At 59.9% G+C, this 115,343-nt stretch carries 83 protein-coding genes, 11 pseudogenes and 1 riboswitch (2 of these 95 only partly in view); of the genes and pseudogenes, 65 read left to right on the forward strand and 29 right to left on the reverse strand.

The window, feature by feature from the left end:
- Nucleotides 1-507 carry the 5' portion of a Fic family protein gene (locus DSM107133_RS20385; protein WP_243253615.1) on the reverse strand. It extends 696 nt beyond the left edge of the window, so the window shows 507 of its 1,203 coding nt (coding positions 1-507); it begins with the start codon at nucleotides 505-507; its stop codon lies off the left edge, out of view.
- Between the two features lie 430 nt (nucleotides 508-937).
- A pseudogene (locus DSM107133_RS20390) lies at nucleotides 938-1,360 on the reverse strand (recombinase family protein); the annotation flags it as partial.
- A gap of 158 nt (nucleotides 1,361-1,518) precedes the next feature.
- On the opposite strand from DSM107133_RS20390, the gene DSM107133_RS20395 reads away from it, so the two are divergent.
- From DSM107133_RS20395 to DSM107133_RS20445, 11 genes and pseudogenes are all read left to right on the forward strand, one after another.
- Complete coding sequence (locus DSM107133_RS20395) at nucleotides 1,519-1,776, forward strand: type II toxin-antitoxin system ParD family antitoxin (RefSeq protein WP_114295255.1); 258 nt, start codon at nucleotides 1,519-1,521, stop codon at nucleotides 1,774-1,776.
- Nucleotides 1,773-2,108, forward strand: coding sequence for a type II toxin-antitoxin system RelE/ParE family toxin (locus tag DSM107133_RS20400; protein WP_114295254.1), 336 nt, complete (start codon nucleotides 1,773-1,775; stop codon nucleotides 2,106-2,108). Before DSM107133_RS20395 ends, DSM107133_RS20400 begins: the two co-directional genes overlap by 4 nt.
- A 27-nt stretch (nucleotides 2,109-2,135) precedes the next feature.
- Nucleotides 2,136-2,369, forward strand: coding sequence for a hypothetical protein (locus DSM107133_RS20405; RefSeq protein WP_243253616.1), 234 nt, complete (start codon nucleotides 2,136-2,138; stop codon nucleotides 2,367-2,369).
- Nucleotides 2,370-2,432: 63 nt separating this feature from the next.
- Nucleotides 2,433-4,079 (forward strand): Mu transposase C-terminal domain-containing protein, encoded by a 1,647-nt coding sequence (locus DSM107133_RS20410; protein ID WP_114295578.1) that lies wholly within the window; start codon nucleotides 2,433-2,435, stop codon nucleotides 4,077-4,079.
- Nucleotides 4,072-4,950, forward strand: coding sequence for a TniB family NTP-binding protein (locus DSM107133_RS20415; protein ID WP_114295321.1), 879 nt, complete (start codon nucleotides 4,072-4,074; stop codon nucleotides 4,948-4,950). Before DSM107133_RS20410 ends, DSM107133_RS20415 begins: the two co-directional genes overlap by 8 nt.
- Nucleotides 4,951-5,021: 71 nt before the next feature.
- Nucleotides 5,022-5,966 carry a TniQ family protein gene (locus tag DSM107133_RS20420; protein ID WP_240310681.1) on the forward strand — a complete coding sequence of 315 codons (945 nt, stop codon included), beginning with the start codon at nucleotides 5,022-5,024 and terminating at the stop codon, nucleotides 5,964-5,966.
- A gap of 189 nt (nucleotides 5,967-6,155) precedes the next feature.
- Nucleotides 6,156-7,802: a Mu transposase C-terminal domain-containing protein gene (locus tag DSM107133_RS20425; protein WP_114295578.1), complete on the forward strand. Its 1,647-nt coding sequence runs from the start codon at nucleotides 6,156-6,158 to the stop codon at nucleotides 7,800-7,802.
- A complete protein-coding gene (locus DSM107133_RS20430; protein WP_114295321.1) occupies nucleotides 7,795-8,673 on the forward strand; it encodes a TniB family NTP-binding protein in 879 nt (292 codons plus the stop codon). The genes DSM107133_RS20425 and DSM107133_RS20430 overlap by 8 nt, the downstream gene beginning before the upstream one ends.
- Nucleotides 8,674-8,744: 71 nt before the next feature.
- Nucleotides 8,745-9,689, forward strand: a complete 945-nt coding sequence (locus tag DSM107133_RS20435; RefSeq protein ID WP_240310681.1) for a TniQ family protein — start codon at nucleotides 8,745-8,747, stop codon at nucleotides 9,687-9,689.
- Between the two features lie 207 nt (nucleotides 9,690-9,896).
- A pseudogene (locus DSM107133_RS20440) lies at nucleotides 9,897-10,139 on the forward strand (DUF1403 family protein); the annotation flags it as partial.
- A gap of 48 nt (nucleotides 10,140-10,187) precedes the next feature.
- Nucleotides 10,188-10,897 (forward strand): annotated as a pseudogene (locus tag DSM107133_RS20445) (IS6 family transposase).
- Between the two features lie 48 nt (nucleotides 10,898-10,945).
- Here the strand turns inward: DSM107133_RS20445 and DSM107133_RS20450 are convergent.
- From DSM107133_RS20450 to otsB, 4 genes and pseudogenes are all read right to left on the reverse strand, one after another.
- Nucleotides 10,946-11,281, reverse strand: a pseudogene (locus tag DSM107133_RS20450) (TAXI family TRAP transporter solute-binding subunit); the annotation flags it as partial.
- A 215-nt stretch (nucleotides 11,282-11,496) separates the two neighbouring features.
- Nucleotides 11,497-11,973 (reverse strand): MgtC/SapB family protein, encoded by a 477-nt coding sequence (locus tag DSM107133_RS20455; protein WP_243253617.1) that lies wholly within the window; start codon nucleotides 11,971-11,973, stop codon nucleotides 11,497-11,499.
- A gap of 64 nt (nucleotides 11,974-12,037) precedes the next feature.
- The gene (locus tag DSM107133_RS20460) at nucleotides 12,038-13,813 is read right to left on the reverse strand and encodes a glycoside hydrolase family 15 protein (protein ID WP_114295318.1); all 1,776 of its coding nucleotides are present in this window, start codon (nucleotides 13,811-13,813) and stop codon (nucleotides 12,038-12,040) included.
- Between the two features lie 28 nt (nucleotides 13,814-13,841).
- Nucleotides 13,842-14,576, reverse strand: coding sequence for a trehalose-phosphatase (otsB, locus tag DSM107133_RS20465; RefSeq protein ID WP_162792160.1), 735 nt, complete (start codon nucleotides 14,574-14,576; stop codon nucleotides 13,842-13,844).
- A 379-nt stretch (nucleotides 14,577-14,955) separates the two neighbouring features.
- Between otsB and DSM107133_RS20470 the strand changes: the two genes are divergently transcribed.
- Both DSM107133_RS20470 and DSM107133_RS20475 read left to right on the forward strand, forming a co-directional pair.
- Nucleotides 14,956-16,362 carry a trehalose-6-phosphate synthase gene (locus DSM107133_RS20470; RefSeq protein ID WP_114295316.1) on the forward strand — a complete coding sequence of 469 codons (1,407 nt, stop codon included), beginning with the start codon at nucleotides 14,956-14,958 and terminating at the stop codon, nucleotides 16,360-16,362.
- Between the two features lie 252 nt (nucleotides 16,363-16,614).
- A complete protein-coding gene (locus tag DSM107133_RS20475) occupies nucleotides 16,615-16,968 on the forward strand; it encodes a PRC-barrel domain-containing protein (RefSeq protein ID WP_114295314.1) in 354 nt (117 codons plus the stop codon).
- A gap of 105 nt (nucleotides 16,969-17,073) precedes the next feature.
- On the opposite strand, the pseudogene DSM107133_RS20480 reads toward DSM107133_RS20475, so the two are convergent.
- Nucleotides 17,074-17,866 (reverse strand): annotated as a pseudogene (locus tag DSM107133_RS20480) (SDR family oxidoreductase).
- A 288-nt stretch (nucleotides 17,867-18,154) separates the two neighbouring features.
- On the opposite strand from DSM107133_RS20480, the gene DSM107133_RS20485 reads away from it, so the two are divergent.
- From DSM107133_RS20485 to DSM107133_RS20555, 15 genes and pseudogenes are all read left to right on the forward strand, one after another.
- A complete protein-coding gene (locus DSM107133_RS20485) occupies nucleotides 18,155-18,391 on the forward strand; it encodes a hypothetical protein (protein ID WP_114295313.1) in 237 nt (78 codons plus the stop codon).
- A gap of 70 nt (nucleotides 18,392-18,461) precedes the next feature.
- Nucleotides 18,462-18,617 (forward strand): hypothetical protein, encoded by a 156-nt coding sequence (locus tag DSM107133_RS20490; RefSeq protein WP_162792159.1) that lies wholly within the window; start codon nucleotides 18,462-18,464, stop codon nucleotides 18,615-18,617.
- 166 nt (nucleotides 18,618-18,783) lie between these two features.
- Nucleotides 18,784-21,255, forward strand: a complete 2,472-nt coding sequence (locus tag DSM107133_RS20495; RefSeq protein WP_114295312.1) for a membrane-bound PQQ-dependent dehydrogenase, glucose/quinate/shikimate family — start codon at nucleotides 18,784-18,786, stop codon at nucleotides 21,253-21,255.
- Nucleotides 21,256-21,324: 69 nt separating this feature from the next.
- Entirely contained in the window at nucleotides 21,325-22,722 is a 1,398-nt protein-coding gene (locus tag DSM107133_RS20500) for an APC family permease (RefSeq protein ID WP_114295311.1), read from the forward strand.
- A 40-nt stretch (nucleotides 22,723-22,762) separates the two neighbouring features.
- Complete coding sequence (locus DSM107133_RS20505; RefSeq protein WP_114295576.1) at nucleotides 22,763-23,737, forward strand: c-type cytochrome; 975 nt, start codon at nucleotides 22,763-22,765, stop codon at nucleotides 23,735-23,737.
- Complete coding sequence (gene ctaD / locus DSM107133_RS20510) at nucleotides 23,734-26,298, forward strand: cytochrome c oxidase subunit I (protein ID WP_114295310.1); 2,565 nt, start codon at nucleotides 23,734-23,736, stop codon at nucleotides 26,296-26,298. The genes DSM107133_RS20505 and ctaD overlap by 4 nt, the downstream gene beginning before the upstream one ends.
- Complete coding sequence (locus tag DSM107133_RS20515; protein ID WP_114295309.1) at nucleotides 26,295-26,696, forward strand: hypothetical protein; 402 nt, start codon at nucleotides 26,295-26,297, stop codon at nucleotides 26,694-26,696. Before ctaD ends, DSM107133_RS20515 begins: the two co-directional genes overlap by 4 nt.
- Nucleotides 26,697-26,737: 41 nt before the next feature.
- Nucleotides 26,738-27,274, forward strand: a complete 537-nt coding sequence (locus tag DSM107133_RS20520; protein ID WP_240310699.1) for a cytochrome c oxidase assembly protein — start codon at nucleotides 26,738-26,740, stop codon at nucleotides 27,272-27,274.
- A complete protein-coding gene (locus DSM107133_RS20525) occupies nucleotides 27,271-28,317 on the forward strand; it encodes a c-type cytochrome (RefSeq protein WP_114295307.1) in 1,047 nt (348 codons plus the stop codon). Before DSM107133_RS20520 ends, DSM107133_RS20525 begins: the two co-directional genes overlap by 4 nt.
- A 78-nt stretch (nucleotides 28,318-28,395) precedes the next feature.
- Nucleotides 28,396-30,645 (forward strand): acyl-CoA dehydrogenase, encoded by a 2,250-nt coding sequence (locus DSM107133_RS20530; protein ID WP_114295306.1) that lies wholly within the window; start codon nucleotides 28,396-28,398, stop codon nucleotides 30,643-30,645.
- Complete coding sequence (locus DSM107133_RS20535) at nucleotides 30,642-31,925, forward strand: acetyl-CoA C-acetyltransferase (protein WP_114295305.1); 1,284 nt, start codon at nucleotides 30,642-30,644, stop codon at nucleotides 31,923-31,925. Before DSM107133_RS20530 ends, DSM107133_RS20535 begins: the two co-directional genes overlap by 4 nt.
- On the forward strand, nucleotides 31,922-33,985 hold the full coding sequence (locus DSM107133_RS20540; protein WP_240310680.1) for a 3-hydroxyacyl-CoA dehydrogenase NAD-binding domain-containing protein: 2,064 nt from the start codon (nucleotides 31,922-31,924) through the stop codon (nucleotides 33,983-33,985). Before DSM107133_RS20535 ends, DSM107133_RS20540 begins: the two co-directional genes overlap by 4 nt.
- Nucleotides 33,978-35,789, forward strand: coding sequence for an acetyl-CoA hydrolase/transferase C-terminal domain-containing protein (locus DSM107133_RS20545; protein ID WP_240310679.1), 1,812 nt, complete (start codon nucleotides 33,978-33,980; stop codon nucleotides 35,787-35,789). Before DSM107133_RS20540 ends, DSM107133_RS20545 begins: the two co-directional genes overlap by 8 nt.
- Nucleotides 35,790-35,893: 104 nt before the next feature.
- Nucleotides 35,894-37,564: an FAD/NAD(P)-binding domain-containing protein gene (locus DSM107133_RS20550; protein ID WP_114295302.1), complete on the forward strand. Its 1,671-nt coding sequence runs from the start codon at nucleotides 35,894-35,896 to the stop codon at nucleotides 37,562-37,564.
- Between the two features lie 29 nt (nucleotides 37,565-37,593).
- A riboswitch (TPP riboswitch) is annotated at nucleotides 37,594-37,694 on the forward strand.
- Between the two features lie 165 nt (nucleotides 37,695-37,859).
- Nucleotides 37,860-38,390 (forward strand): annotated as a pseudogene (locus tag DSM107133_RS20555) (IS6 family transposase); the annotation flags it as partial.
- A gap of 24 nt (nucleotides 38,391-38,414) precedes the next feature.
- Here DSM107133_RS20555 and DSM107133_RS20560 read toward each other — a convergent pair.
- Nucleotides 38,415-39,632 carry an IS110 family transposase gene (locus DSM107133_RS20560; RefSeq protein ID WP_114295301.1) on the reverse strand — a complete coding sequence of 406 codons (1,218 nt, stop codon included), beginning with the start codon at nucleotides 39,630-39,632 and terminating at the stop codon, nucleotides 38,415-38,417.
- 249 nt (nucleotides 39,633-39,881) lie between these two features.
- Here DSM107133_RS20560 and DSM107133_RS20565 point away from each other — a divergent pair.
- A pseudogene (locus DSM107133_RS20565) lies at nucleotides 39,882-40,067 on the forward strand (DDE-type integrase/transposase/recombinase); the annotation flags it as partial.
- Between the two features lie 199 nt (nucleotides 40,068-40,266).
- Nucleotides 40,267-40,388: pseudogene (locus DSM107133_RS20570) on the forward strand (IS481 family transposase); the annotation flags it as partial.
- Between the two features lie 12 nt (nucleotides 40,389-40,400).
- Here the strand turns inward: DSM107133_RS20570 and DSM107133_RS20575 are convergent.
- A pseudogene (locus DSM107133_RS20575) lies at nucleotides 40,401-40,829 on the reverse strand (IS630 family transposase); the annotation flags it as partial.
- Between the two features lie 167 nt (nucleotides 40,830-40,996).
- Between DSM107133_RS20575 and DSM107133_RS20580 the strand changes: the two are divergent.
- From DSM107133_RS20580 to DSM107133_RS20600, 5 genes and pseudogenes are all read left to right on the forward strand, one after another.
- Complete coding sequence (locus tag DSM107133_RS20580; protein ID WP_243253618.1) at nucleotides 40,997-42,625, forward strand: Mu transposase C-terminal domain-containing protein; 1,629 nt, start codon at nucleotides 40,997-40,999, stop codon at nucleotides 42,623-42,625.
- 94 nt (nucleotides 42,626-42,719) lie between these two features.
- Nucleotides 42,720-43,145, forward strand: a complete 426-nt coding sequence (locus DSM107133_RS20585; protein ID WP_279294880.1) for a TniB family NTP-binding protein — start codon at nucleotides 42,720-42,722, stop codon at nucleotides 43,143-43,145.
- A 48-nt stretch (nucleotides 43,146-43,193) separates the two neighbouring features.
- Nucleotides 43,194-43,460, forward strand: coding sequence for a hypothetical protein (locus DSM107133_RS20590; RefSeq protein ID WP_240310676.1), 267 nt, complete (start codon nucleotides 43,194-43,196; stop codon nucleotides 43,458-43,460).
- Nucleotides 43,457-44,392: a TniQ family protein gene (locus tag DSM107133_RS20595; RefSeq protein ID WP_279294881.1), complete on the forward strand. Its 936-nt coding sequence runs from the start codon at nucleotides 43,457-43,459 to the stop codon at nucleotides 44,390-44,392. The genes DSM107133_RS20590 and DSM107133_RS20595 overlap by 4 nt, the downstream gene beginning before the upstream one ends.
- A gap of 140 nt (nucleotides 44,393-44,532) precedes the next feature.
- Nucleotides 44,533-44,749 (forward strand): annotated as a pseudogene (locus DSM107133_RS20600) (IS6 family transposase); the annotation flags it as partial.
- 144 nt (nucleotides 44,750-44,893) lie between these two features.
- Here DSM107133_RS20600 and DSM107133_RS20605 read toward each other — a convergent pair.
- The 3 genes from DSM107133_RS20605 to DSM107133_RS20615 form a co-directional block, all read right to left on the reverse strand.
- Entirely contained in the window at nucleotides 44,894-45,622 is a 729-nt protein-coding gene (locus tag DSM107133_RS20605; RefSeq protein WP_162792085.1) for a response regulator transcription factor, read from the reverse strand.
- Entirely contained in the window at nucleotides 45,603-47,129 is a 1,527-nt protein-coding gene (locus DSM107133_RS20610; protein ID WP_162792086.1) for a sensor histidine kinase, read from the reverse strand. The genes DSM107133_RS20605 and DSM107133_RS20610 overlap by 20 nt, the downstream gene beginning before the upstream one ends.
- A 279-nt stretch (nucleotides 47,130-47,408) precedes the next feature.
- Nucleotides 47,409-48,125, reverse strand: a complete 717-nt coding sequence (locus DSM107133_RS20615) for an IS6 family transposase (protein WP_114294484.1) — start codon at nucleotides 48,123-48,125, stop codon at nucleotides 47,409-47,411.
- A gap of 89 nt (nucleotides 48,126-48,214) precedes the next feature.
- Between DSM107133_RS20615 and DSM107133_RS20620 the strand changes: the two genes are divergently transcribed.
- The 5 genes from DSM107133_RS20620 to DSM107133_RS20640 all read left to right on the forward strand — a co-directional run bounded on the left by DSM107133_RS20620 (nucleotide 48,215) and on the right by DSM107133_RS20640 (nucleotide 56,346).
- Entirely contained in the window at nucleotides 48,215-48,727 is a 513-nt protein-coding gene (locus DSM107133_RS20620; protein WP_114294566.1) for an SMC-Scp complex subunit ScpB, read from the forward strand.
- 164 nt (nucleotides 48,728-48,891) lie between these two features.
- Nucleotides 48,892-50,178, forward strand: a complete 1,287-nt coding sequence (locus DSM107133_RS20625; protein WP_114294485.1) for an ATP-binding protein — start codon at nucleotides 48,892-48,894, stop codon at nucleotides 50,176-50,178.
- Between the two features lie 164 nt (nucleotides 50,179-50,342).
- Complete coding sequence (locus tag DSM107133_RS20630; protein ID WP_114294486.1) at nucleotides 50,343-52,862, forward strand: TerB N-terminal domain-containing protein; 2,520 nt, start codon at nucleotides 50,343-50,345, stop codon at nucleotides 52,860-52,862.
- On the forward strand, nucleotides 52,855-54,162 hold the full coding sequence (locus DSM107133_RS20635) for an ATP-binding protein (RefSeq protein WP_114294487.1): 1,308 nt from the start codon (nucleotides 52,855-52,857) through the stop codon (nucleotides 54,160-54,162). Before DSM107133_RS20630 ends, DSM107133_RS20635 begins: the two co-directional genes overlap by 8 nt.
- Nucleotides 54,163-54,171: 9 nt before the next feature.
- Nucleotides 54,172-56,346, forward strand: a complete 2,175-nt coding sequence (locus tag DSM107133_RS20640; RefSeq protein WP_114294488.1) for a DEAD/DEAH box helicase — start codon at nucleotides 54,172-54,174, stop codon at nucleotides 56,344-56,346.
- A gap of 92 nt (nucleotides 56,347-56,438) precedes the next feature.
- On the opposite strand, the gene DSM107133_RS20645 is transcribed toward DSM107133_RS20640, so the two are convergent.
- On the reverse strand, nucleotides 56,439-57,383 hold the full coding sequence (locus DSM107133_RS20645) for a hypothetical protein (protein ID WP_114294489.1): 945 nt from the start codon (nucleotides 57,381-57,383) through the stop codon (nucleotides 56,439-56,441).
- A 6-nt stretch (nucleotides 57,384-57,389) separates the two neighbouring features.
- On the reverse strand, nucleotides 57,390-57,974 hold the full coding sequence (locus DSM107133_RS20650) for a recombinase family protein (protein WP_114294490.1): 585 nt from the start codon (nucleotides 57,972-57,974) through the stop codon (nucleotides 57,390-57,392).
- A gap of 163 nt (nucleotides 57,975-58,137) precedes the next feature.
- Here DSM107133_RS20650 and DSM107133_RS20655 point away from each other — a divergent pair.
- The 8 genes and pseudogenes from DSM107133_RS20655 to DSM107133_RS20690 form a co-directional block, all read left to right on the forward strand.
- Nucleotides 58,138-59,052, forward strand: a pseudogene (locus tag DSM107133_RS20655) (DUF4158 domain-containing protein); the annotation flags it as partial.
- Nucleotides 59,053-59,660: 608 nt separating this feature from the next.
- Nucleotides 59,661-60,638, forward strand: coding sequence for an IS5 family transposase (locus tag DSM107133_RS20660; RefSeq protein ID WP_243253621.1), 978 nt, complete (start codon nucleotides 59,661-59,663; stop codon nucleotides 60,636-60,638).
- Nucleotides 60,639-60,718: 80 nt separating this feature from the next.
- Nucleotides 60,719-61,051: a CoA transferase gene (locus tag DSM107133_RS20665; protein ID WP_240310605.1), complete on the forward strand. Its 333-nt coding sequence runs from the start codon at nucleotides 60,719-60,721 to the stop codon at nucleotides 61,049-61,051.
- A 3-nt stretch (nucleotides 61,052-61,054) separates the two neighbouring features.
- Nucleotides 61,055-61,897, forward strand: coding sequence for a MaoC family dehydratase N-terminal domain-containing protein (locus tag DSM107133_RS20670; protein ID WP_114294493.1), 843 nt, complete (start codon nucleotides 61,055-61,057; stop codon nucleotides 61,895-61,897).
- Entirely contained in the window at nucleotides 61,891-62,688 is a 798-nt protein-coding gene (locus tag DSM107133_RS20675) for a CoA ester lyase (RefSeq protein ID WP_114294494.1), read from the forward strand. The genes DSM107133_RS20670 and DSM107133_RS20675 overlap by 7 nt, the downstream gene beginning before the upstream one ends.
- Nucleotides 62,689-62,755: 67 nt before the next feature.
- Nucleotides 62,756-63,514, forward strand: a complete 759-nt coding sequence (locus tag DSM107133_RS20680; RefSeq protein WP_114294495.1) for an electron transfer flavoprotein subunit beta/FixA family protein — start codon at nucleotides 62,756-62,758, stop codon at nucleotides 63,512-63,514.
- Nucleotides 63,514-64,440 carry an FAD-binding protein gene (locus tag DSM107133_RS20685; RefSeq protein WP_243253622.1) on the forward strand — a complete coding sequence of 309 codons (927 nt, stop codon included), beginning with the start codon at nucleotides 63,514-63,516 and terminating at the stop codon, nucleotides 64,438-64,440. Before DSM107133_RS20680 ends, DSM107133_RS20685 begins: the two co-directional genes overlap by 1 nt.
- 96 nt (nucleotides 64,441-64,536) lie before the next feature.
- A complete protein-coding gene (locus tag DSM107133_RS20690) occupies nucleotides 64,537-67,974 on the forward strand; it encodes a pyruvate carboxylase (protein WP_243253623.1) in 3,438 nt (1,145 codons plus the stop codon).
- Nucleotides 67,975-68,547: 573 nt separating this feature from the next.
- Here DSM107133_RS20690 and DSM107133_RS20695 read toward each other — a convergent pair.
- Entirely contained in the window at nucleotides 68,548-69,240 is a 693-nt protein-coding gene (locus tag DSM107133_RS20695; RefSeq protein ID WP_114295280.1) for an IS6 family transposase, read from the reverse strand.
- Here DSM107133_RS20695 and DSM107133_RS20700 point away from each other — a divergent pair.
- Nucleotides 69,218-69,556, forward strand: coding sequence for a hypothetical protein (locus DSM107133_RS20700; RefSeq protein ID WP_162792156.1), 339 nt, complete (start codon nucleotides 69,218-69,220; stop codon nucleotides 69,554-69,556). The genes DSM107133_RS20695 and DSM107133_RS20700 overlap by 23 nt on opposite strands.
- Nucleotides 69,557-69,560: 4 nt before the next feature.
- The gene (locus DSM107133_RS20705; RefSeq protein WP_114295282.1) at nucleotides 69,561-72,683 is read left to right on the forward strand and encodes an efflux RND transporter permease subunit; all 3,123 of its coding nucleotides are present in this window, start codon (nucleotides 69,561-69,563) and stop codon (nucleotides 72,681-72,683) included.
- Between the two features lie 60 nt (nucleotides 72,684-72,743).
- Here DSM107133_RS20705 and DSM107133_RS20710 read toward each other — a convergent pair whose 3' ends face one another.
- From DSM107133_RS20710 to DSM107133_RS20730, 5 genes are all read right to left on the reverse strand, one after another.
- Nucleotides 72,744-73,721, reverse strand: coding sequence for an IS5 family transposase (locus DSM107133_RS20710; protein ID WP_243253611.1), 978 nt, complete (start codon nucleotides 73,719-73,721; stop codon nucleotides 72,744-72,746).
- A 302-nt stretch (nucleotides 73,722-74,023) separates the two neighbouring features.
- Entirely contained in the window at nucleotides 74,024-75,283 is a 1,260-nt protein-coding gene (gene arsJ, locus DSM107133_RS20715) for an organoarsenical effux MFS transporter ArsJ (protein WP_114295110.1), read from the reverse strand.
- Nucleotides 75,280-76,278, reverse strand: coding sequence for an ArsJ-associated glyceraldehyde-3-phosphate dehydrogenase (locus DSM107133_RS20720; protein WP_114295109.1), 999 nt, complete (start codon nucleotides 76,276-76,278; stop codon nucleotides 75,280-75,282). Before DSM107133_RS20720 ends, arsJ begins: the two co-directional genes overlap by 4 nt.
- Nucleotides 76,279-76,283: 5 nt before the next feature.
- A complete protein-coding gene (locus tag DSM107133_RS20725) occupies nucleotides 76,284-77,123 on the reverse strand; it encodes a helix-turn-helix domain-containing protein (RefSeq protein ID WP_114295108.1) in 840 nt (279 codons plus the stop codon).
- A gap of 120 nt (nucleotides 77,124-77,243) precedes the next feature.
- Nucleotides 77,244-78,155, reverse strand: coding sequence for a LysR substrate-binding domain-containing protein (locus DSM107133_RS20730; RefSeq protein ID WP_114295107.1), 912 nt, complete (start codon nucleotides 78,153-78,155; stop codon nucleotides 77,244-77,246).
- A gap of 97 nt (nucleotides 78,156-78,252) precedes the next feature.
- Between DSM107133_RS20730 and DSM107133_RS20735 the strand changes: the two genes are divergently transcribed.
- The 4 genes from DSM107133_RS20735 to DSM107133_RS20750 are packed head-to-tail and all read left to right on the forward strand — an operon-like array spanning nucleotide 78,253 to nucleotide 82,666.
- On the forward strand, nucleotides 78,253-79,212 hold the full coding sequence (locus DSM107133_RS20735; protein WP_114295106.1) for a TAXI family TRAP transporter solute-binding subunit: 960 nt from the start codon (nucleotides 78,253-78,255) through the stop codon (nucleotides 79,210-79,212).
- Between the two features lies 1 nt (nucleotide 79,213).
- Nucleotides 79,214-81,073, forward strand: a complete 1,860-nt coding sequence (locus DSM107133_RS20740; protein ID WP_114295105.1) for a TRAP transporter fused permease subunit — start codon at nucleotides 79,214-79,216, stop codon at nucleotides 81,071-81,073.
- A complete protein-coding gene (locus tag DSM107133_RS20745; protein ID WP_114295104.1) occupies nucleotides 81,070-82,368 on the forward strand; it encodes an acyclic terpene utilization AtuA family protein in 1,299 nt (432 codons plus the stop codon). The genes DSM107133_RS20740 and DSM107133_RS20745 overlap by 4 nt, the downstream gene beginning before the upstream one ends.
- Nucleotides 82,355-82,666, forward strand: coding sequence for a hypothetical protein (locus tag DSM107133_RS20750; protein ID WP_114295103.1), 312 nt, complete (start codon nucleotides 82,355-82,357; stop codon nucleotides 82,664-82,666). The genes DSM107133_RS20745 and DSM107133_RS20750 overlap by 14 nt, the downstream gene beginning before the upstream one ends.
- Nucleotides 82,667-82,692: 26 nt before the next feature.
- Here DSM107133_RS20750 and DSM107133_RS20755 read toward each other — a convergent pair whose 3' ends face one another.
- The 5 genes from DSM107133_RS20755 to DSM107133_RS20775 form a co-directional block, all read right to left on the reverse strand.
- Nucleotides 82,693-83,982 (reverse strand): TRAP transporter large permease, encoded by a 1,290-nt coding sequence (locus tag DSM107133_RS20755; RefSeq protein WP_114295102.1) that lies wholly within the window; start codon nucleotides 83,980-83,982, stop codon nucleotides 82,693-82,695.
- A gap of 75 nt (nucleotides 83,983-84,057) precedes the next feature.
- On the reverse strand, nucleotides 84,058-85,059 hold the full coding sequence (gene dctP, locus DSM107133_RS20760; RefSeq protein ID WP_114295101.1) for a TRAP transporter substrate-binding protein DctP: 1,002 nt from the start codon (nucleotides 85,057-85,059) through the stop codon (nucleotides 84,058-84,060).
- Nucleotides 85,043-85,678, reverse strand: a complete 636-nt coding sequence (locus DSM107133_RS20765) for a TRAP transporter small permease (protein WP_243253612.1) — start codon at nucleotides 85,676-85,678, stop codon at nucleotides 85,043-85,045. Before DSM107133_RS20765 ends, dctP begins: the two co-directional genes overlap by 17 nt.
- Nucleotides 85,611-86,747 carry a MaoC family dehydratase N-terminal domain-containing protein gene (locus DSM107133_RS20770; RefSeq protein ID WP_114295099.1) on the reverse strand — a complete coding sequence of 379 codons (1,137 nt, stop codon included), beginning with the start codon at nucleotides 86,745-86,747 and terminating at the stop codon, nucleotides 85,611-85,613. The genes DSM107133_RS20765 and DSM107133_RS20770 overlap by 68 nt, the downstream gene beginning before the upstream one ends.
- A 36-nt stretch (nucleotides 86,748-86,783) precedes the next feature.
- Entirely contained in the window at nucleotides 86,784-88,343 is a 1,560-nt protein-coding gene (locus tag DSM107133_RS20775; protein WP_114295098.1) for an AMP-binding protein, read from the reverse strand.
- 146 nt (nucleotides 88,344-88,489) lie between these two features.
- On the opposite strand from DSM107133_RS20775, the gene DSM107133_RS20780 reads away from it, so the two are divergent.
- The 9 genes from DSM107133_RS20780 (at nucleotide 88,490) to DSM107133_RS20820 (ending at nucleotide 103,278) form a co-directional block, all read left to right on the forward strand.
- On the forward strand, nucleotides 88,490-89,275 hold the full coding sequence (locus DSM107133_RS20780) for an IclR family transcriptional regulator (RefSeq protein WP_114295097.1): 786 nt from the start codon (nucleotides 88,490-88,492) through the stop codon (nucleotides 89,273-89,275).
- A 3-nt stretch (nucleotides 89,276-89,278) separates the two neighbouring features.
- Entirely contained in the window at nucleotides 89,279-89,707 is a 429-nt protein-coding gene (locus DSM107133_RS20785; protein WP_240310648.1) for a PaaI family thioesterase, read from the forward strand.
- Nucleotides 89,704-90,927 (forward strand): CoA transferase, encoded by a 1,224-nt coding sequence (locus DSM107133_RS20790; RefSeq protein WP_114295096.1) that lies wholly within the window; start codon nucleotides 89,704-89,706, stop codon nucleotides 90,925-90,927. The genes DSM107133_RS20785 and DSM107133_RS20790 overlap by 4 nt, the downstream gene beginning before the upstream one ends.
- A gap of 627 nt (nucleotides 90,928-91,554) precedes the next feature.
- Entirely contained in the window at nucleotides 91,555-96,192 is a 4,638-nt protein-coding gene (locus DSM107133_RS20795) for a hypothetical protein (protein ID WP_243253613.1), read from the forward strand.
- 315 nt (nucleotides 96,193-96,507) lie between these two features.
- The gene (locus DSM107133_RS20800; RefSeq protein WP_114295094.1) at nucleotides 96,508-97,287 is read left to right on the forward strand and encodes a hypothetical protein; all 780 of its coding nucleotides are present in this window, start codon (nucleotides 96,508-96,510) and stop codon (nucleotides 97,285-97,287) included.
- Entirely contained in the window at nucleotides 97,287-98,549 is a 1,263-nt protein-coding gene (locus DSM107133_RS20805) for a TolC family protein (RefSeq protein WP_114295093.1), read from the forward strand. The genes DSM107133_RS20800 and DSM107133_RS20805 overlap by 1 nt, the downstream gene beginning before the upstream one ends.
- A 30-nt stretch (nucleotides 98,550-98,579) precedes the next feature.
- Nucleotides 98,580-100,715 (forward strand): type I secretion system permease/ATPase, encoded by a 2,136-nt coding sequence (locus DSM107133_RS20810; RefSeq protein ID WP_114295113.1) that lies wholly within the window; start codon nucleotides 98,580-98,582, stop codon nucleotides 100,713-100,715.
- Nucleotides 100,712-101,884 (forward strand): HlyD family efflux transporter periplasmic adaptor subunit, encoded by a 1,173-nt coding sequence (locus DSM107133_RS20815; protein ID WP_205387893.1) that lies wholly within the window; start codon nucleotides 100,712-100,714, stop codon nucleotides 101,882-101,884. The genes DSM107133_RS20810 and DSM107133_RS20815 overlap by 4 nt, the downstream gene beginning before the upstream one ends.
- A 56-nt stretch (nucleotides 101,885-101,940) precedes the next feature.
- Nucleotides 101,941-103,278, forward strand: coding sequence for a BamA/TamA family outer membrane protein (locus DSM107133_RS20820; protein WP_240310647.1), 1,338 nt, complete (start codon nucleotides 101,941-101,943; stop codon nucleotides 103,276-103,278).
- Here DSM107133_RS20820 and DSM107133_RS20825 read toward each other — a convergent pair.
- The 3 genes from DSM107133_RS20825 to DSM107133_RS20835 all read right to left on the reverse strand — a co-directional run bounded on the left by DSM107133_RS20825 (nucleotide 103,255) and on the right by DSM107133_RS20835 (nucleotide 107,362).
- The gene (locus DSM107133_RS20825) at nucleotides 103,255-104,493 is read right to left on the reverse strand and encodes a glycosyltransferase (RefSeq protein WP_240310646.1); all 1,239 of its coding nucleotides are present in this window, start codon (nucleotides 104,491-104,493) and stop codon (nucleotides 103,255-103,257) included. The genes DSM107133_RS20820 and DSM107133_RS20825 overlap by 24 nt on opposite strands.
- A gap of 100 nt (nucleotides 104,494-104,593) precedes the next feature.
- Nucleotides 104,594-105,226, reverse strand: a complete 633-nt coding sequence (locus DSM107133_RS20830; protein ID WP_114295091.1) for a response regulator transcription factor — start codon at nucleotides 105,224-105,226, stop codon at nucleotides 104,594-104,596.
- Nucleotides 105,227-105,352: 126 nt separating this feature from the next.
- On the reverse strand, nucleotides 105,353-107,362 hold the full coding sequence (locus DSM107133_RS20835) for a response regulator (protein ID WP_162792147.1): 2,010 nt from the start codon (nucleotides 107,360-107,362) through the stop codon (nucleotides 105,353-105,355).
- 347 nt (nucleotides 107,363-107,709) lie between these two features.
- Between DSM107133_RS20835 and DSM107133_RS25015 the strand changes: the two genes are divergently transcribed.
- Together DSM107133_RS25015 and DSM107133_RS20845 are read left to right on the forward strand one after the other, a co-directional pair.
- Complete coding sequence (locus DSM107133_RS25015; RefSeq protein ID WP_279294879.1) at nucleotides 107,710-109,929, forward strand: BapA prefix-like domain-containing protein; 2,220 nt, start codon at nucleotides 107,710-107,712, stop codon at nucleotides 109,927-109,929.
- A 269-nt stretch (nucleotides 109,930-110,198) separates the two neighbouring features.
- Complete coding sequence (locus DSM107133_RS20845; protein WP_243253614.1) at nucleotides 110,199-113,696, forward strand: BapA prefix-like domain-containing protein; 3,498 nt, start codon at nucleotides 110,199-110,201, stop codon at nucleotides 113,694-113,696.
- A gap of 287 nt (nucleotides 113,697-113,983) precedes the next feature.
- Here DSM107133_RS20845 and DSM107133_RS20850 read toward each other — a convergent pair whose 3' ends face one another.
- Nucleotides 113,984-115,343: the 3' portion of a TIGR00366 family protein gene (locus tag DSM107133_RS20850; protein WP_205387833.1), read on the reverse strand. It continues 77 nt past the right edge of the window; the window shows 1,360 of its 1,437 coding nt (coding positions 78-1,437); its start codon lies off the right edge, out of view; it ends in the stop codon at nucleotides 113,984-113,986.

Raw genomic sequence — 115,343 nt, forward strand, 5'->3', positions numbered from 1 at the left:
AGGAGGTAGGTGGCGCCCGACCGCAACTTCCCGATCGTCATCCTGGCGCATGCGTCCTGGAACGATGGGCTCTTGTGTGCCGTCGGGATGTTCGATGACCCGAAACTCATCCGGCATCTCGTCGTAGAAGCTCTTGTGGACCCAAGCCAGGAATTCGACGGATGTGGGGCGGGGCAGGGTGCCCTTGCGATGCATCTCGTCGATGGCCCGTTGCACGATGACGTGCGCCCGGGCCTCAAGGGCGAGAGGGCGGGTTTCTTCCTCAAGCTCGGCACCAGCCAGCGCCCTTTCGATGTCGCGGGGGCGCGTGTTGTGTCCTTCGATCAGGTTGGAGTAGTAGCAGTTCATCACACGGACGAGATCGGCAAGTTCGGCTGCGCTGTCAGGATGCAACCCTTGTCCCAGCCCGGTGGCTTCCTTCTGGATGTCGACCGAAAGGTCTGCCAGTTCTGTAGGAATATGCTCCTCGAAGAAGCAGGGTTCGATTCTGGTGGGAGTTTCCAGCATTTTTGCCGATCTTCCATGTTTGCAAAGTAATTGAAAAACATACACATTTCGGAGCCGCGGACAAGGTTTTGCCGATATCTGTTGCCGATCTTGGGTGCCGACCTGGAATTGCTACATGAATTCAATGGCTTCGGCAGATGTCCCGGGCTTTCAGTTTTGTTTTGTGCCCATAGGGACCGGGGAAAGTGAAAGTGTCCTTCGGGTTTTGTGACTGACGGATGAGGGCCTTTGGGGTCCCTCGGATGGGTCCGGGCCGGGTTCCGGTCTGCCGTTCCTGATGAAGGGCATTCCCATGCAAACAGGTGTCTTGCGCGTGCTGCGCGCAATCGCTGCCTCGTGGTGGCGACACAAGGAACTGCGCCGAACCGGCTAGTCGGCGCAGGCGCGGCAGATCGAACGCGAGACCGTCCTGCGTGATTTCGGCTAGGCGCGGGTTCCCGCCGCCCCGGCCCTTGGTACGGGCGCTCGCCAGCCCCGCCTTGGTACGTTCGCGGATCAGCGCACGCTCGAACTAGGCCGCGGCGCTCAACACCTGCAACGTGAACTTGCCTTGCGGGGACCCGGTGTCGATCGGGTCCTGAATGGAACGAAAGAACGCCCCCTTGGCCTCCAGCCGTTCGATCACCTCCAGCAGATGTGAGAGAGACCGCGCCAGCCGGTCGATCCGAACGACCACCAGCGTGTCGCCCTTGCTAATGCGCTCCAGCACGCGGGCAAGCACCGGCCGCGCACGATTGCCGCCCGAGGCCTGTTCTTCATGGATCTCGGCGCAGCCCGCGGATTTCAGGGCCTGCGTCTGGGGCAGGGGGGTCTGATCCTCGGTCGAGACCCGAGCGTAACCTATCAGGGGCATCAAAACAGTCTTTTTGCAATTTAAGGTATCGTCACTAAACGACTGATTGATAGCGACGAGAAAAGAGGCTGCATCATGGGCAGTTCGCGGACCAGAAACAGATTCCATTGATCGAAATCGCGCATTGGCATATATTGCCAATAGAGGAGATCTAACCCATGGTGACACGCAATGTTGTCCTGACTGAAACCCAGGACCATCTGATCCAAGCATTGGTGGCGTCCGGGCGCTACCAGAATGTGAGCGAAGCGATGCGCGCTGGCCTGAGGCTGCTCGAGCAGGAAGAAGCACAGCTGGCCGGGATCCGGAAGGATCTACTTGAAGGTCTGGCGCAGGCTAAAGCGGGTGATCTTGCGGAAGGCAGCGGCAAAGATGCGATCCGTAGGGCCTTTGCGACTGCGCGCGCTCGTACATGAGCCGATCCTTCCGGCTGACCCGTCGTGCCGAAGCCAGTCTCACCGAAATCGCCAGATGGACGATCGAGAAATTTGGGCTGCGCCAAGCAGAACTTTATGAGGCAGAATTGCTATTGCGCTGTGAAGGGATTCTGAGCGGGCAGGCGCATAGCCGGAGTTGCGCAGTCCTCGTGGATGAGGCCGATGACCTGCGGTTCGTAAGGGCAGGGGAGCATTTTCTGGTTTTTCTGGACCAGCCCGACGAAGTCATCATCGTGGATATGCTGCATTCCCGCAGTGATCTTCCGCGTCACCTGGCAGCGCTGACGGTGTTGAAAAACGAAGGTGCCTGATCCGCGTCACAACCCCGCCGCCTTGGTATGATTCACCCGGAATTGGTCGCAGCGGCGCTGATAGCGGCGGGTCATTTCGGCCGGGGCGCGTCCGAGCGGCCTTTGGATGCGGAGACCTTCTGGTCATGCTCGTTGAAAGAAGACCCGATTGCCGCCTCAGAGCGGGCATTTGTCGGTCTGCCGGAATTTCTGAGACTGTGGTCCATTTGTTTTCAATATCTTGCCTGTGTCGCATTTCTGAAACCGATTCAGGGTAAGTGAGACTGGAAGCGATTTGAGTCGCTATTGATGAGACTCTCCAGCATCCGCACGTTGAGCAACATTATGTCCGATAATTTTCCAGCTGACAAGGATTGGGAAGAGGCGGAGTTTCGCGCCCGGGTGCTGGCGGAATTACCGATCCAGCTCAGCCCAGGCGCTGTCGAATGGGCCATGCATCAGCTGAATGTCAGCCGATCCACGCTCTTTCGCCTGGTGAAGCAGTTCCGCGAGGATGGGCGGACCTCTGCATTGCTCCGGGATACACGGGGCCCTAAACCGGGCATGCAGCCCTTGGACCCGTTGGTGGAAACGATCGTGTCCCGCCATTTCAAGGGGTTTTATGCTTCCCGTCGTAAGCCCACCAGGACACGGTTCTGGCGCGAAGTTGCTGCCGATTGTCGGGCGCAAGGGCTGGCCCCACCCTCGATCCGCCGTCTGGGGCGCTGGCTGGAGCAACATGACCAAGCTAAACTGATGGCCCGACGAGAGGGCAAGGACAAGGCCGAGCGGCGCTATCTGGCCACGCCTGGGGGGCTGGTCGCCAACGATCCGCTGGATATCGTCCAGATCGACCACACCAAGGCTGATGTGACAGTGGTAGATCCGGTGACACGACGTCCGCTCGGCAGGCCAACGCTGACGGTCGCGACCGACGTGAATACCCGCATGGTTCTGGGGTTTTACCTGTCTCTGGAACCGCCATCGCTACTGGCCGTCGCACTGTGTCTGACCCATACGGTAATGGACAAATCGCATTGGCTCACCGCGCGAGGTATCAGCACGGATTGGCCAACGCGGGGCATCCCGAACGCGATTTATGTGGACAACGGCGCGGAATTCCATGCCCGCGCCTTCGGGCTCGCCTGTGCAGAGTACCAGATCGAACTGCGGTACCGTCCGCCAGGTACACCGCGCTATGGCGGCCATATCGAGCGCCTGATCGGCACAATGATGGGGGCGGTTCACCTGCTGCCGGGGTCGCATTTCTCGAACATCTTCGAGCGCGGCGATCTCGATGCCGAGGCCGAGGCGGTGATGACGCTCGGCGAACTGGAAACCTGGCTCGCTCTCGAGATCACCGGCTCCTACCATGTGCGGGTCCACTCTGCGCTGGAAACCACACCTGCGGCGGCTTGGGCGGCCCGGGTGGATGAGGCCCGGCTTCGCATGCCGACCGATCTCAGGCAGTTTTTGGTCGATTTTCTGCCTTCCGAGAGCCGTGTCTTGCAGCGTGACGGGCTGCATCTCTTCCACATCCGCTACTGGGCGGACGAGTTGCGCTGGCTGATGGGCCGGGAAAGCCGCAAGTTCACGCTTAAATACGACCCGCGCGATCTCTCTCGCATTTTCGTGCTGACTGAGAACGGGATCATCGAAGCGAGACCCGCGGATATGACACGGCCTGCGATCACGCTCTGGGAGCACCGCGCGGCGCGGCGCGCCTTGCGCGAGGCCGGGCGCCGGTCGGTAGATGAGGAGCTGATTTTCAGGACGATCGAGGCGCAGCGCGACCTCGTCGACAGCGCCGAGCGGCAGACGAAGGCGATACGGCGCCATCAGGCTCGGCGGTTGCATCTCGCCCCTCTGCCGATGATCGATGTAACACCGGATGCCGCACCGCGAGATGCCCTGCCTGCGCCGGACGGAGAGGGGAGCCCGTTCCTCAGCCACCCCGGCTTCAAGGTCGAGGAGTGGTACGAGGATGACTGAGTTCCCGCATCTCTATCCGGGAGCGTGCAAGATCGCCGCGCTCAGCGCCGAGGAGCGCATTCACCGGATTCGCGCCGACCGCTGGATCTCCTATCCCAGGGCCGAGGCCGCCTTGGAGAAGCTGGAAACGTTGATGTCGTTTCCCAATCGCGCCCGCATGCCGAACCTGCTCATTGTCGGTGACAGCGGCATGGGCAAGACGATGATCATCGAGAAGTTCACCCGCGATCACGCATCGAGCTTCGACGAGACCAGCGGACGGCTGCATATGCCGGTCGTCGCCGTGCAGATGGTGTCTGGGCCTGATGAATCGCGCTTCTACCGCCGGATCCTGGCGGCGATTGGTGCCCCGGAGCCGCCGCGGGCGACACTGTCTGTGCTGGAAAGCCTGGCCTTGCGTCTGCTCGCCGAATTGCGTCCGGGGATGCTGGTCATCGACGAGATTCACAGCCTGCAGGCCGGCACGGTCCGCGAACAGGCGCGATTCCTGAACATGCTGCGCTTTCTGGGCAACGAGCTGCGCGTCCCTCTGGTTTGCGTCGGCACCGCCCAAGCCCGCAACGCGTTGCGTACCGATGATCAACTGGTGCGCCGTTTCGAGGCCTTCGCGTTGCCGCCCTGGCGGGAGGGCGAGGATCTGAACGGGCTGATGAGCACGCTCACCCGCACACTGCCGCTTCGGCACCAAAGCGAGATCGACGGCCACGCGCTCGCGCGGATCATCAAGGTGACCGGCGGCATCACCTCGGGCATCTTTTCGATCCTGTCGCAGCTGGCGATCGCCGCCATCGAAAGCGGCGAGGAACGCATTCTCTCGCGCGATATTCTGGGCGGCGACCGGTTGCAGGCGGTCTTGGGAGAGCCGGTGTGACGGGGTGCGGGCGCCTGCCGGTTGTTTACGCCCCCGAGGTCGATGAACGACTGTCTTCCTGGGCCGCGCGCATGGCCCCGTTCTACGCGATGACGGTTTCGGAATTCGTCACAGCACTTGGCCTGCAGGGGCAGGGCGTGTTCGACCTGGAATGGCGGCTTTCAGAAGGGCAGGGGGCTCTGATCGCGGCTCGGACCGGCCTTTCGCCCGAAGCGGTGCAGTCCATGACTTTCCGGGAGTTGGGGGCGGCGGCGCGCATGATGATCGCGCGGAAGAACCGGTCTCCATGCCCGCACTGTCCCGAAGACCTGCATCGCAAAGCCGCCGCGCTGCCGTGGCGATTTCGCTGCCCGGTGCATGGTGTGGAGTTTCGGGACGCCACCGGCGAGACCCTGTCCGACCGGTTCGGTACGGATCGCTTCAAGAAACTTGAAGGGCATGCCGAGATTGGTGCCGCGCATCTCGATGCCTGGGCGCGCGGCGCGGGGCAGGAAGACCTGGAAGCGCCCGAAGTGCTTCAGGTTCTGACGGCACGGCATCGCCAGGCCTCGCCGCCGAACGTCTCTGAGCAGCCACGCATGTCTCTGAAAGACCGACGGGACTACCATGATTTTCTGACCACGCCGATCCTCCGGCAGGCGCTGACGGTCGTTGTCCCCGAATACGATCAGGTGGCGCCAGTGCTTGCTAAGCCAGTGCGTCCCGGTCTCCACGCCCTGGCGCAAGGCTCGCTCTTGCAGTGTTTCGCGCTGACGGTCGGCATCGGCCGGATCGTCGAAGATCCCGTGGCCCGAGCGATTGACGTGCTGCTCGCAAGTGACATGAACGGACAAGTGCGGGTCCGGGAGGCGCTCCGCTCATGGCCTCTCTCGTTGAGGAGACGCATCTCGGCCCGGTTCTGGCGCGCTGAGCGCGAAGAGAGAGCACGTCAGACTGCCGAAAAAGCCGCACGACAGCGCCAGTCTCACAAATACCGACTCATCCAGTCTCATAAATACCGGTACAGAGTCTCATGAACCCCGGTTCGTTTTTCAGGGAAGTGCTTGAATCTTGTCGGTCTGCCGGAATTTCTGAGACTGTGGTCCATTTGTTTTCAATATCTTGCCTGTGTCGCATTTCTGAAACCGATTCAGGGTAAGTGAGACTGGAAGCGATTTGAGTCGCTATTGATGAGACTCTCCAGCATCCGCACGTTGAGCAACATTATGTCCGATAATTTTCCAGCTGACAAGGATTGGGAAGAGGCGGAGTTTCGCGCCCGGGTGCTGGCGGAATTACCGATCCAGCTCAGCCCAGGCGCTGTCGAATGGGCCATGCATCAGCTGAATGTCAGCCGATCCACGCTCTTTCGCCTGGTGAAGCAGTTCCGCGAGGATGGGCGGACCTCTGCATTGCTCCGGGATACACGGGGCCCTAAACCGGGCATGCAGCCCTTGGACCCGTTGGTGGAAACGATCGTGTCCCGCCATTTCAAGGGGTTTTATGCTTCCCGTCGTAAGCCCACCAGGACACGGTTCTGGCGCGAAGTTGCTGCCGATTGTCGGGCGCAAGGGCTGGCCCCACCCTCGATCCGCCGTCTGGGGCGCTGGCTGGAGCAACATGACCAAGCTAAACTGATGGCCCGACGAGAGGGCAAGGACAAGGCCGAGCGGCGCTATCTGGCCACGCCTGGGGGGCTGGTCGCCAACGATCCGCTGGATATCGTCCAGATCGACCACACCAAGGCTGATGTGACAGTGGTAGATCCGGTGACACGACGTCCGCTCGGCAGGCCAACGCTGACGGTCGCGACCGACGTGAATACCCGCATGGTTCTGGGGTTTTACCTGTCTCTGGAACCGCCATCGCTACTGGCCGTCGCACTGTGTCTGACCCATACGGTAATGGACAAATCGCATTGGCTCACCGCGCGAGGTATCAGCACGGATTGGCCAACGCGGGGCATCCCGAACGCGATTTATGTGGACAACGGCGCGGAATTCCATGCCCGCGCCTTCGGGCTCGCCTGTGCAGAGTACCAGATCGAACTGCGGTACCGTCCGCCAGGTACACCGCGCTATGGCGGCCATATCGAGCGCCTGATCGGCACAATGATGGGGGCGGTTCACCTGCTGCCGGGGTCGCATTTCTCGAACATCTTCGAGCGCGGCGATCTCGATGCCGAGGCCGAGGCGGTGATGACGCTCGGCGAACTGGAAACCTGGCTCGCTCTCGAGATCACCGGCTCCTACCATGTGCGGGTCCACTCTGCGCTGGAAACCACACCTGCGGCGGCTTGGGCGGCCCGGGTGGATGAGGCCCGGCTTCGCATGCCGACCGATCTCAGGCAGTTTTTGGTCGATTTTCTGCCTTCCGAGAGCCGTGTCTTGCAGCGTGACGGGCTGCATCTCTTCCACATCCGCTACTGGGCGGACGAGTTGCGCTGGCTGATGGGCCGGGAAAGCCGCAAGTTCACGCTTAAATACGACCCGCGCGATCTCTCTCGCATTTTCGTGCTGACTGAGAACGGGATCATCGAAGCGAGACCCGCGGATATGACACGGCCTGCGATCACGCTCTGGGAGCACCGCGCGGCGCGGCGCGCCTTGCGCGAGGCCGGGCGCCGGTCGGTAGATGAGGAGCTGATTTTCAGGACGATCGAGGCGCAGCGCGACCTCGTCGACAGCGCCGAGCGGCAGACGAAGGCGATACGGCGCCATCAGGCTCGGCGGTTGCATCTCGCCCCTCTGCCGATGATCGATGTAACACCGGATGCCGCACCGCGAGATGCCCTGCCTGCGCCGGACGGAGAGGGGAGCCCGTTCCTCAGCCACCCCGGCTTCAAGGTCGAGGAGTGGTACGAGGATGACTGAGTTCCCGCATCTCTATCCGGGAGCGTGCAAGATCGCCGCGCTCAGCGCCGAGGAGCGCATTCACCGGATTCGCGCCGACCGCTGGATCTCCTATCCCAGGGCCGAGGCCGCCTTGGAGAAGCTGGAAACGTTGATGTCGTTTCCCAATCGCGCCCGCATGCCGAACCTGCTCATTGTCGGTGACAGCGGCATGGGCAAGACGATGATCATCGAGAAGTTCACCCGCGATCACGCATCGAGCTTCGACGAGACCAGCGGACGGCTGCATATGCCGGTCGTCGCCGTGCAGATGGTGTCTGGGCCTGATGAATCGCGCTTCTACCGCCGGATCCTGGCGGCGATTGGTGCCCCGGAGCCGCCGCGGGCGACACTGTCTGTGCTGGAAAGCCTGGCCTTGCGTCTGCTCGCCGAATTGCGTCCGGGGATGCTGGTCATCGACGAGATTCACAGCCTGCAGGCCGGCACGGTCCGCGAACAGGCGCGATTCCTGAACATGCTGCGCTTTCTGGGCAACGAGCTGCGCGTCCCTCTGGTTTGCGTCGGCACCGCCCAAGCCCGCAACGCGTTGCGTACCGATGATCAACTGGTGCGCCGTTTCGAGGCCTTCGCGTTGCCGCCCTGGCGGGAGGGCGAGGATCTGAACGGGCTGATGAGCACGCTCACCCGCACACTGCCGCTTCGGCACCAAAGCGAGATCGACGGCCACGCGCTCGCGCGGATCATCAAGGTGACCGGCGGCATCACCTCGGGCATCTTTTCGATCCTGTCGCAGCTGGCGATCGCCGCCATCGAAAGCGGCGAGGAACGCATTCTCTCGCGCGATATTCTGGGCGGCGACCGGTTGCAGGCGGTCTTGGGAGAGCCGGTGTGACGGGGTGCGGGCGCCTGCCGGTTGTTTACGCCCCCGAGGTCGATGAACGACTGTCTTCCTGGGCCGCGCGCATGGCCCCGTTCTACGCGATGACGGTTTCGGAATTCGTCACAGCACTTGGCCTGCAGGGGCAGGGCGTGTTCGACCTGGAATGGCGGCTTTCAGAAGGGCAGGGGGCTCTGATCGCGGCTCGGACCGGCCTTTCGCCCGAAGCGGTGCAGTCCATGACTTTCCGGGAGTTGGGGGCGGCGGCGCGCATGATGATCGCGCGGAAGAACCGGTCTCCATGCCCGCACTGTCCCGAAGACCTGCATCGCAAAGCCGCCGCGCTGCCGTGGCGATTTCGCTGCCCGGTGCATGGTGTGGAGTTTCGGGACGCCACCGGCGAGACCCTGTCCGACCGGTTCGGTACGGATCGCTTCAAGAAACTTGAAGGGCATGCCGAGATTGGTGCCGCGCATCTCGATGCCTGGGCGCGCGGCGCGGGGCAGGAAGACCTGGAAGCGCCCGAAGTGCTTCAGGTTCTGACGGCACGGCATCGCCAGGCCTCGCCGCCGAACGTCTCTGAGCAGCCACGCATGTCTCTGAAAGACCGACGGGACTACCATGATTTTCTGACCACGCCGATCCTCCGGCAGGCGCTGACGGTCGTTGTCCCCGAATACGATCAGGTGGCGCCAGTGCTTGCTAAGCCAGTGCGTCCCGGTCTCCACGCCCTGGCGCAAGGCTCGCTCTTGCAGTGTTTCGCGCTGACGGTCGGCATCGGCCGGATCGTCGAAGATCCCGTGGCCCGAGCGATTGACGTGCTGCTCGCAAGTGACATGAACGGACAAGTGCGGGTCCGGGAGGCGCTCCGCTCATGGCCTCTCTCGTTGAGGAGACGCATCTCGGCCCGGTTCTGGCGCGCTGAGCGCGAAGAGAGAGCACGTCAGACTGCCGAAAAAGCCGCACGACAGCGCCAGTCTCACAAATACCGACTCATCCAGTCTCATAAATACCGGTACAGAGTCTCATGAACCCCGGTTCGTTTTTCAGGGAAGTGCTTGAATCTCATGAATTCCGGCTATCCGACAGTGAATCCAGCGATGAAATTAAACTGATTTTCAGCGTATCTTTTTATGTCCGATAATGCAAACTTATTGGACATGATATGGTGCCACAGAGTGGGGCGGTTAGCGCGTAATTCTCTAGTAGAAAGCGCCGCGACGATGTAGGCTACCGGCATGACATTTGCCCGGCTCGATCACATGAGCGACCTCGACACGATACCCCGGATGCCCGCTTGGGTCACTTCGGTTCGTGTTGAAGCCCTTGAAGATGTTGCGTTTTTGTCGCGCGCCGCGCTGAGTCGCCTAGATGTTGTGTTGGCAGGTGAGGATGTGCCCCAAGCCTTGTTGGGGGACCGGCTGGCGCTGCGTGAGGCTGAAGCTTGCGTGGGGTTTTCCCGGAGACCGGAACGGGCAGGGGGGTATTGCCAAGTTGTTGACGGGGTTTGCTAAAGGTATGTGGACCCCATGAATATTCCAATTGATTTGCCACGCCTGAAGGGCTTTCGTTATCCTCGTGAGATTATTGCTTACGCTGTTTGGGCGTACCATCGGTTAGCTCTGAGCACGGCTGATGTTGAAGACCTGTTGGCCGCGCGGAGCGTGATTGTCAGCCGAGAAGCGATCCGACTTTGGGTCAATCGCTTTGGTCAACACTTTGCAAATTGCATTCGCCGGGATCGACCACGGCCGAACAACAAGTGGCATATGGATGAAGTCGTGATCACGATCCGTGGCAAGAAACATTGGCTGTGGCGTGCGATCGACGCGGATGGAGACGTCCTCGATATTCTCGTGCAAACACGCCGCAACGCCAAATCAGCAAAGCGCTTTTTACAAAGATTAGTTTCACAGTTTGGCGAGCGAGGGTGGTCATAACTGACAAGTTGCGTAGCTATATTAAGCCGGTCAAAACACTGACCCCGAACGCTGACCATCGCGCGCACAAAGGCTTGAACAACGCGATCGAAGTGTCGCACCGGCCGACACGTAAACGAGAGAAGATCTTCGGCAAATTCAAATCCCACCGGCAGGCCCATCAGTTTTTGGCCGCACACGACCAGATCAACTTGCTCTTCCGTCCCCGCCGCTATCAACTGAACGCAACTTCATACCGCAACGCCCGCTCCGATGCTTTCAGCCTCTGGGCAGATTACACCGCGGAAATGGTGGCATGATCCTGCGTTTGCCAAGTTTCGCAAGCTGATGCCAACAACTTGGCAATACCCCCGCAGCTTGTCCACCTTTGCGGGAAAGCCCGCATCGGCGTTGCCTGCCCAGGCCATCGCCACACTGTCACCAAGCGCAAAGCCCAGTTTGCCACGTCCGCTTTGCAGCAGGTTCAGGTTCTCGACGCTGGCCTTTGTGGATTGCACCTGTGTGCGTGCACCGTCGATCTTTTCGCCGTAGATGTTGGCCAGACCGGCACCCAGCGGATAATAAACACCCGAGGTGCCACCGGTCAGCACGTTGATGAAATCTTGGGCCTGTGCGGCCACTGGCACCGCTGCCATTGCCGACACCAGTGCACACCCGCGAAATGCGGATTTAAAGTTGATCATGATTCTTCTTCCCAGAAAGCTCAGCGGCCCATCGGACCGACGTAGGCCACAGTGGGTGGCGCGGCTCTGAGTTGGCAAGAAATCGGCGCATATCGCCCGATAACACCTGGCAAGAAATGACCCGGCCGTTGGCCATAAATGGCCAGAGCACAGCGGGTCATGACGGATGCGCGTGTCGGTGGTGATCAGGCGGGCCACGACTTCGGGCCAGCAGATCAGTCGACGCGTTTTTCCAGGGATTTCAGCACGCCCACAATGAACAGCGCGAGCGCGGTGGCCAGCACCGCAACCAACCACACACCCAGACCAGCCGCTGTGCCGATGGCGGCGGCCAGCCACAGGCTGGCCCCGGTGGTAAGCCCTTTGACCTCGCCACGGGTAAAGACGATCAGACCCGCAGCCAGAAACGCAACGCCCCCTGTGACCGCTTCGATCATCCGCAGCGGATCAAGGCGCACGTCGTCGTCGAAATCCCGTCCGACAAGGTCCAGCGCCAGCAGGCAGTAACACGAGGCCGCAAGGCCAACCAGCATGTGTGTTCTAAGCCCGGCGGCGTGATCCCTGCGCTCGCGTTCATAGCCGATGAGAGACGACAGGATCACAGCGCCTGCAACACGAAAGAAGACGACGGGCCATGACAGCATGCTGTGACCCGCGATTTCAGCTGACAGTTCGTTCAGTATGTCCATCATATTGATGGAACACACAGGTGCCGTTTCAGTTCCTGGCGGTGCGCGCCAAGCGGGCCGTATCAGGCTATAGCTCGGCCTCCCAACTGCGCGACAGACGCATCGCGCCGTTGATGATCCCGACCATCGAATAGGTCTGCGGAAAGTTTCCCCACCCCTCGCGGCTGGCAAAGGAGGTGTCTTCGGACATCAGCCCCAGCGCATTGCGGGCCTCCAGCATTTGTTCAAAGAACCCCCGCGCTTCGTCCAGCCGCCCGATCCGGGCAAGGGCGTCGATGCGCCAGAAGGCACAGACGTTGAACCCGACCTCGGGCACGCCGAAATCGTCGGCTTCCTCGTACCGCAGCATAAAGGGTCCACGCCCAAGCACCCGCGACAGGGTTTCGACGGTGGCCACAAATCTGGGATCATCGCCGGGCAGGAACCCGACCTCTCCCATCAACAGGACGCTGGCGTCCAATGTCTTGCCGCCAAAGCTCTCGACAAAGGCCTGACGCTCTTCGGACCATGCGTTTTGCAGGATCTTGTGGCGGATGATGGTGGCGCGGTCGGCCCAGTGGTCGGCTTTTTCGTCCTGCTTCAGATGGCGGGCGATCTTGGCCAGCCGGTCACAGGCGGCCCAGCACATAAGGGACGACGAGGTGTGAATGCGCGACCTTGTCCGCAGCTCCCAGATGCCGGCGTCGGGCTGATCGTGCAACAGCCACGCCTGTTCGCCCAGCGGTTCTAGGTTTTCAAAGGCGGTGATGCCGGTGTGCATCGGCAGCCTCTGGTCGAAAAAGGCAGGGGCCGCGCCCAGGATGATGTTGCCATAGGTGTCGTGCTGAAAATGCTCATGCGCCTGATTGCCGATCCGCACCGGCCCCATGCCCTTGTATCCCTGCAGGCTTTGCGAAACACGTTCGGTCAGCGCGGTTTCCAGCCCAAGGCCCAGGACAGGCTGAATATGCCCGCCGTCGGCGTCGGCCACCGCATTCATCAGCCATTGAAAATAATGTTCCAGCGTCCGCGTCGCCGCGAGGCTGTTCAGAGCGCGCACGGTGAAAAAGGCGTCACGGACCCAGCAATAGCGATAGTCCCAGTTGCGCCCGCTGTCGGGCGCTTCGGGCAGCGAAGTCGTCATCGCGGCGATGATGCCGCCGGTCGGTTCGTAACTGCACAATTTCAGGGTGATCGCCGCGCGGATCACCGCATCCTGCCATTCAAAGGGCACCGCCAGCCGTTGCGCCCATCGCTGCCAGTAGCGCCGGGTGTTGTTGTAAAACGTCGTGCCGATCTCGTCGGGGCTGGCGGACAGGGTTTCATCGGGGCCCAGCACAAAGGTCAGGTGATTTTCGAGGTTGATCAGCCGTTCGTCCAGAACATGATCCAGCGGCGCATCCGTGGTCAGACGCATGACTTGCGCCGGCCCGACAAAGCGCACGTGGTTCGACCCGCGGGTCAGAACCGGTTCCAGTTCGCCCCATTGAAACCGTGGCTTGATACGAAAGCGCACGCGGGGCGACCCTTCCATGCGCCGCACCTGCCGGATCAGCGTCTGCGGGCGAAAGCTGCGGCCCTTGTCGGCAAAACGCGGGCAGAAGTCGGTGATTTCAACGACACCCGACGCGCTGCGCAACACGGTTTTCAGGATCGCGGTGTTCGGTTCATAGGATTGTTCGGCGGCGGTCTGTCCGTCCAGTTCGATGGCAAAGCCGCCATCGCCCTTTTCACCCGCACCGTGCCCCAGCAGGCTGTGAAACACTGGATCGCCATCCAGACGGGGCAGGCAATACCAGCTGATTGTGCCGTTGGTGTCGACAAGTGCCGCGACCGCGCAGTTTCCGATTACGCCAAAATCCATGTGGTCCTCTTTCGTTTCCTGTTTCAGGTCACCGAATGATGTCTTCGAGCCAGCGTGAAAACGCGCCGATCGAGTTCAGTCTGTGGGCGGCGATGGTTTCTCCGGCACCGATCTTTATGCCCATTCCCCCCAGCGCCTGCGCGCGCCGAAAGCCGTCTTCGTCGGTCACATCGTCCCCCACCATCACCGGCACCCGTCCCGCAAAGGGGGCGGAATTGGCGAAATGTGCCAGCGCGGTGCCCTTGTCATGGGCACACAGGGCAAGTTCGCTGACCATCTTGCCGTGCACCGCGCGATAGCGATCGTCCGTCGCCGCGAGGTCGTCGATCAGGGCAATACTGTCCTGCGCGCGGTCCGGAGCAGAGCGGTAGTGCAGGGCCGCCGAGCCCGGTTTTTGTTCGGCCTGCAGACCCGTTTGCCGGGCAAATCCGGTGATCCTTTGCAAGGCGTCCGGGTCAATTTTGCGGTCTGTGTCCGTCTGCTGGGCCCCGTCATAGCCACGCAGTTCCGACCCGTGTGATCCTGCCACCGGCAACACGAGGGGCGACATCAGCCGGTCCACATCCGCCAGCGAGCGGCCAGAGACAACGGCAACCGCCCCATCGGTGCGGTCCACAAGCCGACCAATCAAATCCCGCATGTGCGCGGTGATCTGAGCCTCTTCGGGGCGGGCGACGATTTCGGCCAGGGTGCCGTCAAAATCAAGGAAAAACGCGTGTTTTCCACAGTCTATGATCGGAGGAGGGGGAGGGGCGTCTTGCATCATCTGATCTTTTATTCGGGCTTTCATCGGCGACAAAGTGACCTTTGCGCTTTGAGAAACCAGCGAACCGGTCCCCCACACTCACGAATTAGGTATCGTCGCCGGATCGAATTTCAACCAGAGCCGACCCAGCAAAGCGGTTTGTGCGGTGGGCGCCACCGACTTTGACAACAGCGACTTTGAGAAGGGCTAATTTGACAAGGGCGGCGCGCGCACAGCATCGGGCGATGCCTTGACTGGTATTAACTTTTCGCCATTTTCAAATGAACTTTTCTTGAGTGAAATTGTTTTGGTTTGGAATGGAAACCAAAGTCACGGGGCGCATCGGCAACGCGGGCCTTTGGTATTGGAAAGACGCACCAGAGGAGAAAACACAGTCATGTCCGGCCAGCTTATCGTGGTGTCAAATCGCATTCCGACGGCGGCCACACCTTCCGGGGGACTTGTTTACGCCCTGCATGAAACGCTGCGCAAAACCGGGGGGATCTGGATCGGGTCCGACCCCGACCTTAGGCCGCACGCCTCGAAAAGCCTGAAGGAAATCGGCGACCAGTCCAATTACAGAAGGCTGGCCTTTGAGTTGACGCAGGAAGATTACGACACCTTTTACCTTGGGTTTGCCAATTCCGTCCTGTGGCCTGTGTGTCACCGGCGCGGGGATCTGGTTCAGATCAGCCGACGTTACGAAAAAGGCTACAGACGTGTGAACAGACATCTGGCCGAGCAGATCATGAAGGTGGCCGAGCCCGATGACCTTATCTGGGTGCACGATTATCACTTTTTCCCGCTGGCGCTGGAATTGCGCGCGCTGGGGTTCACCGGAAAGCTGGGGTTTTTCCTGCACATTCCGTTTCCTGCACTGGGGGATCTGGGCGCGCTGCCGCCCACGGCCGATCTGGCCCGGTGGCTTGCGGCCTTTGACCTTGTCGGGCTTCAGACACGCTCGGATGTGGCGCGCTGTCTGGAACTGTTCCGGTCCGAGTTCGGCGCAGAACTGATGAACGACGGCAAGATCAAATATGGCGAGCAACGGATTGCCGTGCGGTCGTTCCCCATCGGGATCGACGTCGAGGCATTTGTCGATGCAGCCAGCCAAGAGCTGGACGACACCGGCATCGCGCGTGCCTTGCCGCGGGAACTGGTGATTGGGGTCGACCGGCTTGATTACTCCAAGGGGCTGCCGAACAGGTTCCGCGCCTTTGGGCGCTTTCTGGAAATGCGGACTGACAAATCCCGCCGTCCAAGCCTGTTGCAAATCGCGCCGCCAACCCGCGAGGAAGTGTCCGCCTATCGCGACATCCGGCACGAGCTTGAGGAATTGTCGGGCCGGGTGAATGGCGAAAACGCGGATCTGGACTGGACACCGGTGCGCTATATTCATCGCAACATTGACCGGAACGTGTTGGCCAAACTGTTCCGCAAGGCGCGGGTGGGGCTGGTGACGCCCTTTGCGGATGGTATGAACCTGGTGGCAAAGGAATACATCGCCGCACAGGACCCGGATGACCCCGGCGTGCTGGTTCTGTCGCGTATGGCCGGGGCGGCCGAGGAAATGACCCAGGCGTTGCAGGTCAATCCCTACGACATCGAGGAAATGAGCGAGGCGCTGGCACGGGCGCTGGACATGCCGCTGGACGAACGCAAGCGGCGTTATGCGTCCTGTATGGAACGGGTCAAGGCCACGGACGTCGCACATTGGAGCGAAACCTATCTCAAGGCGTTGAGCGCCAGCAGAGACAAGATGTCGTGGTCAAATTTCAACGCCGAAGCCAGATCAGACGCGTAAATCCGGGCGCAGTGCGGCGACCCGCAGACAATCGTTGTGACAACCGGCGGGGGGCCTTTTGCGGGCGTTTCCATGCGCGCGGGGACAGCCAATGATGCGCCAATTGGGTACCAAATTGTACGCGACGTCGGCCATTTCAGACAGTGCTTCAGACAGTGCGCGAAACTCTGCCAGCGGGGCGGCCACAGCGGAACCAATCACCACAGGCATCCGTTTTCAATCACACAGACCATCACACAGGAGGACACTCTGATGGAACAATCGACACAAAGAAATCTGGTTTCTTCGTCCGATGTCAACGGCACGACAGTCTATGGCAGCGACGGTGCCAACATCGGCACCATTGATCATCTGATGATCGACAAGGTTTCGGGAAAAGTGGCCTATGCGGTCATGGGTTTTGGCGGATTTCTGGGACTGGGCGAGGATCATTTCCCGGTGCCGTGGGGCAAGCTGCGGTATGACACGGAAAAAGGCGGCTTTGTCACCGACATCACCGAAAGTCAGGTCACCGGCGCCCCCGACCGCCGCGACGACTGGTACGCCGATCCGGATTGGGAACGACGGACCCACGAACACTATGGCGTGCCGTTCTATTGGATGTGAACGCCGCAGCCATGGCGAAATGACAAACGGCCCGCGTTCTGCGGGCCGTTTTCTTTTGTGCCTGTGTCAGAACCCTGCGATTGGGGCGCGAATGCCGCCGGGCGATCACCCCCCGACCAGCGTGCCGCCATTGGGATGCAGGACCTGACCCGTCATATAAGAGGAATCGTCACAGGCCAGAAAGAGCAGGGACGGAGCGACTTCGTTTGGCTGACCGGCCCGGCCCAGCGGGGCGTTCTTGCCAAAGTCCTCTACCGCCTCTTCGGGAAAGGACGCGGGGATCAGCGGGGTCCAGATCGGCCCCGGCGCGACACCGTTCACAAGGATGCCCTTGTCAGCCAGCTTGCTGGACATCGCGCGTAGAAAGGCAAGGATCGCCCCCTTTGGTCGAGGCATAGTCGATCAGCAGGTCCTGCCCCTTGTAGGCGGTGATCGACGTCAGACAAATGATCCGCCCGCCCCGTTTCATATGCGGCAACGCCGCCTGCGTCATAAAGATCGTACCGAATATATTGGTCTCAAAGGTCTGCCGCAGCTGGGCTTCCTCGATGTCTTCGGGGTTGTCTTGGGCGTGTTGTTCGCCCGCACTGTTGACCAGAATATCCAGCTGTCCGAATGTATCGACGGTCTGCCGGATGGCGTCTTGGCAATAGGATTTCTGGCCCACGTCGCCGGGCAACAACAACGCCTCGGAGCCTTCCGCCTGAACCAGCGACCGGGTCTTTTCGGCGTCGTCATGTTCGTCCAGATAGGCAATCGCGACCTTGGCACCCTCGCGGGCGTACAGGACCGCCGTGGCCCGTCCGATGCCGGAATCACCGCCCGTGATCAACGCGACCTTGCCCCTTAGCCGGTCAGACCCGGCAAAGCGCGGCATGTAGTCAGGCGCGGGGTCCATCTCATGCGCGTGTCCCGGCTGGCGCTGCGGGCTGTCCAATGCGTCAAAGTTTTCGTCAGTCATGTTTGAGCCTCCAGATTTATGGGGTTTTCAGGCGCGCACCCCCGACACAGCGGGGCGCGTCATTCTCTGGAAAAACAACGCAGCAGCGGGGGGTGGGTTCCCGTTCTGGTAGCGGAACAAAGCCGCGCGCGCGGGCGTTTTCATACCCGAAGGCCCGGACGTGTCCGCACGTGCCCGAACGTGACTGTCGAGAACTGAATTCAGAGCCTATGCAAAGGAAAAGCCATGCCAGACGAAACGGAACAGAAAAAGATCATCCCGACCGAAGTTCAGCGTCGGGACGGGAACACCATCAATCAAACCGCCCAACAGATTGACCCCGCGGGGCAGCATCGCCGGGACGTGAACGCAAACGCCAAGGGTGACCTGAACATGAAACAACCCGGAGACGCCCCCGCCGAGGCGGATGTGGATGACGAGAGGGAAAAGAAGCCCAAGCAGAGGCCCTCATCGGGGTCCTGAGGGCGCGTTTTGATCGGTGCCGCGTTCGGAAAATATCAGCCAAGGATTATTGACCCAAAGGAGAACCACCATGCCCAACGATCCCAAAGGGGCCCGCGAAAAGCGTCCCCCCCAAAAAGACCGCAACAACAGCCAGAGCGACCACGAAGGCAGCGCGCATGACCCGGACGAATTCGACCGGAAGAACCCCGAAAAAGCGCCTGAAAAGGTGAAAGACGACAAGTAAGCCGGTCGCGCGCCCTGTTCCCTGCGTGCGATCCCGACCTGACCCGCGCGGCCCCTGCGCACCCAGAATTTTCCAACCTCAAGTGGAACCCGGCGCAGGCATGTGCGTTTGCACCTTAAAAGACGCGGGCGTCTTGATCCGCGTCATTGCATCAAGGAGGTTCAACATGACCGATCACGCAACGTCGCAATCCCGCACGGGTTTCTCTTTGTATGCGCTTGGTGTGGGCCTTGTTGTGGCGGTGATCGGTCTGGTGTTGGCGGCGGGAGGCGTCTGGCTGATTTCACTGGGCGGCTCTTGGTATTATGCAATCACCGGCGTCCTGATGATCGTTTCCGGGGGGCTGCTGATGAAACGGCGGCCAAGCGGCGTCTATCTCTATATTGCGATCTGGCTTGGCACTTTGATCTGGGCGGTCTGGGAGGTCACGCTGGACGGGTGGGAGCCTGCGTCGGACTGGTGGGCGCTGCTGCCGCGTGTCTTTGCGCCGACGGTGATGCTTATTCTGGTGCTGATGGCACTGCCCGGCCTGCGCCGTCCCCTGCGCCGTGCCGCCATGGTGGCGGGGGCTGTGGTCGCGGCGCTGAGCATCGGGCTGGGCGGTGCAACGCCGCTGTTGGCGCAACAGGCACCTGCGCAAGATGCAGCGCAGGATGGAAATCCCGCACAGACCGAACCCGTGACCCAAACGGCCGAACAACCGACAGACCCGCGCGCCGCGCCCGATACCCTGCTGGAACCGGGATCGGACTGGCCGGTCTACGGCGGCAGCATCCACGGCCAGCGGTTTTCGCCGCTGACACAGATCACACCCGAAAACGTCGCCCAGCTGGAACAGGCCTGGTCCATGCACACAGGCGACATGCCCAGCGAAACCTCGGGTGGAAAATATTCGCCCGAGAACACGCCGCTGAAAGTGGGGCGTTCGCTTTTTGTCTGCACCCCGATGAACCAACTGCTCTCGCTGGACGCGGCGACCGGGCTGGAACGCTGGCGCTATGATCCGCAGGTTTCCGAAGATGCGGTTCCCTATGGCGCCACCTGTCGTGGCGTGGCCTATCACAAATCGGCAAACGCGGCGCCGGACGCCGCCTGTGCGGCGCGTATTCTGGTCGGAACGCTGGACGCGCGGTTGATCGCGGTGGATGCGGACACCGGTCAGCTGTGTCTGGATTTTGGCAACGCGGGGATGGTCGATCTGAACGACGGTCTGGGCAAGACCGTGCCCGGATGGTACGCCGTGACCGCCCCGCCGACAATCGTGCGCGGCGTGGCGGTGATCGGTGCTCAGGTCAGCGACAACAAGGCCAACGATGCGCCCTCGGGCGTGATACGCGGCTATGACGTGATCACGGGCGACATGCTGTGGGCCTGGGATCTGGGGCAGGGCGGGGTGGTTGATAAACCTGCGCCGGGCGAAACCTATACGCGCGGCACCCCGAACATGTGGACAATGGCCTCGGGGGATCAGGAACTGGGCTATGTCTATCTGCCGCTCGGCAACTCTTCGAGCGACTATTACGGCAGTGACCGCAGCGCGGAAGAGAATGAATTTGCAACGTCACTGGTGGCGCTGGATGCCACCACCGGCGAAGAGGTCTGGCATTTTCAGACGGTGCACCACGATGTGTGGGACTATGATCTGGGAAGTCAGGTAACATTGGTGGATTTTCCCACTGACGACGGGGCTCTGCCGGCACTTGTCCTGCCGTCCAAGCAGGGGCAAATCTATGTGCTGAACCGCGAAACCGGAGAAAGCCTGTTCCCCGTCGAGGAACGCCCCGCGCCGAAACTGGGCAGTGTGGAACCCGACTATATCGCGGACACACAGCCCTATTCCGGCTATGCCAACCTGAACCAGCCGCCACTGACCGAACAGGATATGTGGGGCATGAGCCCGATCGACCAGCTGTGGTGCCGCATCCAGTTCCGTCGCGCCAATTACGCCGGGCAGTTCACGCCGCCATCCGCGGACAAGCCGTTCATCCAGTACCCCGGTTACAACGGCGGGTCGGACTGGGGCAGCGTGTCGGTGGACCCCGAACGCGGCATTTTGATCGCCAATTACAACGACATGCCCAACTACAATCAGCTGATCCCCCGCGATGTCGCAGATGCACGCGGTATCAAGGCATTCGACGAAGCGGGCGGCGACGCAGGCGGCGAGGCCGGCCCGATGGAGGGCGTGCCCTATGCCATCAGCGTGAATGCAGGCTGGCGGGTGCCCTTTACCGGAATGCTGTGTACCGAGCCGCCCTATGGCTGGATCCGGGGCATTGATCTGGCCACGGGCGAAACCCTTTGGGATCATCCGTTTGGGTCGGCGGAAAACAACGGGCCGTTTGGCATCCCGTCGATGCTGCCGCTGACCATCGGGACGCCGAACAATGGCGGGCCGATCACCACCGCCGGCGGTGTGACCTTTGTCGCGGCCACCACCGACAACAAATTGCGCGCCTTCGACACGGAAACCGGCGCGGAGCTGTGGGCGGTTGACCTGCCTGCGGGCGGACAGACCACTCCGATGACCTACGAAGTCGAAGGTCGCCAATACGTGGTGATCTATCCGGGCGGGCATCATTTCATGGAAACCAAAGTCGGCGACGAAATCATCGCCTACGCGCTTCCGGCCCAATAAAAGTTACGCCGCGCAGCGCTAAGGCCGCGCGGTACGCAACAGAGTTTTCGTGCCGCAAAGGAACAGGTCATGGCGGGACCGGATACACACACAAGTGCCGACAAGGACACCAAGCTCAAGCGGGTGATGGGTCCGGGGTTATTGCTGTTGTTCATCGTGGGCGATGTGCTGGGCACCGGCATCTACGCGCTGACGGGCAAAGTCGCCGGAGAGGTCGGCGGCGTGGTCTGGCTGCCGTTTCTCGTGGCCTTTGTTCTGGCGACGGTGACGGCGTGCAGCTATCTTGAGCTGGTGACGAAATACCCCCGCGCGGCGGGCGCGGCGCTGTATACGCACAAGGCGTTCGGGGTGCATTTCCTGACCTTTCTCGTGGCGTTTGCCGTGATGTCTTCGGGGATAACCTCGGCCTCGACGGCGTCGCGCGCCTTTGCTGAAAACTTTGCCCAGACGGCCGGTTTCGGCGCGGGGGCCTTTGGCGTCACCGCAATCAGCCTTGGCTTTATGGGGCTGATTGCGGCGGTGAACCTGCGCGGGGTCGGGGAAAGCGTGAAGATGAACGTGGTGTTCACCTGTATCGAGCTGACGGGGCTGGTCATCATCATCCTGATCGGGGCCTGGGCCCTGGCGGGCGGGCAGGGCGATTTCGGCCGGGCCTTTGATTTCAGCGGCGGTGGGTCGGACAAAGGTCTGTTCTGGCCGGTGATCGCGGCAACGACGCTGGCGTTTTTCGCAATGGTCGGGTTCGAGGATTCGGTCAACATGGCGGAGGAATCCAAAAACCCCTCGCGGATATTCCCCAAGGTATTGTTGACCGGGCTGCTGATCACCGGCGTGATCTATCTGTTGGTGTCGGTGACTGCGATTGCATTGGTCGAGGCGGATGAGCTGAGCGAAGGCGCCACGCCCCTGCTGAAGGTCGTCGAGGCGGGTGCGCCCTGGTTTCCGCTGGGTGTTTTCGGGGTGATCACCATGTGTGCGGTCGCCAATTCGGCCCTGATCAACATGCTGATGGCGTCGCGGTTGCTGTACGGGATGGCGCAGGAAAAAGTGTTGCCGCATGTGCTGGGTCATGTGCTGCCGAACCGTCAAACGCCTTGGGTGGCGATCCTGTTTACGACGGCGCTGGCGGCGGGATTGATCACCTTTGTCGGGGCGGTGCCCGATCTGGGCGGGACCACGGCGCTGTTGTTGCTGGCGGTCTTTGCCGTGGTCAATGTGGCGGTGTTGGTGCTGCGCAGTGACCGGGTGGACCATGACCATTTTACCGCGCCGCTTGGCCTGCCTTATATCGGCGCGGCAAGCTGTGCGTTTTTTGTCGGGCCCTGGACCGGGCGCGATCCGGTGCAGTACCTGATTGCGGGCATTCTGCTGGCCATCGGTGTGGTGCTTTGGGGGGTGACCGTCGTTTACATGAGATCAAAGGGGGAAACCCCCGGTGGGGACGATATGGAGAAGTTGGCACAATGATGCGGTGGCAATCTTGACCCGCCTGTGGGGGCTGCCGCGGCTGCGGACGCCGGTCGTTTTGGCCGCCGCTCTGCTGCTCTGCGCCTGTGGCGAAGGGCGGCAATCGGTGCTGAATCCGTCGGGGCACGATGCGCTGTTGGTCTATGATCTGGCGATGGTGATGTTTGTCGGCGCGCTGGTTTTGTGGCTGCTGGTCGGGGGGCTGTTCGTCTATGTGACGCGGATCAACCCCCGCGAGATGTCGCGGCGTCTGGCCGAGGTGCTGATCATCGGCGGTGGGGTGTTGTTTCCGGTTGTCCTGCTGGGCGGGCTGTTGGTGTACAGTCTGCCCCTGATGCAGGCCCCGCGCGAAGCGGATGAGGGAATGCGGGTGCACATCACTGCCGAACAATGGTGGTGGCGGGTCGAATATGAACGGCCCGACGGCACCCTTGTGACATCGGCCAACGAATTGCGCCTGCCGGTGGGGCGGCGCACGGGGCTGGTGCTGAACGCGCACAGGGTGATCCACGCGTTTTGGGTGCCTGCGCTGGGTGGCAAGGTCGACATGATACCGGGGCGCGAGACATACCTGTCGTTCCTGCCCGAAGCGGCGGGCACCTATCGCGGGCAATGTGCCGAATTCTGCGGTGCCTCGCATGCGCTGATGGCCTTTGAAACCGTGGTGATGGCGCCCGAGGATTTCGAGGCCTGGCTGACCGCCGAGGCCAGAGACGCCGCCCCGCCCGACACCGAAGAGGCCGCGCGCGGGGCGCAGGTGTTTGCGCGCGAAGGCTGTGGCAGTTGCCACACCGTGCGCGGCACACAGGCAGTGGGACAGGTGGGACCGGACCTGACCCATGTGGGCAGCCGCCTGTCGCTGGGGGCCGGTATCCTTGGCGTTGCGGCCCCCGATTTTGCCAACTGGATCGCCCATACCGAGACCCTGAAACCCGAGGTTGCCATGCCCAGCTATGACCACCTGCCCGCTGCCGACCTGACCGCGCTTGCCGTCTATCTGGGAGGGTTGGAATGACACGCCCCGTCCCGCTGCCCGTGGCCGAAGGGCCATATCCCCCGACCGAGGAGATGCTGAGCGCACCCGTGCCGCCCGAAGAGCGGGAACGGGGTACGGCAGAGCTGCGCGCGGCATGGAAAACGCCGCAGGGATGGCGTTATTTCTCGGCTGTCAACAACACCGAGGTGGGGATCTGGTACGCGCTGACCGCGTTCGGCTTCATGCTGCTTGCCGGGCTTTTGGCGCTGGCGATGCGGGTGCAGCTGGCCTTTCCGGGTATGACCTTTCTGGATGCGGACCGGTTTAACCAGTTCTTTACCATGCACGGCTCGGCGATGATGTTCCTGTTCGCCGTGCCGATGTTCGAGGCGATCAGCATCTTGTTGCTGCCCGCGTTCCTGGGCGCACGTGATATGCCGTTTCCGCGCCTGTCGGCCTATGGCTACTGGTGTTTCCTGATCGGCGGCTGTTTCGTCATGGGGTCGCTGTTGTTCGATGCAGGGCCAAAGGCGGGGTGGTTCATGTACCCGCCACTGGCCACCGAGGAAGAAGGCGTCGGTCCCGACATCTGGCTGCTGGGCCTGTCGTTCATCGAGGTCGCCAGCATCGCCGCCGCGGTCGAGTTGATCGTCGGTGCGCTGAAATGCCGGCCGCCGGGGATGCGGATCAACATCATGCCGCTCTATGCGTGGTATGTGATGGTGGTGGGCGCCATGATCCTTTTTGCCTTTCCACCGCTGATCGCGGGCGATTTCCTGTTTGAATTGCAGCGGTCGTTCAACTGGCCGTTCTTTGACCCCGAACGCGGCGGCGACCCGATCCTGTGGCAGCACCTGTTCTGGATTTTCGGGCACCCCGAGGTTTACATCGTCTTTTTGCCGTCCATCGCCATCGCGGCTATGATTGTGCCGACCGTGGCGCGCCGGCCCATCGTGGGCTATTCGTGGATCGTGCTGTCGGCGGTGGGCACCGGATTCCTCAGCTTTGGGCTGTGGGTGCACCATATGTTCACCACCGGCCTGCCGCAGATCTCGCTGGGCTTCTTTTCCGCCGCCTCCGAGGCAGTGGTGATCCCGACCGGCATTCAGCTGTTTGCCTTTATTGCAACGCTGATGGTCGGACGGGTAAGGATGACCCTGCCGATGCTGTGGATTGCGGGCGCGCTGGCGATTTTTGTGGCGGGCGGGCTGACCGGTGTGATGCTGGCCATCGTGCCGTTCAACTGGGCGGCGCATGACAGCTATTTCATCGTGGCACACCTGCATTACACATTGTTTGGCGGCATGGTCTTTCCGTTGATTGCGGGGGTCTATTACTTTTACCCGTTCTTTGCGAAAAAGCTGTTGTCCGAACGGCTGGGCCGCTGGGCCTTCTGGCTGATCTTTACCGGGTTCAACGTCACCTTTCTGCCGATGCACCTGACCGGGCTGATGGGGATGCCGCGTCGCGTGTTCAACTATCCCGAAAGCGCGGGGTGGGGGACGCTGAATCTGATTTCATCCATCGGTGCCTTTGTGGTGGCGGCGGGCTTTGCCGTCTTCGTTTATGACCTGCTGCGGCCCAAATCGCGACAGGGGCAAATTCCGCGCAATCCCTGGGGTGCGGGCACGCTGGAGTTTTCCCATGACGTCCCCGAAGAGGCATGGGGCGTGCGGTCGGTGCCCTATATCACCTCGCGCTATCCGCTGTGGGATCAGCCCGAGGTGGTCGAACGTATGGATGCGGGGCGCTATTACCTGCAGGATGCGCCGGATCTCCAGCGCGAAACCATCGTAACGTCGGTGATTGATGCCAAGCCGATCTATGTGCAGCGTGTCACCGGCCCCGCGTGGATTACTATCCTTGCAGCGCTCTTTACCGGCGGGGCGTTCATTTTCCCGACCTTCCATATCTACAAGCCCGCCATTGTCTGCGGTGCCTTTGCGATTGCCTGTGTGCTCTACTGGCTGTGGACCAGCACCGCGCGCCCGCAAGAGGCGGACATGCGCGAAGCCGGGCTGGGGCTGCGATTGCCCAGGTTTGCCTCGGGACCGGATGCCGTGGGCTGGTGGGCCATGTGGATCACCATGCTGGGTGATGCGACCGCCTTTGCCAGTATCGTGTTCGGGTTCTTTTTCTACTGGACCGCGCGCCCGGATTTCCCGCCCGCAGACGCAGAGCATGCCATTGGCGTCTGGGTTGCGGCAACTGCGCTGTTGGGGGTGCTGGCGTGGGCCGCGACCCTGTTGGCCCGCGAGGTCAACCGGCGGGGCAAGGTGATGCTGGCGCGGGGGGCGCTGGTTCTGGCGCCGCTGAGTGCGGCCGCGGCCGCCGGGGCCGCGTGGCTGGCGGTGCGCGATCTGGACCCGGTGTCCCATGTCTATCCCGCGATCCTGTGGGCGCTGATGGTCTGGCTGGTTGTGCACTTGGGCGCGGGGATCATCATGCAGTGTTATTGTCTGGCGGGCAGCCTCTTTGCCAAGGTCACGCCGCGCCATGACGCGGATCTGCGCAATGTCACGCTCTACTGGCACTTTGTCGCGTTAAAAGCGGTGGTGACGGCGGCTGTGCTGGGGCTGGTGCCGGGGTGGCTGCCATGACCGAGATCAATGAGAACGAAGACGCCCGCGCATTCCGGTCCGAGGCCGTCAGCCTGTGGCGGATCACCTTTGGCCCGCTGATCTGGGCGCTGCACTTCACCGCCTCATACGCAGCGACGGCAGTGATCTGCGCCAAGGGCGCGCCTGGCGCTGTCGACGGCTTGCGGTTGGGCATCGGGGTCGGGACGGCTGTGGCGTTGATCGCCATCATATGGCTGGGCTGGCAGGCGTGGCGGCAATGGGATCTGGTGCGTGACCGGGATTGGGAAAACGATCAGGGCACCGGCGAGGACCGTCATCAGTTTCTGGGCCATGCGGCGTTTCTGCTGGCGGTGATCTCGTTCATCGGGGTTTGCTATGTCGCCCTGCCTGCACTGCTGATCGGGTCGTGCCAGTGAGGCGGCGTGCGCTGGGATACCTTGGCCTGCTGGTGCTGGCTATGCTGTGGCTGCTGCCGCTGGACGTTTGGGCGGGCGCGGATTTTCCGCATCACATGCTGCGGCACATGGGGCTGGTGGCCATTGCCACGCCGCTGTTGGTGCTGGGGTTTCCGCAGGCCACGCGCCCCTTTGCCCTGTCGCCTCTGGTCGGGGCGGCGGTCGAATTCGGGGTTGTCTGGGGCTGGCATCTGCCGGGGCTGCACGGCTGGGCCGACGGGAACGGCGCGGCGCTGGTGCTGGAACAGGGCAGTTTCCTGATCGCGGGGCTGCTGGTCTGGGCCGGGGCGCTGCGCGCCGATCAACCGCTGGCGGGGGCGGGGGGCCTGTTGCTGACGTCGATGCACATGACCTTGTTGGGGGCGCTGATCATTTTGGCGCCGCGCGACCTTTATGCAGAAATTTGCGGACGCGCGCCGGATCTGGACGCGCAGCAGTTGGGCGGGCTGTTGATGCTGGGCATCGGGACGCCGGTCTATCTGGTGGCGGGGCTGGCGCGCGTGGCGCAGGCATTGGATGACAACAGGGGGCTGGCATGAAACACGTTTTGCGAACACTGGCGGCGCTGGCGGTCTTTGGCGCGGTGGCCGGCGCGGCGGTTGTGGGATTTGGCCTGTACAACGTGTCAGGCAGGCAGGATCATTTTCCCGGCGTTGGCTGGCTGCTGCACACCACGTTCAAGCAATCGGTGCGCCTGCGTGCGCCGGATGCGGCTGAGGTGCCGCAGGACATCGGCAACGCCGACCGCATCCGCTTGGGCGCGCTGCATTATCAGAGCGCTTGTGCCTTTTGCCATTCGGTGCCGGGTCAGCCGCGCAGCGCCACGGCCCGCGCGATGAACCCGCCGCCGCCCCACATCACCGAAGCGACGGCAGATTGGGAACCGCAACAGATGTTCTGGATCGTCGAACAGGGCGTCAAGATGAGCGGCATGCCCCATTGGCCCGCAGACGGGCGCGGCGATGAAATCTGGTCCGTTGTGGCCTATCTGAACGCGGTGCCGGATATGACGGCGCAAGAGCAGACACAGTTGACGGGCGGAAAATCCGGCGCGGCCAGATGTTCGGCCTGTCACGGTGAGGGCGGCAAAAGCGTCAACAGTTATGTGCCGCGGCTGGACATTCTGACCCCTGACCAGATCACGCAGGCGCTGGTCCAGTACCGCGACGGCACCCGCCCCAGCGGCATCATGCAAGAGGCGGCAGCGGGGCTGACCGACGGTCAGATCACCCGCATCGCCCAGAATTTCGGAACGGCGCAGGCGGATGAATTGCAACGTCAGGAGGTTGTCGCACCGGATCACGCCGGCGCCCGGCTTGCCCTGCGCGGCACGGCCGAGGTGCCCGCCTGCACCGCCTGTCACGGTCCTGCCCGTCAAGCGGATGCGCCAATTGCACCGGTGCTGGCGGGACAAAGCCGCGCCTATCTGGAAAGCCAGTTGAAGCTGTGGCGCGACGGCCATCGCGGCGGCGGGGCGCGCGCGAACCTGATGACCAAGGCCGCGCAGGACCTGAGCGATGCCGACATCGCGGCGCTGGCCGATTGGTACGCGGAACAGGGCACCACGCCCCAAGGGCAGTGACCACCACGGGCCGACATCACCGATCCGCAGGGAACTAGGGCCGTGGTCTGTGCGTTTTTGCGGTGGAGGGACCATATCATGTCATTTCGCCGCGATTACATCACCAAGCCCATCTTCAACTGGGCCAAGACCGCATTGCCCGCCCTGTCCGAAACCGAAGCCGAGGCGATTTCGTCGGGCGATGTGCATTTCGAGGCAGAGCTGTTCTCGGGCAAGCCCGACTGGACGATGCTGCGCAAGATGAAGGCGCTGACGCTGACGAAGGAAGAACAGGCCTTTGTCGACGGGCCATGCCGCGTGTTTTGCGACATGCTGGACAGTTGGCAGATTGATCGCGTGACAGGCGACCTGCCCGACGAGGCGTGGGATTACCTGCGCGAGAATGGCTTTTTCGGGATGATCATCCCCAAGGAATACGGCGGTCTGGGCTTTTCCGCCTATGCCCATTCCGAAGTGGTGCGCTATATTTCCAGCCGGTCGGTGGCCGGTGCGGTGACGGTGATGGTGCCCAATTCGCTTGGGCCCGGAGAGTTGATTTTGCAGTTCGGCACAAAGGCGCAGCGCGACGATTGGCTGCCGCGTTTGGCCTCGGGCAAGGAATTGCCTGCCTTTGGTCTGACCAGTGAGGACGCAGGCTCGGACGCCTCGGCCATGGTCGACGAGGGCGTGATCTGCAAACAGCAGTGGCAGGGCGAGGAGGTCTTGGGCATTCGCCTGAACTGGGCCAAACGCTATATTACCCTGTCGCCCGTATGCACGGTTCTGGGGCTGGCGTTTCAGCTGCGCGATCCGGATGGGTTGCTGGGCGACACGCCCGACATCGGGATCACCTGCGCACTGGTGCCCACCGATCTGCCGGGCGTAGAAACCGGCCGCCGCCATCTGCCGTCTGGCACGATGTTCATGAACGGGCCGACCACCGGCAAGGACGTGTTCATTCCGCTGGAAAATATCATCGGCGGGCCGGACTACGCAGGCAAGGGCTGGATGATGCTGATGAGCGCGCTGGCCGCAGGGCGCGGCATTTCGCTGCCGTCGCTGTCGGCGGCGGGCACGGCGCTGGCGGCGCACACAACGGGGGCCTATGCCCGCGTGCGCAAACAGTTCAACATGCCCATCGGCCTGTTTGGCGGTGTGCAGGAACCGATGGCGCGGATCGCGGCCAATGCCTATACCATTGACGCCGGTCGCCGCCTGACCACCGCCGCGCTGGACGAGGGCCACAAGCTGGCCGTGATTTCCGCGATCATGAAATATCACGCCACAACGCGGATGCGCGAAAGCATCAATGACGCGATGGACGTGCATTCCGGCAAGGCAGTGATCGACGGGCCGCTGAATTACCTGCAGCCGCATTACCGTGCCATTCCCATCGGGATCACGGTCGAGGGCGCCAATATCGTCACCCGCAACCTGATCATCTTTGGTCAGGGGGCCATCCGGGCGCATCCGCATCTGCTGGATGAAATGCAGGCGCTTCAGGAACCGGACCCGGAAAAATCCCTGACCGCTTTTGACAAACACTTCTGGGCGCATGTCGGCCATTCGACGCGCACATTCTTTCGCGCATGGTGGTCCGCCTGGACCGGGCGCGGCGACGTGCCGGACAACGCGGGCGACATCGCGCCGCTCTATGCGCGGCTGTCCCGCTGGTCCGCGGCCTTTGCCGTGACGGCGGACATGGCATTCCTGACGCTGGGCGGCGAACTGAAACGCAAGGAGATGATCTCGGCGCGGTTGGGCGATGCATTGTCCGAGATGTTCCTGGTGTCGGCGGCGCTGAAACGGTGGGAAGACGACGGGCGGCACGCCGAGGATTTGCCGCTGGTGCAATACGCGGCCGAAGTGTCGTTCAACCGCATCGGGCGGGCGCTGGACGAAACCATTGCCAACTTTCCCGCGCGTTGGGTCGGCTGGCTGCTGCGCCCGACGCTGTTGCCACGGTCACGGTCGCGCGGACCGTCGGACAAACTGGCCGAGAAATGCGCGATGATCCTGTACCACCCGTCGCAAACCCGCGACCGTCTGGTGGGCGTGCTGCATCCGGGTGAACCTGACAGCGGGCAGGGGTTGCTGGACACCGCTTATCGTATGGTGATCGACGCCGAACCGTTGACCAAACGCCTGCGCAAGCTCAAGCAATCGCCCGCAGAGGCGCTGAAGTCCGGCGCGCTGACCGACGCCGAACACACGCAGCTTCAGCGTGTGGATGCGGCGGTGCAAAAGGTCGTGGCGGTGGACGAGTACAGCCCCGAACACATCGCGGCCATGTTCCCCGACGCGCCGCAAGACCCCGACAGATTTACCCCCAGAGAGGCTGCAGAATGACCCGACCCGTTTACCTCGTCGATGGTGCCCGCACCCCGTTCCTCAAGGCGCGCGGCGGACCGGGCCCGTTCACGCCGGTCGATCTGGCCGTGCAATGCGGCAGGCCGCTGTTGATGCGCCAGCCGATGCCGCGCGATGCTTTTGACCTTGTTATCCTGGGCTGTGTGAACGTCATTCAGGACGAAATGAACCCCGCCCGCGTCGCGGCCCTGCGGTTGGGCATGGGTAACGAACAAGTGGCCTTTACCGTGCAGATCAACTGTGGCTCGGGCATGCAAAGCATCGACACCGCCTTTCGCTATATCCGCGATGGCAGTCACGAGATGATCCTGGCCGGCGGCACCGAGGCGCTGAGCCATGCGCCGCTGGTTTACAACCGCGAGGCGACCGAGTGGTTCGGCGGCATGGCACAGGCCAAGGGCGCAATGGACAAGGCCGCCAAACTGACCGAATTGCGCCCCGATTTCTTCAGCCCCGTCATCGGGCTGGAACGCGGGCTGACCGATCCGATTACGGCACTGAACATGGGGCAAACCGCCGAAGTGCTGGCGCATCGTTTCGGCATCGATCGCGAAACCGCAGATGCCTATGCGGTGGACAGTCACAAACGGCTGGCGGCGGCACAGGCGGACGGGCGGCTGGACCACGAGGTTCTGCCCGCCTTTGACCGCGACGGGGTCGCCCATGGCAGCGACGACGGCGTGCGCCCCGACAATTCCATGAGCCATCTGGCCAAACTGAACCCCGCGTTCGAAAAACCATACGGCAAGGTGACGGCGGGCAATTCCAGCCAGATCACCGATGGCGCGTCCTGGGTGGTCCTTGCGTCTGAAACGGCAGTGAAGGCGCACGGGCTGGAGCCGATTGCACAGCTGGTTGACAGCGAATGGGCGGCACTTGATCCCGCGGTCATGGGGCTGGGCCCGGTTATGGCGTCCTCCCCACTGGCACAGCGGCACGGGCTGTCGGTGGATGACATCGACCTGTGGGAGATTAACGAGGCCTTTGCCGCGCAGGTTCTGGCCTGTCTGGCCGCGTGGCAGGATGACGACTTTTGCCGCGAGGTGTTGGGCTATGACGCCGCCTTTGGCCGGATTGACCGGGGGCGTCTGAACGTGGATGGCGGCGCGATCAGCCTGGGGCACCCTGTCGGGGCCAGCGGCAACAGGATTGTGCTGCATCTGGCCAATGCCATGAAACACAAAGGTGTCCGTCGCGGCATCGCCACCGAATGCATCGGCGGCGGGCTGGGCGGTGCCATGCTGCTGGAGGCCGCATGATGGATGTTCTGGAACGCTACGCACAGAAACCCACGCCCGCAGACACGCCGCGCCCCGAGGGTGTCGCGCATTGGCGCTATGGCGCGGGGGAGATTGCTCAGCTGTGGCTGGACTGCGCCGACACCGGCACCAACGTGATTTCCGAAAGCGTGTTGCGCGAACTGGACAATCTGCTGGACCGGGCGAAACAGGACAATCCGCGCGCGCTGGTGATCCGATCGGCCAAAGCGGGCGGTTTCGCGGCGGGGGCGGACATCGACGGCTTTGCCGATCTGCGCGGTGACGCGGCGATGGAAAAGCTGGAGCAGGGCCACGCGGTGCTGGACAAGCTGGCCGCGCTGCCGTTCACCACCATCGCCGTCGTGCATGGCAACACGCTGGGCGGCGGGCTGGAGCTGGCGTTGGCCTGTGATCACCGGATTGGGGTCGATGGCGTCAAGGTCGGCTTTCCCGAGGTGCAGCTGGGTCTGCATCCGGGGTTGGGCGGGACCGTGCGGCTGACCCGGCTGATTGATCCGGTGGCGGCGATGCAGATGATGCTGACCGGCCGTCCGGCCCATGACCGCAAGGCGCGCAAGCTGGGTATTCTGGACGCGCTGGTGCCCGTGCGCCATGTCGAGGCCGCGATTTGTGCCGCAGCGGCGGGCAAGCTGGACCACGACACCGGCGGGCTGCGCGCCACGGCGCTGCGCACCCGCGCGGCGCGGTCACTGGCCGCCACGCGGATGCGGACCGAAGCCGAGAAAAAGGCACCGAACGACCATTATCCCGCGCCCTATGCGCTGATCAATCTGTGGGAGGACCACGGCGGCGATGCAGCCGGGATGCAAAAGGCCGAAATGAAATCCTTTGCCGATCTGCTGGACAGTGCCACGGCACAGAACCTGATCCGCGTCTTCTTTCTGCGCCGCAAACTGAAATCCGAGGGTAAGGGTGCGGACGGCATCCGCCATGTGCACGTGATCGGTGCCGGCGCGATGGGCGCCGAGATTGCCGCATGGTCCGCGATGCAGGGCAAACGTGTCACCCTGGAAGACGTGGCGCTGGACCCGCTGGGCAAGGCGGTGAAACGCGCCGTCGGCATCTATGACAAGAAACACCTGAGCGGGATCGACGCGCGCGATGCACTGGACCGGATGATGCCTGATCCGCAGGGGCTGGGCCGTGCCCGCGCCGATCTGGTGATCGAAGCCGCCCCCGAAAAGCCGGAGATCAAGGAAAAGATCTATGCGTCGCTTGCCGGTGTGATGAAGCCCGATGCAATACTGGCCAGCAACACGTCCAGCCTGCGGCTGGCCGATCTGGTGGCGCGCGCCCCGGATGCGGAGCGTTTCGCCGGGTTGCATTTCTTTAACCCTGTCTCGCAGATGCCTTTGGTCGAGGTTGTCTCTCACGCTCAGGTCACGCCCGAAACGCTGGACCGGCTGGCGGCTTTTGCAGAAGGGATCGACCGGCTGCCCGTGCGGGTGACCGATTATCCGGGGTTTCTGGTGAACCGCATCCTGGGCCCCTATCTGATGGAGGCGATGGTGATGCTGGAGGAAGGCAAATCCAAGGAAGAGATCGACCGCGCGGCGCTGGCGTTCGGGATGCCGATGGGGCCTGTGACGCTGGCGGATCAGGTCGGGTTGGACATATGCCTTGAGGTTGCGCGGTCGCTGCGCAACGGGCTTGACCGTCCGATGGCCGACACGCCCGACTGGCTGGCCGAGATGGTGGAGAAGGGGCACACAGGGCGCAAATCCGGTCGCGGTCTGTATGACTATGACAAGGGCGAAACGCCCCCCGATGCGCCCGCAGACGATCCGTCCGACAGCATCATTGACCGGCTGATCCTGCCGATGTGCGACGCCGGTGTGGAATGTCTGCGCAAGGGCGTGGCGCAGGATGCCGATGACGTGGACGCTGCTGTGATCTTTGGCACCGGATGGGCGCCGTTCCGTGGCGGGCCGATGCACTATGCCAAGGTGCGCCGCGATGTGCCGCAACGGCTGGAGGCGCTGGCGGCGGAACATGGTGCACGGTTTGCCCCTGATGCGGGGTGGTCCTCTTTTGGCTGAGAACACCGCCGACCGGATCGCCACCGAGATCATCGAACGCACCGGCGGTGACATCCGTCTGGCGCTGCCGCTGGGACTGGGCAAGCCGGTGACATTGCTGAATGCGTTGACGCGTGCGGTGGCGGAACGTCCCGATGTGCGCCTGTCGATCCTGACCGCGCTGACGCTGGAACGCCCCGATATGGCGCAGGGCATGGCCCGCCGCCTGCTGGCCCCCGCCGCCGACCGTCTGTTCGGTGAGTACCCGCAGATCGACTATGCGCGGAGGATGCGCGACGGCACCTTGCCCGACAACATCGAGGTGTCGGAATTCTTTATGCAGGCGGGGCGCTGGCTGTCGCAGCCTGTGGCGCAGCGCCGCTATATCGCGGCGAACTATACCCATGCGCTGGACGTGTTGCGGCGCTGGCGGCCCAACGTGATGATGCAGCTGTTGGCCCCGCTGGAGGACGGCAGCTTTAGCCTGTCGTGTAACACCGACATCTCGGCCGACTTGTTGCACGACCGGCGGGCAGGGCGGCAGGATTTCATTGTCGCGGCCGAAGCGAACGACAGGCTGCCCGCGATGACCGGCCCGCAGGCGCGGGTGGCCCGTGACGAAATTCAGATGCTGATGGACGAGGGCCCGCAGTTCGAGCTGTTCTCGGTGGTCAAACGCCCCGTGGGTGCGGTGGAACATGCCATCGGCTTGCATGTGGCGCGGCTGATCCGCGATGGCGGGTCGCTGCAGATCGGCATCGGCGCGATTGGCGACGCGGTGGCCCATGCGCTGATGTTGCGGCACGCGGGGCAGGCCCAGACCATCCAGCGCAACAGTCCCTTTGCGGGGGACCGATTTGACGAAAGCGGGGCGTTTGACGCGGGTCTCTACGTGGTGACCGAAATGCTGGTCGACGGGATACTGCAACTGTTCAAGGCGGGGATCGTGCGCCGCGAGGTTGACGGCGTTGCCATTCACGCAGGGTTTTTCGTGGATTGCCGTGCCTTTTACGCGGCGTTGCGCGGTCTGACGGATGCCGAACACGCCCGCATCCGCATGATGCCCGTGTCATTCACTAACCAGCTCTACGGTGACGAAGAGACCAAACGCGCCGCCCGCACCGATGCGCGTTTTGTAAACGCGGCGATGAAGGTGAGCGTTTTGGGCGGTGTGACCAGTGACATCACGAAAGGCGGGCAAGTGGTCAGCGGCATTGGCGGTCAGTTCAACTTTGTCGAACAGGCCTTTGCACTGGACGGGGCGCGGTCGATCATCACGCTGCCCGCAACGCGGACAAAGGCGGGGCGGACCACATCGAATATCGTCTGGTCGCATCCGCACGAAAGCGTGCCGCGCGCCTATCGCGATATCGTGGTGACGGAATACGGCATTGCCGATCTGCGCGGGGTGCGGGACGAGGTGGCGGTGGCGCGCATGGTGCGTATTGCCGACAGCCGGTTTCAGGATGATCTGGTTGCACAGGCGAAGGCGGCGGGCAAACTGGCGGCGGACTTTGCGGTGCCTGACGGGTGGCGGTGCAACACGCCGCGGCATCTGGACGGCTGGCTTGATCCGGTGGAATTGCCAAAATTTCCCTTTGGCACCGACTTTGATGCCGTCGAACAACGGTTGCTGCCCGCGCTGGACCTGTTGTCGCAAACCCAGGGCGACCGCCTCGGCATGGCGCGTCTGGTCTTGGGTGGATTGCGGGCCGGGGATGCCAACCGCGCCTGCATGGAGCGTATGGCACTGAGCGCCCCACGCGGTTTGCGCAACCGGCTGGAGGCGCTGGCACTGAAAGGCGCGCTGCGCAAGGTCGGGTAGGGACAGCAGACCGCGCGGAACTTTTTCGCGGTCGGCCATGTTTGTAGACATATATCGTAAAAGACAGGCCCGCGCACGGCTGGCCGTCTGGGAAAGGGTTTCAAATGATAGCAGAGGCGGGTCTGGCACGGATTGCAATTCTCGGTCTCGGCCCACGGAGCCTCGGCGCGCTTGAGGCACTGGTCACGCATTTGCAGGACAGCGCCTGTCGCGTCGCCGTCGATGTCTTTGACCCCTCTGACGCACCGGGGGCAGGGCCGAATTTCCACCCTGACGAAAGCCCGCTCTGCCTGCTGAACATCCCCTTTCGTGACATCGCGATCCGCCCGCCCGCGTTTTCACGCTGTGGCAGCTTTGCGGATTGGTACGCCCGGCACACCGGCGAACAGGCTGACCCCGACAGTTTCCCGCCGCGCGCCGTGATGGGGCAGTATCTGCAGGCGCGGTTGCATGATCTGCGGACCACGGCACAAGGAACGGTTGCGATCATCCCCGAACGGGTCAGCCGGGTTGAGCACAGCGCCGAGGGCTGGCGGGTAAAGGCCGGTGGGACGTGGCGCGCACCCTATGACGAGGTTTTGTTGACACCCGGACAGCCACAGGTGCGCCCCGACGATCAACTGGCGGAATGGCAGGCCCATGTCGGCCGCAGTCAGGGCACGCTGACGCGGGCCTATCCCGCGAACCAACTGGCCGACCGCGCCCGAGACTGGACAGGCTGCACCGTGGCCATTCGCGGTTTGGGGCTGTCCACCTTTGACGTTTTGCGGGTGCTGACCTGCGGGCAGGGCGGGTCGTTTGATGCCAAAGGATACCATCCGTCAGGCTGCGAACCCGCACGCATCTATCCGTTTTCACTGAACGGTCACCCGCCATTCCCAAAACCTGTAACAGCCCCGCTGGACGCGCGATTTGATCTGCACCGCGCCGAGGTGACCCGGTTGTCCCGCGCCATCGCACAGGCCGCCGAGACGGATCCCGACAGCGCGCGCGCCGCGATCAATGCCGCACTGGACCCCGCCGTGACACGCATCCTGTCAGAATGTCACAGGCAGGTTCCGCAAGGCGCGGTGTCAGAGTGGTTGCATCGCGAATGGATCAAACCCGGTGCGCAGGAAACGGACCTGAACCCGATCGAAAGCCTGCGCATGGGCATCGGGCTGGCTGATGGCACGCTTGACCCGACCATCGGATATGTGGCCGGACAGGTCTGGCGCAAGATACAGGATGACCTGCGCAAGGGGTACAACCCCGCTGACACACCTGCCGAGACGGCACAGATGCTGGTCGGGTTCGACGAAGGGCTAAAGCGGTACAGCTACGGCCCCCCGTTGTCAGCGGCCCAAGAGCTGTTGGCATTGGTGGAGGCGGGAATTGTCGATCTGGACCTTGCCGCCGATCCCGATTTCACCCTGACAGAGGAAGGCTGGACGCTACAGGGCGCTGAGCAAAACGCCCGCGTTTCTGTCATGATCGACGCGGTGCTGCCTTCGCCCGATCTGTCGGCCATTGCGGCGGCGCCAGTGGCATCGCTGGTGGATGCGGGCGTGTTGGCGTCTTTGGCCGATGGGTTGGCGGCGCGCACCGCGCCTGACGGGCATGTCTTGGATCAACAGGGCCACGAGATACCGCAATTGTGCCTGCTGGGACGGCTGGCGCTGGGGAGTGTGATCGCGGTGGATTCCCTGCATGACTGTTTCGGCAAATCGTCGTACCGCTGGGCCAGAGGCGTTTGCGCGCGATGGGAGGCGGATCACCGCACCGGCGTCGCTTGATCCCCGACAGGACGGCTGCTACCACATGGACGAATCCGTTGGGGTGCCTCGAAAGGGGCTGAGAGGCGCAAGCCAACCCATCGAACCTGATCCGGACAATACCGGCGTAGGAAACGGAACACGAACAGGTCACGGGGCCACCCCCGCACGCTGTTCTTCCTCCTCCTGTCGCCGGTGGAGGAAGCTATGACGCCACGGGCATCCACACGGTTCTGTCGCAAAGTTTTTGCGGTTGGTTGGACTGGCTTGCGCATGGTAGGTGCGGGCTTTTGAGCTTGATGTAGGGTCCCCATTTGTGGCGATTGAATTCAAAGGGAACCATTTCCCGAAAAGCGTGATCTTGTACGCTTTATTCTTCTACGTGCGCTACGGCGTCTCCTATCGGGATCTGGAAGACATCATGGCTGAACGCGGAGTTGAAATTGATCATGCCACGTTGAATCGCTGGGTGGTGAAGTACTCGCCGCTGATCGCTGCAAATGCGCAGGCGAGAAAGCGGTCGACTGCCGTCTCTTGGCGGATGGATGAAACTTATATCAAAGTTCGTGGAACCTGGACTTACCTGTATCGCGCGGTTGATCGTGACGGGCAGACCCTTGAATTCATGCTGTCAGAGCGTCGTGATACCGCTGCGGCTCGCAGATTCTTCATGCGTACCGTTGGCACCAACGGTGTCCCGGACCGTATTGCCATCGACAAGAGCGGTGCCAATTTGGCTGGCTTGCACAGTCTAAATGTCATCCTCAAATTCACTGGAGTTGGTCGGATCATCGGTATCGTTCAATCCAAATATCTCACGGATGTATTTGACAAGAAGTTTTTGAAGTACGGAGCTCCTTTTTTGGTTGACCTACTGATGTGAAACCGGATCGGCCATTGGCGACCTCTGCTTCCATTTTGTGACGAAGCGGCGGTATACTTCCTCCGCGTGACCGACAGCCTCTCGTTCCCGATCGCGCACCGATTTGAGGCTGTAGTCGGCTGCTGACCCTTTTGTCCTGCCACCCCGTTTAGAAGGGTACCCTGCGGCCAATTCCAGTTTTCTAAGCTTCCAGTCCAGGAGAGCAGGACGGCTCCAGATGTACTCTTCGCCTTTCGATAGCATGTGCCAGATGACCACCGTCAGCTTACGCGCTGTCGCGACTGCTGCGACTTGGTTCCCGCGCTTTTCTTTGATCCGTTGAAAGAAGGCTCGCAGCGGGCCAGGTGTTCGGGACACCGACCAGGCTGCCTCCACCAGCATCGCTCGCGCATGTGATCGACCCTGCTTGGTGATGCGCCCGTGATAGGCAGGCTTGTCACCAGATTGCCGTACCCGGGGATTGAGGCCGAAATAGCTGACAAGCTTCTCTGGCGATGAAAACCGTCCGATATCGCCAACGGCAGCCAGGACACTCAATGCGACGATCATGTTGACACCGGTGATAGTCATCAGTTGCTTCACCCGCGGTTCCTGGAGTGCTGCCTGTGCAAGATCCTCATCGATCTGCTTGAGGTCGTGACCGAGCCGATCAAGTTCGCTGGCATGGCGGAGGATGACGCGCTGCTGATCTTCGGCAACAGGTAGCGCCTCAAGCCAGGCCCTTCCGCGCTTTGAGAACAGAGAGCCGGAAAAGGGCGGGATCAGATTGGCATGCAAAACCGAATGGATCCGGTTTTTGAGACGGGTCATCTGGGAGACCAGTTGCACCCGCTCAGCCACGACGCGACGAAGCCGTTCTGTTTCCTCATCTGGCATCCAAACCTCAGGCAGAAAACCACTGGCGTGTAGTTTCGCCAGAACCGACGCGTCGATCTTGTCGGTCTTGACTTTGGCCCAGGCAATAGCGCCCACCAAAAGAGGGTTGGAGATGACAACCCGGTTCACACGGGGCGACAGCAGTCGCACGATGGCTTTTGTGTTGACCGTCGCTTCCAGAACGATCTCGTCCTCCACATTCAGCCGCTCTGCAAACTTCAGGATATGCTCGCGCTCAAGCTCCAGGCGACCGGCATCCCTGATCTTGCCGTTCTCCAGGATAGCCACTTGTGCGAAGGTACGATGCACATCGAGGGCAATGATCTTCATGATTGGCTCCTTTCAATGTTCAAAAACAAGGGAGCCAGCGGGCCACACGACAACTACGGATCCGCGCTCGCAGCGCAACCGGGCAAGTCGAAGGGGCGGCCAGATAACAACTCGAGCTCTCAGCTCATGAGATACTTCGGCCTGCCCGCCATTCGTGCTCCCAACACCCCAATCCCGGTGGGTCAACTCTAACCCACATCGAGGTATTATAAACCCCCGATTGGGGTGCCGAGATCATTCATGCCGGATAACAACATCGTTGAGCAAGACCACCGTTTCATTAAGCGGATCACCCGACCAATGCTCGGTTTCAAAGCGTTCCATTCGGCTGCGGCAACGCTAGCTGGGATTGAAACGGCGCACATGATCCGTAAGGGCCAGCTTGCTCAAAAAGGCATCCCGCCATTCAAGAAGTTTGCTGATCTCGCAGCATAGGTGCGTCCAGCGAAGGCCGTTCTCCAAGTAACTAGAAACTTTGCGACAGATCCACTCCCGATACTGTTCCGACTTATGCCGATGGGATGCAACGCAGTTCCCTGCTATTGCAGGAACTCGAGGTAGCCTGACTGATCCGGCGGTCCGATTTTGGCGAGAAAACTCCTCGCGTGAAATGCCGCCTCAACGACCGCGGGGACTCAAGATCCTCGGTGGCTTCACGCCCTACGAATACATCTGCATATTTGGACATCTGAGCCAGACAGATTCATCCTAAATCCAACCCACCAGATTCCGAAGCTGAACACCTTAGTGCTCTGAGTCTGACGTATCTTACCGGTTCCCTCGGATTTGATCGAGCTTATCCAAGGCGCGGCGTTCCCGGGTGAGAATATCCTCGGCGGTTTTGGTCCATTTGAAGGGCTTGGGGCTCTCGTTGTGGTACGCCAAATAGTCGTAGATCGCGGCCTCAAGATCATCGACGCTGGAATAGCTGCCGCGCCGGATGCGCCTTGACGTGATCTCGGCGAAGAACCTTTCGACCAGGTTCAGCCAAGACGCGCTGGTGGGCGTGAAGTGAAGCTTGAAGCGCGGGTGCTTGTCCAACCAGGCCTTCACCTCGGGCGTCTTGTGGGTGGCGTAGTTGTCGAGCACCAGATGCACATCGCGCCGCGTGGGCACAGCCTTGTCGATCTGTCGCAGGAATTTCAGGAACTCTTCTGCACGATGGCGCGGCATGCAATCGCCTATGACCGTACCTGTCACTGTTCCCTAATTAATCAGAATCGTGCCTGAAATTGCCCCATGAAATCAATGGCGGGTTGTACCCTTAATTTTCATACTATACCTTTAATTAACATACTGTACCTTTAATTGCCGTACAGTCTGAGCTGTGGATAAGTGTCGATCTATTGGGGAGGGGGATTTGCGTGGTAAACGAGCGTCTTGCGAAACACCGTGCGGCGGTTCTTCGGCCGATCCTGGAGCTTGAGAAGAGAGGTGAGCCGATCAGCGCGGCTATCGGAGATGCCGCTTGGGAACTGGGCTTGGCGAAAAGCCACACATGGTCGCTCTACCGGCGTCTGAGAGAGAACGATGCACGTGCCACGGCGTTGGAGTTGGACCGTCGCGGGCCGAAACCGGGATCGAAACGGATTGCTGAAGACGTCGAAATCATCATCGATGAGAGCCTGCGAAGATACTATCTGGTCCGCGAGCGCTCGAGCTTTCTTCGCATCTGGCGCGAGATCCGTGCCGAGTGCGAGGCGAAGGGGTTTCAGCCCCCGACCCGGAGAACGGTCAAAGCACGTCTAGACGCTATGGATCAGCGAGAGGTCTTCCGGAAACGGCGCGGAGCAGACGCGGCTGACAAGGTCTTTGCCGCGCGTCCTGGCCGACTTGAAGTTTCAGCCCCGCTGGAAGTCGTTCAGATCGATCATACAACTTCGGACATCACGTTGGTCGATCACGTCAATCGACGGCCGCTTGCGCGCCCCTATCTGACGGTGGCCATCGATGTCGCGAGCCGGATCGTTCTCGGGGTCCATGTCACTTTCGATGAGCCATCTGTCTTGTCGATCGCCCTGTGTCTCGATCACTGTGTGCGCCGGAAATCGGTGCACGTCCCTGGAACACTGGAAGAGGTGATTTGGCCGACGGCCGGCATTCCTAAGGCGATCCACGTCGACAATGCGCAGGAGTTCCACAGCGAGGCCTTCAGAATGGCCTGCGAAGATTGGGGTATTACTGTCGAGTATCGTCCGCTTGGCGGCAAACACTATGGCGGTCATGTCGAACGGCTGATCGGAACGACCATGGGTGCCGTTCATGTGCTGCCCGGGACTACGCATTCCTCAATCGTCGAGAAGGGCGACTATGACAGTGAAAAACATGCGGCCCTGACACTGACCGAGTTTGAGGATTGGCTTCATCTGGAAATCTGCCGATACCACAATACGGTTCACGAAGCTTTCGGACGAACGCCGCTTGCGGCATGGGCGGACATGGGCGGGGATACTGCGGGACGGCAGGTCGTCGATGTCGAAGCCTTTCGGACAAGCTTCCTGCCATTCGAGTGGCGCCAGCTCGGACGCACTGGGATCACGCTTTTCGGGGTCAATTACTGGAGTGATGCCTTCGCGTCGTTGGTCGGACGCGGGCAGGGTAAGGTACAGGTGAAATACGATCCGCGAGACTTGTCGCAGGTCTGGGTCATCACCGATGATGGCCGCGTGATCTCGGCCCGGTACCGGGATCTCAGCCACCCGCGTATATCGCTTTGGGAAAGTCGGCGGGCGCGGAAAGAATGGCATGACAAACATGGTGGCCGGATCAACGAGCGGGTCCTATTCCAATTGATTGACGCGCAACGGCGGCTGGCCGAAGCGGCGCGCCAAAAGACAAGGACTGCCCGGTTGGAAAACGAAAGAGGTGCTCGGCTGCCCCGGCACCAACCGCGCCGCGATCCATCGCGCGAAATGTTCGCGATTGATACAGGCAACCCTGATCTGCCAACCTATGAGATTGATGAGTTTAATGACCCCAGAAGAAAGAATTGACCGTATCCGCGGCGATCATTGGATCGCGTTCGACCGTGCCACCATCGTTCTCAACCGATTGACATCCCTGATGGAAATGCCACAGTAAAGCCGGATGCCAGGGTTGATGGTTTATGGCAGCTCTGGCATCGGAAAGACAATGATCGCCAAGCGCATGGCGAGCAAATATCCAACGCAGTACAACGCCCAACTGGGCGCCACGAAGGCACCCATACTGCTGGTTCAGGCCCCGCCCGCACCGGACGAAAGACGCTTCTATCAGCACATCCTGGCGACGATTGGGGCGCCGATGTGGGGGCGTCACACGGTGTCCGAGCTTGAGGTGCGCGCGCTAAGCCATCTTCGGGACATGGACGTGAAGATGCTGATGATCGACGAAGTGCATAACCTGCTTGCCGGCAGTTACCGGGAGCAACGACGGTTCCTGAACATGCTACGGTTTCTGTCCAACGATCTGTGCGCGTCGCTTGTCGTTTTCGGTGTCAACGAGGCCCTCGAGGCCGTCCGCGGTGACGACTAACTGGCCCGTCGGCTTGACGAACACTACCTGCCGCTCTGGGAGGACGACGTGGAGTTCTCCCGTCTGATCCAGACGTTGATTGCCGCAATGGCACTCGAGCAGCGGTCTGGCCTGACGGTTGGGTCGCTTCGAACGATCCTGAAAGTGACGGGCGGCGTCACCTCTCGCGTGTTCATCATGATCAAGTCTTTGGCCATAGAAGCGATCGAGACGGGTGAGGAGCGGATCACCGACGAAGCGGTTCAGTCCTGGCAGCCGGTCTGGGCAAAGCATGCCTGGAACATCCCTCGCCAACCCGCCGCAGCATTCCGGTGACCGTCAGATCGCTACCGTTTCGACCGCCGCCTGCACGCGATGAGCTTCTGTCCAGCTGGATCGGGCGATTGGCGAAGGCCAATCACTGCTCCGCTGAAGAACTTTGCGGCTATCTTGGTTTGGGGCAGGGCAGGGTGCCGGAGCGTATCAACGATCCCGGAGAGATGGACTGGGCCTGTCTCTGCTCGGCAGTTCAACGGACCCGGAATGAAATCGCCGCCATGACCCTTCCTGATACGGTGCATCATGCCGTACGATACGTGTCACGGCATGACTTCCAGTATTGTCCGGGGTGCACGGAGCAAACGCCCGGTCTCGCTCTTCGTCATTGGCGCTTCGCGTGGTCGATGACCTGCGAAACCTGCGGTCAATCCCTCGCGGCGAAACATCTAGCCGAAGCCGTATCAGACCGGCTACTTGCGCGCGCTGCACGTGGCGCGCAGGTCTTGGAAACGGCTGTGGCGAGCAACGATCTCAGGCGTTTGCGCCGAATGGATTTGACCCTGTCTATTGTATCGATTCTGGGCGTCGGCAACTCAGCGTCCGTCATCTCCACGAACGAGCGCGAAAGGTTAATGGCGCTTGCCGCGGTCGGTGTCGGCATGACCCGTCCCTTGTTGGGTGCCGCCATCATGCTGAGAGGAAACGGCCAGGTGGTTCGGGAGTTGCGCCGCGTCTTTCCTCAGCATCGCAGGGTGATCGAGCGGGTCCGTGGGTTGTCGCGTGACCTCGATCAACGGTTGACGGGACTGCGCGAAACGGGGCATCCGACCGGCCAGGAAACACACGGAATGAGCCGCCCAAATGCATCCGAGAGCGCTTTGCGAGCAGCACGTCAGGCCATCTCAGAGCTCGGACACGATGCAAATCGTCAAGCGCTTCTGGCGCGCGCCGATGCAATCTGGACGCGCTCGAGTGGGGTCGAAACCTGAAGCGAGCAGCCTGTGGAAATATTGCAATTAAGGGTACAAAAACGCCCCAAAATGCGCTGAATCCGCAGAATCTGATTAAATAGGGTACAGTGACACTTAGGCCCGTTAATGTGACAACACCTGGACGGCAACCACCCCATCTTAACAATCGATCCGAAGGGTCACATCGCCTCGCCCGACGGCGAGAAAAGATTATGGGGAGGTTTACAAGCCCAGCGATTTCTTTCCGTTCATGATCGGGTCCAAACCATCTTCCGTCCGCGCCGCCATACACTTTCAGCCGCAGCCTACCGTCAGACTCGAGCCGACGCCCATTGGATCTGGGACGATATCACGCGTGAGCTGAAGGCTGCTTGAGACCCGGTGCCGGGCTTTCGTCGCGACGAAAGCCGATAACTTGACGATGCAACAGAGCCGTTTCGAACGCACCGCCTGAGTTCCGTCTCGGGTAGGGCGCGTTCCGAATTGGAGTCGATCCGTGCAACACGACCCCAACGAGGCTTATTCACTTTGCAAATTGCGTACCACGTAGCCCAAACCTCTGATGGTTTGTACAGGCAACGCCAAGCCTGTCAGCTTATCGACTTTGGCCCGCAAACGCACAAGCGTGGCATTCAGGCTGCGCTGCCCTGCATCTGTCTGGGCATAGCCGAGCGCAGCAAGTACTTCATGGCGCGGAACTGTTGCCCCTTCGGCCTGGGCGAACCCATTGACTAGGCGACATTCCTGATGGGTAAGCGGAACGGCAACATTGTTGGGGGCAATCAACCTGAAACTGTTCTTGTGAAAGACCCAGTCGTCGTCGGTGGCCTGTATGTTCTCTGACGTGGCCTGCGCACCCAACCGCCGCGACAGATTTCGAAGGGCTGCTTCAAGCTCTACATATTCAACCGGCTTGGTAAGAAATATATCGGCACCTGTTTGCAACCCGGCAATCCGATCATTAAGGGATCCGCGTGCGGTCATCAGAATGGCCCCGATATGCGGTTTTTCCTGACGCAGAAACTGCAGGATAGACAAGCCATCTTCGTCAGGCAGGCCGATGTCCAGAATTGCGATATCGCAGGGCGAGCTAGCCAGAAGGCGATAGAACTGCAATGCCGTTTCTGCGGCAACCGCGCGTATGCCAGATTCGGCAAAGCAATCCATCAGACTTTCGCGAAGGGCTGTGTTATCTTCAACGAGAATGACATTTAGACTGGGCATTGGATTAAGCTTCTCCGTCGCCATGGCGACAAATAGGAAGGGTGATTGTTGCAGTGGTACCGCGCGACGATGAGACAAGCGAGATATTTCCGCCATGTGCAACAATGATCGAGCGCACCAAATACAGACCGATACCCGCACCTGTCTGGTTCATGGCATTGGCCGCACGGTAATATTTGTCAAAAACAAATGGCAAGGCCGCATCAGAAATCCCGATGCCTTCGTCTGCAACGCTTATTGTGATCTGATCATTCCCATTCACGGACAGGTCAAGTGTCACTACGCTTTCGGCGGCTGAATATTTGAGCGCGTTCTCGATGATGTTGACCAAGGCAGTTTTCAAAAGCGGCGGGTCGCCCCAAACAGTGTGTGCTACAGCGTCAGGATGTGCGGCAACCGTGATCGTACGTTCCGGATAAACCCCATTTGCAAGTTGGATGGCCTCCTCGACGAGTTGACCAAGCGCAAGCATGGTCGCGGAAAGCTCCAGTTTTTCGTCGGTAATACGATCACTGCGCAAGCTGACTTCAACAATTTCCGTCAAGCGCAGGATCGCGTCATGCATGCGCGCAAGAGGTGGAGCGGGTACTGGCGCTTTTTTGGCCTGTGCAATCTGCAACAAATTGAGATTGGTTCGCAGAATAGCGACAGGAGTACGATATTCATGCGAAACGGTGTCGATGAACTGCAACTGTTCGCGTGATACGCGCCGCTCGGTTTCAAGCGCCTCCTCCAGCTCTGCCTTGGCTTGCGTAAGCTCTTGCGTGCGAGTTCTGACAATTTCTGTGGCGCGTTGTTCAGCCGATCGGGCAGCCCTGAGCGATTCATGCTCAGCTTTACGCCGATCAGTTTCAGCCTTGTTGATGCGGCTGCCAAGAGCAATCGTCATGAATAGAAGGTGCAGTATGCTCCCTATCTCAAGGGCGTGGTCGATTACAGGGCCAGAGTGGGCAATATCGCTGTTTCGCGCCAGAATGACGAAGATCGCGAGATTATATGGGGTAAATGACAACAGGTATATTCTTGTGCGATTGACCCCCCGGATCGCCATGCGTATGGCCGCAATGATCGGTATAATTGCCAACGCGATACACAGTATCTCGACGTATAGGAACAGCTCTGCCCACAGATCGAGAAATGCAATCAAAATGACGAGTAGCCCGCAGGCCGAAAGCGCCTGTGTCAGGCGCCATGCGAGCGGGGAATGTTCCCGGAAGGGCAGGAAACTGGCGGCAAAGGCAAATCCGGCAAGCAAGGATGTTCCATGTGCAAGGCCAAAGATCTGTATGTGGAACTGATAGTAGATATCCGGGAGTAGCGCAGACATTAGCCCGGTGCGCCAAAGCGCCATGGCCGCGACAGTCCCGGCGAAAACAGCGTAATACAGATAATAGGTTTCGCGCAGCCAAAGCCAGAAGGCAAAGTTCGTGGCCGCAACTATCAGGCAAATACCAAGATAGCCTCCAATCAAAATCCAGTTCGAAAGCGCGGATTGAAGCAAGCTTTGTGTCGTTTCGACCGAACCGCGCAAAGAAAGCCTGAGGCGGCTTTCTATACGGATCAGAACAAGGCGTTGCCCTTCAAAAGATTCGAGGGGAACTAGAAAACGTGGCGACGGAAGAGTGCGTGTATCGAACGGGAGAGCGGCCCCCAACGTGAACCTGTCAAAATCCTCTGGACCCTTGGGGTGACTGTTCCTTGCTATAAAAACACTAACACGGTCGAGGATCGCGGGTTCGAGCCATAGAAAGTGTTTTTGGGCACCGTAAACTTAACTTAACTGGGTCAATGAGTTTTCCGCACTCAGAAGCTATACTGCTCTAACCTGTGCGATTTCGCGCCAAGTTTGCGTCGCAAGTGATCTCATTTCCCGGAAACGGGTGGATGTCATTTTGTCGCGAGGAAGCTGGAACAAGTTGGCAATCGGATCATGGATGGAAAGAAATCGTTGCAACTGCCTCGGGGATTTGAATCGCTTCATCGCCCTCTCTCGCTGCCGCGTTGGCTGATGGGAGTTCTCGGCTCTATTGTTCAAGCCCTTGTGTGATCGGTGTTCGACACCGGGCATGACCTCTCGTTTTGCCGCCCCGTATGACCGCAATTTATCGGTGATCATGACACGCGGCGCTGATCCATGCCGCTTCAGAAGTTTGCGCATCAGGCGCTTGGCTGCGGTCGTATTGCGGCGGCTTTGCACCAAAACATCCAAAACAAAACCGTTCTGATCGACAGCGCGCCACAGCCAGTGCTTCTTGCCGCGCATTGTGATCACAACCTCATCGAGATGCCACTTGCCATCGAACTGGCCCGCCGACCTGCGGCGGATGTTGGCGGCATATTGACAGCCAAATTTCTCAGCCCACGTCCGTATTGTCTGATGCGAAACGATTATGCCGCGCTCGGCCAGCAGGTCTTCGACCATGCGCAAACTGAGTGGAAATTTGAAATACAGCCAAACCGCATGAGCGATCACATCTGACGGGAAACGATGGCGGTGATAGAGCGAAGAAGGGCTAGATTTGGTCATGCCTTCCCTTCGCATATCAACAGAGCCGGTGCATTAAGTTTACGGTGCCATTGGAAGACCTGCCGCCAGCGCTGCGCTGGCGCGAATGGATGGGCCGGATTGAAGCGGTGATTTTTGCGAGCGCTTCGCCAGTGCCGCGGGTGGATCTGGCAAGGGTGGTCGGGCAGGGGGCGTCGGTTGATTTGTTGATCGAGGATATCCAATCGGAACTAGCCGGTCGTCCCTATGAGCTGGTCGCCGTTGCAGATGGCTGGCTGATGCGGACGCAGGTGCGATTTGCCGATGCGATCCGAACGGCGGCGGATGTGAACGAGCAACTGTTGGACCTGAACGAATTCGAAGTTGCTGTGCTCGCTTCGATTGCCTATCACCAGCCGCTGACCCGTGATGGGTTGAAAGATATTTTTGGCAAAGACATCAGCCGTGATCTGATCGGGCGGCTGCGAGCGCAAGAGTTGATTACCACTGGACCGCGCAGTCCTCGGGCAGGGGCACCGTATACATATGTGACCACGCAGAAGTTCCTCATGGTGTTCGGGAGGGAGAGCCTGCGGGACTTGCCCGATCGCGAAGAACTACAGGATGCTGGCTTAGCAAGTTGACACACAGTAGTCCATGTAGTGTGCAAATGGGGAGATATCTAATAGGCAAATGGTGGAGCTTCTAGTAGACAAATGGTGGGCTCTCTAATAGGCAACCAGTGGTAGGGAAGCAGACCTCTCATACGGGATGCGTTCTGCAAAGCTCGAAAGGGAAGCACCGGTCCATGAGTGATACAGAAGACTATCTGCCAAGACATCTCATTCCAGAGCTTGAAGACGCAATCGCATCAGCGCGTGTGGTTAACCTCATTGGCCCAAGGCAGGTTGGCAAGACGACACTTGTACGAGATTTGTTTGGCAATGGCCGTTTTATCACTTTAGATGACGCTGCCGTCCTGGCCGCCATTGAAGCAGACCCAGAAGGGCAGCTCACCAGTCTGATGGAAGACCTAGACCACGCACCGCTTATCATTGATGAGGCCCAGCGGTCTAAAAAGCTGGCTCTGGCAATTAAGAGGGTGGTCGATATCAATCGGCGCAAAGGGCAATTTGTACTTACCGGATCCTCCAACGTATTTACGACCACTGACGTAGCTGACTCGCTTGCAGGCAGGATGCGCACACTTAAGCTCTGGCCCTTGTCAGTTGCGGAAGTCAAAAGAGCACCTGTCAGCCACCTAATGGATTGGGCGATGCAAAACGACCCGAAGCTACGACAAGTGGCCGATCCAGAGCCAATCAGCCGCAGTGATTACATTGATCTCATTCTGGAAGGTGGGTTTCCCGAAACCAGAACGCTGCCAATCAGATCCCGTCAGAGACAGTATCGCGACTATATCGACGCGGTGGTTGAGCGTGATGTGGCAGATATTACGCCGGTCCGAAAGCCAGATGCCCTGCGTATCCTGATAGACCAGATGGCGGCGCGCTCGGCTCAAGAAATCAATGCGTCCGAACTTGCCAAACTGACCAAGCTGCAACGCGTTACAGTCGAACAATATTTGGATATCCTGATACGCTTATCGATGTTCACCAAGCTGGGTGCCTGGACATCGGGCGAGGGCAAGCGGGAAATCAAGAACCCAAAATACCACTTCGTAGATTCAGGCATAGCCTGTGCCTTGCGCCGTTTCACTGAAGATACCTTCACCATCGACAATAATCCGCAAGCCCTCGGCGGTCTGCTTGAGAGCTTCGTTTTGAACGAGATCCAGCGTGCCATCCCAATGCAGGCCGCTGACTACCGGCTCTATCACTGGCGCAGTGCAGACCAGCGGGAGATCGACATCCTGATCGACGGCGGCAGCCATCTGGTCTGTGTCGAGGTCAAAGCCTCTGCATCGGTCAGCGGTGATGACTTCAAACACCTCAAATGGTTCTCAAAAGACGGACCCGGTCGTAGTCGGGCATGTACCGGCATCGTGTTCTATTTGGGTCAGGAAAAACTCACCTTTGGTGATAGAAATTTTGCACTCCCCGTGAGCGCCCTGTGGAGTGACATCAATGTTTAAGCCTTTGCATCAAGCCTCCTTGGACCTGCCTTGGTCTGCGCTCATCGTGACGCGGACCGAGAGCGTATTTATTGAAAATCGCAGAGATTTGCGCTTCTACTTAAGCGATAGTGTTTGCATCAAATATCCTTCAACCTAATGTAATTCGTAAGAGGGCTTTGTTAATGTCATCAATTCTAAAGTTATTTCGAGTTACCTTTTTCTACGCGCTTTATTTTTTGATGTGCATGGTCGTCGTAACCTTCGCGTTGCAAGGCTGGCCTGTTGGCGGACAGATTCTTTTTGCGTTTGGGGTACCGATCTTTTTGGTCTGGTGGCAAGAGCGCAGAAGAGCACGCAAAGCGCTCAGCAGGTTGGATACGGTTGAAGAAAAAAAGCTGCGTGACGATTCATCCAGCACCGCGCCGCGTCTTTCAGATGAAAAAAACGTCCGCAAACCTCCGGTGAGTTCTGAGAAGCAAGCCGCCGTTCCGTCACTGCCGCCCAAACCACCAAAACAGAATTACGCTGAAATTGTGCGTGCTGGCCAGACTGCGGCACCAGCGCTATCCGCAATAGCCAAGCGGTACGAGAACGCGCGGCCAACAGCACACAAGCCGCAAACGAATTCTCGTAAAAGTGGCTGGATTCCTGCAACAGAGACAACGACCGTTGCTGGGCGAGATATTGGTGGAATGGTTTATGTCGGCACGACGCCTTTGCTCAATCATCACGGCTATCGTGACAAATGCAGGGCCTACATTGACCCGTCACTTTCTGTCGCAAGGACAGGGGACGACAGGGCAGGGGAGGGCATGTCGTACTGGCCCGGATACTCTGATATTTCAGCGCGAAGCAGGGCGACCTATCTTGAATGGTTGGCAAGTGGCCGTTCTGACCCATCCTATGATCCGGGCTACATGTTCTTGTACTTCTACGGGCTGGAGCGGCGGCTTTTTATCGATCAATCCGATGCAGATGCAAAGGACATCGCTGCCGAAGTTCGTAGGCTTATTTCCATTTATCCTGAGAACCATTCGGTCAAAAGATACCTTGGCGAGTTTCTTGATATTGTAACGCTCAAAGAAGCCGAGTTTGAAGCGTTGGAACCGATTTTTGAGCATAGCGGATGGGAACTGCCTTTTGTACTTCGGTATGTCATTGGGGCACGTATTGCCCATGGCCAGACCCTCAGCGCGGATTGGATATTGAGTTGGTTGATTTGCCATCCAGAAAGCCATTTGCGCACGCCCGCTACGCGCTGCCGCGAAGAATTCCATGCTTTGTTCAAAATCAGGTTTGACAAACGTTTTCCTGATGGGCTGAAAGTTACCAAGCCACGCAAACACCTCAAAGCAACGTATCGCGCAGCCTCAAGCGAGTTTGAGGGAACGCTTAGCCCCATGGCGAACGGCAAACCCGTTCCTGATATCTCCGGATTGCGAAAGCCGGTCGAGATTGCACAGGAAGTCGCGGATGAAGCGATAGACGATCTTGATAAGTTGAGCCGCTATCTTGGTCGAAACCCCGAGGGCAGGGGAAGCATCGAGGCGCACGCCCTCTTGCCACTAGATTTGTGGACCCTTTTCCCATCGACAGAAATGGAAGCGCTGAAAGAGTGGGCGAGTGGGATCATGCAGCGCGGAGGACTTATTCCGCTGGCCGACGTGATCGAAAAGCTAGAAGGACAGCGCAGCACGAAGATTGGCAAGCGACAGCTAACAGGGGCGGCAGATGCTTTGGCGCGGCTTGGATTTGGGCTGGCACCTGATCCGCGCTTTGCACTGCGTTCACCAAAACCGGAAGAGCCTGTGGTTTTGTTTGATCTCGGCGAACAGATCGAAAAGCTGGAAGATGTTTCGGAAAGCTATCAGACCGCGCTGATGGAGTTGGCTCTTGCCTCGTTTGTTGCCCATGCTGACGGGCGTATCGCCGATGCTGAACGCAAAGCATTGGAGGCTCAAGTTGCATCTGTCGAAGGGCTGAGTGAGCAGGAGCGGCACCGGCTTCAGGCAAATATGGTATGGTTCCTTGCCGTGCCGCCTGACATGACGCTGCTACGCCGTAAACTCAAAGATGTTGGTGTGGAAGACCAAGCTGCGATGCGTGCGGCCTTGGTTGGGGCGGCACACGCCGATGGCGTTATCCTATCCGAAGAGGTCGCCAGCATTGAGAAAGTGTACAAGGCATTGGGTCTTGATCCGTCACTCGCCTATTCCGACCTTCACGCCGGAGAAATTGCAGACGCGCCACGTACTGTTCGCGCGGCTCAGCCGGGCAATTTTGGAGAGGCCATTCCTGAACTACAAAAGGCAGTTGGGCCTGTTCTGGATGCATCGCGGATCGCGGCCATCAGATCAGATACGGCGCGGGTGTCTTCTGTCCTAGGGCAGATATTTGAGGCTGAGGAAGAAGCAGAAGAGGGCGGAGACTCCAAAGTTGCAACGCTATTTACTGGGCTAGATGCAAAACATGGCGCTTTGCTGTTGGATTTGGTGGCTCAAGAGAACTGGACCGAAGACGCGTTCGAGCAACTTTGCGGAAAACATGGATTGATGCCGTCAGGTGCATTGGAGGCCATAAACGAGTGGGCCTTTGAGGCTCATGATGAAGCCTTGCTGGAAGAGTATGATGGATATGACGTGTCTCCGGAAATTGCGGATGCGGTTAAACAAAAATTAGAAGGGGAGGGGCGTCATGTCTAAATTGAAGCCACGTGAGCGCGATGCAATTGTTCAGGCTTTACGCGCAGGAGTCGTGCCGAAACTGGGCCTGCGTCATGTTCAGGTAGGACGCGTTCGCGAGATCGAAGAACTTGTGAAAGACATGGAACGCATCGCGGACGGCGGCGCTGCTATCCGTTTTGTTATCGGGGAGTATGGATCTGGCAAAACCTTCTTTATGAACCTGATCCGTTTGGTGGCTTTGGAAAAAGGGCTGGTGGTGATGTTCGCTGATCTTGCCCCTGATAGGCGCCTTCACGCGACAGGTGGGCAAGCGCGCGGCCTCTACGCAGAAATGGCGCGCAACCTGTCAACGCGCACAAAGCCGGATGGTGGAGCTTTGGCCAGTGTGGTTGAGCGGTTTGTCAGCCAAGCGCACCGAGATGCCGAGGAAAAAGATGTGCCTACGGGCACCATCATTCGCGAGCGCTTGGGCCATTTTGAAGAACTCACTGGCGGTTTTGAATTTGCAGAGGTCATTCGCCGGTATTGGGAAGGCCATGAGAACGGGGATGACGAACTTAAGTCGGCAGCACTTCGTTGGCTGCGGGGAGAATTCGCAACACGCACAGATGCGCGCAAAGCCCTTGGCGTGCGCACTATCGTTGATGATGCGAGCGTTTACGATCATCTCAAGCTGATGTCTGCTTTTGTGTGCGAGGCCGGTTACAAAGGGCTGCTTGTCGGCCTCGATGAAATGGTGAACCTGTTCAAGCTGACATCGTCCCAGGCACGCAACGCAAACTACGAACAAATCCTGCGTATTTTGAATGACGTACTTCAGGGCAGTGCCGAGAACCTTGGGTTTCTCATGGGAGGCACGCCAGAGTTTTTGATGAACACGCGCCGTGGGCTTTATAGTTACGAAGCCCTGCAATCGCGGTTGGCAGAAAACACCTTCGCTCGAGATGGCCTTGTTGATTTGTCGGGGCCGGTTGTGCGGCTGGCAAGCCTGACGCCGGAAGATCTGTTTGTTCTGTTGGCCAATGTCAGACGCGTGATGCAGGACGATGAAACTGCCTTGCCGGATACAGCGCTGGAAGCCTTTATGAACCATTGCTCAGATCGGATTGGAGAGGCCTATTTCAGGACCCCGCGCAACACGGTGACGGCCTTTGTGAATCTGTTGTCGGTGTTGGAGCAAAACCCAAGCGTAGAGTGGAGTGATCTAATCGAAAAGATTGACGTTTCGGAAGACCTTGGCGAGGATATGAGCGACGTAGAGGAAACGACTGGCGCTCAACCGAGTGGTGACGACGATCTGATCAGCTTCAAGCTCTGAGCCTCGAGGATGAGCAGCGCTTTTGACCAACTTGCCCGCCCTGTCCAGAAATGGATCAGACAGCAGGGGTGGCGTGAACTGCGCGATATTCAGGCGCGCGCAATTCGGACTATTTGCGAAAGTGACAACGATCTCGTCGTCGCGGCATCGACTGCCGGTGGTAAAACAGAGGCTGCATTTTTTCCATTGATCTCTCAGGTGCTGGATGCACCGGCAGAGGGTGGCGGTTTCGATGTGCTCTACATCGGACCACTCAAGGCGCTGATCACCGATCAGGCGGGGCGGCTGGAAGGCATCTGCCAAGAGGCGGAGCTTCCAGTGGTGCCGTGGCACGGCGATGTGTCGCAATCAGTCAAAACCCGCGCGATGAAAAATCCCAAAGGGATCTTGCTCATCACGCCAGAATCGCTAGAGGCATTGTTCGTCCGTCGGGGCCTGGAAATCGCGCGCCTGTTCGGTGCAACCCGAGCTGTGGTGATCGATGAGTTGCACACTGTGCTCGATAGTGAGCGCGGGGTGCAATTGCGGTCCCTGCTGACACGTCTTGAGTTGGCAATCAAAAGGCCCATCCGCCGCATTGGACTATCTGCGACGCTTGGGGATATGGATCTCGCCCGCGCTTATCTGCGGCCCGACAATGCGGAACACGTCACTTTGATCGAAGCAGAGGGCGGAGAAGCGGAACTGAAACTTCAGCTGCGTGGATATCTTTCCGGTGGAGAAGACGACAACACCCCATCTGCCACAGACGCTGTCGCAGCGCACTTATTCGAGCATCTCCGGGGAAGTGACAATCTTGTGTTTGCCGGTGCCCGTCAACGTGTTGAAATTTACGCAGACCGACTGCGCAATTTATGCGAACAAGAGCATCTTCCCCAAGAGTTTTACCCGCACCATGCCAGCCTTTCACGCGATCACCGTGATTTTGTTGAACGGCGCCTGAAAGACAGCAGCAAACCTACCACGGCTGTCTGCACGTCCACACTGGAGCTTGGCATCGACATCGGCGATGTGACCTGTGTCGCCCAAATTGGCGCACCCTTCACTGTCGCAGCCCTACGACAACGATTGGGACGTTCAGGACGTAGGGAGGGCCAGCCAGCGATCCTGCGACAATACGCGGTAGAAACGAGGCTCACCTCGGGTAGTAGCTTTGTGGATCGTCTGAGGCTGGGGTTGATCCGGTCTATCGCGATGATTGATCTGTTGTTGGAGGGCTGGTGTGAACCACCGAAGCCGCAAGCACTGCATCTGTCGACACTTGTGCATCAGATCCTATCCGTAATCGCGCAGAGGGGAGGGGCACCAGCCAATATTCTATACAGCGTGCTGTGTCGCGAAGGCCCGTTTCGGCAAGTCACCAAAGCAATGTTCACTGATGTGCTGCGCGCACTCGGTCATCCTGAAACAGGCTTGATAGAGCAAACGGACGGTGGTTTGCTACTCTTGGGCCAAAACGGAGAGCGGCTAGTCGAGCACTATAGCTTTTACGCGGTGTTCAAGACGCCCGAAGAATACAGGCTGGTTTCAAACGGGCGGGAACTTGGGACATTGCCAATCGACAACATCCTCTCACCCGGGATGATGCTGATCTTTTCAGGGCGCCGCTGGTTGGTTCAGGAAATCCATGACCGGGAAAAGGTTATTATGGTCAAACCTGCCAAAGCAGGTGTGCCGCCTGTGTTTGGTGGGGACCCGGGCGAGATCCATGACAAGGTAATCGCGCGCATGTTCGATGTGTTGGAGGGCGATACCAAGCCCCTCTACATGGACGCGAATGCGCTCGGAATGCTTGAGGAGGCGCGGCTGAACTATGCGCAGATGGGGTTCACTAATGCGCGCCTAATCAATTTGGGCGAAGAGACCTCAATCATCGCAACACGAGTAGGGACAATGAAAACGACAACCTTGGCGCTTGCGCTGAGAGGGTTTAGGTTTTCTGTCGAACAATATGATGGCTTCCTTCAAGTGGAAGCGGGGGACGAAACCCCGCCACTAACCGAGGTTCTCAAGAGGATTGGGGACGGCGAAGACGTTGATCTTTTTGCTGGGGCCGGCAACCTACTGACGGAGAAATTCCATCCGTATCTGACGCGCGCGTTGTTGGAGCTGGATGCGATTTCATCTAGGCTTGAACCCCAGAACCTTGCAAGTGTTGTCGCGAACCTTGCTTCAAAGCAGTAAGGCAGAAAGTGAATCTTTCGCAACAATTTGCACGGAGGTCCATCATGCGCGGCTTTATGGGGGTCGCTTACGGCTGGGGGCGAAATAGTACGCTAAGGACTCTTAGTTGCCTCAGCACACGCTGAGAGGCTGACAAAAACATAGTTGAGAATTGCTTTGCGCCCGACAGCCTCAGCCGTCCTGCGTGATGCGGGGTTGAGCCGGTCTATGGTGCCAATAAGCAACCGGTTTTGATCTTTGACTTCAGCAGCCCAGGTTTTTTGGGCCTCTGCGGCATAGCCATTTCCTGTCTGAGATGTGACAACAACCTCCTCATTTATTTCATCACCGTCGAGCCATTCAACGGCACCAGGCGCGATGGCGAGAAGGCCAACGGTCTTGTTACATACAGTTATCGCGCGAAGCTGCCCAGCACCATACCAGGCTCGTATATCCTCAGGATCAGCAGCAGAGATGTTTTGGGCAAGCTCGGGTTCGTGCACTGCGATGTCGCGGTAGCGTTGCTCAACCAGGTGAATGGCAGCATCGGCCCCTCTGAATGCCGTAAGGGAGATGCGGTCACTTGACGCTCCTAAGTCTCTATAACGGGCGGCATGAACGCTCATATCGATGATAAATGATCGTGTGCCGTCAAACGAGTTCAGTTGTTCGGGCGTCAAAAGCAACCGCAGATGTTGAGGTTTGAATGCTTGCCATTCAGTGGCCGCCAATTCAGCGAGTGCCTCAATCCCTTCGGTATTCTCTGGAAACGTATGCGCGATGACCTCAATAAATGGACGTTCGGTATCACCGCCGAAAAATCGGACGCCACCGAGGAGTGATCCGCTTTGTGACTTCACCTGGCGGTGGTTGAAGTCTTGTTCGCTAATCCCCGGCAGTGTGATGTGGTCGGAGAATAATTGCGCAAACGCGGGATCATCTACGCGGGCTATCTGAGCATCAAGCCAAGCTTGAAGCCGCTTTGGGCCGGTTGCACCAAAGAGCTGTTTCGAAAGCTCATTCTGAGCAGCAAGAGATGGCCATGCTTGTACTTTCATCGAGATTTAGATGACCCTTGTCTCAGTTCTCTTGAGGGTGCGATAGACAGTTGGTCTGGACACGGAAAACACCTCTGCCAGATCGCTGATGGAATATTCGCCGGTGGCGTGCATGCGGGTCAGCTCGCGCTGCTGTTTGTCAGACAACTTTGGTTGCTTACCGCGCAATTTCCCTTTGGCACGGGCGATGGCCATACCTTCGCGGGTGCGCATGCGGATAAGGTCGGTCTCGAATTCGGCAAAGGTCGCCAGGATGTTGAAGAACATCTTTCCCATGGGATCAGTCGGATCATAAACGGAAGCGCCGAGGGCGAGCTTTACGCCTTTGACCTCGAACTGATGGGCAATTGCACGGGCGTCCGGGACCGAACGGGCCAGCCGGTCTAGTTTGGGCACAACAAGGGTGTCGCCTTCCCGTACGGCGGCAATCGCCTGATCCAAACCGGGGCGTGCGCGGTTCGTGCCGGTCAATCCATGATCGGTGTAGACCCGATCTGGGGCCACGCCCAAAGCTTCGAGCGCCTGTTTTTGGGCGGTCAGGTCCTGGCCGTCGGTCGAGCAGCGGGCGTATCCAATTTTTGTCGCAGTCATGCACAAAGTGTACGGATAAGGGGCCTCTTTTGCAAATCTAACCGTACCAGATATATGAGACGTCAAAAGTAGCGGTTTCATGCGGTGCATCTGTTCGCTTGAACCTGTCCGCTCAGCGTCCGTCTTACGGACGCCGCCACCAACCCTCATTCAGGACGATACTTTGCCGCGACGACAGATTTTGAATGCCCGCCAACGGGCAACGCTCTTCGACTTGCCGACAGATCAGGAAACGCTGCTTCGATACTACACCCTCGCCGACGATGACATCGAGCACATCCTGTCTCGCCGCCGAGCGCACAACCGATTTGGGTTTGCCCTGCAGCTTTGTGCTTTTCGATACCCAGGGCGGTTGTTGATGCCGGGTGAGATCATTCCGTCAGAGATCACAGACTTCTTGGCCGCCCAGCTTGGATTGAACCCCGACGATCTGGCTGATTATGCGCACCGAGCTGAAACCCGCCGCGAACACCTAGCCGACCTACGCGAAGTTTACGGATACAAGATGTTCACCGGGCGCGGTGCCCGCGATCTCGCGGATTGGTTGGCAACCGAAGCTGAAACGGCGCAATCCAATGCCGACCTTGCCCAGAGATTTGTCGAACGATGCCGCCAGTCCATGATGATTGTCCCGGCGGTCACCACTGTTGAACGACTGTGCGCTGACGCCCTGGTTGCCGCCGAACGGCGCATCGAGACGCGGATCGTTGATCGGCTCGATGACGATGCCAAGCGCAAACTGGACGGATTGCTGTCTGAGCTGGTCGATGACCGGATCACCCGGTTTGTCTGGCTGCGCCAGTTTGAGGTGGGCGGGAATTCTGCCGATGCCTGCCGTCTTTTGGATCGTCTGGAGCTTTTGCAGGGGCTCAATCTCAAACCTACCATCCTCGACGACATTCCGCCCCATCGGATTTCACGCCTCCGACGCCAGGGCGAACGCTACTTTGCGGACGGTTTGCGCGACATATCCAGTGACCGGCGACTTGCGATCCTGGCCGTTTGCGCAATCGAATGGGCCGCTGCCATCGCGGATGCAATTATCGAAACCCACGATAGAATCATTGGGAAGACCTGGTGTCACTGTACCCTAATTAATCAGAATCGTGTCTGAAATTGTCCCCTGAAATCAATGGCAGTTTGTACCCTTAATTTTCATATTGTACCGTTAATTACCATACTGTACTCTTAATTGCCGTACGGTCTGAGCTGTGGATAAGTGTCGATCTACTGGGGAGGGGGAGTTGCGCCGCGTCTTTCCTCAGCATCGCCGGGTGATCGAGCGGATCCTTGGGTTGTCGCGTAACCTCGATCAACGGTTGACGGGACTGCGTGAAACGGCGCATCCGACGGGCCAGGAAACACACGGAATGAGCCGCCCAACTGCATCCGAGAGCGCTTTGCAGGCAGCACGTCAGGCCATCTCAGAGCTCGGACACAACGCAAATCGTCAAGCGCTTCTGGCGCGCGCCGATGCAATCTGGACGCGCTCGAGTGGGGTCAAATCCTGAAGCGAGCAGCCTGTGGATATATTGTAATTAAGGGTACAAAAGTGGCCCAAAATGCCCTGAACCCGCAGAATCTGATTAATTAGGGTACAGTGACACCGGTCATGACCAGGGCTTTGTTGCAGGGATCGTCGCACAGCTGATATCGAGGCAATCTGTTCGTTTCAGGATGCTCTAAATGCCGCACAAGTTCAACGCCGCTCGTCGTGACAAGATCCCGAAGCAAAAGCATCGGGTGACTAGTTGGCCTGAGTACAATGAAGGTCTACGGCAGCGGGGTGATCTGACAGTTTGGATCAGCGAAGACGCACTTTCCTTGTGGTCGGCACCGCGCCGTACCACGCGCGGCGGACAGCCGCACTACTCTGATTTGGCGATCGAGATGTGTCTGACGCTGGGCCTGGTCTTCAAGCAGCCTCTGCGCCAAACCCAAGGCTTGATGCGCTCTATTGCGCGGCTGCTGGGGGTTGCGATCGCAGTGCCGGATTTTTCCACCTTGTCGCGCCGTGGCAATGGGCTGACGTTGCGCCCAATGCCGAAAACCAAGAGCGACAAACCAGTGCAACTGGTCATGGACAGTACCGGTCTGAAGATCTTTGGAGAAGGTGACTGGCTCGAGGAGAAGCATAAAGCTAGGCGTAAACGGCGCTCTTGGCGCAAGCTCCACCTCGGTCTTGATCTTGTCAGTGGCGAGATCGTTTGCTCTGATCTCACCAAGGATGACGTCGGTGATCCAACGGCGCTGCCAGATCTCCTGGATCAAGTCGACGGTCCGGTTGATCTGTTTCTGGCCGACGGCGCTTACGACGGAGACCCAACATCTGATTTGCTTACCGCTCGGTTCGGACCGATGATCGAGGTGACGACCCCACCTCCCAAAAACGCAATCCTGAGCCCTAATGTGGCCCGCAAACCGACGGCACGAGACTGCCATATCGCCGACATCGCAATCAACGGGCGGATGGCCTGGCAGAAAGCCACCGGCTACAATCAACGCAGCCGGGGCGAAACTCTCATGGGCCGCTGGAAGGCTGTCATTGGGCCCAAGCTAAAGGCGCGCAACTTCAAAAATCAGAAAACAGAAGTCAAGATTGGCGTCTGGGTTCTCAATCGAATGACCAGACTTGGCCGCCCAAGTTTTGAACGCACCGCCTGAAATCCGTTTCGGGTAGGGCGCGTTCCGAGCGGACTATGATCTGTGCAACACGGCCCCGTGAATGGGCGAAGCTTTGTGACGTGTTTCTGAAACGCGCTGATCTGGGCAGCGACCCACGTTTTGCGACCAACAACGCGCGCGTGGCCAACCGGGGGGAAACCGATGCTGCAGTTGCTGCTGGCTTTGCCACTCGGAACGGACCTGAAGCAATCGCGGCGCTTCAGCGCGCCGATGTCGCGCTCGCCTCAGTCAATGACATGGCGGGTCTTTCTGCGCATCCGCATTTGCGCCGCATCACCGTTGAAACACCGAGCGGACCGGTTTCGTATCCGGCACCCGCACCGGTCTGGCACAACGAGACGCCGACCTATGGCCCGGTGCCCGCGTTGAATCCTCTTAATGCAAAGGACTGAGGCATGCAGATAGATCTTGACCATCTCAAAAACTGGATTGGCCGTGAAGATCAGGCCAGCGAAGAGCTGACGTCGGCGCTCGTCGTCCGGTTCAATGCGACCTTCGAACGACGGTCGGCTACAGATCACGGCGCCGAGGCCCCTTTGTTCATTCATCTCTGCCTCGGACAGCCCGCCGTTCCCACGGCCGAACTTGGTCCCGACGGTCACCCCGCGCGCGGTGGTTTTCTCCCGCCGGTTCCTTTGCCGCGCCGCATGTGGGCTGGAGGGGCGGTCGAGTTTCACGCACCGATAAAGATCGGGGAAGTCGTGACCCGCCGTTCCGTGATCGAAGACGTGACCGTCAAACATGGACGCAGCGGTGCCTTGTGCTTCGTCACGGTGCGCCATCATGTTTCCAGCGGCGGGCGCTCCGCTCTGACAGAGCGTCAGGACATCGTTTACAGAGACGCGACACGCAAGACTTCTGCCCCAGTCGGTCCGGCGCCGGATAAGGCACCCCGAGGTGCCCATAGCATGGATGTCGCAGCAAGTGCTCCGTTCTTGTTCCGCTATTCTGCGCTGACCTTTAACGGTCACCGCATTCACTACGATGCACCCTATGCCCAGAACGAGGAATCCTATCCGGGCCTCGTTATTCACGGGCCTATTCAAGCGACCATGTTGTGCCAGTACGCGGCGGACCTGCGTGGAACCGTCCCCAAAGAATTCCATTTCCGCAGCCTCGCCCCGATTTTTGGGCCAGAGGCCTTCAAGCTTAACGCTGAGTCCCGTAGCGATGCGCTGAGACTCTGGACGGCACAGGCAGGCGGTCCGGTAAGTATGGAGGCAACCGCACAATGGTAATGCCGGTCTCCCTGCGCGCACTTCTTTTTGTTCCTGCCAACCGCCCCGAGCGCTTCACAAAAGCCGCAGCAGCGCGACCCGATGCAGTCATACTCGACCTTGAAGACGCTGTCGCGACGGCGGACAAGGACGCTGCCCGAACAGCGTTGACTTGCGACTTTACGGACTTGCCCATCATCGTCCGCATTAACCCAGCTGGCACCCCGTGGCATGATGATGATCTTCGCGCGGTGATCGCGCTGCGCCCGAGTACTGTCATGCTGCCCAAGTCCGAGGACCCGGCCTGCGTGGCGCAAATCGCCGGCAAACTTGAAGGCATCTCACTCTTGTGTCTGATCGAATCCGGTCGTGGCATGGCCGTCGCGCGATCAATTGCCACAGTGCCGGGTGTCGATCGTCTGGTTTTCGGATCGGTTGATTATTGTGCGGATCTTGGCATGGATCATAAGCGTGAGTTGCTGCTGCCTGCGCGATCAGAACTTGTGCTCGCATCTCGCGTCGCAAGGATAGCCGCGCCGATCGACGGTGTAACAACCCGCTTGGACGATCCTGCTGAATTGGCCGACGATGCCGGACATGCAAAATCGCTCGGGATGGCAGGAAAACTCTGCATTCACCCAAAACAGGTCGAGGATGTCAAAGCCGCTTTCGCGCCGTGCCCAGAGCAGATCACTTGGGCCAACCGTGTTCTTGCGGCGGCGGATGGGGCTGTATCCGTAGATGGTGAAATGGTTGACGCACCGGTGCGGATCAGGGCGCGCAGCATCCTTGCTGCAGCGAAGCAGCCATAGACCACCGAGGCGCGCTTCGCCAGACAGTTTGAAATCATCCTTAACGGGACCAAGAGGGAGACTATGTATGAAGGTGCTGGTGCCTGTCAAACGCGTGATCGACTATAACGTGAAAGTCCGTGTAAAAGCGGATGGATCGGGTGTTGATCTTGCAAACGTGAAAATGTCGATGAACCCGTTCGACGAGATTGCCGTCGAACAGGCGATCCGTATGAAAGAGGCCGGTCAGGTCGAAGAAATCATCGCGGTGTCCATCGGCGTCAAGCAAGCGCAGGAAACCCTGCGCACCGCTTTGGCCATGGGCGCGGACCGCGCGATTCTGGTCATCGCAGCCGACGACGTTCATCAGGACATCGAACCGCTGACCGTTGCCAAGATCCTCAAGGCGATTGTCGACGAAGAGCAGCCCGGCCTTGTGCTGTGCGGCAAACAGGCGATCGACAACGACATGAACGCCACCGGCCAGATGCTGTCGGCCCTGCTGGGCTGGTCGCAAGGCACCTTCGCCTCCGAGGTCGAAATCTCGGGCGACAAGGCCAAGGTCACGCGCGAAGTGGACGGCGGTTTGCAAACCATCGAAATCAACATGCCGACCGTCATCACCGTTGATCTGCGCCTGAACGAGCCGCGCTATGCGTCGCTGCCCAACATCATGAAAGCGAAGAAAAAGCCGCTGGATGAGAAAACCGCAGCCGATTACGGCGTCGACACGGCGCTGCATCTGGAAGTGGTCAGCACCAAAGAGCCCGAAGCCCGCGCGGCTGGCGAAATCGTGGCAGACGTGGACGCACTGGTTGCGAAACTCAAAGAAAAGGGAGTGGTGTAATGGCTGTTCTGCTTCTTGCCGAAGTCAACAATGGCGAACTGGCGATGGACGCCACAGCCAAGGCTGTGACCGCCGCCAAATCGTTGGGTGATGTGACCGTTCTGTGCGCGGGCGGCTCGGCCGCTGCTGCGGGCGAAGCGGCTGCGAAAATCGACGGCGTGGCCAAGGTGCTGGTTGCCGAAGACGCAACGCTGGGTCACCGTCTGGCGGAATCCACGGCGGCGCTGATCGTGTCGCTGGCAGGTGACTACGAGCACATCGTCGCCCCCGCCACCACCGACGCGAAAAACGTGATGCCCCGCGTCGCGGCGCTGCTGGACGTGATGATCATCTCGGACGCTTCCGGCGTTGTCGATGGCGACACGTTCGAGCGCCCGATCTACGCAGGCAACGCGATCCAGACCGTGAAGTCGAAAGACGCGAAGAAAGTCATCACCTTCCGCACGTCGACATTCGATGCGGCTGGTGAGGGCGGTTCCGCCTCGGTCGAAACCGTGTCGGCAGCTGCTGATCCGGGCCTGTCGTCCTGGATCGAAGACAAGGTTGCCGCCAGCGACCGTCCCGAACTGACATCGGCCGGTGTGGTCGTGTCGGGCGGCCGTGGCGTCGGCTCGGAAGAAGACTTCAAGCTGATCGAAAAACTGGCCGACAAACTGGGCGCCGCCGTTGGCGCATCGCGCGCGGCTGTGGACAGCGGCTATGCCCCGAACGACTGGCAGGTTGGCCAGACGGGCAAGGTTGTCGCCCCTGACCTTTATGTCGCGATCGGCATCTCGGGTGCGATCCAGCACCTTGCGGGCATGAAAGACTCCAAAGTGATCGTTGCGATCAACAAGGACGAAGAAGCCCCGATCTTCCAGGTTGCGGACTACGGCCTTGTGGCTGACCTGTTCACGGCTGTGCCGGAACTGATCGAAAAACTGTAGGTCCGGTCCCTCGGGATGTTCCCGGGGAGACTACCTCTTGCTTGCACGATTGATTGCCTGATTCATCAGGCCGTTACTTATACAAGGATGTCCACTTTGACCGAGTTTTCCAAGATCCTCATTGCCAACCGGGGTGAAATCGCCATCCGCATCATGCGTGCGGCCAACGAGATGGGCAAAAAGACGGTGGCCGTCTTTGCCGAAGAGGACAAGCTGGGGCTGCACCGGTTCAAGGCGGACGAAGCCTATCGCATTGGCGAGGGGCTGGGGCCGGTGGCGGCCTATCTGAGCATCGAGGAAATCATCCGCGTGGCCCGCATGTCGGGCGCCGATGCGATCCACCCGGGTTACGGGCTGTTGTCGGAAAACCCCGATTTCGTTGATGCCTGCGACGCGGCGGGCATTACCTTTATCGGGCCCAAGGCCGAGACCATGCGCGCCCTTGGCGACAAAGCCAGCGCGCGGCGTGTGGCGGTCGAGGCCGGTGTGCCGGTGATCCCCGCGACCGAAGTGCTGGGCACCGACATGGACGCGATCCGCGCCGAGGCGGCAGAGGTCGGCTATCCGCTGATGCTGAAAGCGTCGTGGGGCGGTGGCGGACGCGGCATGCGTCCGATCAACGCGCCCGAAGAGCTGGAAGAAAAGGTGCTGGAAGGTCGGCGCGAGGCCGAAGCCGCCTTTGGCAACGGCGAGGGCTATCTGGAAAAGATGATCCTGCGCGCCCGCCACGTCGAGGTGCAGATCCTGGGCGACAAACATGGCGGCATGTACCACCTGTTTGAGCGCGACTGTTCCGTGCAGCGGCGCAACCAGAAGGTCGTGGAACGCGCCCCCGCCCCCTATCTGACCGCAGAGCAGCGCGAGGAGATTTGCGCGCTTGGCTATAAAATCTGCAAACATGTGAACTATGAATGCGCGGGCACCGTCGAATTCCTGATGGATATGGACGACGGCAAATTCTACTTCATCGAAGTGAACCCGCGCGTGCAGGTCGAACATACCGTCACCGAAGAAGTCACCGGCATCGACATCGTGCGCGCCCAGATCCTGATCGCCGAGGGCAAGAGCATTGCCGACGCCACCGGCAAGGCCAGCCAGAGCGACGTGACCCTGAACGGCCACGCCCTGCAAACCCGGATCACCACCGAGGACCCGCAGAACAACTTTATCCCCGACTATGGCCGCATCACCGCCTACCGCTCGGCCACGGGCCTGGGCATCCGTCTGGACGGCGGCACGGCTTACGCGGGCGGCGTCATCACCCGCTATTACGACAGCCTGCTGACCAAGGTCACCGCCAAGGCCCCCACGCCCGAGATGGCCATCGCCCGCATGGACCGCGCCCTGCGCGAATTCCGTATTCGCGGCGTGTCCACCAACATCGCCTTCGTGGAAAACCTGCTGAAGCACCCGACCTTCCTCGATTACAGCTATACCACCAAGTTCATCGACACGACGCCCGAGCTGTTCCAGTTCTCGCGCCGGCGCGACCGTGGCACCAAGGTTCTGACCTATATCGCGGATATCACCGTGAACGGTCACCCCGAGACCAAGGACCGCCCGCTGCCCGCCAATGCCCGCGCCCCAAAGGCGCCCGCCGCGACGCATGAACCAACCATGGGCACGCGCAACCTGCTGGAGCAAAAGGGCGCGCAGGCCGTGGCCGACTGGATGAAGGCGCAAAAGCAGCTGCTGCTGACCGAGACCACCATGCGCGACGGGCACCAGTCGTTGCTGGCGACGCGGATGCGCTCGATCGACATGATCAAGGCAGCTCCCGCCTATGCCTCCAACCTGCCACAGCTGTTCAGTGTCGAATGCTGGGGCGGTGCGACATTCGATGTGGCCTATCGGTTCTTGCAGGAATGCCCCTGGCAGCGCCTGCGCGACCTGCGCAAGGCGATGCCCAATGTGATGACCCAGATGCTGCTGCGCGCCAGCAACGGCGTGGGCTACACCAACTATCCCGACAACGTGGTCCAGTTCTTTGTGAAGCAGGCCGCCGAAAGCGGTGTTGACGTGTTCCGCGTGTTCGACAGCCTGAACTGGGTTGAAAACATGCGCGTGGCCATGGACGCGGTCGTGGACAGCGGCAAGGTCTGCGAGGGCACGATCTGCTATACCGGTGATCTGCTGAACCCCGAGCGCGCGAAATACGACCTGAAGTATTACGTGCAGATGGGTCAGGACCTGAAGGCCGCAGGCGCGCATGTGCTGGGCCTGAAGGACATGGCGGGCCTGCTGAAACCCGCCGCGGCCAAGGCGCTGATCGGGGCGCTGAAGCAAGAGGTCGGCCTGCCGATCCACTTCCACACGCACGACACCTCGGGTGCGGCGGCGGCCACGGTGATGGCGGCGACGGATGCGGGTGTGGATGCGGTCGATGCGGCGATGGATGCCTTCTCGGGCGGCACCTCGCAGCCCTGCCTTGGCTCGATCGTCGAGGCACTGCGCAACACGCCCCGCGACACCGGGCTGGACATGGCCGCCGTGCGCGAGATGTCGGACTATTGGGAAGGCGTGCGCGCGCAATATGCGGCGTTCGAGAGCGGCCTGATGGCCCCGGCGTCCGAGGTCTACCTGCACGAGATGCCCGGCGGGCAGTTCACCAACCTCAAGGCGCAGGCGCGCTCGCTGGGGCTGGAGGACCGCTGGCACGAGGTGGCGCAGACCTATGCGGATGTGAACCAGATGTTCGGTGACATTGTGAAGGTCACGCCGTCCTCCAAGGTCGTGGGCGACATGGCCCTGATGATGGTCAGCCAGGGCCTGACCCGCGCGCAGGTCGAAGACCCCAAATCCGACGTGGCCTTTCCCGACAGCGTCGTGGACATGATGCGCGGCAACCTGGGCCAGCCTCCAGGCGGCTTCCCTGAAGGCATCCAGAAAAAGGTGCTGAAGGGCGAAAAGCCGTCGACCGACCGTCCCGGCCTGCACCTGAAACCTGTGGACATCGAAGCGACCCGCGCGCAGGTCATCAAGGAACTGGAAGGCAAGAAGATCGACGACGAGGATCTGGCCGGCTACCTGATGTATCCCAAGGTGTTCATGGACTACATGGGCCGTCACCGCAGCTATGGCCCGGTGCGCACCCTGCCCACGCATACGTTCTTTTACGGGATGTCCCCCAGCGAAGAGATCAGCGTGGAAATCGACCCCGGCAAGACCATGGAAATCCGCCTGCAAGCGGTGGGCGACACCGGCGAGGACGGCGAGGTGAAAGTGTTCTTTGAACTCAACGGCCAGCCGCGGGTGATCCGCGTGCCGAACCGTCTGGTCAAAGCCACCACCCAGCAGCGCCCCAAGGCGGAACTGGGCAACGCCAACCACATCGGCGCGCCGATGCCGGGCGTGGTGGCCACCGTGGCCACATCCGTGGGTGCGCAGGTCAAAGAGGGCGATCTGCTGCTGACCATCGAAGCGATGAAGATGGAAACCGGCATCCACGCCGAACGCAACGCCACGGTCAAGGCGGTGAACGTCCAGCCCGGAAGCCAGATCGACGCCAAGGATCTGCTGATCGAGCTGGAGTGAGGGGGGGAAGACGGAAAAACCGATTATCCGACCACAAGCAGGTCTGTCACATCCTTGTCAGGCAGCGGGTCGCAAGTACAACCGGATGATCGCTGCGGGTTGAGATAGCGTGTGCCCCGTGTCACCGAATGCCCTCGGCGAACACTGCTTTGTCGGATATAGCGGGTCCGGGCTGCATCATGCAGTGTCGCAAAGACTGAGCCGGTCCCGATTAACGTTAGACGAAACCGAAGGCTATATTGCAGCAGGGCTGAATGGGCTGGGATTGATTTATGCTGCGGATTTTTTGCTGGGCGAACACTTGAAAATGGGGCGGCTTAGCCCGTTGCATTTGGAGGGTCTCACAACAAAGACAAGTTTGTATCTCGTTCACGCGCGTTCAAACTTTCTACCACCTGCGTTGCGTATATTTCGCGACTGGGCGAAGGACACTTTGCTTTTGCAATCACCAACGGCCTAAACAGAGCAGCTTAACAGTTCAGGCCTAATGGTTATGGTGCAAGCCGTATAGTAGCTTGGGGGTAGTGTCGCAAAGTTTCCGCCAGTTTGAGAAAGCTGTTTAGCTGGGCGCACTTATCCAGCGAGTGCTGCAAACTGCGCGAAGCCAGACTGCCCCGACTGGTCAAACTGACCTTTCCGGATCATGTGTGCTACTTCGATCCCCGCAAGAGTAGCCGAAGCTGAGTTCAGCGATTTGAAAGTCTGCATCGGTTTGGTTAGTTTCTTGATGAAACGGTGATCCTGCTCAATGATATTGTTGAGATATTTTGTTCGCCGAACAGTGATCAACCAACTCCAGCCGCACATCACGAGCAGGCAGTTCATGTTGAACAGGCCAGCTGTGTTTGGTCCACTTTTGTCGATAACGACTTTGTCCGGCCAGCCATTGCTGCCGATGGCTTTTACGAAAAACGCAGTAGCTGCGGCCTCGTCGCGGCGCTCCGATAGCATGAAATCAAGGGTTTTGCCTTCCTTGTCGATCGCGCGATATAAGTATGTCCACTCGCCCTTTACTTTGACGTATGTCTCATCCATTCGCCAAGAGCGGCTAGTGGCGGCTTTCCGGCGATGCGCTTCTTCAGCAATTGCGCCAGCGTATTTCTCGACCCACCGGTGGAGAGTCGCATGATCCAATTCGACGCCGCGTTCGGCCATGATCTCTTCAAGATCGCGATACGAAACGGGAAAGCGGACGTAGAAATACACGGCGTAAAGGATCACGGATTTCGGATACTGCGCGCCTTTGAAGCTTATCAAATCTATCATCCTGTTGCCGTGTTCGGAAAACGAGGCTGCTAGACTGCGGCGCAATGCACCGCAACAAAATCCAGAAACTTTGCGACACTACCTTCAGGACAGCCTGCAGGTGCCGGAGAGCGCGCTGACGCGTGACGGCTACATCTGGCATCTGGATCAGGATGATCGCCTGCGCCGGTTCCGCGCGGAGGTGGTCCTGCGCAACGAGGCCGATGTCATCGTGCGCTCACCCGACCACGACGTGACCGCTTGGCGCATCGTGAAGACACCGCTGGCGTCATTCCTGCCAGGAATCGAAGTCGCGCCCCAAACCGCGGAGAACTGATCCAATGCATGCTCTGACTGGCTGGTTCATCCGCAACCCCGTCGCCGCCAACCTGTTGATGGTCATGATCTTGTTGGCAGGGGCATTCAGCCTGAATTCGATCCGGATTGAGGGTTTTCCCAAGGTGCCGCCGGACACCGTCATCATCCAGACAACATATACCGGTGCACACACGTCGCAGGTAGACGAACAGATCACTCAACCGCTGGAACGCGCGCTTGAAGGGTTGGATGGCGTCAAGAGTATCTGGTCATCTTCGAATGCGGGTTATTCCGTGATCACGGTTCAGAAGACTGCGGGTCAATCGTTGCAGAAGCTGCTCGATGACGTGCGAATCCGCATTGACGGGGTAGAGGATTTTCCACGTCAGGCGCTACGCCCGGTCATCACACTCAATGAATTCACATTGCCGGCCCTCTATCTTCAGGTGCACGGCCAGACCGACCCGGAAACCCTGCAACGCGTTGCCCGTAGGTTCCAGGAAGAACTGATGGCGCGGCCGGAGATTTCGAAGCTTCGGGTCTGGGGACAACGGAAACCCGAAATCCGCATTGAAATCGAACCCTATTTGCTCGAACGGCATGACCTGACGATCGAGCGGATCGTCGGTATCATTCAGCAATCCTCGCTCCGGTTTCAAGCCGGAACGCTAAAGACAGAAGGCGGCGACATCGTCTTGCGCGCTGACGATCTGGCCTATTTCGGCGGTGATTATCGCGACATATCGCTGTTGGAGATCCGCGACGGTAGCAAGGTGCGACTGGGTGACATCGCAACGATCACCGATGGCTATGGCGACGAAGAGATCGTCGCCCGCTTTGACGGCAATCCGACCGTTGGCATGGAAGTTCTGATCGCGCAACGTGAGAACCTGTTGCAGATATCCAAAGCGGTTCGCGAGACGATCACCGACTTCGAGCCACAACTGCCGCCGGAAATCCAGATTGCCTCCTGGGGCGATTCCGCAGGCTACATATCGGAACGTCTGTCGCTGCTTCGTACCAACGCCTTTCAGGGCTTGTTGCTGGTAACGGTCATTCTCGCGATTTTCCTCAACGCCCGGCTCGCCTTCTGGGTGGCGATGGGTATTCCGATTTCCGCTGCTGGTGCGATCTTCGTCTCCGGTACCAAATGGGTCGATTACTCGCTGAACGATGTGACCACCTTCGGCCTGATCATCGCGCTTGGCATTCTAGTCGATGACGCCGTCGTCGTTGGCGAAAGCGTTTTCGAGGAACGGGCCAAAGAAAAAGATCCGATCCTTGGTACTGAAAACGGCGTGAACAAGATTGCGGTGGCAACTGTTTTCGGCGTGATGACCACGATTGCCGCCTTCTTCCCGATGTTGCTGATCGAAAACGCCATCGGCAAGATCTTCGCGAGCTTTTCCGGCATCATTATTCTGGCACTGCTGTTTTCGCTGCTGGAAAGCAAATTGATCCTACCTGCACATCTGGCGCATCTGTCGCTCGACACCCCCGCATCGCGCAATCCTGTGGCCAAGATCTGGGCCAGAGTACAGGCAGTCGCGCGTCACGGGCTTGAGTGGTTCCGTGACCGGATTTATGCGCCGGTGCTCGATGTCGCAATTGCCCACCGTTACGCGGCTTTGGTCGTCTTTTTATCGATGGGGATTCTGGGCTTGGGCGTCGTGGCTGCCGGCAAGATCCAAACGGTATTCTTCCCCGAAGTTCCCGGACAGATCGTGACGATCAATCTGGAAATGGATGCGCGCGCCCCCAATGCCCTGACACGAAGCAACGTCGCCCGAATTGAAGCTGTCGGAGCCGAGCTGAATGCGACATACCAAGCTGAGTTGAATATGGACCTCCCGCCAATCCAGCATTTCTTCGTTGTTGTTTCGACGCCCACCGAAGCGCAGATTTATGCGGAACTGGTGCCAGCCGAAAACCGTCCGGCCCTTGGTATTACCCGCATCATCAGGGATTGGCGTGAAGCCACGGGAACGCTTGAAGGGGTCACAGAGCTCAACTTTTCCGGCACTGAAGAAGTCGGCGGCGGTTTCAACATCCGTCTGTTCAGCAAGGATGAAGATCTGTTGGAAGCCGCCAGCGACGAGATCAAAGCCTACATGAGCAGGATCGAAGGCGTGTCCAATATTCAGGACGGGCTGAACTCCGGAACGCCGCAGTTGCGCTTTCGGCTGAAACCCGAAGCGCGGCACCTGGGTTTCACGTCAGAGACCCTCGCCACCCAGATCGGATATCGCTTTGGCGGGGCTGAGGTTCAGCGCCTGCAACGCGACAATCAGGAAGTCCGGGTGATTGTGCAGGGTGCCGAAGACGCACGTTCAACCATTGATGACCTATTCCAAACCAGATTGCGCAGCGAAGCCGGCATTTGGGTACCCTTGTTGTCAGTCGCTGATGTGGAGTCGAGCTATGTCGCAGAAAGTGTTCGGCGGCGCGACGGCCAGCGGGTCAATGTGGTCTCTGCCAGCCTCGACAGATCGCGAGTCTCTCCGACGGAATTGTCACAGGGATTGTTCCAGAACGTCGTGCCTGAGCTTAATGAGAAATACCCTTCGGTCACTATCAAGGCAGGTGGCGAACTAGCCGAAACCGAAGAAGTCAAGGGCGGTCTCGTGCGTGCGCTTACTATCACCGCGCTGTTGATTTACGTCTTGATGGCGGTGCCGCTCAAATCCTATTGGAAGCCGTTTGTCATCATCTCGGTCGTACCGTTTGGTTTCATCGGGGCCACGGTGGGCCATGCGATCGCCGACGTGCCACTCAGCCTATTGTCGTTCTTCGGAATGCTGGCGCTGACGGGAATTGTGGTCAACGACTCGCTGGTGCTGATCACGCGCTACAATCAGAACCTTGACGACGGAATGACACCTGAAGTGGCTGCTAAGAACTGCGGCACGGCGCGGTTTCAAGCGGTGTTCCTGACGACGGCCACAACTGTCGCGGGCCTGATGCCTTTGCTCAGCGAGACATCGGAACAGGCGCAATATCTGATCCCTGCGGCTGTTTCGCTGGCCTATGGCGAGATTTTTGCGACGACGATCACTCTGATCCTGATCCCGGTGCTGTTGGTGATTGCCGCGGATGTTCGGCGCCTATGCCAGGGACGGGCGGTTTCGATACAGGCTGAAGCATAATGTGGGGCCGTGTTGCACAGATCATAGTCCGCTCGGAACGCGCCCTACCCGAAACGGATTTCAGGCGGTGCGTTCAAAACTTGGGCGGCCAAGTCCGGTCATTCGATTGAGAACCCAGACGCCAATCTTGGCTTCTGTTTTCTGATTTTTGAAGTTGCGCGCCTTTAGCTTGGGCCCAATGACAGCCTTCCAGCGGCCCATGAGAGTTTCACCTCGGCTGCGTTGATTGTAGCCGGTGGCTTTCTGCCAGGCCATCCGTCCATGGGCTGCGATCTCGGCTATATGGTCGTCACGTGCCGTCGGCTCTTTGGCCGCATCAGGGCTCAGGATCGCTTTTTTGGGAGGTGGGATCGTCACCTCGATCAACGATCCGAACCGAGCGGCAAGCAAATCAGATGTTGGGTCTCCGTCGTAAGCGCCGCCTGCCAGAAAGTGAGAGACCGGCCCGGCGACTTGATCCAGGAGATCTGGCAGCGCAGTCGGGTCGCCGACGTCATCCTTGGTGAGATCAGAGCAAACGATCTCGCCACTGACAAGATCAAGACCGAGGTGGAGCTTGCGCCAAGAGCGCCGTTTACGCCTAGCTTTATGCTTCTCCTCGAGCCAGTCACCTTCGCCAAAGATCTTCAGACCGGTACTGTCCACAACCAGTTGCACTGGCTTGTCACACCTGGACTTCGGCTTTGGGCGCAACGTCAGCCCATTGCCACGGCGCGACAGGGTGGAAAAATCCGGCACTGTGATCGCAACCCCCAGCAGTCGCGCAATAGAGCGCATCAAGCCTTGGGTTTGGCGCAGAGGCTGCTTGAAGACTAGACCCAGCGTCAGGCACATCTCGATCGCCAAATCAGAGTAGTGCGGCTGTCCGCCGCGCGTGGTACGGCGCGGTGCCGACCACAAGGAAAGTGCGTCTTCGCTGATCCAAACTGTCAGATCACCCCGCTGCCGTAGACCTTCATTGTACTCAGGCCAACTAGTCACCCGATGCTTTTGCTTCGGGATCTTGTCACGACGAGCGGCGTTGAACTTGTGCGGCATTTACAGCATCCTGAAACGAACAGAATGCCTCGATATCAGCCGTGCGACGATCCCTGCAACAAAGCCGACTGTCCCTACGTTTCGCATCGCTCAGTATTCGTGGATTGGCATGACTACAATGGCAACTACGGCTTCGAACAAGTTGATTATTGAAATGGCCGGTAAAGGCTGCCACACCCTATAAATATTACATAACACTGATTATCAGTATCAGCTCACAGCCTGGGGTGGATTCACAAACGAAGTGCAAATTCTTTACTAAAACAGAGAGTTGCACGGAGGATGAAGAATGGGTCCAGACCCTAATGCTGGGGTTTCAGGAAACCGACCATTACAGCAGATAGCGCAACCATGACGGTGGCAACGCCGAGCATCAGTGGCAGCCCTCCCAACTGGTATGCGAGGCCAGACAGCAGCGTACCTGCCAGACGGCCCCCTGCATTCGCCATGTAGTAAAAGCCCACATCCATGGTGACCCGCTCGGCCTTGGTAAAGGTCAGGATCAGGTAGGAATGAAGGGAGGAATTCACGGCGAAAATGGCACCGAACGCCAGCAATCCGATCACGATGCTGATCGTCAGCCAGATTTCGGGGCCGCTCGCAGCGGAGGCCGCGGCTGTGAGGACCGCGGGCACAAGGGCAAGCCCCCACGCCCACCTGCGGGCCGATGCGAGCAGCTCTGGCACGGACCGCGTATTTGCGCGCAGGATGCGCGGGGCGTTGGCCTGCACCAGACCGTAAAGGATCACCCAAACCGCCATGAAGATCCCGATCAGAAAGAAAGCGGTCCTCTTGCTCTCTGTCGTGCCGTCCGAGAGGACCATGTAGAAGTATATGGGGATGCCCACGACGAACCAGACATCGCGCGCGCCGAACAGAAATACCCGTGCGGCGCTGAGCCAGTTCACATTGGCCGACCTGGAAAAGATTTCTGAGAACTTCGCGCCCTTGCGGCCCTTGGGCAATCCCGCAGGCATGGCGACCAGAACCGCAAGCAGTATTACGAACAGGATCGCAGCCATGCCCAGCACCGCCAACACAAAGCCAACGGTCGCCAGCAGGCCGGCGCCCAGTAGAAAACCCAGTCCCTTCACCATGTTCTTGGAGCCCGTAAGGAGCGCGACCCAGCGGAACAGGCCGCCATCCTCGGTTGGCGCCAATAGCTTGACCGCAGATTTCGAGGACATCTTGGCCAGATCCTTGGCCACACCGCTCGCGCCCTGGACCAGCATGACATAGATGACCGAGACCCCCACCGCCCAAGCGGGATCCAGCTGCGCCAAGGCCAGAAGCGCCAGCACTTGCAGCCCCAGACCCGCATAGAGCGTCGAGGTAAGCCCAAAGCGCGCAGCAATCCAGCCCGCGCCCAGATTGGTGACAACGCCCGCGATTTCGTAAAGGACAAAGAGATAGGCAAGCTGCACCGGTGAAAAGCCAAGCGTGTGAAAATGCAGCAGCACCAACATGCGCAAGGCGCCATCGGTCAGCATGAACGCCCAGTAGGCGGCCGTCACAGCGACATAAGCCGACAGCCCCTCGGGCCGCGTCGCGCTGCCCGTCATAGACTGTCGCCCACCATGCAGGCCACATCAACAAGACGATGTGCATAGCCCATTTCGTTGTCATACCACGCATAAATTTTCACCTGCGTGCCGTTGATGACCATTGTGGACGGGGCATCGACGATGCTGGACCGCTCGTCGTTGGTATAGTCGGCCGAGACAAGGGGGCGCTCTTCATAGCCCAGGATTCCCTTGAGCGGCCCGTCTGCGGCGGCTTTGAACAGGGCGTTGACCTCTTCTGCGGTGGTCTCGCGCGCCACCTCGAAGACGCAATCGGTCAGCGATGCGTTGAGCAGCGGCACACGGACCGCATGGCCGTTCAGGCGGCCCGTTAATTCCGGGTAGATCAGCGTGATTGCCGTCGCACTGCCGGTTGTTGTCGGGATAAGAGAATTCAACGCTGACCGGGCGCGGCGCAGATCCTTGGCAGGGCGGTCCACGATGGTTTGGGTGTTGGTCACATCATGGATGGTCGTGATGGAACCATGTTTGATCTTCAGGTTTTCATGGATCACCTTGACCACGGGCGCGAGACAGTTGGTTGTACAACTTGCTGCGGTTACGATGCGGTGGCGCGATGGCTCGTAGGTATCGTGATTGACCCCGTAAACGATATTTACGGCATCTCCATCCTTAACCGGCGCAGAAACAACGACTTTTTGTACACCGGCCTCGAAATAGGGGGCAATTTTGGCCTCTGTCTTAAAGACGCCGGTGCAGTCGATCACCACATCAACACCGTCCAATGGCAGCTCCGCGATGTCGCGGGTGCCAATGAATGGCAGGCGGGTTCCGTCAATGGTGACGCTGTCGACGTCATGGGCGAATTCCGCATTCCAGCGGCCATGGACCGTGTCGAACTCCAATAGATGGGCGTGCATCTCGGGATCACCAACCGCGTCGTTGATCCATGCGATTTTGGCGCCGCGGGCCAGCAAAGGTTTCAGCGCGAGCTTGCCAATGCGGCCAAGGCCGTTGAGGGCGTAAACGGTCATTCAAGTCATCCTTCGGGTTTTGATTGGCCTATATCGTCAACGGCTTTTTGTAGGGAAATCCGGTCGAGCGACGTAAGAGGCAAGGCGGCGAAGCCGACCATGCGATTGCGCAGCGCGCCATAGGTCTGGTGGAATGCGAGACTTTTTTCGGCGTCCGTCCCCTCGACCTTCACCGGATCAGAAAGACCCCAATGCGCGCTGATGGTCTGGCCTTGCCATGCGGGGCATTCCTCGTTGGCGGCCTGATCGCAGACTGTGAAAACGAAATCGAGATGCGGGGCATCTGGTCCCTGAAACTCGGAAATGTTCTTGGCCCGAAGGACAGCGACGTCGTGCCCCTTCTGTTTCAGCACATCGAGCGCAAAGGGGTTCAGTTCCGAGCGGGGTTTGGTCCCGGCGGAAAAAGCCACAAAACGATCTCCGGCGAGGTCACGCAGGATCGATTCCGCAAAGATGGAACGGGCGGAATTGCCCGTGCAAATGAACAGGACATTGAATTTTCGAGCGGTCATTGAACTGCCTCCGGTAGAAGAGGAATGAGAATTAGGGGCACAGATTTCAGGGCGCCCCCTGCAACAGTCGTGCAGGAGGTAGTCAATCGTCTCGCGGGCGGCATCCATCTTGATTGCATAGCGCAGCGATGTTCCCACGCGCTCCTGGCTGACCAATCCGGACTGCATGAGCGCGTTGACATAGGTGGAAAGCGTGTTTGGTTTCAGCGCGAGCGCCTGCGCCAGCTCTGTCGCCGGAACACGATCCGGATAGCGGCGCATCAGCAATCTGAATACGGCCAGACGCTGCGGGTGGCCAAGCGTTGAAAGTCGGTTGGGAATCATTATTTCCATAATTCATGAATATGCGAATTAACGAGTGGTGCAAAGTGAAGGTTTTGTGACACCGGCGTGAGTTGCTATCGCCCGGTTTCATGGCAATCCCCCATTTTTGATGGGGCTCAGCCGCAGAGTTCAGGTGACTGTTTTCAGTGGCACTTGCGACAGAACCTCCAGGAACGCGCTGGCGGCCGGTGACAGTGACCGGCCGGATTGGCGCACCAGGCCAATACGCCTTCGCGCGCCAAAGTCCTTTATTGTGCGTTGCACGAGCCGCTCTGAGGGCAAAACGGCCAATGTGAGTTCTGGAAGGGCTGTGACGCCCAGCCCCTCGGCCACAAGTGCGCCCGCGGTTGCGAGATGTGCAACTTCAAACCAGGGGGACAACGGCCGGTTCAATCTCAGGCAGGCACTGTCCAGCAATTCACGAACCGAGGTGCCCTGCGCCATGGCGATAAACGGCATCTCAACCAACTCCGCCCACGCATAGGCCCGGTCCTCATGCAGCGGTCCGTCCGGTGCTCCGATGGCAACAAAGGCATCGTCCAGCAGCGGCTGAAAGGCCAATCGCGACCGGGTAGAAATCGTTCCCGCGGTAAACCCGATCTCGGCCCGCCCCGTTTCAACGGCCTCGATGACATTTTCGGACAGGCCGTCGATGATTTTGAGGTCGATTCCACTGTGTTCGGATGTGAAGCGGCGCAGGATCGCAGGCAACAGCGCCGCGGTGACAGACGGCAGACCGGCAATGGTCAGCTGCCCATGGCTTGCAGACATATGCGCGTCGAACTCGGCATGCGCATCCTTGGCGGTATTGACCATACGTTCCGCGATCTGCGCAAACACGGCCCCGCTTGTCGTCAGGCTGGTGTTGCGGGTGTCGCGATCAAAAAGCCGTGTATTCAGCTTCCGTTCCAGCGTCGACACCTGACGCGAAAGGGCGGATGGCGACAGCTGCAGTTCTTGTGCGGCCGCGCGAAATGAGCCGGTTTCCCGCAGCGCCAGAACCGCCATGTAATCCGCCAATGATGCATTGTTGCGTTCCATGCACTAATTGTGCCCATATTGTCTGTTTTCGCAACAGCAAACCCGTGCATGATTTACCTGACCCGCGAAGGGCACCAGGAATCCAAGGGAGGACACCATGAAACACACATTCGCCGCGCTATTGGGCGTGACCCTGCTTGCGTCGCCGCTGGCCGCGCAAGAAACCGATTTGCTGATTGGTTCAACCTCGGCCTCATCCAGCCACTACGGCTATTTCGTCGCCGTCGGTCAGCTGATCAACGAGAACACCGAGGGGCTGAAGGCCTCGGTGGTCGAAACCGGCGCCACGCTCGACAACATCCGCCGTATGGAACGCGGCCAGATTGATCTGGGTCTTGTCACCACCAATGCCGTGCAGCACGCAGTATCCGGCACCAACGCATTTGAGGGCAGGCCACAAGACCTGCGCCTGTTGTGGGTTTATACCAATGCGCCGCAAAACGTGGTTGTCCGCGCCGATTCCGACGTTGCCAGCCTTGATGACCTGGTCGGCAAACGCTTCAATCCTGGGATCAAGGGCGGCTCCACCGAAGCCACCACCGAGGCGGTTTTCAACACGCTGGGCCTGTCTGCGGACTATGTGCGCGGCTCGACCACCGATATTGTCGGGGCGATCAAGGACAACCGCCTTGCGGGCTATGTCAAATCCGGCGCGGGTCAGAAACTGGACGGCTCCACCATGGATATTGCGGTCTCTACCGACATCGCGGTGATTGGCCTGACACCGGTGCAAGCCGATACCCTGCGCGAAAAGATGCCCGATATTTCCGTTGTGAACATCCCCGCAGGCGCTGCCGACGGCATTCCGGCTTACAGAACCTGGGCCTTTGGCGTTGGCGTGGCCGCACCCGCCTCGATGGATGCGGAAACAGCCTATCAGATCGTGTCTGCGATCATGGCCGACACATCCGCCCAGGCCAATGCCATGGCCTCGCTCAAGGGTGCGGATCTGGCGCAGATGACGCTGGATTACGGCACGGTCCCGCTGCATCCGGGGGCCGCCCGCTGGTTCGAAGAACAGGGCATGGATATCCCCGCCAAGCTGAAGTCCGACTGATATGGCCCTAGCGAATGTTCAGAAAGGACTCGCCATTCTGGTGGGCGCCTTCGTGTTCTACACGGCCGCGACCGGCCCGTTCGAAGGGTTGATCCAGCGCGCGCTTTTCCTTGCGCTGGTCACCTCTCTGGGCTTCGCGCTTTATCCTCTGGGCGCTGGCACACGCTGGCGCCCGGTTGGGCTGGCTATTGACCTTGCCCTTTGTACGCTGGTTCTGGCCGCCTGCGGCTATGTGGTCTGGAACTACGACGAAATCATGACCTCGCTGCCCTGGGCGACCACTTTGGACAAAGCTTTGACCGCCGGACTGGTGCTGGCGGTGCTGGAATTGGGGCGGCGTACCGTGGGCCTGATTTTTCCGGTTCTTGTGCTGGCCGGATTGGGTTACGCGCTGTTTGGCGATATGCTGCCGGGGGCGCTGCGTCATCGCGGTTTCGATACCGCCTTTGTGACCGAGACGGTTTTTCTGGGGGATCTGGGCATTTGGGGCATGCTGACCGGTGTCGCCTCTACTGTGATTGCGGCCTTTGTCCTGTTTGGTGCGCTGTTGCTGCATTCGGGCGGCGGCCAGGCTTTTATGGATCTTGCCATGCGGCTTGGTGGCCGCCAGCCCGGCGGTGCCGCCAAGATCGCCACCATCGCCAGCGGATTGTTCGGTATGATTTCGGGCTCGGCGGTGGCGAATGTGGCAACCACCGGCAATTTCACCATCCCGATGATGATCCGGCTTGGCTATCCGCGCCCCTTTGCGGCAGCGGTAGAGGCCGTGGCCTCGACCGGCGGGCAGATCGCGCCACCGATCATGGGCGCTGCCGCCTTTGTGATGGCCGAGATTTTGGGCATGCCTTACACAGAGATCATCCTTGGCGCGATCATCCCCGCCATTCTGTTTTACGCCTCTGTCTTTGTGACGGTGCATTTTGTCGCCCTGCGCCGGGGTCTTGCGGTTGTGCCCGAAGAAGAGCTGCCCGCCTGGGCGACCATCCTGGCGCCGCGCCGTGTCGCGCCGATCCTTTGCGCATTGGGGGGGCTTGGTCTTGGTATCTGGCTGGGCCGCTCCATCGCCACCGCGGCCTTTTATGGCGTCATCGGACTGTTGATCGCTTTTGTCGCCACCGAGGCCGGACGACTGTCACCGCGCGAAATGATCGGCAAGATCATCGACGGGCTGGAAGACGCGGGCAAGGGCATGGTGATTATCGGGGTTCTGCTGGCGGGCGCTCAGGTGCTGGTCTCGATGATCAACCTGACCGGCATCGGCGTGACCCTGTCGTCGCTGATCGTGTCCATGGCCGGTGACAGCGTGACGCTGGTGGCCGTGATTGTCGGCTTTGTCTGCCTGATCATGGGCATGGGGCTGCCGACAACCGCGGCCTATGTGCTGGTGGCTGCGGTTCTGGCCCCTGCGATGACGGCTGTCGGGGTCGAGCCGTTGGCGGCGCATCTGTTTGTGTTCTACTTCGCCACCATTTCCGTCATCACACCGCCGGTCTGCGTTGCAGTCTTTGTCGGTGCGGGCATTGCCAAAACCAACTGGCTTCCGGCGGCAGGACAGGCCGTGCGCCTTGGTGCGGTGACCTATCTGGTGCCCTTCCTGCTGTTGCTGTTCCCCGGCATGTTGCTGCAAGGCGGCCCGCTTGCCATTGCCGAAGCGCTGATGGCGGGGGCAGTGCTGGTGCTGGCCGTGCCTGCATTACTGACCGGCGCACCGCTGATCGGGCATCGGCCTATCGACATCGTCATCCTGTTGGTGGTGATTGCGCTGGCCATCTGGCCCAACCCCGTCACGCCGCTTCTCGCGCTGGCCCTGTTTCTGGGCGCGCGAAAACTGGGCCACAAGACAAAGGAAGCGTTGGTATGACCCCCTTCAGAATTGGCTGCGGTGCAGGATTTCAGGGCGACCGGATTGACCCCGCTGCTGATCTCGCCAATCGCGGCGCGCTGGACGTGCTGGTGTTTGAATGTCTGGCGGAACGCACCATCGCATTGGCGCAAGAGGCGCGGCTGAAAGATCCCGAAGCAGGCTACGATCCGCTGCTGGAGCGTCGGCTGCGGGCAACGCTGCCCGGCTGTGCGCGCCACGGCACCAGGATCATCACCAATATGGGGGCTGCCAACCCGCAGGCAGCGGCGGCAAAAGCCCGCACCATTGTCGCCGAACTTGGCCTGTCGCTGAGGGTGGCCGCCGTGACAGGGGATGATGTGTCCGACCAGATATCTGCATACATCCTCGATGAAACCGGCCAGACCGCTGGCGCATTGGGGCCGCGCCTTGTCTCCGCCAACGCCTATATCGGCATTTCGGGCATTGTCGCTGCGCTGTCGCAGGGGGCCGATATCGTCATTTGTGGCCGCGCCTCGGACCCGGCGTTGTTCCTTGCACCGCTGGTGCATCACTTTGGCTGGGCCATCGACGACTATGAAAAGCTTGGACGCGGCACGCTGGTCGGGCATCTGCTGGAATGCTCTGCGCAGATCACCGGCGGCTACTTTGCTGATCCCGGCGTCAAGGACGTGCCCGACCTCGCCCATGTGGGCTTTCCCATTGCCGAGGTCACGGCGGACGGCCATGCCATCATTACCAAACTGCCCGACACCGGCGGCATGGTCACACCGGCAACCTGCACCGAACAACTGCTCTACGAGATCCACGACCCGGCCCGTTACCTGCAACCGGATGTGGTTGCGGATTTCTCCGGGGTCACGTTCCAATCCGTTGGACCGGATCGCGTCGCAGTGCGCGGCGCGACGGGTCACCTCCCTACCGGAACGCTCAAGGTTTCTGTCGCCTATCGGGACGGCTGGCAGGGAGAGGGGCAAATTTCCTACGCCGGCGCAAATGCCCGCGCGCGTGCCGAACTGGCACACTCCGTTCTGGATCAACGCCTGACTCTGCCGGGCATCGGCGAGCGCCTGTGTCAATTTATCGGCAGCGAGGACGACATTCGCCTGCGCTACACTGCCCGCTGTACCAGCGCAGACAGCGCCCGCATGGTCGGAGAAGAGGTGGAATCTCTCTATCTGTGCGGCCCTGCGGGTGGCGGTGGCGTCACAAAGTCGACGCGCGAGATTATCGCCATTGCCTCGACGTTGATCCCTGCGGACAACCTTGTTTACAGCACTGACACTCCAGGAGCATCCCATGAAGTTGCATGACCTCGCCCACGGACGGACCGGCGACAAAGGCGATACCTCGAATATTTCCGTTATTGCCTTCCATGCGGACAGCTTTGACCGTTTGCGCCGCGATGTTACTGCCGAACGCGTTGCCGCGCATCTGAACCAGCCGGTCAGCGCCGTCACCCGCTATGTCTTGCCGCAACTCTGCGCAATGAACTTTGTCATCAAGGGCGCGCTGACAGGGGGGGTCACAAGATCATTGTCACTGGACGCCCACGGCAAATGCCTGTCATCCGTACTGCTGAATATGCCCCTGCCCCCCCAAAACCGTTAGGGTCAGGACCCATTAATCCTGCACCGTCAGCGGCTCATCAGTTCGGGCAGGAACAATGTGATCGAGGGGAACGACAGCAGCAGGATCAGCACCACAATCTCCATCACCAGAAACGGCAGGATTCCCCTGAAAATCGTATTCAGCGGCACCTTTGTCTGTGCTGCGGCCACATAGGCGTTCAGCCCAAGCGGCGGCGTGAGCAGACCGATTTCAACTGTCTTGGTCACAACGATCCCGAACCAGACCGGGTTGCAGTCCAGCGCCATCGCCGTTGGAAAGGCCAGCGGCATGGCCAGCGACAGAATGGCAAGCTGGTCCATGAACATGCCCATGACCAGCAGCGACAGTATGATGATGCCGATGATGACCTCGCGCGGCATGTCGGTGGTTGCCACGAATTCCAGCAGGCTGTGCGTGATGCGCGTAAAGGCTAGGTAATTCGAGAATATCGCAGAACAGGCGACGATGGCCACGATCATCACCGTCGCGCGCACGGCGCTGCTGACCGATCTGTTGAACTGCACGAAGCTCATGGTGCGCTGTGCCAGAACGATCACCAGCGATCCCATCACCCCCAGCGCGGCGGCTTCGGATGGTGACGCGATGCCGCCGTAGATGGCACCGATAACGGCCACCATCAACAGCACCATCGGGATGACATGGCGGCTTTGGCTGACAGCTTTTTTCAGCTCAAAGGGTTCGCCCTTGGGGGCCTGATCGGTGGTGTGGGCGATGATCTTGATCACGACACCCAGACCGCAGGCCGTCAGCAGGCCGGGAATGATGCCCGCGATAAACAGCTTGCCGATCGAGGTTTCGGTCAGCACGCCGTAAACCACCAGCACGATGGACGGCGGCACAACCACAGCCAAGGTGCCGCCAACACTGACAACCGCCGCGGCCAGACGGTCAGAATAATTGTGGCGGCGCATTTCGGGAAAGGCCGATGCCGCCATCGCGGCGGTCGAGGCTGTCGAGCTGCCAACCAGCGCCGCCAGCAGGACAGATGCCGCAACCGTGGCAATGGCCAGCCCCCCCTTGAAATGACCCACCCAGCATTGGCAGGCAATGATCGCACGACGGGTTACGTCCCCTGCGGTCAAAAGCTCTGCCATCAGGATAAACAGCGGGATCGCCACCAGAATGAACGATGCAGACGAGTCAAAGAACGTGCGTTCCAGCACCGCCAGCGCCGGGCGAAACCCCAGTTGCGCGGCAAGGCCCAGCGTGCCGGTGATCCCCATCGCAAAAGCGATCGGCACCCGCGCGGCCATGAGAACGGCAAGAATGATGAGGATGACGAAAAAGGTAAGCATCTATGTGACCTGCGCTGCGTAAGTGGCAAGCGGTCGCCGCAGCGACCGCCCGTTTAAGTGTGTCGGAACGAGATCTTATTCGCTGGTCAGCGTGCGATAGGTCTCGAGCACTTCCGACGCCTTGTCATCCTGAAGTCGCTCGGCCCAGTCGACGCTGACGGCCACCAGCGCATCGGAAATTGTCGCCAGCTCTTCGTCGGTGAACTCATAGGTGTCGATGCCTTCGGCTTTCCAGGTTTCGATCAGACCGGCCACCGACGCATCCTGAGCCTGCGCCACATGAACCGCCGTTTCATTGCCAAGCTCCAGCATCTTGGCCTGCACATCCGCCGACAAGCTGTCGAACAGATCGGTGCGCACAACCATGATAAAGCTGTAGCCGCCGAACGACCCGTTGGTCGAAATGTGGCTGACCACTTCGTTCAGCTTGTACCCGGGCACCGATGCCAGCGGGAACAGCACCGCGTCCAGACGGCCCCGCTCGACGGCTGTGTACACTTCGGGGCCGGGAATCGAGATGCCAACTCCATGCAGCGCCCGCGCCGTCATCGCCTGTGTCGACCCGGATGTGCGCACATCCAGCCCGTCCCAGTCTGCGGGCATGCCCAGCCGTTTCTTGGCAAGCACCTGATAAGGTGGCAGAACAAAGCCGAAAATGGGAGTCACACTGGCAGCCAGAACTTCATCCCGCAGCGGGCCTTCTTGCAGCATCTTTTGCAACGCTGTGGTGCCCTGTTCTGCCGAGCCGTAATAGCCGGGCAAGCCAACAACCGAATTCAGCGGCAAAACATCTGCATGGTAAGATGCGCCCAACAGGGCCGCATCCAGAATACTGTTGTTCACAGCATCAAGCTGCGCCTTTGATTTGGCCGCCTGTTGCGACGGGAAATGTTCAAAGGTAATCGCGCCGTCGGTCGCTTCGGTAACAGCTGCCATCCATTTGCTTGTGCCTTCGACAGACACGATATGGCTGGTCGACTGGAAGTCCCCCAACCGCAGCGTTTCGGCCTGTGCGGTCACCCCTGCGAATGCAAAGGCACCCGCGACGACAGCGATCCATTTATTTGTAATTTTCATTTAGCTTTCCTCCCATTGAATGTGTTGTGGGTTCTGACCACGGCCCTGGCGTAAAGGCATCGTGCAGAAGCCGCAGAACCAGAACGCTGCATCCCAATGGAATAACGGCGTAGGCCCACCCAAGCGGCCAATCGACTGCCCCGTATTCGACATCGCCGTTGACGATGGCTTTGAGAGCAAAGTGCCCCGACATCCATGTGACCGCGGCAAAGAAAGCCGCAGGCAGCAACAGCCGCAACTTGGCGACCACCGTTCCCGCACGTCCGGGAATATGTTCGGGGATAAAGTCCAGCGCCAGATGGCCCCCGTCGCGGAAAACCCGCGACAGGGACAAGGTGGCAAGCGCTGGCATCAGATACAGTTCGGTCAGTTCGAACTGGATCTGCACCGGCCGGTTAAGGAACAGCCGGAGCAGAATATCAGCATTGATCAACGCCGCCACGGCGACGAGGCCAAGGCACCCTCCAAGATGAAGGATGTCCTCGATTTTTATCAGAAGTTTACCAAGTGGTTTCAACATTGCCTCCCCAGCTGTTGAATCGTGGTGGACCTCAGCGTTTGGGCAATTCCACGATTGCAGAACCAACAGCCGACATTTCGCCGTCTTGCTGTTCGGCACGCTGTTTGATCTCCAGCAAATAGCGGCCGTCTTCCTCGAACTTGCGCACAACCGTGCCGTGGATCAGGATGATGTCGCCTTCGGGGTTGTGGCGGCGCACTTCGCATTTCGTTTTTGCAAGGAAACCGTCATCGCCCATCCAGTTGGTGATCTGATGGGTCAGCCAGGATGTCCGCTCGGGGCCATAGTCGTAGGCACCAGGTGCGCCGACTTCCAGCGCAAATTCTTCTTCCCAGTGCACCCGCTCGGGGCAATCGGGAATGCCGAATTTGTTCTTGGGTCCGGCGCTGGGGTGTTTCTGCTGCAACTGCCATGCCAGCTTGTTGGCGCGAATATACAGACCGCCCCAGCCCTGGGCATAGGCGATAAAGCCGGTCGCGGTCATCGGACCCTTGACCATTGTGGGCAGTTCGTCGCCTTCGTTGACGTCGTCCCAATACCGGGTCTCGGCACCGCGGATCGTTTCCTGCTCGTAATACTTATAGTATTCCTGAAGCTCGGCTTCGGTCCAAACCTTGCGGCCGTTCTTTTTGGCCTCGGTATACTTGGTGCCGTTTTCACGCGCCTGATCGCGGTCGGTGCGGAAACACCAGCTGTCCGCCTCGGCCAGCATTTCGCCGGTCTTCGCGTCATAGAAATCAACGTGATAGATCTGCTGGATCGCCTTGCCGGCAAAGCGGGTGTTATGTTCGATCAGGTCTTTCAGGTACGCCTCGGTGCGGAACTCGGTGTTGCGCAGGATCGGCTTGTGCCATGTCCAGTTTGCGCCCGACCACATGGCATGCACGCCCGGCAGACCGCCCACATAGCCCGAGATGATCCGGCTGGTGGAAAACAGGAAGCTGGGCAGCGCCAGAACATCGCCGTATTTGGTGGTTTTGGCGTATTCGGGATCGCACCACAGCGGGTTGTCGTCGCCTATGCCGTGGGCATAGTGGCGAATGTTGTCGCGGGTCGCTTCATAGCACCAGGGCTCGACGGTTTTTTCAATCTTGACGCCGACGCGCTTGCGCAGGTCTTCCAGACCTTCGTCGGTGATCTTCGGGAATTTGCGGGTCATCTCGTTCATTTCATTCTCCTTGAAATTCTGAATTGGCGTGGCGGATCATTCCGCAGCGGCCAGTTTTTCGGCTTCCTGATCTCTCAGGATTTTGCGGTTCACCTTGCCTGCGGGTGTCTTTGGCAGGTCGGTGACAAACTCGATTTGTCGGGGGTATTCGTGGCGGGCCAGTCTGGCGCGCACATGGTCCTGAATGCTGGTGGTCAGGTCGGGCGTCTCGTCGCCCTTGAGGATGATATAGGCCTTGACGACCAGTCCGCGCAGCTCGTCGGGGGCGCCGATGACGGCGCATTCGGCCACCGCCGGATGGCTCAGCACCGCGTCCTCGACCTCGACCGCGCCGATGGTCCAGCCGGCGGAAATAATCACGTCATCCGCCCGCCCGCCGTGATAGAAATAGCCATCGGCATCAACCCGGCCGAGATCCTTGGTTTCAAACCACTGGCCGCGTTTCTTGACCATCAACTCGCCGGTTTCGCCCGGATCGGCAGGTGACCCGTCGGGCCGCTGCACTTCCACTTCGACGCCCGGCACAGCCTTGCCCATCGCGCCGTCGCGTACTTCCAGATCGTCGGCACCGGGATAGTTGGCGATAATCACGCCAATCTCGGTGGTGCCGTACATCGACCGCACCTTGGTGCCGAAAACCTGTTCGACATAGTTTGCAGTTTCCGAGTCAATCGGCTCGCCGGTGAAGGACAGCTTGTCAAAGCAATAGGAAAAGCCCTCGGCTGCGCCGGAATTGCGCATCATCCGATAGTGCGTTGCCGCAGCCGTCAGGTTGGTGACGCGAAAATCGTGCAAGGCGCGCAGCAGACGGACCGCATCGAATTTGCCGCTGAATGTGCCGGTCGACACCCCCATCGCCATGGGCGCAAGCGTGCCGTGCCACAGCCCATGCCCCCAGGCCGGCGATGACGGGCAAAAGAAACGGTCGCCGGGGCGAATGCCCGTTGCATACAATGCCGCCACCATCAGCGTCACGATAGACTGGTGGCTGTGTTTCACCGCCGCAGGCAATGCCCGTGTTGTCCCGGATGTATATTGCAGAACCGCCAGATCACGCCCCGACGTTGTGCAGTCATAGGTCGCGGGAAAATCGCTGAGCCCGTCCAGAAAATCCTGATCGACAACGGTGACATTCCGGGCCCCGCCCGCAACCGCATCGGGCGCTTTTTCGGCATTGGTGAAAAACAGCGCAGGCTTGCAATCGCCCACCCGCAACCGAATGCCATCCGGCCCGAACAGCGAAAACATCGGCACCGCGACGGCCCCGCTTTTGATCACCCCGAACATTGCCGCATAGAACGCCAGCGACGGTTCGATCATCACGGCAACGCGGTCGCCTTTCGTGATCCCCTTGGCCTCAAGATAATGCGCAATCTGCGAAGACCGGCGCGCCACCTCTTCAAAGGTCAGCACCTCGTCCGCGCCGTCAGAATGCGCGATCCGCAGCGCCACCTTGTCGCCGTCGACATGCCGGTCGAGACATTCGTGCGAGATGTTGAACTGCGCTGTATCGCCGTCGAACAGCTCCCAAAGCTTTTCTTTCGAGTAGTGCTTTTGAGCGTCCGCATAGGACGTGAATTCCGTCAACCGGGTCATTCCCGTCTCCTCCCAAAAATTTCCGCAGGCTGCTGAACAAGCTGTGCCCTGGCTCGTTGACAAGGGTAGTGAGACCGATCATCTATTGTCAATATGGTTATATCGTTGTATATAGACAATGAAATCACATCGGGATGAGGCCTGAAATGACTGGTGAAGACAAGAAATCCACAACCAAACGGCAGGTGCCTGCAGTCACGCGCGCCCTTGCAATACTGAGGTTTTTGGCACGCTCGAACGAGCCGGTGGGCGTCAATCCCATCGCCCGGGAGCTGGGGCTGATCCCCAGCACCTGCCTGCACATCCTGCGGGTTCTCGAAGATGAGGGTTTGGTCGAATTCGATTCGAACTTGAAACGCTACACGATCGGAATCGGCATTCTGCCCCTCGCGCGGGCCGCGCTTCAGCGCAATACATTCTCGACCCTGATCCAGCCCAAACTGTCGCAGATGTCGGAAAAATTCGGCGTGACCGGCATTGCCACCCAATTGTCCGAACCGGGGCAGATGGTGGTTGTGGCGCTGTCCCAGTCCAACATCCCCTTCCGGCTACAGGTCGATCTGGGCAGCCGCTTTCCCGCCCTCATCAGCGCCACGGGCCGCCTGTTCGCCGCGTTCAACGAACAGGACGAAACCGAACTGGCCACCCGCTTCAAAAAGCTCACATGGGATCACCCCCCCAGCCTTGAACAATGGCGTGCCGAAGTCGAAACCGCCCGCACCCGCGGCTATGCGGTGGATCAGGGCAGCTATATTTCCGGCGTTACGGTGGTGGCGGTTCCTGTCTTTGGGTCAGACAACAAAATGAACCGCTCGATTGTTGCCATCGGCATTTCCGAGCGCCTGAAAGACAAGGAAATCCCCAAGCTGGTCAAGGCAATGACAAGCATTCGGGAAGACATCGAAAACATGCAGATCGACACTGGGAGGTGAATCGTGACGACAGGTGACATCGCGTCAGAAAACTGGCGGGAAATGAAAATTGACGGGTTCATGGCGCTGATCGGCCCGCTTTTGCGGGCAACAGATGCGGATCGCAACCACAGCTATGCGCTGCAAACCGGCGCGCAGCACAAGAACCATCTGGGGATCGTGCATGGTGGTGTCCTGACCAGCCTGCTGGATCAGGTCATTGCCATCACCGCATGGAACGCAGCAGACCGTCAGCCCACCGTCACCGTGCAAATGGAAACCCGTTTTCTGGGCGCCGCCCGCGCGGGCGACTTGCTGAAAGTCCACCCCTCAATCCGTCAGGCGACGCGGTCGCTGATCTTTGTCGATGCCGACATCACCTGTGACGGCAGACAGATTGCAAGCGCCTCGGCGGTCATGAAAATTTCAAAGACATCGAAAGAGAAACCATGAACAACACCCACGAACCAACCCCCGCAGGGCCGCTGGCTGGCATCAGGGTTCTCGACTTTTCCCGCATCCTGTCCGGCCCCTATGCCAGCATGGTGCTGGCCGACCTTGGTGCCGAAATTATCAAGGTTGAACCGATCACATCCGGCGACGAAACCCGCAACTTTCCGCCCTTTCAAAACGGCATGAGCCACTATTACATCGCGCTCAATCGCAGCAAGAAAAGCATCTCGATTGATTTGAAATCCCCCGAAGGAATGCAGATTGCCAAAGATCTGGCCGCGCAATGCGACATCGTTCTGGAAAATTTTCGCCCCGGCGTGATGGACCGTCTGGGGCTGGGCTATGAGACGCTGCGCGCCCGGAACGACAGGCTGCTGTATTGTTCGATCACCGGCTTCGGCGCCAACAGCCCGCACGGCGACAAGCCCGCCTTTGACATCGTCGCACAGGCGCTTTCCGGCGTGATGAGCGTTAATTGCGAACCGGGCCAAGCTCCGAACAAACTGGGCATCCCTTTGGGCGACATGGCGGGCAGCATCTTTTCGGTGTTCGGCCTGCTGGCCGCCCTGCACGAACGCAATGCCACCGGACGCGGCAAACATATCGAGGTCGCAATGCTCGACAGCCTGATCGCATTGCAGGGCTATCTGTCGCAAATCTATTTTGTCACCGGCCAAAGCCCGCAGCCCGTTGGCACGCACCACCCCAGCATTGTGCCCTATGGATCGTTCGCCACGTCTGACGGCCATGTCATCGTGGCCTGCCTGACAGAACGGTTCTGGCACAATTTCGCCCGCAGCCTCGACCGCGAGGATCTTATAAAAGACCCCCGCTTTGCGCTTTACGACGCGCGGCTGGCCAATCGTGATGCCCTGCAACCCATCATCCATGACCGCATGACGCAGGACACGACCGCCTATTGGCTGCAACGGCTGGAAGATTTCGATGTGCCAAGCGCCCCGATCCTGTCCATAGGCGAGGCGCTGGAACAAGACCACGTTGCCCAACAGGGTCTTGTCGAACAGGTCACGCACCCCGAACTTGGTGACATGAAGCTGGTCCGCGGACCGATCCGGTTCGACGGCGTCGGCCCGGCCCCAGCCACCGCACCGTCGATGCTGGGGGAAAACACCTTTGACATCTTGTCCGGCGAACTGGGGCTTCAGGCGGCAGACATTCAGAAACTGGTCGTCAAAGGGGTGGTGAAAGGCCTGCCCTGAGGCAGGCCATCAGGGTCAACGGGCACCTCTCCCTGGCTATCAACGACGCACCACAGCCAAAACTTCTTGCCGAGGATACCTACCGCCAGGTGAGTTGACCCGCGAATTGACGATGCCGCGCCGTTTCCCTGTGCAATTCCAGGGCCCGCTGGCAGGAATACATACTTTAGTTTTGCTCGGATGTGTGGCCTGCCTGGATTGGGTGCCGATAAGTGCCCTGTTTTACAAGGCATGCAGACGATCACATTGGCAAGCCTCGCAAAGCACTGGGGACAGACAGGGCTTGCAGCGCGCTGGCAGCGTCAGCAAGTTGCTATGAACGCTTTATGAATTTCAGCGGGTGCAGCCGGTGATGCGCGCCACGCATCGGTCGGCGCAGATTTGGGGCCGGTGCAACGGCCGGGCCGCGGAAAATGCGCTTCGGGCTTGCCAAAATCACACACAAGAGCATACCATAGTATTTATATCTTAGCCTATAGTATGGATTTTCTCTAATCCATCATATATGGATAAGGAACTATTCGAAAGTATGTGTGGCTGCCAACCTGTCGGATTTTCCTGTCGCACCCTCTTTCAAAACGCGTTGGCGGGTTCATGCCGCGTGTACTTAAAAATGGAGTTGCCTAGGTGGGCAAGCGTCAAGATCTCAGCGGCACACGCGTGCGCGAAAGTCATATTGATCAGGCAGTTAGCCTGACCGCGACGGGTCGTGAGATACAGGATTCGATCGAGAAGGGCGGGCGTTTCAGCGGCGTTTCCGCGACGGCTGTGGCCATTGGTATGGGCCTTGCCGTGCAAAGCGGTTCGCCCGACGGATTGCAGGCATTTGCGGCCACCCTGCCCGAGGGTGACAGCCTGATTCCCACCAAGGATGCGCCGAATCGGACGGCCCCGACCAGCGGGGAAGACAGCGCCGCTGTGCAGGCTGCTGCCGGACTGGATTTCGCGGCGCAGGCTGGTGATGCGGCAAGTGTGAGCGTTGAAACAGGTTCTTCTGCAAATGGTGACGACGCCGCAGGCCCCGAGCTGGCCAGCCTTGGCGCGGGCCCCTTGCACGCCGTACCCGAGGATCAGCCCTTTGTGGCGCCGGTGGCAAAGTCACCCCAGGCAGAGCCTGCCGCCGCGGCACCCGGCGCCAGCGCGCAGCCGACAGCGCCCGCTTCCGGCAATCCGTCTGTGCCAGATGCCACAGTCGCCCCAAGCAACCCGCAAACTTCGCCACCCGACGTGGCGGGTGGTGTGGGCACGGTTGTTGATGCCGTTTTGGGCGATGATGGTGTCGTGGACACTGTCATCGATACGGTTCTGGGCGACGGTGGCGTTGTCGATACTGTACTGGACACCGTCCTTGGGGATGGCGGGATCGTCGATTCCGTTGTTGATGTCGTTCTGGGTGATGGCGGCGTTGTGGACAGCATTGTTGATGTGGTGCTGGGCGACGAGGGTATCGTTGATGTTATTCTGGGCGACGATGGAGTCGTAGGCACTGTTGTTGATGTTGTCCTTGGTGATGACGGGGTTGTGGACTCGCTTTTGGGTGAGGACGGCGTTGTGCTGGGCCTTGTCGACGATCTGGTTGGCGATGACGGGCTGATCGGTGGGCTGATTGGCGGTGACACCGGCCTGCTGGATCCGCTGGTTGGTGACGGCGGCGTCGTCGATTCCGTTGTGGACGTTGTTCTGGGTGACGAAGGCCTGGTGGGCGGGCTGCTGGGCGATGAAGGTCTGGTAGGCGGTTTGCTCGGAGATGACGGCCTCGTGGGCGGTCTTTTGGGTGACGACGGTCTTGTTGGCGGCCTGCTGGGCGATGGTGGTCTGCTGGGCGGATTGTTGGGTGGACAGCCCGCAACCGAGCCTGTGAGCGCCCCGCTTGCAGACGCAGCGCTGCCCGTGGATATTCTCAGCGGCCCTGTGTTGGGTGTGACCGAGACGGTTGCAGAAACAGTCGAAACTGTCACCGAAGTTGTGCCCGATGTGGTCGAAACGGTGGCCGAGGCCGTCGAGACGGTCACAGAAGTTGTGCCCGAGGTAGTGGAGACAGCGACCGGGACCGTCGAGTCCCTGACCGATGGCATTCTGGGCGATGACGGCCTTGTGGGCGGCCTGCTGGGCGGTGGCGCTGCGGATGCACCTCTGGATGCGGTCAGTGCGCCGGTTGAAGCGGTTGCAGAGACGGTTTCAGAGACAGTCGAAACTGTCACCGAAGTTGTGCCCGACGTAGTGGAGACAGTGACAGAGACCGTCGAGTCCCTGACCGATGGCATTCTGGGCGACGATGGCCTTGTGGGTGGTCTGCTGGGTGGTGGCGCTGCGGATGTGCCGCTGGATGCGGTGAGCGCGCCGGTTGAGGCGGTTGCCGAGACGGTCACAGAGGTTGTGCCCGATGTGGTCGAAACGGTGACCGAGACCGTCGAGACAGTTACCGAAGTTGTGCCCGAGGTAGTGGAGACAGCGACCGAGACCGTCGAGTCCCTGACCGATGGCATTCTGGGCGACGACGGCCTTGTGGGTGGTCTGCTGGGCGGTGGCGCTGCGGATGTGCCGCTGGATGCGGTGAGCGCGCCGGTTGAGGCGGTGACCGAGACGGTTGCAGAAACAGTCGAAACTGTCACCGAAGTCGTGCCCGATGTGGTTGAAACGGTGGCCGAGACCGTCGAGACGGTCACAGAAGTTGTGCCCGAGGTAGTGGAGACAGCGACCGAGACCGTCGAGTCCCTGACCGATGGCATTCTGGGCGACGACGGCCTTGTGGGTGGTCTGCTGGGCGGTGGCGCTGCGGATATGCCGCTGGATGCGGTGAGCGCGCCGGTTGAAGCGGTGACCGAGACGGTTGCAGAGACCGTTGAAACAGTCACCGAAGTCGTGCCCGACGTAGTGGAGACAGCGACCGAGGCCGTCGAGTCCCTGACCGATGGCATTCTGGGCGACGACGGCCTTGCGGGTGGCTTGCTGGGCGGTGGCGCTGCGGATGTGCCGCTGGATGCGGTCAGTGCGCCGGTTGAGGCGGTTGCCGAGACAGTCGAAACTGTCACCGAAGTTGTGCCCGATGTGGTCGAAACGGTGGCCGAGACCGTCGAAACAGTTACCGAAGTCGTGCCCGAGGTAGTGGAGACAGCGACCGAGACCGTCGAGTCCCTGACCGATGGCATTCTGGGCGACGATGGCCTTGTGGGTGGTCTGCTGGGTGGTGGCGCTGCGGATGTGCCGCTGGATGCGGTGAGCGCGCCGGTTGAGGCGGTTGCCGAGACGGTCACAGAGGTTGTGCCCGATGTGGTCGAAACGGTGACCGAGACCGTCGAGACAGTTACCGAAGTTGTGCCCGAGGTAGTGGAGACAGCGACCGAGACCGTCGAGTCCCTGACCGATGGCATTCTGGGCGACGACGGCCTTGTGGGTGGTCTGCTGGGCGGTGGCGCTGCGGATGTGCCGCTGGATGCGGTGAGCGCGCCGGTTGAGGCGGTGACCGAGACGGTTGCAGAAACAGTCGAAACTGTCACCGAAGTCGTGCCCGATGTGGTTGAAACGGTGGCCGAGACCGTCGAGTCCCTGACCGATGGCATTCTGGGCGACGACGGCCTTGTGGGTGGTCTGCTGGGCGGTGGCGCTGCGGATATGCCGCTGGATGCGGTGAGCGCGCCGGTTGAAGCGGTGACCGAGACGGTTGCAGAGACCGTTGAAACAGTCACCGAAGTCGTGCCCGACGTAGTGGAGACAGCGACCGAGGCCGTCGAGTCCCTGACCGATGGCATTCTGGGCGACGACGGCCTTGCGGGTGGCTTGCTGGGCGGTGGCGCTGCGGATGTGCCGCTGGATGCGGTCAGTGCGCCGGTTGAGGCGGTTGCCGAGACAGTCGAAACTGTCACCGAAGTTGTGCCCGATGTGGTCGAAACGGTGGCCGAGACCGTCGAAACAGTTACCGAAGTCGTGCCCGAGGTAGTGGAGACAGCGACCGAGACCGTCGAGTCCCTGACCGATGGCATTCTGGGCGACGATGGCCTTGTGGGTGGTCTGCTGGGTGGTGGCGCTGCGGATGTGCCGCTGGATGCGGTGAGCGCGGCGGTTGAGGCGGTTGCCGAGACGGTCACAGAGGTTGTGCCCGATGTGGTCGAAACGGTGACCGAGACCGTCGAGACAGTTACCGAAGTTGTGCCCGAGGTAGTGGAGACAGCGACCGAGACCGTCGAGTCCCTGACCGATGGCATTCTGGGCGACGACGGCCTTGTGGGTGGTCTGCTGGGCGGTGGCGCTGCGGATGTGCCGCTGGATGCGGTGAGCGCGCCGGTTGAGGCGGTGACCGAGACGGTTGCAGAAACAGTCGAAACTGTCACCGAAGTCGTGCCCGATGTGGTTGAAACGGTGGCCGAGACCGTCGAGACGGTCACAGAAGTTGTGCCAGACGTAGTGGAGACAGCGACCGAGACCGTTGAGTCCCTGACCGATGGCATTCTGGGCGATGACGGCCTTGTGGGTGGTCTGCTGGGCGGTGCCTTCACGGCATCGGCACTGGATGCGGTCGGTGCACCTGTAGAAACAGTGACTGAAACCACGAGCGAAATGGCCGCAACTTCTGCGGCGATTGCCGATCCCTTGGTCATGGATGCGACCGAAACCGCCGAGACTGTTGAAGACACGTTGAGCAGCGGCCTTGATGCGTCTGCTGCCCTTGTCACCCCGGTGGTTGCGGATGCGGTTGAAACAGCGGCTGCTGCCACCGACCCGCTGACGGAAGAGGGTGATGACGGTTTCCTGGATACGTTGATCGGCGAATATGGTGCGCTGGATCTGCTTGGTGAATCCGATACGCCCGAAGATACGCGCGCGCCTTCGATTTTCGAAGGGTTGCTGGGTGAAGGTGATATTTTCGGACTGGATGTGCCGGGTGCGGACGATGGTTCCGATGATCTGTTTGCAGGGCTCAGTGGTGGCGAAAGCCTGTCCGGCTCCTTGATTGATCAAGGGGTGCTTGCGCTTTCAGATGACACAGGCGCAGATGAATCCGATCCGGAGATTGACGGCCTGCTGAACAATATTCTTGCGGGCGGGGTCGAAGACCTGTTCGCTGAATCCAGCACATTTGACCAGCTGTTCCAGAACGACGACACGCCTGTTGATGGACCTTCCGAAGACGTCCCGGCTGCCGAGCCGGCCGACAGCGGCGTGTTCCTGGACGAGTCTGTTGAAGATGCTCTGAATGTTCTGTTCGACCATAGCTCATCGCTTGTTGGCGGGCTGTTTGGCGGTCATGGCGAGGACGACGCGGTCTAAATCGCCTGAAATTTTTGGGTTTTGTGGGAGATTTTTTAGCTTCCCACAACCTAAACCTGTGCCTGTATCAGTTCAAGTGTTTGATAAGTATTATATTTTTTGCAACCTGTGTTTGCCATAAAACACAGAAATACAACTATTGGTCATAGTCTTGCCTTGAAATAGGTTCAATATTCGGTTAACAGTCGAAACATAGGCAAAAAGTGTTCGAAAGTTGTTTGTAACAATCAAAAGATAGATGCCGCAGGCGTTCTTAGATCAGGGGACTTAAGAGCGTTTTGAAAGGCATCTGTGTTGTAATTAAGAGGTCTAGCGGTGGCAGTCGCAGTAACCACACATGAAAAGGGCGCAAACCAGCCGGCACATACACAGTTCACGTCGCGTCTGATGCTTGACGCCCCGACGGATGTGTCTTTGGCGCCGGGCGTTTCGATTGTTGGCACTGAAAAAGTTGGTGGAGATCTGGTTGTAGGTCTGTCCAACGGTGAAACACTGCATTTGGATGATTTCTTTGTCATTGGTCCAGATGGTGATTTCAGCCGTCTTATGTCAGCCAGCGGCGAACCTCTTGTGACCGGCCTGATGGGGCCAGAACCCGATTTTCCGCAAAGCGCCGAAACCACCGAGGCGATGCAAAGCGTTGAAAGTCCGGCCACGTCTTCACCTGACGCGGCCGGTTCAGATGCCGACGCTGACGGTTGGGGCGACTTGGCCCTGATCACGGGCGCGGGGTTCACCTTGGGCAGCGGTATCAGTTTCTTGTCGGGCGGCGGTGGTGGATCGGACTCTGGCGCGCAGGGGCCGGAAGTCCAGTTTCAGGTGTCCGATCAGGCCGAATTTGCGGCAGCCATCGAAGAACTGACCGGCCCGGAGGATCAGATACTGCAAGATTCTGAATTTGATACGGAATTTTCCGCTGCAGCCCCCCCGGAAAGTGATTTTTCCGATGCCGAAATCACCCCCGAAGTCGAATTTGACACGAAAATGCCCGAAACCGATGGTTTCCTGAGCGCAGATTCGACGGACCCGTCCCTGCTGCCAATCGCGGACGCGCAGGACAATTTGTTAATCGATCTGATGACGGAGGTCATTTGATGCATCTGACGCCACTGCCCCGACTGACCACCTATTGCGCCGTGTTGCTATCTCTTGCGCTGCTGGCCACGCCTGTTGCCGCGCAAATGTCCTTGCGCAGTGCGGTGCTTGAGGCGACCGAACGGGACGGAGACATCGGGGCGCTGCGCCAGATCGTTGCAAGCCGGACCATCGACATTCAGGCCGAGCGCGACGCCTATTATCCCAGCATCAGCGTTTCGGGTGACAGTTCGACAACAGACTCAAACGGCCCCGGCATCACGCTGACCGTGTCACAGGTGTTGTTCGACTGGGGGCTGATCCGCAGCAAGATCGACGCGGCTTCGCATGTGCGCGTACAGGCGGTGTCTGATCTGAAAATGGCGGTCGAGGGGCTGACGCTTCAGGTGGCGGAATTCTTTATCGACGTTGAAACGCTTGATCTAAAGATCGCGCGCACGCGCAGCTATACCAGTTTTGCCCGCAGGATCGCCGGACAGGCCCAGGATCGCGCCAGGGCCGGGATCAGTGACAATGGCGAGGTCGCGCGCGCGCGACTTGAGATCTCGCGCGCCGAGGACCAGTTGTCGCAACTGGTCGCAAACCGCCAGATTGCGCTGTCGCAGATTGCATTTCTGGTTGGACGGGAAACAGCTTCGGTTCAATCGCCACCCGAGCTGGGCTTTGCGCGCCGCTATTCGCAAGCCGCTAAAATCCGGTCGGCTGTGCGCATTGCCCCCGACTATGTCGCTGCCCGCGCCGGCGCTGACGAGGCTGCCGCCGGCGTCGAAACTGCCAAGGCCTCGCGCCTGCCCACGATTAAATTGCAAGCACAGGGCCGCGCCGATCTGAACGGTGGCAGGAGCCGCACCGCCATCGGTATTTCCACAGGCGTCGATCTCAGTTCCAGCGGGCTTGGGAAACGTCGCGTGCAGTCGGCGCAATTGGAATTGCAGGGCGCAAAATCAACGCTGTTTGCTGTTGAACGAAACCTAACCAACACCGCCACAAGCGCGCAGCAGCAAATCAGTATTCTAAGCAGAACCGAGCGCGCCCGCGGCCAGCAGTTGGTCGAAGCGCAACGTGTTCTGGACAACTATGAAGAGCAGTTTGTCGGCGGCCAGCGCGAGTTGCTGGACCTGCTGACAACAGGCCGTGATCTGTATGATTCACAGATCGACAAAATCGACACTTACGACGAACGCAAACGCACTGAGTACCGTGCAGCACATGATTTGGGCGTGTTGGGGACACTGCTCATTTCTGCCTCTGCAACGCAGTAGGCAAAGCATGACGATGGAATGGACGCACGGATGAAAGACCAAAAACCCTCTGACCCGCTGATTGAAGGTCTGGTCGAGCTGTGCCGTGTGCAAGGTGTCGCCACGTCCGCCAGTCAGCTGACGGACGGGCTTCCCAAATCCCAAGGCGGCAAAAGCAATGCAGAGCTTGCCGGTCTGGCGCTGCGTCGTGTCAATATGAGCTGCCGGATCAGCAACGAAACGCTGGAAAACATTCCCGATCACAGCCTGCCCGCCCTGCTGTTCCTGAAAAGCGGGCGCACCGTTGTATTGGAAAACCTGACCGAGACCAATGCCCGCGTCATCCTGCCCGAAGCCGGGGGTGGCCGCAGTGACTGGACCCGTGCCGAGCTGGAAAAATTGCATGACGGGCGGGTTCTGATTTCAAAGCCCATCGACATTGTGTCGGACCGCCTGGACGAGAAAAGCGCCGACAAGCGTCACTGGATTTTAGGGCCGGTTCTAAGCAACTGGGTGATCTACCGCGATGTCATTCTGGCGTCTTTTGCCGCCAATATTCTGGCGGTGGCAACGGCGTTGTTTTCGATGCAGGTCTATGACCGCGTGGTGCCCAGCAACGCCTTTGACACGCTGTGGATTCTGGCCAGCGGCGTTGGCATTGCCATTGTTCTGGAACTGTTGCTGCGGCTGATGCGGTCAACTTTGGTTGATGTTTCGGGCCGCGATCTGGATCTGCGGCTGTCGGCGCAGCTGTTCGACAAAGTGGCCAATATGCGATTGAAACACCAACCCGCATCGACGGGTGTGTTTGCCAACCAGGTCCGCGACTTTGCGACGGTGCGCGAATTTTTCACCTCGGGCACGGTAACGGCGATCTGCGATCTGCCCTTTGTGCTGATCTTTGTGGCGGTGATCTGGTTTATCGGCGGGCCCGTTGCGCTTGTGGTTCTGGCAGGCGTGGTGGCAACCATTCTGCCCGGTTTGCTGATGCAAAAGAAACTGGCGGCGGCATCGCGCGAAAGCGCGCGCGAAGCGGCGGCGCTGAACGGGTTGTTGCTGGAAACCATTTCCAACCTTGAAACCGTCAAGGCATCGCGCGCCGAGGGGCGTTTGCAACGCGCCCACGCGCAACTGTCCGCCACCATGGCGACAACCGCGATCAAGACACGCGGCATTACCAACATCATGACCCAACTGGTCAGCACGGTGCAAAAGCTGGCCTATGCCGGTGTGATCATTGCCGGGGTCTATCTGATCAGCGCGGGCGAGTTGACTGTTGGCAGCCTGATTGCCTGTACCCTTCTGTCCAGCCGCACCATGTCCCCGATGGGTCAGGTTGCGGGGCTGCTGGCACGCTGGCAACAGGTGCGCGCGGCAATGGAAGGGCTGGACGAGATCATCGCCCTGCCCGTCGAACGCCCCAGCGACCGCCACTTTGTGCGCGCCGCGTCGATGGCGGGGGGCTACAAGATCGAAGACGTTGTGTTCCGTCACGATCCGCAGGCGCCACCGGTCATCGCGATCCCCGAGCTGAAAATCGAAGCAGGCGAACGCATTGCCCTGTTGGGCGGCAACGGCGCCGGAAAATCGACACTGTTGCGGCTGATGGCCGGCCTGACCGATCCGCAGGCGGGCAGCGTTCTGATCGACAACCTGTCGCTGTCCCAGATCGATCCGATCGACCGGCGTCGCCAGATCGGCTATTTGCCGCAAAGCGTTGCGTTGTTTCAAGGCACCCTGCGCGACAATCTGTTGCTGGATCACGGCCTGCATTCGGATGACGAGCTGCTGGAGGCGCTGGACGCCGTCGGGCTTGGGTCTTTTGTGCGCCGCCATGTGCGCGGGCTTGATCTGCAATTGCAGGGCAATGCCAACGTGTCGGGCGGTCAGCGCCAGTCGATCGGTCTGGCACGGGTGCTGTTGCAGGATCCAAAAGTGGTCTTGCTGGACGAACCCACCGCTGCCTTTGACCACATCACCGAAAGCAAGGTGATCGACCATATGAAAACCTGGCTGGTCGGGCGCACAACGGTGATTTCGACACACAAGCGCGAACTGTTGGCGCTGACCGAACGTGCCGTTGTTCTGAAAGAGGGCCGCGTCGCGCGTGATGGCGACCTGCTGCAAATCCTGAATTCGGCACGGGCCAATTCTGTTCAGAAACATCCGGTGAAAGCAGTCACATGACCAGCATAGACGCCCTGACAACCAGCCACATGGATGGCAGTTATCGCAGGCAGACGCTGAGGATGGCCAAGCTGACCATCCAGACAATTGTACTATCGCTCATCATCGCGGTCACCTGGGCCGCAATTGCAGAGATCAATGAAATTACGCGGGGCGACGGGCGGGTGATCCCGCTGCGGCGGATGCAGACCATCCAAAGCCTCGAAGGGGGTATTCTTTCGCATCTGGCTGTCAGCGAGGGCGACATAGTCGATGCGGGCCAGGTTCTGGCACGGCTCGATCCGACGCGGTCGCAATCCGCCTTTCTGTCTGCCCAGTCGGAAATCACCGCACTGACCGCCGAGGTTGCGCGGCTGCAAGCCGAGGTTCTGGAACGACCCGAGCTGGACTTTGGGGCCGAGCCGAACCCCGCCGAAGTGACCGAGCTGCGCCTGTTCAACGCACGCCGCACCAAGCTTGAAGCGTCGCTGAGCGCGCTTGAAGCCGAGCAGACCGCCATTCAGGAACAGATCGACATCACCCGTCCGCTGACGGCCAGCGGGTCGGTGAGCAAGATCAACCTGCTGCAACTGGAGCAGAAAAAGGCCGAGATCGACGGCAAGATCAGCGAAACCCGCAATGTCTATGTGCAGGACGCCTATAAGGATCTGGCGCAACGCCGGGCCAAGCTGTTGATGATCCAGCAGGATCTGATCCAGAAAGAGGACGAATTCCAGCGCACGGAAATCCGCTCGCCTGTCGCGGGGCGGGTCAACAACATCGACATCACCACACTTGGCGGTGTCGTGCAGCCGGGCGAGCCGATCATGGAAATCACACCCACTGATGACCAGCTGATTATCGAAACCAAGGTGCTGCCGCGCGATGTGGCCTTTATCGCGCCGGGTATGCCCGCCAGCGTCAAGATCACGGCCTATGATTTTGCCACCTATGGCGACCTGCGCGGCACGGTCACCCAAATTTCGGAAGACACGGTCGAAGAGGACACACCGCAGGGTCCGCAGGATTTCTATCGGGTCATGGTCAAGACCGAGCGCAGCTATCTGGAACGACATGGCGAACAGTTTGCAATTCGCCCGGGTATGATTGCGCAGGTCGATATCGAAAGCGGCAAGCGCTCGGTGCTAAGCTATTTGACACGTCCTCTGCTGAAAGCCAGATTGCAATAAGCCCGAATGCACGCGCCCCGTTGCAGAGATGCAATGAACAAGAGAAAGACTGCCCTTTGCCGAGACTGCCAATCGCCGGTGTAAGCACCATCCTGAGCTGTACCAAAACCCTGCTGGCCGCTGCGGCCTGCGGTATCGCTGCGACCGCCAGCACGCCGGTTCTGTCCAAGGTGATGAACACGGTCGTGGTGCGTGGGGCCCAGTTTATTCCCGCAGAAGACATTCGTATGACCTGCGGGGCCGAACCGGGCATTGACTATCTTGATATCGAACTGCGCGCGATTGAAGATTGCCTGATGTCGACAGGCGTGTTCGACAGCGTCGCACTGTCGCGCGAAGGCGATACGCTGGTGATTACCGTGCAAGAGCTGGACACAAGACCCGGCCGTGTCGATGCATCGCTGGCCTATGTCTCACAGGACGGTATCACCGGCAGCCTGTCCTATGAACGCTACAACCTGTTCGACCGGACCTATGGGGCGGTCAATCTGGAATTTGGCGAAGAAGTCCAGCGTGGCGGCCTTAGTCTTTATCGCACAGAAGCTTTTGAAACCGCGCTTGATCTGGGCTTTGATCTGGTGGCCGGGCGTGAAGAATACAACGATCGCAGCTATACCTATGAAACCGTTCGCGCCGAAACCTATCTGGCATGGTCGCTCTCCGAAACCACGCGCCTGGAAGGGGGCATCGGGTATCGCGATCACCGCATGTACGATCTGGACCCGACCGCAAGCGTCCTGTTGATGCAAGAGGCAACCAACGGAATTTCCGCCCCCTATGTCCGGCTTGGCTTGCGGCATGAACAAAGCGCCCCTGCCCGCGATGGCAAGGAAGATTGGGATCAGTTCGCCTATCGTGTCAGCCTGGATCAGTATTTCTGGAACATCGGCACGGACGATCCGTTGTCCGACACCCGTTTTGCCGCGCAAATGCAGTTTCCGCTGTCGCGCGATACGCGGCTGCTGTTCGGATTTGACGCTGGTGCGGTCAGCGGGACCAGTGGCAACAACACCCGCACAATCGACCGGTTTTTTCCCGGCGCCGATACGTTCCGCGGCTTTGCCCCGCGTGGCATTGGCCCGCGCGACGGCACGGATGCGCTTGGAGGCAATACATTCGTCAAGGCGTCTATCGAGCTACAGCGCGACTTTGGCGAGATCTATCGCACCCCGTTTCGTGCCGGTGTGTTCGTGGACACCGGCGCAAACTGGGATCTGGACGACACGCTGGGCGGCACCATCGACGACAGCTGGCACCGGCGCAGCAGTTTCGGCGTGTCAGTGGTGTTTGACGTGGGCAAGACGCCGGTATCGCTGTTTGTGGCCACGCCATTCGAACATCAACCCGGCGACGAGCGGCAGGTCTTCGGGCTAAGCCTGACCACCCGCTTTTGACAGCCGCACATCGCGGTTGGTCATCGCCTGACGGAACAATCCCATATAGCGCGGCGCGACGGCTGACAGATCGTATTGCCGACGGGTCATCGCCCGCGCGGCCTGACCATAACGCAGGCGGCGTGCAGGATCGTCGCGCAGCGCCAGCGTGGCCGCGATCCAGGCGTCATCATCGTCGGGCAGCAACAGACCGTTGATGTCATTCTGGATCAGCTCAGCCGCATAGCCACGATCCGGCGCCAGCACACAGCCACCCCGCCCGAGGATTTCCACCAAGCCCCAGTTCGCCACGCCGAATTGCAGTGGATAATGAAACAGATCCACCTGCGCGATGCGTTTCGAGAATTCGTCGTAAGGCAGCTTGCCGGGATATTCGATCACGTCGGCAGCGCGCGGATAGGCCAGCATCAAATGGTCACGAAAGTTCGCGACTGCGCCGTCATGCGCGCGCTGAACGGCCTGACCTTCATAGCCATAGGTGGATTCATCCGCGCCGCCAAAGGCCACAAACCGGGCATCAACACCCTGCCCCACCAGCTTGTCTGCAAGCCGTACATAGGTTTCGAATCCTTTGGCCGAAGACAGGTCACGGGCCGAAAAGCCGATGGTAAACGGACGCGCGGTGTCGGGGGCCTCGGGTTCTGGCATCGCGGCGAAATCAAAGCCCTCAAGCTGCACTTCGATGTTGGATTGCAGAACTTTGGGGAACATCTGTTTGGCATGACGGCTGGGGCAAATCACCAGATCGCTGCGCAGCGCCTGATGAAAATTCAGCATCTCGGTGTTGCGGTCGCTCAGGCGCTGCGACTGGTCCGGCGGATAGGCCGGATCCCAACCGTGGGCGCGAAAACTGGGAAATTCGATATAGCTGACAATGGCCGCGTCGATCTCGTCATACAGAAAATGCGGCGCGCCCCACAGGGAATGCGCCACCACCACGTCGATCTTGCGCTTTTTGTCCATGATTTGCAGGGCGTTCAGCACACCGCGCCCGATACGCGCGGACCGCTCGACCTTGGCCGAATAGTAATAGCCCTGATCCCCGACAATCGGTCCGTCAGGCTTGAATCCCAGAATATGCGCGCCGCGGTCCTTGTTGCGCTCCATATGTCCGGGCGTCGTCAGGAAATAGGTTTCGGCCAGCCCGGTTTGGCGCAGATAATCGCACAGCCGTCCGAATTGGCCGGGATAAACGGCGCCTGCGAAAACGATCACTGGTTTTGCCAAAGCACTCTGTCCCCATGCCGGAAAATCACAGGTTCAGCCTACATCACACATACTTAGGGATGCAACGCATGCCGGCATGCTGGCCGGTCTAGAATATACCCATGTCACGCGCGACAATCACCGCCTGCGTGCGGTTGTTTGCACCCAGTTTCGAGCAGATGGATTTGACGTGCATTTTCACGGTGGCTTCGGCCAGCCCAAGATCATTGCCAATCTCGCGGTTGGGTTTGCCTTCGGCCAGCAGTGCCAGAACCGTCATTTCACGGTCTGACAGGGTGGCACCGGTGCTTTCGCGTGTCTTGACCCTTTGCCGGTCGATCAGCTCGATCGGAACATAGCGTCCGCCGTTTGCCATAAAGCGGATTTCATTGGTCAGGTTCTTAAGCGATTCTGTTTTCAGTACGATTCCCGCACCGCCCATCGCCAGCGCTTCGGACACCACATGCGGGGTCGGGTTGCTGGTCAGGATACCAACCGGCTTGTTGCTGTTTCGTTCGATCGCCTTGCTGAGACCGGCAATGCCGTTCATTCCCGGCATATCCAGATCAACAAGGACCAGATCGAATGGCCCTTCTTTGTCGATTATGCTGATTGCACTGTCGAGATCGGGCGCGGTCTGCGCTTCGAAATCCGGAAGTGCGGACAAGAATTGTTCGAACATCTCCAGAACCATTGCATGATCGTCTGCGATTAGAACCCTGAGGGTTTTTGAGTTTGTCATACGTTCCACATCAACCTAAGCCGCATTTATTAATCTTATATCAACCAACCTGCTTCCATTCCGGTTCCGGTGGCCTGCCCTTCTGCGACAAGAAAGGACTTATATCACAGATGATTGGTTAGACAATCATCCGGCGTCAGCGTCTTGACCCAAGTTTTCAATTGCACGCGTGGTCGAAGCCAGCGCTTCTTGCAGGTCATCCAGTTGCGATTGCAAAACAGGTTGCGCGGCCTTCAGGCTCAGCTCAAGGGCGCGCAGCGACCGTTCCAGCAGCTTGAGCCCTGTCAACCCGCATGCCCCGGTGGCGGCATGGAGCATCCTGCCGGTGTCCTGATGGATGCCCGTCCGCGTCATGTCTTCGAACACCGCCTGCGCTTCGGCATTGGCGCGCCGCATGAAACCGCGTGTCCCGTCTATGCCCAGTTGGTCGACCAGCTCGTCAATCATGCTCATGGCCAGCGGTTGCGTGGCCGAACAATCGGCCCCCTGCCCCGGTTTTTGCATGGAGGAGTCGGTTGGCGCAGACCGGCCGGCTGTATCGGTTGCGCGCACGAGATCATGCACCGTTCGACAAAGATCAGCGCTGCGGATCGGTTTTTCCAGCAACTGCGCCATACCCAGATCCAGACAGGCCTTGCGCAATCCCGCGTCGCTGTGCGCGGTCAGGCCCAGCATCTTGCCACGCCATGCCAATGTGCCCGCCGCTTGTCCGGCAACGATGCGCTGGACCAGTTCAACCCCATTCATATGGGGCAAGGTCATGTCGGTCAGCATCAGGTCGACCTCTTGCACCGCGCCTTCGCCTTGCAGGACATCAAGCGCGCGCAGACCGTTTTCAACGGACATCACGCTGGCGCCGGCGGTTCCAAGGCAATGCACAAGCCAGTCGCGACTGGAGGGGCTGTCTTCGACCACCAGAATTCCCACGCCATCCAGCATCAAGCCGTCGGGGCCGTTCGGACCGTCGGACGCAGGTGCAGGTGTCTGGATCGCTGTCGGATCGGCAGGTGGCAGCTCGAATCGGGCGCGCAGGATGGTGCCCGCCACCTCTGCGGTTTCGCCCGTGGCGATGGGGGCACCGTTCGCGGCCCGGTCCAGCAGCTCCAGCGCGCCACCAAGTTGCCCCAGGGCATGGGCCATAACATTCAAACCTGCCGAAGGGCGGCCGTTTGCGGGGTCGTTTGCGCCCGCTGTCTGGCGGGTTTGCGCTGCATCGGTCTGATCAAGGGCGCGCAGCAAACGCGCTTTTTGTGCATCGGGCAGCCCGCCGCCCTGATCGGACACTTCGACCATGATCGCCACCGCCGGTGCTGCATCGGTCGTCGCCGGGAGGGTTGAACATGTCAGCTGAACGTCAATAGCTGCGCCGCCATGTTTCACCGAATTGTCGAACATATTCTGCAACAAGGCCCGTACAAACCGCACCGGACCATGCACATTCACATCTTCCGGCGGATCAAGGCGCAGCGTCAGGGATGCGCCGCGGGCACTGGCAATCGGTTCGATCATGTCCAGCGTTGCGCGGACTTCTTCGGTCAGGTTGAAATTCTCGTCAGACTGGATGTCGGCCGTGGTCAATTCGCCGCGGATAACCTTGATAACATTGTCGATATGGCTGAGCGCCAATTCCGCCGACCGCTGCATTTTTGCGCGCCGCTCGTCCGCAGAAGGGCCATCGGCGCCCTGCCCCTGAAGCACGGCATCGGTTGCCGCCAGCAAAGACTGGATCGGGGTTCTCAGATCGTGCGAGACCCGCAACAGCGTCGCCGTGCGCGTTCTGTTGCGCAGCAATGCGGCCTCTTGATCGGTTTCGGCCAGGCGCAGCAGGAAACCGTCTGCGGTGCCAAGCGGCAAGTGCACCAGTTCGCCTTCAAGCACAGCCTTTTTGAATGTGGTCGACACCGCAACACTTCCTGCGCGCCGCGCGCGGGCGCAGATTTTTGCCCAGTCAAAGGCCGAATTCAGCCCCTTTGCATCCAGCCCGACACGGGATGCGGGCGCATTCGACAACAGCACCTCTGCCTGCTCGGTGGCCAGAACCACCGCACGCCGGTCGGTGGACACCAGCCGCGCAACCGCCTGAAGGACGGGCCTGACCTTGGCCGCATGCGCTGCTGATTGTGTTTTTTCAGGCATCAAATTCTCCATCAGGGGGTCGGCCTGTTTGTCAGGCCATCGTCGGTTTCCAGCGCCGTGAAACGGGTGGCCCTCGGATGAACAAAAGGCTGTATTGCAATCATCTTTCTGTCAACCACACGACGCATGTATGCCGCCGCGCCCGGATGCAAGTGCAACATCACTGACCTTTCCGCAAAAGGGATACAACCATGGGTTCGACTCATATTGACTACAACTTCAGTATGTGGTTTTGCTATCATGGGTTCGACTCATATTGACTACAACTTCAGTATGTGGTTTTGCTATTAAGTATGTAAACATAAACTTTAGTTAGTGCGGCGCGGCCGCGTACAGAGGATGATCAGATGGCCACCACAAAACTCCAAGCGGGAGCGGCTCCGAATGTCACAATCAACGCCACAAAAGGCGATGTCGCGCGCTATGTGAAATCTGGCGATAACCTGATTGTCGAGATGACCAATGGCCAAAGCGTCATGGTCGCGGACTTTTACAACCGTGCCGCCGGCGGCGAAACGCACAAGCTGATGTTCTCGGATGGCACCTTTAGTGGCGTCGAGGGACTGGCCGAAGAGACCGAAGAAGTCGCTGGCCTGGGTATGAATATGGAAGACGTCGGTGCTGGGCTTGCCGCCTTGGCCACCGGTTTGGTTGCCGCCAACGGGAGTAATGACGACCCGACTGATCCAACAGATCCGACTGATCCAACGGACCCGACCGATCCAACAGATCCGACCGATCCTACAGATCCAACGGACCCGACCGATCCAACAGATCCGACCGATCCTACAGATCCAACGGACCCGACCGATCCCACTGACCCGACCGATCCCACTGATCCGACTGATCCAACGGACCCGACTGATCCCACAGACACCACAACCGAGGGTCTGCTCGACCCGGTTCTGGCGGATGACGGGCTGTTGGGGGTCGTGACTGGCGATGACGGACTGCTGGGGGCGGTGACCGGCAATGATGGTCTGCTGGGGCAGTTGGTCGGTGATGACGGTCTGCTGGGCGATGTGACCGGGTCCGACGGACTGGTTGGCGATCTGCTGGGCACCGGCCTGCTGGGCGACAGCGATGGATCGGGCAGCCTGACCGGGGGCCTTATTTCCGAAGACGGGCTGTTGGGTGGCCTTCTGGGCGGCACCGGCCTGACGGATGGGCTTCTTGGAGAAGGCAGCCCTGTCGATGGTGTGCTGGGTGCCGTTGAGGGCATTGTTGACGGCGTTCTTGGAAATGACGGGGTTCTGGGCGGCCTGCTTGGCAGCACCGGACTGACGGATGGCATTCTTGGGGACGAAGGTATTGTCGGCGGTCTGCTGGGCGACGAGGGTCTTGTCGGCGGCCTGCTCGGGGAAGATGGCCTTGTGGGCGGTCTGCTGGGTGGTGAGGGCGGCCTGACCGGTGGCATTCTTGGCGATAACAGCCTTGTGGGTGGTCTGCTGGGTGGCAATGATCTGGTCGGCGGTTTGCTGGGTGAAGATGGTCTTGTAGGCGGCCTTTTGGGCGGCGAAGACGGCCTGACCGGCGGGCTTCTGGGTGATGGCGGTCTGGTCGGCGGCCTACTGGGCGGCGAAGACGGGTTGACCGGTGGTCTTTCCGGCACGGTCGACGGGCTGCTTGGCGCGCTTGGTGCCGACACAGGTCTGCTTGATCCGGTTGTCGCTGATGGCGGTTTGCTGGGTGATGTGACCGGCAATTCCGGTGTCCTGGGCGATTTGACCGGCTCGGACGGAGTGTTGGGCGGTGTCGTTGGAAACGACGGCCTGCTGGGCGATGTCACGGGCCAGGACGGTCTGGTCGGTGATCTGACAGGCGTTGGCCTGTTGGGTGAAGGTGCCGGTGACGATACGTCTGGTGGCCTACTGGGCGGCTTGCTGGGTGGCGACGGTGGATTGACCGATGGCGTCCTTGGCGATGACGGCCTTGTGGGCGGTCTGCTGGGTGGCAATGATCTGGTCGGCGGCTTGCTGGGCGAAGATGGTCTTGTCGGCGGCCTTTTGGGCGGCGAAGACGGCCTGACCGGCGGGCTTCTGGGTGATGGCGGTCTGGTCGGCGGCCTACTGGGCGGCGACGGTGGATTGACCGATGGCATCCTTGACGGTGACGGCCTTGTGGGTGGTCTGCTGGGTGGCAATGATCTGGTCGGCGGCTTGCTGGGTGGCGAAGACGGGTTGACCGGCGGTCTTTCCGGCACGGTCGACGGGCTGCTTGGCGCGCTTGGTGCCGACACAGGTCTGCTTGATCCGGTTGTCGCTGATGGTGGTTTGCTGGGTGATGTGACCGGCAATTCCGGTGTCCTGGGCGATTTGACCGGCTCGGACGGAGTGCTGGGCGGTGTCGTTGGAAACGACGGCCTGCTGGGCGATGTCACGGGCCAGGACGGTCTGGTCGGTGATCTGACGGGCGTTGGCCTGTTGGGTGAGGGTGCCGGTGACGATACGTCTGGTGGCCTGCTGGGCGGTCTGACAGACGGGCTTTTGGGGGGTGATCTCTTGGGCAACCTGACAGGAGACGACGGTTTGCTGTCCGGGCTGACAATGATCGCCGAACACCCGTAAACAGAGAATTTCCATTCCAGCGCTAATAGCAAAAGCCCCGCCTTCTGGCGGGGCTTTTCATATTCTTCACAGATTTTTATTTAATTACAAATGCTTAAAAAATTCGCTGATTTCGTACCGAATTTGCATCGTTCTGAAAATCTCGATCTTGGCCCTTCTATCATCGTTGACACATACGCCTTTGGTATGCTTCTTACATACTTAAGAGGGATATACATACTTAAGCATAAGTGCGTCCTATTTGACGCCGCACCATCAGGAGTTCGAACATGGCAAACTCAAGCATTCAGGCAGGCCCGGAAATTGGCATCAAAATTGATGCCAACAGGGAAGACATTCAGAATTACACGCGCAGAGGTGATGACCTGTTTATCACCCTGAAGAATGGCGACGTGATTACTGTAAATGATTTTTACACCCCCGCATCCGACGGATCGCTTCACAGTCTGATTCTGGGCGATGGCTCTGAAAGCGGCGTCGAAGGCGACCTGGAGGGTGGCGCGGGCGCGTCAATGGATGATGCGGGCCTGATCGCCGCAGCAGCTGTTGGCGGCCTGGGCATTTTGGGCGCGGCCGGCGGCGGTAGTGATCCTGTTGATCCGACCGATCCCACGGACCCGACCGATCCCACAGATCCGACTGATCCTACAGATCCAACGGACCCGACTGATCCAACAGATCCGACCGATCCAACGGACCCGACCGATCCCACGGACCCGACTGATCCAACAGATCCGACCGATCCAACAGATCCGACCGATCCAACAGATCCGACTGATCCAACGGACCCGACTGATCCAACAGATCCGACCGATCCAACAGATCCGACTGATCCAACGGACCCGACTGATCCCACAGATCCGACCGATCCCACGGACCCGACTGATCCAACAGATCCGACCGATCCAACGGACCCGACTGATCCAACAGATCCGACCGATCCAACGGACCCGACTGATCCGACCGATCCCACGGACCCGACCGATCCTACAGATCCGACCGATCCCACGGACCCGACTGATCCAACAGATCCGACCGATCCAACGGACCCGACCGATCCAACAGATCCGACCGATCCAACGGACCCGACTGATCCAACAGATCCAACAGATCCGACCGATCCAACGGACCCGACCGATCCTACGGACCCGACTGATCCAACGGACCCGACCGATCCTACAGATCCGACCGATCCAACGGACCCGACCGATCCTACAGATCCGACCGATCCAACGGACCCGACCGATCCTACAGATCCGACCGATCCCACAGATCCGACCGATCCCACGGACCCGACCGATCCTACAGATCCGACCGATCCAACGGACCCGACCGATCCCACGGACCCGACCGATCCTACAGATCCGACCGATCCCACAGATCCGACCGATCCCACGGACCCGACTGATCCAACGGACCCGACTGATCCCACGGACCCGACCGATCCAACGGACCCGACTGATCCTACAGATCCGACCGATCCCACGGACCCGACTGATCCAACGGACGGCGACACCCAAGGTTTCCTTGATCCGATCATCTCTGATGACGGGCTGCTGGGAGATCTGACCGGTAACGACGGACTGTTGGGCGATGTCACCGGCTCGGATGGCTTGCTCGGCGACGTGCTCGGAGAGGACGGCTTGCTGGGCGGCCTGGGGGATGACCTTCTTGGTCAACCCCTGCTGGGCGACGGCGTCACCGGCGACGGCATCGGTCTTCTGGACGGGCTGGTCTCGGACAGCGGTCTGCTGGGCGGCCTCACAGGCAACGATGGCTTGCTGGGTGAAGTCACCGGCTCGGACGGCTTGCTGGGTGATCTTGTCGGCAACGACGGCCAGCTTTCGGATGTCACTGGCTCTGACGGGCTGATCGGCGATCTGACCGGCACCGGCACACTTGGTGACGGAACCGGCGATGGCGGTGAAGGCGGCTTGCTTGACGGCATTATCGGAGAGGACGGCCTTCTGGGCGGTCTGACCGGTGGCAGCGACTTGCTGGACGGTGTGCTGGGCGAGGATGGTCCGCTGGGCGGTGTCCTTGACGGTGTTGTCGGAGAGGACGGGCCGGTTGGCGATCTGCTGGGCGGCGTGCTCGGAGAGGATGGCCCGCTGGGTGGTGTCCTTGATGGTGTTGTCGGAGAAGATGGCCTGGTCGGCGGTCTTCTGGACGGTGTAACCGGCGAGGATGGCCCCTTGGGTGATCTTGGCGGTGGCCTTCTGGACGGCGTGACCGGAGACGACGGTCTGCTGGGTGGCCTGACCGGAGAGGACGGCCTGCTGGGCGGTCTGACCGGTGGCGATCTGCTCGGCGACGTGTCGGGCCTGGTTGATCCGATCATCGCTGACGGCGGTCTGATCGGTGACATCACTGGCAACAGCGGCGTACTGGGCGAGCTGACAGGTTCCGAAGGTGTACTGGGCGATATTGTCGGCAACGACGGCCTGCTGGGCGACATCACAGGCGAAGACGGTCTGGTCGGTGATCTGACCGGTGCTGGCCTGCTGGGTGATGGCACTGGAGACGGTGACCTGCTGGGTGGTCTGACAGATGGTATCCTTGGTGAGGACGGCATTGTCGGCGGACTGATCGGTGGCGGTCTTCTGGACGGTGTCATCGGCGAGGATGGCCCTTTGGGTGATGCCCTGGGCGGTGGCCTTCTGGATGGTGTTATCGGAGACGACGGCCTGCTGGGCGGTCTGACCGGCGACGGCCTTCTGGACGGTGTCATCGGCGAGGATGGCCCCTTGGGTGATGTCCTGGGCGGCGGCCTTCTGGATGGCGTAATCGGAGACGACGGCCTGCTGGGTGGTCTGACCGGTGGCGGTCTTCTGGACGGTGTCATCGGCGAGGATGGCCCCTTGGGTGATGTCCTGGGCGGTGGCCTTCTGGATGGCGTGATCGGAGACGACGGCCTGCTGGGTGGTCTGACCGGTGGCGTGACGGGTCTGGTTGACCCGATCATCGCTGACGGCGGTCTGATCGGTGACATCACTGGCAACAGCGGCGTACTGGGCGAGCTGACAGGTTCCGAGGGTGTACTGGGCGATATCGTCGGCAACGACGGTCTCCTGGCTGACATCACAGGCGAAGACGGTCTGATAGGTGATCTGACAGGTATCGGTCTGCTGGGGGATGGCTCTGGAAACAGTGACTTCTTTGGCGGATTGCTTGGCGGTGGCCTTCTGGACGGTGTCATCGGCGAGGATGGCCCCTTGGGTGATGTCCTGGGCGGTGACCTTCTGGACGGTGTGACCGGAGACGACGGCCTCGTCGGCGGTCTGCTCGGTGGCGACCTGCTGGGTGGCGATCTGCTGGACGGTGTGATCGGCGAGGACGGCCCGTTGGGTGATGTCCTGGGCGGCGGCCTTCTGGACGGTGTGACCGGAGACGATGGCCTGCTGGGTGGTCTGACCGGTGGCGACCTGCTGGGTGGCGATCTGCTGGACGGTGTGATCGGCGAGGACGGCCCGCTGGGTGATGTTCTGGGCGGCGGCCTTCTGGACGGTGTGACCGGAGACGACGGCCTGCTGGGTGGTCTGCTCGGTGGCGACCTGCTGGGTGGCGACCTGCTGGATGGCGTGATCGGCGAGGACGGCCCGCTGGGTGATGTTCTGGGCGGTGACCTTCTGGACGGTGTGACCGGAGACGACGGCCTCGTCGGCGGTCTGCTCGGTGGCGGTGGTCTGCTGGGTGGAACTCTGGACAGCCTGACCGACGGTTCCGACCTGCTGAGCGGGCTGACTGACGGCCTGCCCGAGGTCTAATCAGGCGCAAGGCCAAACAACGACCGTGGCCCCTCTTTGAACCAGCCAAGATAGGCAAGGCCGAGGGGCCACTTTACTGGAATGACCGGGCTATGCAGAAGTCCTACTGCACCCGGTCATTTTTTACGCCTGGATGTCAGTGGATTGCGGAACTTTGCGGCGTTGAACCCATTGAAACAAGGGACGGCCTGACTGGTCGGTCTTTGTGCCACCACTCACGAAACGCAGCAAAAAGAAGGACCAGCGCCGCAGGGTGCTGATCCTTTTTTGCGTTTTGGGTTTGATCCCTAGCCGATCCAGCCGGTCAATTGGGCGTAGATCAAAAATGCCGCGGCAATCGCGACCCAGATACCGAACAGGGGCAGGAAGAAACGCACCCAGCGGTCCCAGCTGACACCGGCCAGCGCCAGCGTTGCCATGAAGTAACCTGAAGTGGGGTAAAGAATGTTGGAAAGCCCGTCACCCAGTTGATAGGCCAGCACCGAGTTTTGACGCGTCACGCCAATGAGATCCGACAGCGGCGCCATGATTGGCATCGTTACCAAAGCCTGACCGCTGCCTGACGGGATCACAAAATTGAAACCCAGCTGCGACAGGAACATTCCGACCGCCGACAGCGTATGCGGGAAACTGCCGACCAGATCGCCCAGCCCGTTCACCAAAGTGTCCATGACCTGACCCTGTTCCAGCATCACGGCCACCGCGCGGGCCAGCCCCACGATCATCGCACCCACCAGCACGTCGCGGAACCCTTCGTTAAAGGCTTCGCAGATTTTCGAGGTGTTCAGTCCGGCAATCAGCCCCACGGAAATGCCCATCAGCACAAACAGCCCTGCCATTTCCATCATGAACCAACCACGGGTCAGAACACCCCAAACCATCACAGCGAAAAAACCAAGGGCCGCAAGACCCGCCAAAGCCTGACGCGATGAAAAGCGCATGGCGGCTGTGTCGATGTTGCTCTGGTAAAGCGCGCGCTTTTCGATCTCTTTCGCGTCGTCGGCCATCAGCCCCGCATCGGGGTTGTTGCGCACCCGAAGCGCATAGCGGGTGGTGTACAGAACCGCAGCGCCCAGAAGCGCAATGAACAGCAGCGACCGCAGTCCGGCGCCGGAATACAGGGGCAATTCCGCAATTGTCTGACCAAGGCCGGTGTTGATCGGATTCAGCACGCCCGAAGTGAACCCCGCCGTTGTCGCCAAAAGCGCAACGCCTGCGGCGGTGATACTGTCAAAGCGCAGGGCGATCATCAGCGGCAGGATCACCGGAACATAGACCAGCGCCAGCTCTTGCGTGCCGATCAGCGTGGCCACAACCGCAAAGGTCACCATCAGAACCGGCAGGATCAGGATCGAACGCGCGGCAAACCGGCGGGTCAGCTTGTCAACCGCGACGTCAATGATTCCGGTGCGGCGGATCACCATGAACATGCCGCCGATGATAAAGGTAAAGAACACCACGACCGAGGCGTCGGCCAGCCCGCGCGGAACCGCCATCATGAAATCTTCCAACCCGACAGGCGTAGAAGGCACTGTACGGTAAGTGGTTGGATCAATTGCAGTTCTGCCGTTCGCCAGTGTGATCCTGTCATAAAGACCCGCAGGAATGAAATGGGTCGCCAGCGCCGCCAGCGCCGTGAAAATGAAC

It is taken from the genome of Pseudosulfitobacter sp. DSM 107133, from assembly GCF_022788695.1.
Lineage (GTDB): Bacteria > Pseudomonadota > Alphaproteobacteria > Rhodobacterales > Rhodobacteraceae > Pseudosulfitobacter.

Coding starts and splice junctions, on each gene's coding strand:
- DSM107133_RS20550 (WP_114295302.1), top strand. CDS start 35,894: ATGATAGCAGAGGCGGGTCTGGCACGGATTGCAATTCTCGGTCTCGGC.
- DSM107133_RS20830 (WP_114295091.1), bottom strand. CDS start 105,226: ATGACAAACTCAAAAACCCTCAGGGTTCTAATCGCAGACGATCATGCA.
- DSM107133_RS20685 (WP_243253622.1), top strand. CDS start 63,514: ATGGCTGTTCTGCTTCTTGCCGAAGTCAACAATGGCGAACTGGCGATG.
- DSM107133_RS20720 (WP_114295109.1), bottom strand. CDS start 76,278: ATGACCGTTTACGCCCTCAACGGCCTTGGCCGCATTGGCAAGCTCGCG.
- DSM107133_RS20435 (WP_240310681.1), top strand. CDS start 8,745: ATGGCCCCGTTCTACGCGATGACGGTTTCGGAATTCGTCACAGCACTT.
- DSM107133_RS20755 (WP_114295102.1), bottom strand. CDS start 83,982: ATGCTTACCTTTTTCGTCATCCTCATCATTCTTGCCGTTCTCATGGCC.
- DSM107133_RS20695 (WP_114295280.1), bottom strand. CDS start 69,240: ATGATAGATTTGATAAGCTTCAAAGGCGCGCAGTATCCGAAATCCGTG.
- DSM107133_RS20650 (WP_114294490.1), bottom strand. CDS start 57,974: ATGACTGCGACAAAAATTGGATACGCCCGCTGCTCGACCGACGGCCAG.
- DSM107133_RS20415 (WP_114295321.1), top strand. CDS start 4,072: ATGACTGAGTTCCCGCATCTCTATCCGGGAGCGTGCAAGATCGCCGCG.
- ctaD (WP_114295310.1), top strand. CDS start 23,734: ATGACACGCCCCGTCCCGCTGCCCGTGGCCGAAGGGCCATATCCCCCG.
- DSM107133_RS20790 (WP_114295096.1), top strand. CDS start 89,704: ATGAACAACACCCACGAACCAACCCCCGCAGGGCCGCTGGCTGGCATC.
- DSM107133_RS20810 (WP_114295113.1), top strand. CDS start 98,580: ATGAAAGACCAAAAACCCTCTGACCCGCTGATTGAAGGTCTGGTCGAG.
- DSM107133_RS20470 (WP_114295316.1), top strand. CDS start 14,956: ATGTCCGGCCAGCTTATCGTGGTGTCAAATCGCATTCCGACGGCGGCC.
- DSM107133_RS20680 (WP_114294495.1), top strand. CDS start 62,756: ATGAAGGTGCTGGTGCCTGTCAAACGCGTGATCGACTATAACGTGAAA.
- DSM107133_RS20660 (WP_243253621.1), top strand. CDS start 59,661: ATGCCGCACAAGTTCAACGCCGCTCGTCGTGACAAGATCCCGAAGCAA.
- DSM107133_RS20500 (WP_114295311.1), top strand. CDS start 21,325: ATGGCGGGACCGGATACACACACAAGTGCCGACAAGGACACCAAGCTC.
- DSM107133_RS20770 (WP_114295099.1), bottom strand. CDS start 86,747: ATGAACGAGATGACCCGCAAATTCCCGAAGATCACCGACGAAGGTCTG.
- DSM107133_RS20780 (WP_114295097.1), top strand. CDS start 88,490: ATGACTGGTGAAGACAAGAAATCCACAACCAAACGGCAGGTGCCTGCA.
- DSM107133_RS20775 (WP_114295098.1), bottom strand. CDS start 88,343: ATGACCCGGTTGACGGAATTCACGTCCTATGCGGACGCTCAAAAGCAC.
- DSM107133_RS20485 (WP_114295313.1), top strand. CDS start 18,155: ATGCCAGACGAAACGGAACAGAAAAAGATCATCCCGACCGAAGTTCAG.
- DSM107133_RS20395 (WP_114295255.1), top strand. CDS start 1,519: ATGGTGACACGCAATGTTGTCCTGACTGAAACCCAGGACCATCTGATC.
- DSM107133_RS20625 (WP_114294485.1), top strand. CDS start 48,892: ATGAGTGATACAGAAGACTATCTGCCAAGACATCTCATTCCAGAGCTT.
- DSM107133_RS20640 (WP_114294488.1), top strand. CDS start 54,172: ATGAGCAGCGCTTTTGACCAACTTGCCCGCCCTGTCCAGAAATGGATC.
- DSM107133_RS20495 (WP_114295312.1), top strand. CDS start 18,784: ATGACCGATCACGCAACGTCGCAATCCCGCACGGGTTTCTCTTTGTAT.
- DSM107133_RS25015 (WP_279294879.1), top strand. CDS start 107,710: ATGGCCACCACAAAACTCCAAGCGGGAGCGGCTCCGAATGTCACAATC.
- otsB (WP_162792160.1), bottom strand. CDS start 14,576: ATGCAAGACGCCCCTCCCCCTCCTCCGATCATAGACTGTGGAAAACAC.
- DSM107133_RS20460 (WP_114295318.1), bottom strand. CDS start 13,813: ATGGATTTTGGCGTAATCGGAAACTGCGCGGTCGCGGCACTTGTCGAC.
- DSM107133_RS20540 (WP_240310680.1), top strand. CDS start 31,922: ATGATGGATGTTCTGGAACGCTACGCACAGAAACCCACGCCCGCAGAC.
- DSM107133_RS20405 (WP_243253616.1), top strand. CDS start 2,136: ATGATTCACCCGGAATTGGTCGCAGCGGCGCTGATAGCGGCGGGTCAT.
- DSM107133_RS20490 (WP_162792159.1), top strand. CDS start 18,462: ATGCCCAACGATCCCAAAGGGGCCCGCGAAAAGCGTCCCCCCCAAAAA.
- DSM107133_RS20525 (WP_114295307.1), top strand. CDS start 27,271: ATGAAACACGTTTTGCGAACACTGGCGGCGCTGGCGGTCTTTGGCGCG.
- DSM107133_RS20585 (WP_279294880.1), top strand. CDS start 42,720: ATGCCAGGGTTGATGGTTTATGGCAGCTCTGGCATCGGAAAGACAATG.
- DSM107133_RS20815 (WP_205387893.1), top strand. CDS start 100,712: ATGACCAGCATAGACGCCCTGACAACCAGCCACATGGATGGCAGTTAT.
- DSM107133_RS20630 (WP_114294486.1), top strand. CDS start 50,343: ATGTCATCAATTCTAAAGTTATTTCGAGTTACCTTTTTCTACGCGCTT.
- DSM107133_RS20535 (WP_114295305.1), top strand. CDS start 30,642: ATGACCCGACCCGTTTACCTCGTCGATGGTGCCCGCACCCCGTTCCTC.
- arsJ (WP_114295110.1), bottom strand. CDS start 75,283: ATGACGGGCAGCGCGACGCGGCCCGAGGGGCTGTCGGCTTATGTCGCT.
- DSM107133_RS20530 (WP_114295306.1), top strand. CDS start 28,396: ATGTCATTTCGCCGCGATTACATCACCAAGCCCATCTTCAACTGGGCC.
- DSM107133_RS20420 (WP_240310681.1), top strand. CDS start 5,022: ATGGCCCCGTTCTACGCGATGACGGTTTCGGAATTCGTCACAGCACTT.
- DSM107133_RS20455 (WP_243253617.1), bottom strand. CDS start 11,973: ATGATGGACATACTGAACGAACTGTCAGCTGAAATCGCGGGTCACAGC.
- DSM107133_RS20675 (WP_114294494.1), top strand. CDS start 61,891: ATGGTAATGCCGGTCTCCCTGCGCGCACTTCTTTTTGTTCCTGCCAAC.
- DSM107133_RS20705 (WP_114295282.1), top strand. CDS start 69,561: ATGCATGCTCTGACTGGCTGGTTCATCCGCAACCCCGTCGCCGCCAAC.
- DSM107133_RS20515 (WP_114295309.1), top strand. CDS start 26,295: ATGACCGAGATCAATGAGAACGAAGACGCCCGCGCATTCCGGTCCGAG.
- DSM107133_RS20725 (WP_114295108.1), bottom strand. CDS start 77,123: ATGGAAATAATGATTCCCAACCGACTTTCAACGCTTGGCCACCCGCAG.
- DSM107133_RS20740 (WP_114295105.1), top strand. CDS start 79,214: ATGGCCCTAGCGAATGTTCAGAAAGGACTCGCCATTCTGGTGGGCGCC.
- DSM107133_RS20560 (WP_114295301.1), bottom strand. CDS start 39,632: ATGAAGATCATTGCCCTCGATGTGCATCGTACCTTCGCACAAGTGGCT.
- DSM107133_RS20645 (WP_114294489.1), bottom strand. CDS start 57,383: ATGAAAGTACAAGCATGGCCATCTCTTGCTGCTCAGAATGAGCTTTCG.
- dctP (WP_114295101.1), bottom strand. CDS start 85,059: ATGAAAATTACAAATAAATGGATCGCTGTCGTCGCGGGTGCCTTTGCA.
- DSM107133_RS20710 (WP_243253611.1), bottom strand. CDS start 73,721: ATGCCGCACAAGTTCAACGCCGCTCGTCGTGACAAGATCCCGAAGCAA.
- DSM107133_RS20620 (WP_114294566.1), top strand. CDS start 48,215: ATGGGCCGGATTGAAGCGGTGATTTTTGCGAGCGCTTCGCCAGTGCCG.
- DSM107133_RS20410 (WP_114295578.1), top strand. CDS start 2,433: ATGTCCGATAATTTTCCAGCTGACAAGGATTGGGAAGAGGCGGAGTTT.
- DSM107133_RS20670 (WP_114294493.1), top strand. CDS start 61,055: ATGCAGATAGATCTTGACCATCTCAAAAACTGGATTGGCCGTGAAGAT.
- DSM107133_RS20635 (WP_114294487.1), top strand. CDS start 52,855: ATGTCTAAATTGAAGCCACGTGAGCGCGATGCAATTGTTCAGGCTTTA.
- DSM107133_RS20805 (WP_114295093.1), top strand. CDS start 97,287: ATGCATCTGACGCCACTGCCCCGACTGACCACCTATTGCGCCGTGTTG.
- DSM107133_RS20730 (WP_114295107.1), bottom strand. CDS start 78,155: ATGGAACGCAACAATGCATCATTGGCGGATTACATGGCGGTTCTGGCG.
- DSM107133_RS20835 (WP_162792147.1), bottom strand. CDS start 107,362: ATGCCTGAAAAAACACAATCAGCAGCGCATGCGGCCAAGGTCAGGCCC.
- DSM107133_RS20425 (WP_114295578.1), top strand. CDS start 6,156: ATGTCCGATAATTTTCCAGCTGACAAGGATTGGGAAGAGGCGGAGTTT.
- DSM107133_RS20615 (WP_114294484.1), bottom strand. CDS start 48,125: ATGACCAAATCTAGCCCTTCTTCGCTCTATCACCGCCATCGTTTCCCG.
- DSM107133_RS20605 (WP_162792085.1), bottom strand. CDS start 45,622: ATGGCGACGGAGAAGCTTAATCCAATGCCCAGTCTAAATGTCATTCTC.
- DSM107133_RS20845 (WP_243253614.1), top strand. CDS start 110,199: ATGGCAAACTCAAGCATTCAGGCAGGCCCGGAAATTGGCATCAAAATT.
- DSM107133_RS20475 (WP_114295314.1), top strand. CDS start 16,615: ATGGAACAATCGACACAAAGAAATCTGGTTTCTTCGTCCGATGTCAAC.
- DSM107133_RS20400 (WP_114295254.1), top strand. CDS start 1,773: ATGAGCCGATCCTTCCGGCTGACCCGTCGTGCCGAAGCCAGTCTCACC.
- DSM107133_RS20745 (WP_114295104.1), top strand. CDS start 81,070: ATGACCCCCTTCAGAATTGGCTGCGGTGCAGGATTTCAGGGCGACCGG.
- DSM107133_RS20735 (WP_114295106.1), top strand. CDS start 78,253: ATGAAACACACATTCGCCGCGCTATTGGGCGTGACCCTGCTTGCGTCG.
- DSM107133_RS20520 (WP_240310699.1), top strand. CDS start 26,738: ATGCTGTGGCTGCTGCCGCTGGACGTTTGGGCGGGCGCGGATTTTCCG.
- DSM107133_RS20750 (WP_114295103.1), top strand. CDS start 82,355: ATGAAGTTGCATGACCTCGCCCACGGACGGACCGGCGACAAAGGCGAT.
- DSM107133_RS20430 (WP_114295321.1), top strand. CDS start 7,795: ATGACTGAGTTCCCGCATCTCTATCCGGGAGCGTGCAAGATCGCCGCG.